Consider the following 114,036-nt stretch of genomic DNA (forward strand, 5'->3'; position numbering starts at 1 on the left):
AGCCTTGAGTTCAGCCCCGACGGCCGCACGCTGGCGACTGCCGGCGCGGATCGCAGCGTGATTCTGTGGGACCTGAGTGACCGGTCCCTCAGGCACACCCTTCGCGGCCATGCCGGAAGCATCGGCGCGGTGGCGTTCAGCCCCGACGGCCGCACTGTTGCCACGGCGAGTGAGGACCGTACGGCAGCGCTGTGGGACGCGGCGACAGGCGCCCGGCGGAAGGTCCTGAACGGCCACACCGATCACGCCATGAGCGTCGCGTTCAGCCCGGACGGCCGCACGGTCGCCACTGCCGGGGACGACCACAGGGCACTGCTGTGGGACGTCGGCCGCGGCACTCGCCGGGCCACTCTCACCGGCCACACCGGAGACGTCAGAGCCCTCGCCTTCAGCCCCGACGGCCGTACCTTGGCCACCGCGGGACTCGACAGGACTGTCATGCTCTGGGACCCCATACGTCGCACCCGCACCGCCACCCTGACCGGACACGGCACGAACGTCTACAGCATGGCCTTCGCCCCCGGCCGCCGGCCCCTGCTGGCATCGGCGGGTGAGAACGGTTCCATTACGCTGTGGGATCCGGCCCGGATCGCCCTGGCCGGCCACAGCGACCGCCTGAACAGAACCGCTTTCAGCCCGGACGGCCGCACCCTGGCCACCGCCGGCGATGACGGCACCGCGGTGCTGTGGGACTTGAGGCGGGGCATCCGCACCACCACGTACGGCGGGAGGACGGGGAACGTGGGGTCGGTCGCCTTCAGCCCGGACGGGAACACGGTGGCCACCGCCACCGGGGAAGCCTTGCATCCCCCGAGGCCCGGAGCGCTCGTGCTCTGGCGCGTGGGCGCCCCTGCCCGCCCCGTTGCCAAGCTCACCGGGCACATGGACCGCGTCACCGACGTCGCCTACAGCCCCGATGGTCGTACGGTGGCCACCGCGGGCTCCGACGACGCCGTCATCCTCTGGGACACCGTGCGGCGAATCGCTCTGGCCACCCTCCGCCAGGGAACACGACCGACCCGGCCCAGCGGGGCCGAACCGTCCGGGGGAGAGGCGAAATGGGGCGTCAACGCGGTGGCCTTCAGCCCCGACGGCCGAACCCTCGCCTCAGCAGGCCACGACGGCACCACCGCGCTATGGGACGCGGCCAAGCGAGTCCGTCGGCTCACCCTGACCGGGCACACCGGATCACTGCGGGCAGTCGCCTTCAGCCCTGATGGCCGGACCCTGGCCACCGCCGGTCTCGACCGCAGAGTCATCCTCTGGGACACCGCCCGCGGCACTCGCAAGGCGACCCTCACCGGTGACTCCTCAGCCATGGCCGTGGCGTTCAGCCCTGACGGGCGCACCCTGGCCACCGCCGGTGCCGACATCTCCGTCGACCTGTGGCAGACGGACACCCGCCACCACCTGGCCACCCTCACCGGCCACACCCGTCAGGTGCGCACCCTCGCCTTCAGCCCCGACGGCACCACGCTGGCCACCGGAGCCGTCGACGGCAAAGCCGTGCTGTGGAACACCCATACCGAACGCACCGCGGAGCAGCTGTGTGCCACCGTCAACCGCAGTCTCACCCGCCAGGAGTGGAAACGCTTCGCCCCTGAAGCCCCGTATCACCACACCTGCCCATGAGGAACCACCACCCCGCCGCGCCGTAGTTCGCGGGAGCCCCGGTGACATCCTTCGGCCCCCGTCGGACAGGCTGGATCCGGGCGCACAGCAGGCGGAATTCGTTGCCCTCCGGGTCGGTCAGCACGTGCCAGCTCTCGGCGACGCCGGTCTGGCCGACGCCGGCGGGCTTGGCGCCGAGCGCGAGCAGCCGCTCCAGCTCGGGGTCCTGGTCCTTGTCCCGGTCGGGGGCGGCGGCATCGACGTGCGCCACGGCCTCGCCGCTCTCGGCGCGGCCGCCCACCGCCACGGTGTCGAGACCATCCCGGCGACCGTGTCTCACTGACGACGTCGGGCGACCGCGGGCACGGGGTGCAGCCGACCGATGGGACCCGGCGAGCGGCGGGCACGGTGATCCTCGCGGCGGGCAGCGCCGCCGGGGCTCTGGCGGCCGGCTCTGTTTGAGATCAATGCAGGTGGCTACCCGTTCGCTGCGTAGGCACAGCGCTGTGCGACGTAGGCGCCGGTCGGTTGGACAGACAGCCACCGGCGCTGCCGCATACGCAGAACCGAAAAGTATGGCCATGGGCGCGAGAAATCTGGGATGCTCAGCTCATCAGCGGTTCTGCCGGCCTCGACAGAGGCAGCCCGAGTAGACGAGAGGTAGAGCAGGTGGATTCCTCACCGGACTCTCGCAACACATCGGCGCCGAATCCTCGTCGCGACGCTGAGCCGCAGGACTCCGGCGACGACTGTGCGGATGAGGTCGCCGAGATCAAGGCGCTGCGTACGGAGGTCAACGAACTCCATCGCGCCATGGAGTCCCACCCGTCCATAGACCAGGCGCGGGGCATGCTGATGACGCTGGGCCCGCACACCGCCGACGAGGCGTGGGAGATCCTGGTCGAGGTGTCGCAGCGCTCCAACACCAAACTGCGCGCGGTCGCGGAAGAGTTGATCGCGACGACAGAGGGCGAGCCGTTGCCCACCCCGGTCCGAAAAGCTCTCGGTGATGCCTTGCGCAAGCGGCAGGCGACCGGCTGAGGTCGTGCCACACGGCTCCGCGTAGCGTCGAGACGTCAACACCCGCGAGAAAGACATCCGCTGGGCGGCCGACCGGCTCTCGCCTGATCAAACAACCTGGCGAACGTTTCAGGTCACACCACCAACACCTCCGTCACGTTGACGTCGACGAAACCGGGCCGCTTCTTGTCGCGGTGAGAGGAGAGCCCCGCCATCGATGCGCGGATCTCCCGCAGCGCAGCCGGGGAGAGCGGCTCCGCCAACTCGATCACCCCCCTGACGAAGGGACCATTCCGGAGCGCAAGTATGCGATGCTGCGGACCCAGGCCCTCAACCCAACGCAATCAAAGGCCCGTTGGGCCGTTTGCCAGGAGAGCAATGAGCGCGGCATTGCAGTGGTGCAAGTCCAGTGACAGCACAGAACAGGGCTGCGCCCGTCTGGAGACGGCCGCAGCCCAATCGGCTGTTCACATCCGGCCAGAAGCCCAACACCTGGCCAGCACATGAGGTACTACGTCTACCTCTCCACCGCCAAGGTGGACATGCTGTACGGGCAGATCCCGCCCAAGCTGCTGAAACGCCTCGCCGTCGAGGCGAAGGTTGACCTCAAGGTCCTCAGCCTGGCCGTACAGTCGCCACGTACTGAAGCGAGCGCGTACGACCGGCTGGACATCGTCGAGACCTACCTTGAGCGGGAGTTCGACGTCGGCTGGATGACAGAGCCAACTGCCTGGTTCCGGGGCGACCTTGCGCTGCGCATCGCCGGATACGGCGAGGTGAACAAGCCGACGCTGATGACGGGCCGCGACGGCGACACCGTGGTCGCGCTCATCGGCTCCGCCCACCACCTGGTGGGCTATGAGGCGCCGCCGGAGATGGGCCGGATCGGCTTCTCGGGGCTGCCGTCGCTCTTCCGGTTGCTCCAGGACACCCCTCCGGAGTGGGAGAGCCAGTTCAACGTGCGGTCGCTCGGTGGCCGGATGCCGAGCCGGGGAGGAGTGGCCCACGACGTGCTGCACGCGGCCGAGACGCTGACGGTGCCACCGGTGTACTGCGACTTCCTGGCGCGGCAGTTGATGCGTTCCACCGTGACACGGGAGAACGGCGAGGAGCTGACGATCGTCGTCGGGACACCGCTGTACGTGGCGATGTCCGACCAAGTGCACGAGGGCGAGGAGGCCTGAGTGGAGCCGGCGGTGTCCATCTCCGACGTGATGCGCATGCGCATGGAGGGCGACGTGGCGGGGCTGTGCCGGGCCACGTGGTCCGAGAACCATGACGCCGCCGTGTACGCCACCGCGATGCTGGGCGGCGCGGTACCCACGCCGGAAGTCGTCAGAACACTGCACCTCTGTCTCACGCGTGAGGACGAGCCGCTCCCCGGACTTCACTGGCACGCCCTGGCGTCCCTGGGCAGGCTGCGCGTGGAGCGGGCCGTGCCGCTGCTGCTGAGTACCCTGGCCGAGTCGGACTACAACCGCCGGCAACTGGACAAGGTGGCGTGCGAAGCTCTGCTGGCCATCGGTGGACCAGAGGTCGTCCGCGGTCTCGTGGACCTGTGCGAGCGGTTGCCGTCCGGCCGGGGGTACTGGACGGTACGGGTGCTCGAGGCCCTTGCCGCGCTGCGGGCCTCGGAGGCCGTGACGCCTCTCCTGGCCGCGTTATGGGGGTATCTGCCGGATCTCGCGGTACGCGTTGTGCGCACACTCGGCGCCATCGGGGACCCGCGTGCCGCCTCCGCCCTGCTCGTCCTCGCGCACTCACCTGCCTCAGACACGCACCTGCGCCGCGCCGCGGTCCAGGCGCTGCACGCGCTGCCCGCCGCCGCGTGGCCGCCCCCGCACCGGCACCCGGCCGCCGAGCGGCTCCTCCACGCCTCCCAGCGCGACCCGGACCCCGAAACGGCCCGCCTCGCGACGGCCCTGCTCGCCAGGACCGAGGACGGCCGGGCCCACCTGTGGGACGTGCTTCGCGGCGCGGCGGACCCCTCCGGCCCCGACTGCCCGCCCCACGCCGTGGCGGCGGTCTGCGCGCACATCGCGGCGGAGCCCAGCCTCTTCGCCGTACCGGACCCCGACGAACACCACGCCCTGCTCGCGCACCATCTGCGCGAGGCGGCGGCACCGGCCGTGCGCCGGGCCGCCGCCGGGGCGCTCGCCGCGTCCGCGGGGGCCGAGGCCGCCGGCGCGCTCCTTGCGGCGCTCGGTGACGCGCACATCGGCGACACGGTGGCGGACCTCGTCGCCGCGCTGCCGGGGCCGGCGCTGCCGGAGCTGCTGGACCTGTTCACACGCCCTGACGAATCCGTCGCCCGACGGCGGAGCGTGGCGCGCGTGCTGGGCCTCGCCGGACGCACGGATGCGGCCCCGGTGCTCCTGTCAGCCCTGACGGACGACACGACGCCGGTCGGGGTGCGCGCGTCCGCCGCCGACGCGCTCGGCGCCCTGCGGCACGCGGCCGCCGCCCCGCCCCTCGCGGCCCTGGCCACGGACGAGGAGCAGCCCGGCACCCTCCGGGCGCACGCCGTGCGGGCCCTCGGTTCGATCGGTGTGCCGGACACGCTGCCGGTGGTGCTCGTCTGCGCGCGGTCGCCGCACGAGGCGGTGCGGCGACGGGCGGTCGTGGCCCTGGGCGCGTTCCCGGTGCCGGAAGCCGCCCGCGTGCTCGGGGAGTTCGTGACGCCCGACGCCGAGCCGGACCTCGCGCGTGCCGCCGTGCGGGCACTGCGGGAGATCGGCGGCCCGGCGCTGCCGGTCCTCGTCCGGCTCGCTGACGACGCGGACGGCCTGCCCGAGGACGTGGGCCACCGGCTCGTCGGGGCGCTCGCCGCCCACCCAGAGGCGGAGGCGATCGGGGCGCTGCTCCGACTCGCCACGGCGCCGCCGCCGGGCTGGAGGGACGGGACGACGTACGCGGCCTCCGATGAGCGCCGGTTGTCCCGATCGACCCCGACCCGGGAGGTGGCGTCCCTCGCGCTCGTCGAACGCGGCTCGCCGCGGGACCTCACTCCCCTGACGGCCCTCCTGGGCCCCGACACTTGGTTCGGCGCCCACGAGCCCGCCGTACAGGCCCTGTTGCGGATCGGCACCGAAGAGGCGTACGAGCACGTGCTGGCGTTCTGCTACGGGACGAAGCACTTCGACACCTGGCACGTCGACGCTCTGGACGCCGTCGCCGCAGCACGCGGGATTCGGCTCGGCCCTTGAAGGGTGTCTGGTTCCGCAGCTCCTGCCGCTGCGGGCGGACGCCGCTCAGGTATGGGTGAAGGTCCTCGACGAGGTCGGATTCACCGACGTCGCCGTTGACGTGCTTCCGGCCGCGCTGGTCGCGGGCGCTCGAGGACGAGTCTCCTGAAGGCCGGAGGACTGGGTTTCCATATCACAAAAGGATCCCCGGGATGCGATTTTTCCCGGTGATGCCCGTGTGTACGCGGCTGTGAACATGGTTGGGCATATTCACAAGTCATGTTCACTGATACGAGTGGGTATTCGTGTGATCTTGATTGTGATGGGCATGACCTGAGTGAAAGAAGTTCGCATCCAGCGAAACTTTTTCTGGGGTTCTCTCAGGGCATGGCAGCTGCAGAGAACCTGCCGACCGTCTTCCCCCGGTGCCCTCGCTGTCGGTTGAAGGGCGCCACCCCCACCTGGAAGCGCGGTTCCCACAGCCTTTCGTGAGCACGTCCTGCGGTTCTCCCCGGTCGTGTCCAGTCAGCGGCTACTCAAGCCTGCCTTTCGGCTTCCGATCTGACACTCCCTCACGTTACGAGCGCCCGCACCCATCAGTATGTAAAGGAGGGGTAATGCCGCGCGACTTGATCACGTCGCTTGAAGTGCAGACCGTGACCCATTCAACTCCCGGATCCGGTACCGACGGTTACGTATACCTCGGGATCGGCGGGCGCGAATTCGTCCTCGACAAGCCCAACGACACACATCAACCCTCACCGGACGGAACCCCGGAGAGTTTCGTGTTGGGTGAGGGAAGCAACGTCGAGAACCCCCGCGACAACGACCCACGGTCCCCGCAGCTGACGACCGACGACCTCGACGCCTTCCCGACCTACCTCCGGTTCAAGCCGAAGGACGACCAGGACGACTGGCGGGTGGCCGACGTCCAGGTGACCGCCACCGGCTCCGGCGAGGGCGGCCCCCGCTACTACGACTACAGCGCCCTGACCGACAAGGGCGGCCTGCGGGCCTCTCTGCGCCTGGGCGACAAGTTCGGCAACGTCCTGCACCTGTCGTCCGTGTGGGACGAACGCACCCAGACCTGGTGACCCGACCGGTCACCGAAACACCGCACCCGCACCTGCGGATGCACCAACCAGAAAAGGAACCTGACATGCCTCAGCAGCGTCCCGTGAACAACAACAACCAGCCCGTTGCGGCGCCCCGCAACATCGCGTTCGAGGTCACCCGCTTCCAGATGAACGAGCCGGCCCCGGCCAGGAACACGGTCACCATGTCCCGGGAGATCACACTCCCCGGACCGATCTCCCGCACCAAGCAGGGAGACCCGATCATCCAGTGCGCGATCCAGGGCTTCCGCATGCTCTACCTCGACGCCAACGGCAACAAGCACGACTTTCCCGCCTGCGAGAAGGTCCTGCGGACCCGCGTCCACGACGTCCACGGCAGCAAGGCCGAGGTCCAGGTCATGGTGCTCCTGAAGCCCTGGGACCCGAACAACGTCCACAAGTTCAAGATGGAGGTGGACGTCCTGACCACCGCCAGCGTCGACGGCGAGGGCGGCAGCGACGAGAACGACAGCGGCAGCGGCGGTAGCGGCGGCGGGTCCGACTGGTAACCCCGCTTCACACCCGACCACTGCGCCAGCAGACCGGGTAGTCGTCACCGAGGGTGCTCGGCGGGCACTTCAGCCCCCACCGAGCACCCTCATCGCATTTGTACGGGGGCGTGGCGCCCCGCCGGGGAGCCGGCCGTAGGCAGGGGTAGCGTTGCGGCGTGGGTGATGGATCGGCGTGCCGCCCAGCTCGAATCGATCAGCAAGCCGGTGACAGAACAGGAAGCGGCCGCCCTCGTCACCTGCTTCGGCCCCGACGACTGCTATGGGGTCGCCTGGACACTCCTGCACCTCATCGAGACGGCCCCCCACCCGGTTCTCAAGACCAAACCGGCCCTGGACGCCAACGAGTGGCACCACCGGCTCTACGACCGCGCCCTGTTCGAAGAGCCCAACGCTCGCGTCGCGCACCCTGCCCTGTTGAGGGCGCGGAGCGCCTGGGCGGCGCGTATCGTCGGCGTATCGAAAAGCGGATACGCGTCGGCAACACAAGGCCGACTTGACTGGCGTCATGTCCTACCGCGAACCAGCACCCATGTCCCTCCCTGTGACGCTGACCGTCGCGCCGATCAGTGACGCCGAGCACTTGGCCTTCGTGCGGGCGCGGCGGTCGGTGAACTTTGTGCAGACTCCGGCGTGGGGGCGGGTTAAGAGGGAGTGGCGCAGTGAGTCGCTCGGATGGTTCGGCGGGGGGCGGCTTGTGGGGGCGGGGCTTGTCCTTCACCGGCCGGTGCCGGGGCTGTCGCGGTTCGCGCTTGCGTATCTGCCGTGGGGTCCTGACATCGACTGGTCGGGGGACATCGGTGCGTGGCTCGACCCGCTGGCGGCATATCTCAAGGCCCGCGGCGCGTTCGCGATCCGGCTGTGCCCGCCGGTGCGGACGCACACCTGGGATGCGGCGCAGGTCAAGAACGGCGTGGCCGATCCGGGGGTGCGGCGGCTCACCAGTCTCCCCGACGGGCACGTCGATCCGGTCGGTGTCGAGGTGAGCCGACGGCTCCGCGCGGCAGGCTGGCTGCCGCAGAGCCCCGAGGACGGGTTCGGCGCCGGGCAGCCGCAGTTCACGTACGAGGTGCCGCTGGTGGGAAGGTCCGAGGAGGACGTCCTGAAGGGCATGAACCAGCAGTGGCGCCGCAACATCAAGAAGGCCGCGCAGGCGGGGGTCGAGGTCATGGTCGGTGGCGCGTCGGACCTCGCGGCGTTCCACGAACTCTACGTGCACACCGCCGCGCGCGACGGGTTCAGGCCGCGGCCGCCGGCGTACTTCGAGACAATGTTCGCGGAGCTGAGCGCCGAGGATCCCGGGCGGATCGCGCTCTATCTGGCGTGCCACGAAGGCGAGTTGGTGGCCGCCACGATCCTGGTGCGGGTGGGCGCGCACGCCTGGTATGTGTACGGCGCCTCGTCGACGGCCAAGCGCGAGGTGCGGGGCTCCAACGCGTGCCAGTGGGCGATGATCCGTGACGCCATGGCGGCGGGCTGCGACGTGTACGACCTGCGGGGCATCACGCCGACGCTCGACGCCGCCGATCCCCATGTGGGCCTCATCCGGTTCAAGGTCGGCACCGGCGGGCGGGCGGTGCGGTACGTCGGGGAGTGGGACCTGCCGCTGCGACCGCTGGTCTACCGCGCGTTCGACCTGTACATGCGGCGGCGCGAGCGCTGAGCCCGCGCCGAGCGGTTACCCGAGTGCGGCGGCCACCTCGTCGAGGCGGGCGCCGCGCGATGCTTTGACGAGGACGATGTCGCCGTCGGTGAGGTGCTCGCGCAGCCAGTCGACGGCCGCTTGGTTGTCAGTGAGTGCGATCGCCCGCTTTCCCGCGGCGTCGGCGACGGGACGGGCTGTTCCGCCGACGACGGCCACCAGGTCGGCGCGAGCGGCCGCGCATGCGCCCACCGCTCGGTGTTCGGCCTCGCTGTGGGTGCCGAGTTCGAGCATCGCGCCGAGTACGGCGATACGGCGGCGGCCTGCGATGGCTGCGAGCGTGTCCAGGGCGGCTCGGGTGGAGTCGGGGTTGGCGTTGTAGGAGTCGTTGAGCAGGATCGCGCCGCAGGCCAGGGTGCGGAGCTCCAGGCGCCACCTGGACAGTGAGGCGGTGCTGAGGGCCGCCGCGGAGGTGACCAGGGGGATGCCGGCCGCGAGTCCCGCCGCGGCGGCGGCCGCCGCGTTGAGTGCCTGGTGGGCGCCCACGAGTGGCAGCGCGACACGGGCCGAGGCGCCGTAGGCGCGCAGGGTGAAGGCCGCCCGGCCCAGGTGGTCGAGGGCCAGGTCCTGGACACGCACGTCGGCGTGTTCGGCGCGGCCGAAGGTCAGGACCGGCCCGTCGGTCAGCGCGCGCATCGCGACGACGCGGGGGTCGTCGGCGTTGAGGACGGCGATGCCGTCGGGAGCGAGGCCGCGCACGAGTTCGCCCTTGGTCCGTGCGATGGCCGCGCGTGAGCCGAACTCCCCGATGTGGGCTTGGCCGACGTTGAGCACGACCGCGATGTCGGGTGCGACAAGGCCGGTGAGGCGGGCTATGTCGCCGAGGTGGCGGGCGCCCATTTCGAGTGCGAGGAAGCGGGTGTGCGCGTCGGCGCGCAGCATGGTCAGAGGCACGCCGAGTTCGTTGTTGTACGAACCGTGTGTGGCGACGGTCGGCCCTGCGCCCGAAAGGACCACGGACAGCAGGTCCTTGGTGCTGGTCTTGCCCTGCGAGCCCGTCACCGCGACGACGGTCAGCCGTTCGCGCAGCCGGGCCACGGCGTGGGCGGCGAGTGTCTGCAGTGCGGCCGGTACGTCGTCGACGACGACGGTGGGGAGCGGTGTCGGCCGCGAGCCGAGCACGGCGGTCGCGCGGGTGCGGCCGGCGTAGTCGTGGCCGTCGACGCGCTCACCGGCCATGGCGACGAAGAGACCGCCTGGTTCGCCGTGCCGGCTGTCGAGTACGGCCGGCGCACTCACGGTGACGGTCGCGTCACCTGTGACCCGGCCGCCGACGAGCGTGGCGATCTCGGCGAGGGAGAGGGGGTGCGGGGAGGGGGACGGATGGCTCTGACTCATGGATCCAGTGAAGGCGGCGGGGTGTTGCCGGCGCGTATGCGGTTCTCGATACGTCGGCGATACGTGGTGGGCCCCTGGTGGGGGGCTCGCCCTCGCGCTCGGCGTCCAGGGACGGGCCGAAGCTCCGGCCGGACCCGCCGGAGCCTTGGCGTATTCATCCCAGACTCACCTGTGTGATGGGAAAGTCGAAATAGGTGTCCGGGTAGGGCTCGTCCTTGAGCGTGTAATGCCACCATTCGCAGGCGTAGGAGCTGAAGCCGCTGGTCTCCATGATGGAGCGAAGACGCCTGCGGTTGTCCGCCGCGGCCTGCGAGATTCCTTCCGCTCCGTGGTGCGAGACCGAGTCCATCAGATCGTGGTCACCACCCATGGCGGCGAGGTCGCCGCTTTCCAGGTGGTACAGCGTCAGATCGACGGTACTGCCGCGGCTGTGGCCCGACTTGGCCGCCACATATCCGCTCTCGAACATCTCGGGCCGGTCGATATGGGGGTAGTGGCGGTGCTTGGTGCGGCCGTCCTCCGGCTGCCTGGACCAGCGCAGGAAGGAGTTCACGGCGCGTTGCGGGCGGTAGCCGTCCCAGAGAAGCAGGCCGAATCCGTGCGAGGCCGCCTCTTCTCGCGCGCTCTGCAACGCCGCGCACAGGGCCCTGGTGCCGACGATGCGATTGGCCAGGTATCCGTCGACCGGTCTGCCCGTGAAGTTGTCCCAGGTGGCGTACTTGGCGTCCCAGCGGACCCCGGCCATGTACTCGTCTATGAAGACGAAGTCGTTACGCATCGGCCGGCTCCGTCGGAGTCAGGGGCAGGGGCAGCGGCAGAGCGAGCGCCCCGGTCACCAGGCGGTCCATCACTTCGGACAGCGGGACGCCGGCGGCGGCCATCATCCTCGGATAACGGCTGTACGAGGTCATGCCGGGGAAGGTGTTGACCTCGTTGAGAACGACCTGTCCGTCGTCCTGGAGGAACAGGTCCACGCGGGCGAGTCCGCTGCAGCCCAGGGCGCGGTAGACGGCCTTTGCCACTTCCTGGACGCGTGCCCGGGATTCAGCCGGCATGTCGGCGGGGACGATCGGCGTCGAATTGTCGGAGCCGCTCTCGGGTTCGTCCTCCTGGTGGATCCGGAAGAATCCGTGGGACAGGGCGATGCGGTCGACTTCTCCCGCGGTCAGGTCCGTTCCGCCGCCCAGGATTGCGCAGCCGACCTCACTGCCGACGACCGCCTCCTCGACCAGGACTTTCGTGTCATAGCGCCGGGCGACGTCCAGCGCGGCCGGCAGTTCTTGCGCATTCACCACCTTGCTGACCCCGAAGGACGATCCCGAGCGGGCCGGCTTCACGAAGACGGGATAGGTGAGCCGGTCGGCGTCGATGTCCTCGCCCGCCGCGACCGTCCAGAAATTCGGCGTGGCGATTCCGGCGCCGGCGGCGACGGCATAGGCGAGGGACTTGTCCATGCCCAACGCCGAACTCTGGACATCGCAGCCCACGTACGGGATTCCGGACAGCTCGAGCAGGCCCTGGATCGCGCCGTCCTCCCCGAGCTTGCCGTGCAGGACGGGCACCACGACATCCAGACCGATCGTCTCGTACTTCCCCTGATCGAAGACGAGCAGTCCACGCACGTCGCGGTCCGGGGACAGCACGGCGGGCCGGTGTGCGCCGCTCTCCCAGTCCGCGGCGGGGCCCCCGCAGAGCTTCCAGGCGCCGTCGCGCGTGATCCCGATGAAGTACGGCTCGTACTTGTCCGGGTCAAGGTTCCGCGCGATCTCCTGCGCGGACTTGACGGAGATGGGGTGTTCCTCCGAGCAGCCTCCGAAGAGGATTCCGACCTGAAGCTTGGCCTTAGGCATGCTGATTCCTGCTTTCGAATTCCAGGCAGTTGATGATCGAGTTCTCGACCGTGTCGCTCAGAGCGCGGTCCGTGTAATACGCGATGTGCGGACTGATGAACGCATTCGGCATTTCCTGCAGCCGCAGCAGTGACTTGCTGTCGATGGGCGCGTTCCGCCGGTCGGCGTAGAACACCCCTTCCTCGCCCTCGACGACATCGAGGGCGACACCACCCAGACGACCGTCCTCCAGCGCCGCGACCAGCGCGATCGTGTCGATGAGGGCACCGCGCCCGGTGTTGACCACGAACGCGCCGGGTTTCATCCGCTGGATGCGCTCACGGTCGAGAAGGTGGTGCGTCTCGGCGGTGAGCGGCGCATGGAGCGTGACGACGTCACTCGACCTCAGCAGTTCATCGAGCGACACCTCGTCGCCGGAGTCACCGGAGTCACCGGAGTCGCCGGGGTCGCCGGATTCACCGGCACGATTTCCGTACGCCAAAATCCGGCATCCGAAGGCGCGGAGCCTCTCCATGACGGCCGTGCCGATGCGCCCCGTGCCGACCACGCCGACGGTCAGGTCGCGCAGCTCTTTCCCTCGTACGTCGTGCAGCCGGTAGTCGTGCACGTCCGCGCGGCGGACGGTGGACTTGGCGTGACGCACCGCCATCAGCAGCATCATCACCGTGTAGTCGGCGACGCTGTCGGGGGAGTAGCAGACGTTCCCGACGGAAATACCGACGCGGCCCGCGTAATCCACGTCTATGTGGTCGTACCCGATGCTTCTCGTTGAGATGTAGGAGACGCCGACTCGGCTCAGCGCACGAAGTGTCGCCGGGGTGATCCGGGTCTTGTGTCCGACGCTGACGCACCGGTTTCCGGATGCCAGATGTGCGGTCCCCTCCGACACCGCGGATTCTGTGATCGTCGGCGTCACTCCGAATCGGGGCGCCAGCTCCCGGAACCGTGCGGCTTCGTCCCACCCGCATTCGAAAGCGGTGATTCCCACTGGTTCGCTGTAGGTCATGTCTCCATTCAAGGAAACAGGGTGTTGCTGGCACGTATGCGGTTTTCGATACGCTGCCGATACGTTGTCGGCCCGCATGGCCGCCCAGGCGCGGCCGTCGAGCAGGACTGGGCACATGGCGGCGCTGGTGTGATCCGTTCAGCAGGGGATCGGGGCCATATCACGTCTGCGGGTGCGTACCCGCGGGCAGTTGCACCGTGACGAGCAGGCCGCCGGTGTCGCGCGGGGTGAGGGTGACGGTGCCGTCGTGTGCGCGAGCGATGGTGGTGACGATGGCCAAGCCGAGGCCGACGCCCGCCTGGTCGGCGTGGATGCGCTCGGTGCCCCTTTGGAATGGCTCGGTGAACGTCGAGACCAGGCGTGGAGTCAGTTTCTTGCCGGTGTTTTCGACCGTGAGCATCACGGTGCCGGGGTGGGCGCTGGTAGTGACCCACACCATGCCCTGGCCGGCCAGATTGTGGACGATCGCGTTGTGCACGAGGTTCATGGTCAGTTGCAGCAGGAGCGCCGGCGATCCGTTCGTGGGCGTGATGTCGCCGCGGGTCTCGATGGTGACGCCGTTCTTTTCTGCGAGGGGGAGCAGCGTTTCGGTGACTTCTTCCGCCATGAGGGACAGGTCAACCTGTTCTCGGGTAAAGGACCGCTGGCCGGCTCGGCTGAGCAAGAGCAAGGCTTCAGTGAGGTCGATCGCTCGGGTATTGACAGCTTGGAGGCGGTCGAGGACTTCGCCGGTGTCGTGTGATGGATCGGTGCGGGCCACGTCGAGAAGTGACTTCGAGATTGCCAGTGGGGTGCGTAGTTCGTGCGAGGCGTTGGCTGCGAATCTCTGCTGCTCGGCGATGTGTGCTTCAAGCCGTTCGAGCATGGCGTCGAAGGCATCGGCCAGTTCGCGGAACTCGTCCTGGCGTCCCGGCAGCCGGATGCGGTGCGAAAGCGCCCCGGTCGCGGCGGTGCGGGTGGCGTCCGTAATGCGGGTCAGGGGAGCGAGCATACGGCCGGCGAGGACCCATCCTCCGAGGAGGCCGAACACCAGGAGGAACACCATGACCGCGGCCGCGATGGGAGTGAATCCGCGCACGAAAGTGGTGCCCGGAGTTGCTCTCCATGCGCCCTCTTCGTTGGTTTGCAACCACCCCTCCCGCAGGAGCCACCAGCTCACGGCGGCGAGCAGTAGGGCGCCGGCGAGCATGAGAAATCCGGCGTAGCTGAGGGTGAGCTTGAGGCGGACGCTGAAGCCGGGGGATCTATCCACTGTCGCCTCCGATGCGATAGCCGACGCCAGGCACGGTGGCGATGATCCGGGGCTCGCCGAGCTGCTTGCGCGTCAGCGCGACGTAGCGGCCGTCCCGGTACACCTCGCGGCGGAACGGATCCAACCGCAGCCCCACGATCTCACGCACCGGAGGTCGGCTACGGGCACGCCTGTGGTCGAGCGCCAGGAGCCTGAGGACGAGTTCCCGCAGTTCAAACAGTTTTGTGAGGTGGTCGTCGGCACCGAGCTCGAAGCCGGATGCCTTGTCGTCGAGCCGGTCGGCAGCGGTCAGCATGAGGATCGGCATGTCGCTGCCCGAGGCGACGATGCGTTTGACGATCTCGTCACCGGCGATTGCATCCAGGCGCAGGCCATCGCGGATGGATTCCGCCATATAGGGCTCGTCCTCGACGATCAACACACGCATGCCCTCGATGTTACGAGCGGGAACATATCGTCCGCGTATCAAAAACCGCATACGCGCCGATAACCCCATCCTTGAAGTAGCTGAAGTCGTAGGTGGCTTTGGCCATGGTCGCGCTGAGCGTGACCTGCTGCTCGGGAGGCGGGTCGAGGGAGCGCGAGAAGGCAGGGTCGAAGTCGTGGTAGCCCCGCCACGTCCAGCCGTTCTCCTCCCCGAAGGCCAGCACGCGGGTGAGGTCGTCGGTGCCCTCCCGTGCGTCCCGCTCCTCGACCTGATGGAGCAGCAGCCCGTCGGCGACGTCCTCGGCGGTGGGTCCCTTGATGAACACGAGTTCCGTGTTCCGCACGAAGGTCATCCGCCCGCCGTCGGCGTGCACGCACCGGATGTACGGGCCCTGCTGGTCCGGGCCGAACGGGTGCCCCTGTCCCGCACCGGATCTGGGCCGGTGCCGTGTGCCACCTGGGGCCCGTTGGGCGAAGTGTTCCAGCTCGGCGAGCTCCGCCGCGGGCAGGAGCACACTCGTCGGCTTGCAGCCGTCGATGACGCACACCCGCTCCCCGTTCTCCTCGACGCGACCGACGAGACCCGCTAAGTCCGCTACTGCGTCGCTCAGTTCAACGTTGTCCATGCGAGGGGCCAGTACTGGCCGCGACGCGCGGCGGGCCCGGCCGGGGGCTGGCCGCCAGGTGGCCACCAGGCCCCCGGCGAGGAAAAGCTCACCGAGTTCTGCCAGGGATTCACGGGACCGCCAACTCGCCCTCATCGGCTTGGGGAACCGCAAGACTGCCCGATACAAGGAGAACCTTGCCGCTCACCAGCGGGCAGGCCGCGAAGCGGGCGGCGGGGGCCAAGGGCAGGGAGGAACGGGCAGGGTTACTCCATGAGCATCATCTTGATCCTTGTGCCTGTCCTGATTGGGCTCTGGTGTTACCCACTGTTTGCCGGAAGTTGGCGGAGCAGTCCCGTCTGGTTCGCCGTGACTGCCGTGTTCCTTTTGCTGGGGGCCGGGATCACCTACCTCATCGGCGCCTTGGCCGGTGGGCTGGACACGGAAGAGGAATGCCACAGCGCAGGCCAGGCCTACGACTCGGCGTACCGCGGGGAACACTTCCGTGAATTGGGACAGTGGTACCCGCTGCACGAAAAATGCCACGCGGGTTACGACCTGGTCCCGGCCTGGGTGAATCCCACCCTGGCGGTCCTCCCCACCCTGGCCGTCGTCTCCTTGGCGTACAGCGTACGACTGGCCGTCATCAATCGCCGTACCGAAAAGAAGGGCACCCCGTGAACGAGCTGCGTGGGCGCCGTGGTTGCGCGGGGGGGGGGCTCCGGGCTGGGGTCGTCGGCCTCGGTGGTGGGTGTCGGTTACAGGTGTGCCTCCAGGAACGGCAGGAGGACGGCGGCCATCTCGTCGGGTACTTCTTCCGCCAAGTCGTGGCCGGCGTCGAAGACGTGGCCGGTGACGTCGTGGGCCATGCGCCGCATCTGGGACTCGTTGCGGTCGCCGATGAACGCGAATCCGCCGAGCGCCAGGACCGGGATGTCCAGCTTTTTCTGTGCGGCCTGCCGATTCTGTTCGGCGTCGACGAGCATCGCCCTGTAGATCGAGAGCATCGCGCGGATGCCGCCCGGCATGGAGTAGCAGCGCACGTATTCGTCGACCGTGTCGGGGGTGGCGGTGTCGGGGTGGCTGCGCTCGTTCTTGATCATGTAGGTGATCAGTTCGCGCTCGTGCCCGGCGATCAGCATCTCGGGTATGTCCGGCTGGAAGTAGAAGCCCAGATGCCACAGGTGCATGCCGCTGGAGACGTTCTCGGGGGTGAGGGCCGTGTGGTCTTCGAAGCCGAATCCGGGGAACAGCGCCTCGGCGAACACGAGAGCCGTGACGTGGTCGCGGTGGCGTGCGGCGAGCTGGTAGCCGATCACCGCTCCCCAGTCCTCGCCCACCACGGCGTATGTCTCGTGTCCGAGGTGGGTCATCAACTCGGCGATGTCGTCGCCCATCGTCGCGGAGTCATAGCCCTCTGAGGGGCGGGCGGAGTCGCCGAGACCGCGAAGGTCCGGCACGACGACGGTGTAGTGGGGCGTCAGCTTCGGGACGAGGTGGCGCCAGTGGTAGCTCGTCTTGGGCACGCCGTGCAGCAGCACCACGGCGGGGCCGGATCCGGCCGTGCGGTAGTGCAGACTCGTGCCGTTGACGGCGGCACGGCCCGTGCGAACAGGCGTTCCTTCATGATCGAGCATCATGTTTTCCAACCTTTCTGCTGTGCTTCGCGGTGCGCGTGGCAGTGGGCGTGCGGAGGGTCGGGTCGACGAGAGTCGTCAGGTGGCTCGGTCCGGTGGCATACGAGGTTGTCCGAGCAGCGGAAGGGCCCTGCAGCTCCCACTCCTGCGGCTCCAGCGCCTTTTCTGGATCACCCGATACAGATTTTGGCCATGAAAAAGTCAGTCGAGGGCGGCCAGCGCGACCTCCACGAGGGGTTCCAGGCCCTGGAAATCCGGCGTGATCTTCGAGGAGACCAGCAGTCCGTTGAGGAAGGTGATGAGGAAGGCGGCGAGAGTGTGCGGGTCATGCCGCGCCGCAATCTCACCCCGCTCCGCCGCGACCCGCAGCACCTCGGCGAGCGCGTCCCGGCTGGCGTCCTGCGTGTCCCGCACGATGCGCCGGATCGACGGGTCCTTCGGCAGGCGCTCGCAGGCGGCATTGACCACCAGGCAGCCCTGGCCGTCGTGCTCGACGGCGATGCGGACCCGCTCCGTCAGTAGCGTACGGATCGCCGAGCGGGCATCCGCCCCCTCCTCCAGGCTGCGCAGGGCGGCCGCCGCGAGTGTGGTGCGGTAGTGCTCCAGTGCGGCTCTGTACAGGCCGTCCTTGTCGCCAAATGCCGCGTACAAGGAGCCTTGTCCGATCCCCAGGTGCTGAGTCAGGTCGCGCACCGAGGTCGCCTCGTAGCCACGCGTCCAGAACAGTTCCATGGCGCGGCTCACCGCCGCCTCAGTGTCGAACTCCCGGGTCCTTGCCATGGCCCCACCGTAACTTATCTGGATCGATCGCTCAAGAAAGCGCTGAGGCCTGACTGTGCGCCCACCGGAGCCGTTTGTGGTTTCCGATCGCGTGGCGTGCAACTGCCCGGCCAGGGTGGCGGGTTGGTTAGGGTTCCCGGCGGGCACGCGATGGTCCGGCGGCAGGTAGTCGGGCACCTCCTGGACGCCCTCGTCGTCCTGCGCGGTCGGCATCGGCTCGGTGGCCGGGCTGGCTGCTGCGGCCGGGTGAGGCGCCGTCGAGCCGGGGAGCGGCCTCAAGCCATCGTGCTTGCGGTCCGCTCGGTTCGGCTACGCGTCGCGTGTGTGCAGCAGCAGGTTGCCCACCAGCAACGCGGCCGCGGTCCACGTGGCGAGCATGCTCAGGCCTGCCCATGGGCCGATGGGCATCTCGTGCAGACGGATGGTGGCTTGGACCGCGAGTCCTGCGGTCATGGGCGAGATCTGCTGGAGGTGGCGCTGCCACTCCGGGTCGTTGACCACCTGGGTGACGACCGGGAAGAGGTAGAGCAGCCCGAGCACGATCCCGATGGCGGGCGCCGCCTCCCGTACCGCCGTCGCCAGGCCGAGGCCGAGCAGGGCGATCAGGACGAGGTAGAGAACCGAGCCTGCGGCCGCGCGCAGGGTCGGGCCGTCGGTCAGGGACAGGGGGGCATAGCCGCGCGCCTCGGTGAATCCGTTGCCGGGCAGGATGAGGCGGCCGGTGAGGAGAGAGGTCAGGACGGCAACCGTCCCGGCGGCCAGGACGACCGTGGCGAGGACCGTCGCCTTGGCGGTGAGGACGGTGAGCCGGTTCGGCATCGCCGTGAACGTGGTGCGGATCATCCCGGTGCCGTATTCGCCGCTGACGGCCAGCACCGCGAGGACGGCAATGACCGCCTGCCCGACGGTGACGCCGGTCAGGGCGAGCTTGACGACGTCCTCGCCGCACCCCGTGTCCGGGCACTTCACGGTCTTGGCGGTGCCGCAGCCGACGGCCACGGTCAGTGTGATGGCCAGCAGGAGCAACCTGCCCGTGTCTCCTGCGGTGCGCAGCTTCGTCCACTCCGCGCGCAGGGCGCGGCCGAAGCCCCCTCGCCACGCGCCGTCCGCCGAACTCATGAGTCGTACACCGCTCAGGAGACTCATACGTCCCTCCGGCGCAGCCGCACCACGGCCAGACCAAAGGTGAGCGTGGCGTATCCGCACAGCACGGCGAGGCCGGCCCAGGGCGCCAGCGGGTAGTAGCCGGTCGACGGCTCGTACACGCTGAGCACCTGCGCGTACCGCGGCAGGGTCTGCTGGATGGCGAAGCCCGCAGCCGGGGTCACCCGCAGCAGCCACTCCGAGACGCCCGGGGGCAGCACGCCGGAGGTGGCGAGCAGGAAGGGCAGCACGATCGACGCGACGACCAGGACGACCGCCGTCCCACTGCGCCGCAGCAGCGCACCGGCGCCGAGGGCGAACACGGCGGCGGCCGCGCAGAGCAAGCCGGTGCCGACCACGACGCGCACTTCGGTCGCCGACGCGACGGGAAAGACATGGAAGCCCCTACCGCGTGCACTGTGTTCCCCGAGGGGAATGGTGATCGCGGCGGCCACCAGGCCCATGGCGAACGCGACGATCCCGGCCACCAGTGCCTTGGCGCCAAGCACCCGGCCCCGCAGGGGAGTTGCCGCCATGGTCGTACGCAGCAGACCGCGCCGGTACTCGCCGGTGATGAACACCGTGCCCACGGTGATCACCACGATCAGTCCGACGAAGGTGCCGACGAGGAAGTTCTCGACGGAGAAGCCGACGCCCATCACGGGCCCGCCGACGACCGGTGCGATGTCACCGGCCCCGGTCACGGTGAACCCGCCGCCGTCGGTCCGGGTGAAGCCGCCCTTGATGGTGTTCGTGTAGCTGCCGGAGGTGCCCGCGTCACCGCCCACCTGGGTGCCGCTCCACGTCCCCCGGGACCAGTCGCCGGTGAGGGCGGGCCGGCCAAAGGCGCCGGTGGCCACGGCGGGGCTGAAGCCCGCGCCCGCCCCGGTGTCCTGCTTCGCCTCCGGTGACGTCACAAAGAGCCCGGCCTGCACGGTGCGCTCGAGCCCAGGCAGCTTCGCACGGCCGACCTTGGTCCAGTGGAAGCCGTCGGTGGAGGTGGAACCGGTAAGAATGTCACCGGAGCGGACCAGACGCAACCAGCGAGGGGACCCTTGGGAGACCTTGCCGGACGGGCCCGCCGCGTCGTGCGTGTAGTCGTACTGCATGCGCACGCCGTGGCCGCCGGTGGCCATGACCGCCGCGTACGACGATCCCTGAGTGAGGTTCTCCTTCACGATGATCCCGGCCTTCGCCCAGGGCTGGACGCTTTGGGCCGTCTTGCCGGCCCCGTTGTCGACCACACCAGTCAGCGACCGCAGGGGAACGGTGAGAGTGCCGTCGCCAGTGAGCGTCTTGCGGACGAAGTAGAAGCTGTCGTTGACGGCCTCGCCGCCGGGACCCTTGGGATACGAGGCGGAGTCGGCGCCGCCATCGCCGGGGCCGGGGGCGGCCGTGCCGAGCAGGCCGACCATGATCGTCGCCAGAAGCGCCCCCGCCATGGCGAGGACCCAGCCGCGTACGGTACGGAACTTCGTCCACTCGGCGTGCAGCGTCCTGAGGAACCGGCCCCGCTCGGCGTGCCTCGTGGCCGGGGTGCGCGGGGTGAGGGTGGTGGTCATCGCATGGCCCCCCTCGCCGGGGTGCCCCGGTACTCCACCGCGTCCCGGGTGAGTTCCATGTACGCCTCTTCGAGCGTCGCCCGATGCGTGGACACCTGGGAGAACGGCACCCCGTTCCGGGCGAGCAGGGCCACGATCTCCTCGTCGGGCAGGCCCGTGACGCCGAGGGTGTCGGGGCCGGTGGTGAGAACGGTGGCGCCCGCGCCGTGCAGGACCTGGGCGGCACGCTGAGGCGCGGAGGTACGCAGGGTGACCCGGCCGCCGCCCGCCTCGGCGAGCAGTTCGGACACGCTGGTGTCCGCGACGACCCGGCCGCGGCCGATCACCACGAGATGGTCCGCGGTGTCTTCGAGCTCACCCATCAGGTGACTGGAGACCAGAACGGCGCGGCCCTGCCGGGCCAGCGACGAGAGCAGGCCGCGCATCCACACGATGCCGTCGGGGTCGAGGCCGTTGAACGGCTCGTCCAGCATGACGACCGGCGGGTCACCGAGCAGCGCCGCCGCGATCCCCAGGCGCTGACGCATGCCGAGCGAGAAGCCGCCGGCCCTGCGCCGGGCCGCGGTGCCCAGGCCGGCCTGTTTCATGACCTCATCCACCCGCCGGGCCGGCACGCCTTGTGAATGGGCCAGCCACAGCAGGTGGTTGCGGGCGGTGCGGCTCGGCTGCAGCGCGGAGGCGTCGAGCAGTGCCCCCAGATGCCGAAGCGGCCGCCGCAGGGTGCGGTACGGCACCCCTTCGACCAGAGCCTGTCCCTCCTCAGCCGAGTCGAGGCCCAGGATCACGCGCATGGTGGTGGACTTGCCCGCGCCGTTCGGGCCGACGAAGCCGGTCACCCGTCCGGGCCGCACGGTGAACGTCATCCCGTCCAGGGCCAGTTGTGACCCGAAGCGTTTACGCAGGCCGATGACCTCGATCGTCGCCTTCGTACTCTCATTGTTCATGGGCCCAGCCTGTGACGGAGCGAGTTACAGGGACCGAACGGCCGCTGTCATCTCGCTGTTAGGCGCCTCGGCTTAGCCTGGCCTGGTACGTGTCTCAGTACGTGCCCCAGTACGTGTCCTGGTGCGGTGGCGAGAGGGGAGCATGCGGATGAAATGGGGTCCGCCCCGACGGCTCGCGGGCCAGACCATCCGACTCGGCCTGACCACCCGGCTCGGCCTGACCACCCGGCTCGGCCTGACCACCCGTCTCGGCCTGCGCCGTGGCACCGCCCGCACCCGCTTCACTGCCCTGTACGTGACGCTGTTCCTGCTGTCGGGAACAGCGCTGCTCGCCATCGCGGCCGTGGTGGCCTCCGGCGGATCGCGCTCCAGCCAGGCTGTTCCCGATGCCGGCCCCGATCAGCCCGCGACGGCGGCCCAGGCCCAGGGCCGCATCGATGAGCTGGAGCAGCAGCTGGCCCAGGCGCACGAAACCCAGTCCCAGCAGATCCTGATCGGCTCCGCCATCGCCCTCGGCGTCATGGCGGTGATCTCGGTCGGCCTCGGCTGGTTCGTCGCCGGCCGAGTGCTGCGTCCGCTGCGCGTGATGACAGCGGCAACCCGCCGCATCACCGCCGACAGCCTGCACGAACGCCTGGCCATCGCCGGCCCCGGCGACGAGGTGAAGGACCTCGCCGACACCATCGACGACCTCCTCGGCCGCCTGGAGAGCTCCTTCGACGCCCAGCGCCTCTTCGTCGCCAACGCCTCCCACGAGCTGCGCACCCCACTCACCACGATGCGGGCCTCCCTGGACGTGGCCCTCGCCAAGCCGGGCCCGATACCCGAGACCACGGCCACCCTGGCCGCCCGGATGCGCGCCGAACTCGACCAGGTGGACCGGCTGCTGGAGAGTCTCCTCGTCCTGGCCCGCACCCAGCACGGCGAGTTCACCGACTCGGCGCGCCTCTCCCTCGGCCAACTCGCGCTGACCGCCCTGACCGAACGGGCACAAGACATCGCGGCCAAGGACCTGACCGTGCGCGAAAACCGGATCGACGACTCCGCGTGGGTGTGGGGGAGCGAGACCTTGCTGCGCCGTGTGGCCGACAATGTGGTCGACAACGCGATCGCGCACAACGACCCCGGGGGCTGGATCAGTGTCGCGGTACGGTCCGAAGGAGACGACGCAGGCGCAGTGTCCCTCGTCGTCGAGTCCAGCGGACCGGTTCTCGACCAACGGCGGGTGGCGGACCTCGCGCGGCCCTTCCGCCGCCTCGGCGCCGACCGGACCGGCACCGGCCGGGGCAGCGGCCTCGGCCTCTCCATCGTCGCGGCCATCATCCAGGCCCACCACGGCACCCTTGACCTGCGCGCCCGCCCCGACGGCGGCCTGCGCGTCACCGTCGTCCTCCCCAGCGCGGACGGCAGGGCAACGGCGGAAGCCCCCGACACACAGACGGGCGCGGCGCGTTGAGGGTCTTGGTGGTCGAGGACGCCCGCCCCCTCGCCGAAGTCATCGCCGAGGGGCTGCGTGATCAGGGCATGGCCGTGGACGTGGCCCACGACGGGCTCGACGCAGCGGCCAAGCTGGACGTCAACACGTACGACGTCGTCGTGCTCGACCGCGACCTGCCAGGCATCCACGGCGACACCCTCTGCCAGATGATCACCGAGCGGGACAGCCCCGCGATGGTCCTCATGCTGACCGCCGCCGTCTCACCCGGGGACCGCGTCAGCGGCCTGACCCTGGGCGCCGACGACTACCTCGCCAAGCCCTTCCACTTCCCCGAACTCGTCCTGCGCATCCGCGCCCTGGCCCGCCGCCGCCCTGCCGCCCGGTCTCGCACCCTGCGCACGGCGGGCATCGAACTCGACCCGATGCGCCGCACCGCCAGTCGTGACGGCCGGCAACTCGACCTGTCGGTCAAGGAGTTCGCGGTACTCGAAGCCCTCCTGGACGCGAGCCCCGCCTTTCTCAGCGCGGAGGACCTCCTTGAACAGGTATGGGACGAACACGCCGACCCGTTCACCAACACCGTCACGGTCACCATCAGCCGCCTGCGCCGCAAACTGGGCGCCCCTCCGGTCATCGCCACCACACCCGGCGTGGGATACCGGATCGTCGACACAGGCGCTCCACCCGACTGAGCGGGGCGCCAGGGCCGACGGCCTGCGGGCGGAGGTCGCGCTCAGCTCTGCATAATCCACGATTCCCTGAATTCAGCGATGCGTGTACTGTCGAGGTGTGCTGACTGTTGTCTCCGACATCGAGGTGCTGGCCCGGTTCGGCCGCGCGCTCGCCGACCCGATCCGCTGCCGCATCCTGCTCGCCCTGCACGGAGCTCCGGCCTATCCGGCCGACTTGGCCGACGCGCTCGGCGTGTCGCGTACGCGGCTGTCGAACCACCTGGCGTGCCTGCGCGACTGCGGCCTGGTCGTCACCGTCCCCGACGGCCGCCGCACCCGCTACGAACTCGCCGACGAACGCCTCGGCCACGCGCTGGACGACCTGCGCACCGCCGTGGTCGCCGTCGAGACCGACCGCACCTGCGCGGACGCCGACAGGAAGGGCTGCTGCTGATGACCGCCGAGATACCCCTGTCCCTCGGCCCTGGCCCGAGCCCGGGCCACCGTGAGTTTCTCGCCCGCCGGATACGCCTGCTGGTGGCCGCGACCATCACCTACAACATCATCGAGGCAATCGTCGCCATCACCGCCGGGACGCTCGCCTCCTCCACGGCCCTGATCGGCTTCGGCCTCGACTCGGTCATCGAGGTGTCCTCCGCCACGGCGGTCGCCTGGCAGTTCTCCGCCCGTGAGCACGCCGTCCGCGAGGCCCGCGAGAAGACCACCCTGCGCATCATCGCCGTCTCCTTCTTCGCGCTCGCCGCGTACGTCACCGTCGACGCCGTCCGCGCGCTGGCCGGCACCGGCGAGGCGGAGCGGTCGATCCCCGGCATCGTCATCGCAGCCCTCTCCCTGGCCGTGATGCCGTTCCTGTCCACCGCCCAGCGCAAGGCCGGGCGTGCACTCGGCTCCGCCTCCGCCGTGGCCGACTCCAAGCAGACGCTGCTGTGCACCTATCTGTCCGCCGTCCTGCTGGTCGGCCTGGTTCTCAACGCCACGCTCGGCTGGTCCTGGGCCGACCCGATCGCCGCTCTCGTCATCGCGGCCGTCGCGGTGAAGGAGGGCCGCGACGCCTGGCAGGGCAAGGGCTGCTGCGCACCCACGGCAGCGTCGGCGCCGTCCGTCGGTGCCGAGACGGACGCCTGTGGCTGCCGCCCCGGATGTGACTGCTGCTGACCGCCACCATCCGCCGACCCACCAAGAAAACCTGCTGCAGCACGGAGACTGTCAGCGACGACAACCACCCCCACCGGAGACACCCCATGTTCACTTTCCGTCGCCTCGCCGAGCACGACCTTCCGTTACTGGGGCACTGGCTGCGGCAGCCGCACGTGGCCCGATGGTGGAGCCACGAGACCTCCCAGGAGGCGGTGGCGCGAGACTTCGGTCCTGCCATCAGGGGAGAGGAGCCGTCCGAGGATCTGCTGGCTCACCTCGACGGCCGCCCGATCGGTCTCGTGCAGCGTTGCCGCCTGTCGGACTACCCCGCGTACCTGGCAGAGCTCGCCGCCCTCATCGAGGTGCCCGACGGGGCCATGACCATCGACTACCTGATCGGTGAGGTTCAGGAGACCGGCCGCGGGCTCGGCCCACGGATGATCCGGTCGGTCATCCGGACGACCTGGAACGACCATCCCGATGCCTCTTGCATCCTGGTGCCGGTGCAGGCGGCCAACCGAGCGTCCTGGCGGGCCCTGGAGAAGGCCGGGCTGCGTCGTGTCGCCGAGGGCGACCTCGAGCCGGACAACCCTGCCGAGGGTCGTGCGCACTACGTCTACCGAATCGATCGACCGAGTCTGGACTGAGCAGTGGCTATGGGCGGAGCCGACGCCCGGCGACGAGGATCCCGCACATATCGCGGACGTATCGAAAACCGCATACGCCCCCGCAACCCCCCTCCTTGTTCAGTGGACGCACGGGCCGGTGCCTGACACCGGCCGGCCCGTCGACCAGGAAAGGCAGGAACAGGACATGGGGATGGGCTCTGATTCCGTAGCCGGTGTTGACCGGCGTCGGCTGCTCGGATGGGGTGGGCTGTCGGCCGTTGGCGTGGTCGCGGCGGGTGCCCGGCCGGTGAGCGCCCGGGCCGGGCTCGCCGCCCCGCCCGCCGTCGATTCCGCCGCCGTCCCGCCGGACACCCGGCCCGGCGGGGCCTACGACCGGTACGTGGCGAAGCTCGCCGCCGAGGACAGGTTCTCCGGCGTGGTGCTGCTGTCACACCGGGGCCGGACCGTGCTCTCGCGCAGCTACGGCATGGCCGACAAGGAGAAGGGAGTCCGCAACCACGAGGGCGTCGCGTTCAACCTCTCCTCCGCGGGCAAGCCGTTCGGCGCCGTGGCCATCCTGCAACTGGCGCAGCGCGGCAAGCTGAGACTTTCGGACACGGTGGGCACCCATCTGTCCGGTTTCGCCGAGGAGATCGCCGAAAAGGTGACGATCCATCACCTGCTCTCCGGCACCTCCGGGTTGAACACCCCGGAGGAGGACCTGCAGCGCGTCTTCCAGAGCAGAAAGGAGGTACGGGAGTTCTACGAGCGGTGGGCGAGGCAGGCGAAACTGGTGAGCGCACCCGGTACGCCCACCGACCACGCCGGGGCCGAGGTCGCCATCCCCGCGCTGATCGTGGAGGCCGTGACCGGCACGAGCTACTGGGACTACGTCGAGGAGCACGTCTTCCGGCGTTGCGGCATGACCGGCACCGCGTTCTACACCCGGCCGCAATGGCTCACCGACCAGCACATCGCGCACTCGTACATGCGGCTGGCCGACGGCAGCCGGGTGGACGCCGTCCGCAACCTGGACAAGGGCAGCCCGGACCCGTACCAACTCGGCAAGAACCCGGGCCGCTACTTCATCGACCCGCCGGGGGACGGCGGCTTCGCGACCGCGCCGGACCTCGTCCGGTTCGCGCACGCGCTGAGCGACGGGACCGTACTGGACCGCCCCTACGCCCAACTGCTCACCGGCGCCAAGGCCCCCCTGCCCCCGCAGGGCGGCGGTCTGGCCGGCCGGACGGCCCCGGCCGACGCGTCGTTCGCCGCCTACATGATGCCGGTCAGCCTCGTGGGCGGCCGCTGGGTGAACGGTCGCGCGGGCGTCAACCCCGGCTCTGTCGCCAGCTGGAACATCTACCCGGACACCGGCTGGGTCGGCGTCGTCCTCGGCAATCAGGACGACATACCGTTCCAGGAGATCATCGAGCAGGAGATGCGAGCCGTCCTCGGCTGAGGCGGCGTCCCGGGCTCGATGCCCCCTCCGGACAGGCCGCCTCAGTCGGGTTCCGGCGCGGCGCCTGCTCCGGTACCCGCCCCGGCGGGACCCGATGCCGGTGGGGATTCCAGGCCTGCGGCGTGTTCGGCGAGGCCCGTCGCCATCGCCTGCATGAAGCGGCGGAGGTACCACTGGAAGGCCCAGCGCATCCTGCCGCGGGCCACGTACGTGCCGTGCCAGTGGATCCGCGTTCCGCCGCCGGGCAGTTCATGCAGTTCGACGGTGGCGTGGTAGTCGGCCATCTGCGGGATGTCCACACCCTCGTACGAGAAGCGGTGTTCGGGCTCGATCGCCAGGCGCGTGATGCGTTCCCGGGTGACGACCTTTCCCGTACGGAAGGCACGGGTGGCTCCGACTCCGTCCTGGCCGTCGGGCGAGAGGTCGTGCGACCGGCCGGTGTCCAGCGCGTCGATGCGTGACCACTCGGGCCAGCTCCGCGGGTTGCGCAGCAGCACCCAGATCGTCTCCGGCGGTGCCGTCGATTCGGCCGTGACGTCGTACGAGTGCATGTCGGGCATCTCGGCGCTCCTCATGATGTCTCAGGATTGATCATGAGGCGGAGCCTAGGGACGTCATGGTGCCGGGCCCATGCGTGGGATTGCGGTGGGGCGGTCAGGAATTGCGGTGGCCGGAGCGGTAGTCCGAGGGGCGCGCTCCGGTCTGCCGGAGGAAGGTGGCCGACAGGGTGCCGGGGCCGGCGAAGCCACACCGCGCCGCGATCCGGGCGATCGGCAGGTCGGTGCCGCGCAGCAGCCGTTTCGCCTCCTCCACGCGCAGCCGGGTGAGGTATCTGTACGGGGTCACTCCCGTGGCCGCCTTGAAGACCCGGACGAAGTGGTAGACGCTCAGGTGCACTTCACCGGCGATCTCGGCCAGGGTGACCGGCTCGGCCAGCCGGTCGCGCATCATCGCGATGGCGGCTCCTACGCGCGCGTCTTCCCGCGAAGACGAAGGCGAACGTGAAGGCGAATGCGGGGGTGAGCCCGAACTACGCCCATGGCGCGTGAGCAGGTGCACGGTCAGGAAGGCCGCCGCCGATTCGGCGTACAGGTCACCGGCCACCTCGTCGGGGGAGCCGAGTGCGCGGACAGCCTCCTCGATCAGCGGGTCCCCTGCCGCCAAGGACGCGGCCAGGGCCTCGTAGTCCACCGCGCGGCCGCCCAGCTGTGCCGCGATCGTCTCGACCGTGTCACGCGGAATGTGTACTTGTACGCTCCGCATCGCCCCGGTCGCACGATAGCGGCGGAGGACGGGCTGCCCGGGGATGCCCATCTCCAGCCGCCCCGGTGCCCACGTGTGGTGCGTCGTCCGACCGTCACGCCGCGTCTCCATCGCCGCCCGCCCCGCGACCGGCAGCACCAAGTGCAGGTCTGCCGCACCCGGCAGCTCCATGTCCTCGGCCACGGGAACATGCTCGAACCGCTGGACGAGCAGGGACTGCCAGCCCGCGGTCTCCCAGCTGCAGTACGTCCGCCGGACGTAACGAGCCATGTCGAAACCGGCGTACGGCTGGAGATCGAAACGGGAGGAGTCGAACACCATGGCATCGAGGTTACGGCCGAGCGCGCCGGCCGGGGGCGGAGACCTCCACCGTGGTGACGACGCGGGTGAGGGAAGGGCGGCGGGGTACGGAGCCGAAGCCGAAGCGGACCGGAGGGTGCACATCGCTCAGCGCGCCCAACTGCTGCCCGTCCCAGGACGCCTCCGCCGCGGTGATGGAGCGCAGGTCCCTGGCGGCGTACCACTCACGGCGCCCCGCCCCCGCGCTGCCACGTGTCCGCACACCGCGCATCAGCACGCGGGCCGGCACATCGCACAGCGCGGCCCATCCGGTGCTGCCTGCCAGACGGGCGGGGGCCAGCCTCAGCAGACGCCCCAGCACGGTGGACCGGCCGGGCGTGAAGGAGAGCAGCAGCGGGCCGGCTGTCACCTCCCACCGGTCACGGGCGGGGGAGACGGTGACAGGGCAGATGACGACTTCGTCGAACCGGTACGTGGCGGTGACGAACTCCGCCACTTCCTGCGAGGGTGCCAGCAGTATCCGGTGCCCGTCGGCCCGCTCCACCATGACGTCGGCGAAGGGCCCGAGTGGGGACAGCGGCCAGTGTCCGACGACGATGCGTACGCCGACGGCCGTGCCCACTCCCGCGATCCATCCGTCGAAGCGCATGCGGCGTGCCGCGCTCATGGGTTGCGCCGGTGTCACCGGGCGGCGGTGGGTGCCCCCGGCACCCGTCGGTCCCCGCCGTTGTGGTCCTGCCACAGGCGGTAGACGTCCACGGCGCCGTCCCGCGGCTCGTGGCGCATCGGGAGGCGGCGCTCCTGCCACGGCTTGGCGAACTCGTCGTAGAACGTGCTCAGTTCGAAGTACTTGCGGTCGTCGACGTAGTGCGCCTCATAGGCGTCCCTGGTCGTGAGGAAGACGACCTCGTCCGGAGAGCAGTAGTAGAGCGCTCCGAGGCACATCGGGCACGGCTGCGCCAGGACGTAGATCGTGGCGCCCGTCAGGTGCTCGGTGCCGAGGCGGGTGCAGGCGTCACGGATGGCCAGCACCTCCGCGTGGGCCGTCGGATCGTGGGTCTGGGCCACCTGGTTGGCGCGTTCGGCGATGATCTCGCCGTCCTTCACGATGACGGTGGCGAAGGGGCGACCGCCGTCCTCGACGTTGCGACGGGCGAGGTCGATGGTGCGTTGTACGTAGTCCACGTCGTGCCTCCGGTGGGGTCTTCGGCGGGTGGTGCACGCCGGTACGCGGCCGGTTCCGGCGCCGCGTACCGACGTACTCAGTCTGCGTGACCTGGGCGCATAGCGTCCAAGACGCGCTCACCATGCCCGCCATAGGTGGCACCTATGGCTGCGTACGCACCTCCAATCGACCCCTCAGGCCGCGTGGCGCTTTTCCGGGCGCTTCTCGGAGCTGCGGCGCTTCTGCGGTACCGCGTCGCGGCGCCCCGTGCGTTTCTGCCCGTGAATGAGCCGTAGGTGACCTCGATGGCGGCCGGCCGGCGATGCGGCACGTCCGTTCAACCGGTCCTCGACCCGGTCCATGCCGATCAGCAGAAGCCCCATGACCGGCAACAACAAGAGAGCGACAACTAGCATCTGCGGCGACCTCCCCGCGGCGTCCCCTCTCGCCTGCCCCACTCGAACGCCTTCACGGACCCGAAGATGTGAAGGTCCCGCAACGCCGCCCCCGCCGCATCGCCGCGCCGCCGCTCGCCGCCCGGCCCTTCCTTCCAGGTTTCGTCCGCGTCGGCGTGGACATCTGGTTCCCACTCCATCGACGCGGGAGAGGATCAGAGCGAATGTCCGACGAATTCCAGGTCTCCGGAAACCAGAACAGGCGGATTTCCGCCGTCGGTCTCATCGGCTGCACGGTGGAGGCGAGTGACGGGTCGGTCGGGCAAGTCGACCCCGTCTCCGAGGAAGTGGCGCCCGACCACATAGTCGTCGACACCGGCGGGGCGCTGCTGAGCAAGAAGGTGCTGCTGCCCCTCTGGGTCATCGCGGATGTCGACGAGGTGAGCCGCACCGTGTACGTGCCCCGCACGAAGGACCGCGTGAAGGACGCCCCGCGCTTCGACAGAGACCTGCGCGTCACCGATCCCAGCTACCGGGCGCACATCGACGAACACTATCTGGACGAGTCCGTGGACTGATCGGGGCGGTCCCCGGCACACCGGGGGCCAGCCGCCGAAGTGGGCCGTTTTAACAGTTCCCTTGATGTTCTGTTAAAAGCTCCCGCTGTTCCGGACCTTGCCGAATCCCGGGTGGCGGCGCGAGAGTTCATGCCACGGCGGGCCCCACGCCCGTCGTCGGGCAGGGACTCATCCATCGGTGAATACACCCCCACTGTCTTCCGGTATTTCCCGAGGGTTCCTGCCTGCCATCCGGAAGGAATCGGTGTGCCCGCATCTCGTACATCTCGTAGATACAGATTCACCGCCGTGGCGGCTCTGCTCTCGGCGTCAGTGGTCATGGGAACCCAGGTCACGGCAGAGGCGCAGGTGCAAGCCCAGGCACCGGCACAGGCATCGGACAATGCACCCACCGCCCGCTATCAGCCCGAGATGGTGCGGGCACTGGCCGCATCACTCGGTGTGAGCGAGAAAGCCGCGATCGACCGGCTCGACCGGCAGGAAATACAGCAGGACAAGCTCGCCGAGCTGAAGAAGAACGGGATATCCGAGGACGGCGCATTCTTCGACGCCTCCGGAAATCTGACCGTCAACGCCGACGACCGTTCCGACGTCGCCGCCATCGAGAAGGCCGGTCTCGACGCGCGGGTGCCCGTCCGCGGCCAGGAGAAGCTCGACGAGATCAAGACGCAGCTGGACGCCGCGGCCGTCCGGCGCACCCCCGCCGGAATCACCGACTGGTCCGTGGATCTCGCCGCGGACAAGGTCACCATCAAGGTCAACAGCGACCGTGGAGCCCCCGCCAAGGCGTTCCTGGCCAAGGCCGCGAAGTACGGCTCCGCCGTCCGGATCGTGCGGGGCGGGGAGAAGCTCGCGCCGCAGGCCGCGATCGCCCCCGGCAGCAAGATGACGATCAACGACACCTCCGGCTGGTGTTCCGTCGGCTACGGCGCCCGCGACCGCTCCGGCAAGCAGTACCTCGTCACCGCCGGACACTGCGTGGCCGGCCTGCCCACCCTGCGCTACGGCGGCGTCGCGTTCGCCAAGGGCACCGCCACCCGCTTCGCGCTCGGCACCCGCAGCGTCGACATGGGCGTCGCCTCCATCAACTCCGGCCACTCGATCACGACCAGGGTCGGCACCTGGGGCCAAGCCTCCGACGTGGCCGTCAGCGGCAGCCGCCGTGCCGCGTCCGGCGCCACGATCTGCAAGTCCGGCGCGACCACCGGGTGGACGTGCGGCGCGATCGGTTCCTACAACGTCTCCGTCACCTACGTCGACCAGAACGGCGGCCCCGACACGGTCGTCACGGGTCTCGCCACCTCCAGCGTCTGCACCGAGGGCGGCGACAGCGGCGGCGCGTACATCTCCGGCAACCAGGCCCAGGGCATGACCTCCGGCGGCCCGCTCCGCCAGGAGTGCACGGGCGGCGTCAACTCGCGTGGTTCCTCCTACTTTCAGCCACTCGACGACGCCCTCTCGTACTACGGGCTGACACTCAACACCAACTGACCGGCCTTCGAGGGAAGACCAGGGGACGACCACCGGCTAAGGTGGGCGGCCCCTGGTCGCCTGTGTGGCCTGAAACCGCCGTTGAGCCGTGCCGTCATCGGAGCGAGGGACCACCGACCCAAGAGCCGATGGTGCCTCCCGCCCGCTGAAAGACGCCATGCCGAACAACCCCCACGCCGAAGGGCCCGACACGACGTTCGCCACCGTGTTCCGGCAGGCCCTGCAACAGCGCGGCCTGCCGCTGGAACGCATACGCGACCACCTGCGGGCCCAGCAGATCACCGTCAGCCTCGCCACCCTCAGCCACTGGCAGCGCGGTCGCAGCCAGCCGGAGAGAGCCCAGTCCCTGCTCGCCGTCGACGCGCTGGAGCCGCTGCTCAACCTGCCCACCGGCACCCTCCGCTCGCTGCTGGGCCCGCACCGGCCGCGCGGTGGGCCCCCGCCGCACGACCCGGCCGCCGCCCGCAAGGTCCTCGGCGAGAACTCGGACGTGGAACAGGCCCTCGGTGACGCGTTCCCGCACTTCAACGAGGGTCTGCGGCCCTTGACCATCCACGAGACCGTGAGCCTGGACGAGCACCGTTCCATCCACGAGACGTCGATCGTCACCGTGGTGCAGGCCGTCCGGGGCGGTGTCCGGCATTTGACCGTCGTCCACTTCCTCGACTCCCCGAAGGCGGGGACGGTCGACCTCACCGTTCCCGGTGGTCCGCCGCCGCGCATCCGTTTCGTGCCGGAGCTGGGCTGTGTGGCGGCCGACATCCCCCTCGGACGCCGGCTGGCCCGCACCGAGACAGCGGTGGTCGCCTACACGCTCCGGTCCGCATCGGACGTCTCCCACCAGCACGAGCGCCGCGTCACCACACCGCTGCGCACGTATCTGCTGCACGTGCGCTTCCATCCCCTGGCTGTCCCCGCCAGTTGCTGGAGCTACCACCGCAAACAGATCGGCGCCGAGCCCCAGCACCGCCACCGCTCGACCCTGGACGCCTTCCATACGGCCCACCTGCTGCCGGCGCACTGCTCGCCGGGTGTCTATGGAATCGAGTGGAAGTGGCCGGAGTGAACCGGGATCGGCCGGGACGACAACGTCTATCTGTTGATCGGCGGTCCTCCGGACGGCCAGGCGCTACGGCTCGCGCCGGACGGCTCGGCCCAGCGGTTCGGGCGGGTCGGGTACGCGGCGTTCACTGGCCCTCACCCCACCGAGGCGGACCTGTCGGACGAGGTGGCGGGCGCGTCCCGCGGTCAGAACTGACCGCAGGGGGGCCAGGGGGCGCAGCGGTGTGTGGAGCAGCCGCGGGTCGAGGTACGGAACCCAGCCGGTGGCGCGCGGGTGGTAGCGGGGCGGGCCGAGGCAGACGCGCTTGGTGACCACCCACCGGGTCTCCGGCCCGCTGTTGGGACGAGTGGCATGAAGATGGTCGCCCGCGAAGAGCAACAGGTCACCTGCGTCGAGCTCGAACTCCACCGGTTCGCCGACCGCCTGGTCGGGGAGCAGCCGTACCCCGTCGTGGAGCAGGGGGCGCCGATACGCCTCGGGCCAGATGAGCAGGCCGTTGTCCCGGCGGACCCGGCTGAGGGCCATCCACAGGTTGACGGAATTGACGGCCGTGTTGAACCACGAATCCACGTGGGCGCCGGTCGGGATCATGAAGCCGGTGTACCCGCCCATTTCTTCTTCCCGGCCGTGGACAGTGGTCCTCGGGGGCATGATCCGCACGCCCAAGTGGTCGCTGACGTACACCTTGCGGCGTTGCGGCGGGAGCAGGTCGGCGAAGCGCAGCAGCAGGTGGCGTGCGGTGGGCCTGAGGCGACGGTCCAGGTCGTCGCGGACGGCGCGCAGCCGATCGATGTCGGCGACGGTGTGGATGTGTTCCAGCCCTCGTTCCGACACCTGCTCGGCGGCCTCCGGCGAGACGGCGGAGGCGACGGCCGCCAGGGCCGCTCGGGTCCATGAGTCCGTGGAGGTGAGCTGTGCGAGACCGCCCCGGACGACCACCATCCGGCCGTCGAGGACGTCGCGGAGGTCGAGGTCGTCGAGGAAGCGGTGTGAGGTCACTGCGGGCAAGCTGCTTCTCCCCTGTCTCAGACGCTGTTTCAGGCGGGCGGCTTGGAAGCACGGAGAGAGAAGGACAGGGGCATGGACGGCAGCCCGTCCGGCAGCCGCCACCAATAGTCGTCGTGCTCCACCATGCAGGGAAGCATCCGCCAGGCCACGAAGGGCCATTCGTGGAGGAATTCGATGGTCAGTCCCGCGGACGCGAGGGTGCTGACGATCTCGCCGAGTGAGTGCCCCCAGGCGTATTCGACTCCCGGCACTTCCCGGCCCGGCACCGCTGTCGGACTGCGGTACTCGAAGGCAAGAGGCGCTGGCTCACCGAAGTACGAGTAGCGGAGCCGCAATTCGGGAGTGTCGAGCCGGTTGTCGAGCATCCAGGCCGCGGGATGGGACTCGAAGACGTAGACGAAGCCGCCCGGTGCGAGGAAGTGGGCGACGACCTCGGCCCAGCGGCGCAGATCGGGCAGCCAGCCCAGCACGCCGTGGGAGGTGTACACGATGTCGAAACGGCCGTCCAGATGGTCGGGCAGCGCCAGGACATCCGCCTCCACGAAGACCGCCGACGGGTCGATGTCGGCGGCCAGGGAACGTGCCGTCGCCACGCCCTCGGCGGCGAAGTCGACACCGGTCACCCGGGCACCCAGCCGCGCCCAGGAGAGCGTGTCGACGCCGACATGGCACTGCAGGTGCAGCAGCGAGCGGCCGCGCACCTCGCCGACCTCGGCACGCTCGAGTGCGCGCATACGGGAACCGCCCACCCGGAAACCGGCCAGGTCGTACTGGGCCGATGCGGCCTTCAACGGCGTCCACAAGCGCCACAGTTCACGGTTGTCGCGCAGGTACGCCTCCGGGTCGCGCGGCCCACCGGACAGGTCCGCGGCGCTCACGCGGGCAGCTCGTACACGCTGACGTGGTAGTTGCTGCTGTCGGTGAACGGGACGCCGGACCAGCCGCCGAACCGTTCGCGCAGTCGCAGGCCGGCCATGGCGGCCATCAAGTCGAGTTCGCCGGGCGATGCGTAGCGGAAGGCCACCCGGATGTGTCGGACGTCGCCGTTGTGGACGACCTTGTAGTCGGAGGTGTAGCGCTGCGTCGCCGGGTGGATCCGGCGCGTCCGCGTGACCGGGTCACCGCTGGCTGTCTGGACAGGCTGGGAACCGGCCCCGGCGCCGACGGCCAGAACCTCCGGCAGATGAGCGTCCAGGACGAAGAGCCCACCCGGCAGCAACCGCGCCGCGGCCCGTGCCAGGCAGTGGATCTGCGCTTCCTGGGAGGTCAGCTCGAAGAACGTGCCGTTGACCACGTAGATCACGGCGAACCGGCCTTCGTGTTCCACATCGGAGAAGTCGCCGATGCTGACGGCGATTTCGGCGCCCCCGGACTTGGCGCGGAGCTGTTCGACCATGGCCTTCGCGGCGTCGATGCCGTGGAGTTCGCGCCCGCGTGCGGCGAGCGGAAGGGCTATCCGTCCCGTGCCGATGCCGAGTTCGAGCAAGGGTCCTTCCGGCGCGGTCGATGCCAGCCGGTCGAGCAGGGCCACCGTGGCGTCGGTGGTGGCCGTCGGCGGGGTGAACCAGTCGTCGTAGTGGTCGGCCAGGTCCACGGCGTAATCGGGACTCGGTGGCATGCTGCTCCTCTGTGAGTGGTTCAGCCGAAGGGGTGCGGCGGCACGCGCGAGCCGGTGGGGGAGACGGACGGCAGCGGCAGGGCGCCGGGGGCGATCAGCCGGACGACGGCCGGGCCGGAAGCGGCGAACGAACTGGGGGTCGTGTCGACCGCGATCACGTCCTGGCCGGTGTGCTCGGCGAGCAGGCGCACGGGGTTCACAGGTCCTTGCCCTGTCGGGCGCCGGTCCACCAGTCCCTGCCCTGTCGGGAGCCGGTCCGCCGTGGTGTGCGGCAGCCAACGCGCCATCGCGTCCTGGCAGCCGAGATACGTCCACACCGCGTGCTCGACCGCGGAGACCGGCGTACCGCCCGGCAGGGACCGCCCGCGGACCCGCCGGGCCGCCGACGTGCGCATGCTCCAGCGCACCATGAGCGCCTCGTAGGCCGCGCGGGCGATGAGCTCGGCACCCTGCCCGGCAGGTCCGCAACGAGCACCGAAGGTCTGCTCACCGTGCTCGGGCGTGTGCAGACAGACCGCGACGGCGTGGGCGCCGGGCGCGGGCAGGGTGAAGGCGGCCGCCCGCAGCCCGAGGTGCTCGCATATGCGGCGCAGGGGGAGGGGGAGTTCGTCGTGTACGGGGCGGTGGCGGGGCGGATGCCGCGCCGGGTCCTGCCAGCTCAGGCGGAGCAGATCGCGTTCGAGTGTCTCCCATGCGGCGTGCTCGACCGCGGTGCTCCGGTCGGGGTGGGCCGCGAGCCCCGTGGAGCCGGCCCGGACCGGCGCCGCGCACCCGGTGGGCGGGCGGTGCTGCAGGAAGGCCAGACCTGCCGGAACCAGTACTTCCGAACCGGAGAGCAGGGAGCGCCCGGTGACCCAGAGTTGGCGCACGGTCCGGGTGGCCGGGCCGGACCAGGGCGCGGGGTCCAGGGCGGGAGCGCCCCGCCGGACCAGTTCGGTGTGATCGGCGAGGACAGCAGGGGATTTCTCGGCGGCGCGGGCCGCCAGCACGTTGCCCAGGCGCTCCAGCAGCTCGCCGCGGGCCCGTACGGCGACGTCGTCGGGGTGTTCCCCCGAAGCGCTGCCGATCAGGACGTGGTCGCCGCCGGCGCTGTCCGTGGTGGCGAACAGCGGGCTGCGGGCGGCGACCCGCCCGAAGAGCACCGCCGGTTCGACGGAGAACGGCGCGAAGACCTGGGGCTCCCACGTGGTGGGCGCGGAGGGAGCTGGGGGCTGCGGCATCGGCGTGGCTCCGGGTCTCGGGTCAGACGGCGGTGGTCCTCAGCAGGGCGGCACACTCCTCCAGCACGGTCAGCCCGTGTCCGGTGAGCAGTGGTGCGCGGTCCCGCAGGGAGCCGATCGCCTGCCGCGCCCTCTCCGCCAGCAGGACCCGGCGGGCCTCCAGCGCGTCCGCGGCCGGGGTGTCGCCGCCGAGAAGCAGCGCGTAGAGCACGCTGCTCCGGGCCAGGACGACCATTTGCTGGAACAGCCCCGCCATAGGCCGGGGATCGGCCCGCAGGGGAGTGCTGACGGGACGCGCGGAGTCCGCGGCCGTGGTGAGGAACGGAGTGCTCAGTTGGGCGGCGTTGCAGCGGGTGTGGGTGCCTTCGTGCACCAGTGCCTCCGCGCACCGCACAGGACCGGGCAGCCCGCGTGGACTGGTGCGCAGCCGTGACCGGTTGACGTAGATCGCACCATGGGTGGCGAAGTCGGTGAAGCCGTCGATCGCCGGGCCCTCCAAGAGAGCCACTTGCGCCACACCGATACGCAGTTCACTCAGCATCAGCGGCCAGGCTGCCGCCAGTCGCGCGACGCTCTCGTCGAGTACGGCCCGGTCCTGTCGCTGCCAGGACACCACGCGGGAGCCCCCGGCGGCGTCCGCTCCGGTGGGCAGCGCGGACAGTGCGCGGGTCACGGAACGGACGAGGTGGGGGGACGGCTCCGCGGGCGCCAGGCTCTCGCGGGCCTCGGTGTCACGCACTCTGCGCAAGATCGCCGAAGGAGCGGGTCCCGGATCCGTCTGAAGGGTGAACGCGGCCGCCACCACGGCGGGATGCGTCTCCGGCGGGGCGGGGAGTTCGGCCGCCGTCAGGACGGAACAGACCACTCGATGGACCGCTCCCTCATCCCGCACCGCCTCCCGCGTGTCGGGTGCTACGCGCAGCACCTGCTCACCTCCACGCGTTCACTCTCTCTCCGGGGCAAGGGCTGTCCGATGCAAGGACTCTCCGGGGCAAGGACACTCCAGGGGTAAGGAATCCAGGGATAAGGGCCGGTGCCGTGGCCGGCAAGGCCCGTCCTACGCCGGACTGCCGGCCTCCGACGGAACGAACCTCGCCGGCAGGAGCACCGGCACAACGGGCGGGGTGCGACCTGTCCGGACCGCTCAGTCCTGGTCCGGAATGTCGATCATGAGCGCGTACTCGGGGAGTTCCTCGGTGACCTGCTCGATGTCCTCGTGCTCCACGATGTCCTCCATGGCTGCTCGCTGGCCCGGTGGAAGCGTCGGGTGACGCCCCGATCAGAAGTACCGCACGGCAGGACGGCACACCATCGGCGGACGTACGGCCGGTGCGGGAACCGGACAGCCCGGGGTTTCCGTGCTCCGGCCCGCCCACCACGGCATGGAACAGGCGAACGGCGTTCCGGTGACCGGCCCTTGGCGATGCGCATGTGACGCGTGAGGCGCCATGGACCCTGTCGGCCCGTCAAATCTGGCTGGCAAGAGTGAGGCCGGGCCCGCCCGTGCGCTGCTGTGCGCCCCTGTGTGCCACGGCCGCCCGGTGGCGGGCATTGTGCCCCGACGCCCGGCTGCGGAGCATGGGGGTCCCTCACCAGCATCCCGGAGGCCCACCCAGCCATGCGGATCGCCTACCTGCACTCCGGCAGCATCCCCTCCGTCTACGCGAACGGCGTCCATGTCATGCGGATGTGCGATGCCTTCACCGACGCGGGGCACGAGGTCGTCCTCTACGCGCTGCCGGGGACCGTGCCCGCCGGTGACGCGCACCGCTACTACGGCACCCGCAACCGTTTCGAGGTGCGGAGCATCGCTCAGCCCGCGCTGCCTGGCCTCGGCGTATGGATCCGTGCCCGGCGGATCCGCGCCGACCTGCGCCGGCGAGGCACCCCCGACCTGCTGTACGGACGAGACCTGCGCGCCCTGCTCGTCTCGTCGGGCCTGGCCCCTCTGGTGTACGAGACGCATCTCATGTGGCCGCAGCGGATCGTGCGGAGGATCGAAGGCGTCCTGTTCCGCAGAAGGAACCTGCGCCGCGTGGTCTTCGTGTCCCAGGCGCTCGCCGACGACTACCGCCGTGTCTTTCCGGAGCTCGACTCGTCGCGGCGGACGGATCTGGTGACGGCTCATGACTGTGCCGACCCCGCCCCGGCCGACGGGCCGGTGGCAGACCTGCCGGGCCGCCCGGAGGCACCGAAGGTCGGCTACGTCGGTCATCTGTACCCGGGGCGCGGCACCGACGTCATCCTCGAACTCGCCGCACGCGTACCCGAGGCCGACTTCCACCTGGTCGGCGGCACCGCAGCCGACCGCGCACACTGGCAGAGCCGCTCCACACGCTCCAACGTCCACTTCCACGGGCATCTCCCACCCGCCGAACTTGCCCCTTACCAGCGGGCGTTCGACATCGTCCTGGCGCCCTACCAACGCAGGACGTACTGCGCCGGAGGCGTGGGCGAGATCAGCCGCTGGGTATCGCCGATGAAGCTGTTCGAGTACATGTCCTACGGCAAGCCCGTCATCGCCTCGGACCTGCCCGTACTCCGGGAGATCCTGACCGACGGAGTCAACTGCCTGCTCTGCCCGCCGGACTCCGTCGAGGCGTGGACGGCCGCGGTCAAGAGGCTCGTCGGTGACGCGCACCTGCGCGACACCCTGGGCGGCGAGGCGCGGCGGCAGCTCCACGACCGGCACACCTGGCGGATCCGGGCCGACCGGGTGCTGCCCGGGCTCAGCGACACGACCGGGTCGCGGCGCTGATGCGGGCCGTGGTGACCGGCGCCGCCGGCTTCATCGGCTCGCACCTCTGCGCCCACCTGCTCACGGCGGGCGACAGCGTCCTCGGCGTCGACTCGCTCACCGACTACTACGACCCGGCCCGCAAGGAACGGAACCTGCGCGACCTGACCCCGCACCCGTCCTTCGCCTTCCACCGGGTGGACCTGCTGGAAGCCCCTCTCGAAACCCTCGTCGACGGAGCGGACGTCGTGTACCACCTGGCCGGTCAACCAGGCGTACGGCCGTCGTGGGGAGAGGAATTCGAGCTGTACGCCCGTCGCAACGTCCTGGCCTCGCAAAGGCTCCTGGAAGCAGTGAGGGACCGGCCGCTGCGCAAGTTCGTCTACGCCTCCAGCTCCTCCGTGTACGGCGACGCCCCGGTCATTCCCACGGGCGAGTCGGTGTGCCCCAGGCCTCTCACGCCGTACGGCGTCACCAAACTGTCGGCGGAACACCTGTGTGAGATCTATCGGATCAACTTCGGCCTGCCCGCGGTGTCACTGCGCCTGTTCAGCGTGTACGGCCCACGGCAGAGGCCCGACATGGCCCTGGCCCGCCTGATCGAGGCAGCCCTGACCGGAGGGTCCTTCCCGCTCTACGGAAACGGAGAGCAGATCCGCGACTTCACCTACGTGCACGACGTCGTCACCGCGATGCGGGACGCGGCCGGCTCCTCCTTCACCGGCGTGGCCAACCTGGGCGGTGACGCCCCGGTGTCCATGAAGCACACCATCGCGGCCGTCGAGCGCCTCGTCGGCCCCGTGCACCTGGAGCCACGACCAAGCGGCCGTGGCGAGGCCCGGCACACCGCGGCCGACATCGCCCTGGCGGCACGGGCGTTCGGATACCGGCCCCGCACGGAACTGGACGACGGCCTGGCGGCGATGGCCGACCAGGCCGTCATCGATCTGGCGCGTCGGCCCGAGCCCGGCATCGCCCGCCCGCGAGCCCCGTGGCGAGGCGTCACGTGACCGGCGGCATTCCCTCGGCGGCGCCGCGCCGCCCCCCTCCGCGTCCCAAGGTCTTCGGCATCGGCCTCTCGCGCACCGGCACCCGCTCGCTGACCGCCGCGCTGCGCACGCTGGGTTTCGACATCGTGCACTACCCCTCCGACCCCGCCACCTACCGGACCCTGCTCGCCGGCACCGGGCGCTTCCCGCTCCTGGCGGACCACGACGGAATCACCGACATCAGCGTGGTCCCGTACTACGAGGAACTCGATCTCGACTGGCCCGGAGCCAAATTCATCCTGACGGTCCGGGAGGAGCAGGACTGGCTGCGCTCGTGCGCGACGCACTGGACACGGCCGGTGGACAGCAAGACCGACCTCGGCGAAGGGTATCCGGACATGCAGCGCTTCCTGCGTGCGGCCGTCTACGGGTGTCACGAATTCAACCCGGAGCGCTTCGCCCGCGTCCACCGCCGCCACGTCGAACAGGTGCTGCGCCACTTCGCGGGCCGGGACGACGACCTGCTCGTCCTGGACATCGTCGGGGGCGACGGCTATGAACGCCTGGCCCCCTTCCTGGGCAGGGAGGTCCCCGACCGCCCCTTCCCGAACGTCAACCGGCCCTCGCCCGCCCAGGACCGTCCGTGACCGGCGCGATCCGCACCCTCCCCGGCGACTGGTCACCCCCCGCGGGCCGCCCGGTCGACCTGGTGCTCCGCACGGTCGGTGAGCGCACCACCCGCCTCGCCCTCGGCCTCGCGATCCGGCACATCCGTCCACGCCGGGTTCACATCGCCGAGAACATCCGGCCGCTCGCCCGCGCCGTGGACCGCCAGGTGCACATCGACCACGGCGACGCCTCGCACGTCGTCCACGTCGACGCCGACTGCCTGATCCTCGAGGACATGAGGCCCTTTCTCGACGCCAACGACCTGGCGTACGTCGACTGCTTCGTGCACGACCGGTTCCGCGGCCGGGTCCACTGCGGGGTGCACATCACCCGGACCGACCTGGTCCGGGCCATGCGGGAGGTGGACGTGGAAGCGGAGGCACCGGCGGCAGGGCGCGGGCCGATGCTGCGGCCCGAGGCCTTCCGGCGGCACCTCGCCCGCCGCGCCCTCCAGCCCGACGTACAGCTGAAGGGCTTCCACATCCTGCACGACCACTTCCAGCACTACCACGACCTCTTCGCCAAGTACGCCCTGCGCGAGGTGCGCAGCCGTACCGAGAGCGGACGCGCGGTACTGGAGTCGGCCCTACGGCGTTGGGGCGACGACCCGGACTTCGTGGTCGCCAGAAAGGCGATACGGCACAGCCGCTCGGTGATACCCGCCGATGTCACCCCGCAGGCGCTCGGCCGGTACCTCGACGGCCTGCCCGAACTGGCGGCCCGCGTGGTCGGGGAACTGCGCCTGCCCGACCGCCCCCGGCTGACCATGGCCGAGGTCAGGAAGACCGCGGCCCACGCCCCGCAGACCCTCGGCCCCGCCGGCGACCGGCCCAAGGTGTTCTCCCTCGGCCTGCCCGGTACGGCGACCAGGAGCCTGGTCGAGGCCCTCCACCGGCTCGGTTTCGACCTCGCCCACTACCCCCTGGGCGCTGCGGACCTGGCGGCCCTGCGCCGCCGGGACGGCGACTTCCCGGCGCTGCGGCACTACGACGGCCTGACGAGCGTCTTCGCACTCCCGTCCCTGACGGCACTGGACGTGCGGCATCCGGGGGCGCGGTTCGTCCTCACCGTACGGGAGAAGGAGAGCTGGCTGCGCGCGGTGGAGCGGCTCTGGGACACCGGCTGGCCGACGGGGGCACCCGCGGCCGAGCGGGCCGCCCACAGGGAGGCGGCGTATCGATTCCGTACGCGGATCTGCGGCGGGGAGACCTTCGACCGGGTGCGACTGGCTCGGGTCTACGAGGAGCAACTCGTCCGCGTACAGCGCCACTTCGCCCGCCGCCCCCGGGATCTGCTGATACTGGACATCTGCGGGGGCGAGGGCTGGGAGAAGCTCGCCCCCTTTCTCGGCCGACCGATTCCACCGGGCCCCTTCCCGAGAGTGTGAAACCCTGCGCGGCGCCGTCATCCGCACGTGGGGTTTCTGCGCCCGGAGAGGTGCGGTGTCGCCGTGCGGCACCGGGAGTGACGGCAGGATGACCCGGGTGCCGACCCATGCTCCCTCGACCTCCGCCCACCAGCCCGAACTGCGCCTGGGCTGGGACGACCCGCACCACGACCACGTCGCGGCGGCGGGCCTGCCGCAGATGGCGGCTCGGCTGCCCGCCACGATCGCCGCCGCCGCCCGGTTGAGCTGGGCCGCCGACCGGTGGGCGGTCCTCCAACTGCTGGTGGCCCAGCTCCTCGCCGCTGCCGCCGCCGGGGTGGTCCTGGCAGCGACCGCCCGGGTGATCGGGGCGCTGGTCGGGCAGGGCCAGGCCACCGAGCGGCTGCACGCCGCGGTGCCTGCCCTGCTCCTCGCGGCGGGGGCGGCCGCGACGCGGGCGGCGTCGGACGCGGTCTCCCAGTACGCGGCGGTGAAACTGGGGCCGGAGGTGACCGCTCTCGCCGAGGAACGCATCCTCGCCAAGACCCCGGAGGTCGAGCTGACCGCGTACGACCAGCCGGAGTTCAACGACTCGCTCCAGGCGGCCGGGCTGGGGGCGATGGCCACGCAGGACCTGATCGCCGACACACAGCAATTGATCTCAGCGGTCGCGCAGTTGACGGCCGCGGCGACCGTCCTCACCCTCCTGAACCCCCTGTTGCTGCCGCTGCTGATCCTCGCGATGCTTCCCAAGGGAGCCGCCGCGCTGGGCGCAGCCCGTATCGCCCACCACACCGCCCACACGAGCCTCGCCGACAACCGCCTGCGCTACATCCTGCGCCAGCACAGCACGGACCGCCGGACGGCCGCCGAAGTCAGGGCCGGCACCATGGCCGCGTTCCTGCGCCAGTGGTACGCCCAGGTCGCCACGCGGATCAGGACCAGGCACCGGGCGGCCGCGCCCAGGGTGCTGCTGGTGACGCTCGGCGGAGCGGCCGGGACCGGCGTCATGCTCACTCTCACCTGGCTCACGGTCGGGCTGCTGGCGATGAACGGCACCATCGCGCTCGCGGTCGCCGTCACGGCCGTGGTCGCGGTCCGCTCCTCGACCGGCGCGCTCAACTCCATGGTGGTGGCGGGCGCCCGCCTGTTCCGCACCTCGCTGCACCTTCAGGACTGGCGGGACTTCCTGGCTCTCGCCGACACCCTGCGTGCCACGCGCGGACCGCTGGCGATCGACTCGGCAGGGCCTCGGGAGATCCGCGCCCACCGGGTGTCCTACCGGCACCCCGGCAGCCCGCCGAACGACTTTGCCGTACGCGAGGTCAGCCTCACCCTGCGCAGTGGTGAAGTCGTCGCCCTGGTGGGTGAGAACGGTTCCGGCAAGACGACGCTCGCCCACCTCCTCACCGGCCTCTACCTGCCCACACACGGCACGGTCAGCTGGGACGGCATCGACCTGGCCCAGGCGGATCCGCAGTCGGTCTGGTCGCGGGTCGGACTGGTGCCCCAGGACTACACCAAGTGGCCGATGGCCGCGAGGGAGAACATCACGCTCGGCCAGGCCCGCGGCGGGGACGGCCTCGTGCACGCCGCCGCCCGCGAGGCCGGCGCGGACAGTGTGCTGGCCGGACTGCCGAACGGTCTCGACACACTGCTCGCCAAGTCGTTCTGGGGCGGGCACGACCTCTCGGGTGGCCAGTGGCAGCGCCTCGCCGTCGCCCGCGCCTGCTACCGGGAGGCCGGCGTCCTGGTCCTCGACGAGCCCACTTCCGCGATGGATCCGCGCGCCGAACACCGGGTGATCAGCCGCTTCAAGGCGCTGGCCGAAGGCCGGACCGCGGTGTTCGTCACGCACAACCTCACCAACACCCGCGTCGCCGACCGCATCGTCGTGCTGGCCGGGGGCAGCATCGCGGAGGAGGGAACGTTCGACGAACTTCTCGACCGGGGCGGCCTGTTCGCGGAACTGCACAAGCTGTCACAGGATCGGTGACCGGTTCCCCGACCACGGAGGTGCTGAAGTGACGAGCGGTGAGCGGCGCAACAAGACGGTGGTCTTCATCTGCGGGGCCGGGCACTCCGGCACCACGCTGCTCGGACTGATGCTGGGTGCGCACCCGGCGGTCTGCTTCGCCGGCGAGGCGTGGAACAGCACCCGCCTCGGCACCACCGACGCACGCGGGCGGACCATCGGCTGCAACTTCTGCGCCGACGGCTGTCCCGTGTGGGGCAGCCCGCTGCCGAGCACCGGTCCCGACCTCTACGAGGTGCTGGCCCGGCGGTGCGGCCGCCCCGTCGTCGTGGACTCCACGAAAGCGGTCGGCTGGATCGAGCAGCAGGCGGCACTGCTGCCCGGCGCCGTCCACCGTCATCTGGTGGTGCTGGCGCGTGATGGCCGGGCGGTGGTCAACTCCCTGCTGCGCAAGTACCCCGACGCCCGCCCCGCGGAGGTGGCCTCGGAGTGGGTCGCCCAGATGCGCCGGACAGAGGAACTTGCGGCCCGCTGGCCCGGCGCCGTCAGCCGGTTGCACTACGAGGACATCGCCACCCACCCCGCAGACGTCCTGTCCCACCTGAGTACGACGCTGGGCCTCTCCTTCCGCCCCGCGATGCTCGACCCGTGGGGAGGCGTCCAGCATCCGTTGGGAGGCAACGAGGGGACGCAGTACATCGTGGCGCGGGAACGCGCCGCGCGGACCACGGGCTGGACCGTCGCTCTGGAACCCAGCAAACGCGCCTACTACCTCGACCACCCGCCCGCGATCGTGCTGGACCTGCGCTGGCGCGAGGAGATGTCCGAGCCCGCTCTGCGCGCCTTCGACGCCATCGCGGGCGAGACCAACGCGCCGTATGCGCGTTGACCGCTGCCGGGTCTCAGGCTTCTTCCGGTCTGCCTTCTTCTGGTCCGTCTTCTTCCAGCCTGCGCAGACAGTCGTCCGCGCGCTCGTTTCGTTCGGCCGGGGTCAGCTCCCACCACGCCGTACCGCGTTCCCCGAGGCCTGTCTTCGCGAGCTGCACGCGGGCCCGGGCCGCCTTGCGCGCGGCTTCGTCGTCGCGAGCGGCGGCGACCGCCCGGCGGGCCGCCATCAGGTGATGGACCAGCCGCTCCCTCACGTTCTCGGCCAGGTCGGGGTCGGTGGCCCGCCAGCGTCGCCCTTTGACGATGATGAAGTGGCCGTCTTCGGTGTGTTCAACGTTCTCTCCCATCACGTGGGCATCATGCCCCGGCTATGTTCAGAAGCGGCTCAACCCGTGGCGCCGCACGACCTGTCGCGAGCGGTGTCCGCCATGCGCCGGGCGTCGCGTTCGGGACGCAGGAGCGCCAGAGCCAGCAGCCCGGTGAGGCCGAGCAGGACGGAGGTGAGCAGGAAGGCGGCGCGGTAGCCGGAGGCGACCGAGTCCGCGGTGTCGACGACCCGCCCGACCGCCCAGGGGGACAGGGCTCCGGCGAGGGCATAGACGAAGGCCAGCGCACCGAGCACGACTCCACGCTGGGACGCCGGAGCGATGCGGGCGCACGCGGTCTGGGACACCGTCATGATGACGTTGGCGAGCGCCATCGGGCCGAGCATCAACAACACCTTGAGCCACACGGCGTCGGTCAGGGCGAACACGCCCACGGCGACCGCCGCAAGGCACATCAGGGCGCCCGTACCCGCCCCGCTCTGCGGCTTCGGCCGGCGCCCGGCCAGCAGCCCGTGTCCCACGAGCACCACACCGTTGGCGAGCGCGGCGCCGGTCACCAACATGCCGGCCTGGTGCAGACTCAACCCGGTGACCGATTCCAGGTAGTCCGGCATCCAGGTCAGATTGGCACTGAGCATCCAGTAGGCGGCGAACGCGCCGAGCGCGGCGCTGATCCAGGTGCCCGAGAGCAGGATGCGGCGGTAGGGAACGGACTCCTGAGGGGCCCCGTCCTCTTCGGCCCGGCGGGCGTACGGGCCCTCGGTCCCGCGCAGCGCCCAGTAGGCCGCCCACGCCAGACCTGCTAGTCCGACCGCGCCGAACGCCCAACGCCAGCCGAAGTGGTCGATCACGAGCGTGAGGGTGGGGGCCGCGACGGCGACTCCGGCCGCGGCGCCGGTCAGCAGGACCGCGGTCGGCAGGGTGCGCTCCCGCTGCTCGAACCAGCCGTGCAGATGATGGGTGGCGACCGGCATGGCAGGGCCCTCGGCCGCGCCGAGCAGCACCCGCGTGGCCACCAGGGTGCCGAAGCCGGCGGCCGTCCACAGCATCGGCAGCTGAGCGGCCGACCACAGCAGCGCCATCACCAGCAGCAGTACCGTCGTCCGGACCGTGCGGGTCAGGTACGACACCGCCAGGGCAGAGACGCTGAACAGCGCGAAGAACGCCGCTGAGGCGGTGCCGAACTCCTCCCGGGTCAGGCCGAGATCATCCATGATCGGATTCGCGGCCAGCCCCAGAACGGTCTTGTCGGCGAAGTTGACCAGCATGAAGACCAGGAGCGCCCACGTGGTCCGCCAACCGGAGCTGTGCTGTGTCATACCGGAGCTGTGTCGGGTGAGCGGGGGCATGCGGCTCCTTCAGGGGTTCGCTTCTCCGAGGTGGCGCCGATCTTGCAGGCAGGGGAGGTGCGGGCACACCCATCGGGATCACAGTCGTGCGTGCCGGGTACTGTGACTGATCACAGTCGTCGGGCGAGGTGGACCATGGCACAGCAAGAGGAGCCGCAGGACGACCGGACGTGGTCGGCCGGTCTCTCGCCGGCAGCCGTGGCGCTCGCCGCCCGCTGTGAACCCCGGGTCAACGAACTGGCCCGGCGCATGGCCCGCGGAGTCTTCGAGCAGCTGCACGGATACGCGGACCTGCCCGCCGACGTCAAAGACGTGGAGATCGCGGCGACGGCCCGGCACGCGATGCGGTTGTTCCTCCGCGGCCCCACCAGGGGAGCGGCTGCGGATCCGCTGGAGTACTTCCAGGAGCGCGCCGCCCAGCGCGCCGAGGAGGGCATGCCGCTGCACCTGCTGCTGCGCACCTACGGCCTGGGCGTACGGGAGCTGTGGCGAGTGCTGCGGGAAACCGCCGCCGACGACGAGCGGGATGCCCTCGCCGAGTTGGCCGAGGCGCTGTTCACCGCGGAGGACCGGATCGTCGGAGCGGTGACCGAAAGCTACCTCGACGAGCAGGCCGCCCTCGTCGCGGAACGCCAGGAGCAGCGCCGCTCCCGGGCCCGCGCCCTGCTGGAGGCCGGCGTGGACCCGAGGGGGCCCGCGGCCGACGGGCCCACCCTCGTGCTGTACGTGGGATTCACGGACCTCGCCCCACCGGGGGAGCGGTCACCGGTGGCCGCTCGGCGCCTGCTCCGCCGTGTGCAGACCGCACTCGACCGTGCGTTCGGCACCGAAACCCTCGCCCTGCTGGACGGCGGTGGCGGCCACGTCGTCATCCGCGGCTGCGGTGAAGCGCCCGTCAGGCTCTTGGAGGCGCTGCGCGAGGCGGCGGGCCCGGAGACGCGGCTGGCCTGCGCCGGGGCGCGGTCGGCTGAGCACGTTCCGGCGATCGGCCGTCAGGTCGCCGAGGTGGTCCGGGTGGCCCGCGCCTGCGGCCACCCGCCCGGTCTGCACCGGCTCGACGACGTCCTGCTGGAGTACCACCTGTCACGCCCGAGCGACGCGAGCGACCGGATCGCCGCCCTCCTCGCCCCGCTGGAGGGCCGTCCCGAACTCGTCCAGACCCTCCGCATCCACCTGGGGCAGCGCCAGGACCGCCGGGCCACCGCCCGCGCCCTGAGCCTCCACCCCAACTCCGTGGACAACCGGCTCACGCGGATCCAGGAACTGACCGGCCTCGACCTCGGCTCACCGCGGGACACGGCGCTGGCCCTCGCCGCCCTGGCGATGCGAGCCGTCGACGCCGCGGCGGACCCCGCTAGGGGGTGACGATCGCGAAGTCGGGATCCGGCGCGTCGAGGAGCCCGCTGAAGGTCACCAGCGCCCGGGCGTCACCGTCCAGCGCGACCCTGCCGCCCGCGATCTCGTCGACGAACGTCGCACGCCCCCCGAGGATCGAGTCGAGGGTGGTGCGCGCCAACCGGAGTGTGGCGACGGGCCGTTCACCGCGCGGGGCGTCGCCGCGCATCGGGGTCAGCGCCCCGTTGGAGAGCAGCAGTGTCCAGTTCTCGCCGGTGTCGGTGAACTCCCAGCGCAGCACCAGCCGCCCGGCCTCGGCGGCGCGCGGACCGTTGAGCCGTACGGCCATCGACTGGAAGATCTGCTCGGCGGTGAGCGCGGCCAGGATGTCCGGCGCCGAGCGGGTCGGGGTGCCGAGGACGCCGTCGCGCAGCTCGGCGGCGCCCATGAGGTAGAAGTTGCGCCACGGGCCGCACTCGGAGCCCTGGCCGAGCCGCTCGAACGTCCGGGCCTGCAGAGCGCGCGCCGCGGCGTGCCCGGGCTCGGCGAACAGGACGTGGCCGAGCACTTCCGCCACCCACCGCAGATCCCCCGCGTCGTACGACTCACGGGCCTTGGCGACCACCGCGTCGGCGCCCCCCATGAACTCCAGGTACCGGCGGGCGGCCTCGGCCGGCGGATGCTGCCACAGATGGGCCGGGTTGCCGTCGAACCAGCCCATGTACCGCTGGTAGACCGCCTTGGCGTTGTGGCTGAGCGAACCGTAGTAGCCGCGCGCGTGCCAGGCCCGTTCGAGCCCGGGCGGGAAGCGCAGCACCTCGGCGATCTCCGCACCGGTGTACCCGGCGTTGATCAGCCGCACGGACTGGTCGTGCAGGAAGGCGTAGGCGTCGCGCTGTTCCTCCAGGAACCGGACGGCGCGGTCCTGGCCCCAGGTCGGCCAGTGGTGCGAGCCGAAGACGACATCGGTGCCCTCGGAGAACAGCCGTATCGTCTCGGTCAGGTACCGGGCCCACGCACTCGGGTCACGGACCAGGGCCCCGCGCAGCGTGAGGACGTTGTGGAGGGTGTGGCAGGCGTTCTCGGCGGCACAGAGGACCCGCAGCTCCGGGAAGTGGAAGTTCATCTCCGCCGGCGCCTCGGTGCCGGGTGTGAGCTGGAAGACGATCCGTACGCCGTCGACCGTCTCCTCCTGTCCCGTGTGCGTCACGTCCAGGGTCGGCGCGAGCAGCCCGACGCTGCCGGTCGACGTGGTCTGCCCGAGCCCGCAGCCGATCTGCGCGGCAGGCCCCTTCGGCAGCGAGGCCCCGTACATGTAGCTCGCACGACGCGCCATCGCCGTACCCGTGAAGACGTTCTCGCTCGCCGCGTGTTCCAGGAACCCGGCGGGTGCGATGACCGGCACCCGGCCGGCCGCCACGTCCGCCGCGTCGACGACGCCGCGTACCCCGCCGAAGTGGTCGACGTGCGAGTGCGTGTAGATCACCGCGGTCACCGGCCGGTCGCCGCGATGCTCGCGGTACAGCGCGAGCGCGGCGGCCGCGACTTCCGAGCTGATCAGCGGATCCACGACGATGACGCCGTGCTCGCCCTCCACGAAGGAGATGTTCGACAGGTCGAGGCCGCGCACCTGATAGATGCCGGGCACCACCTCGTACAGCCCCTGCCTCGCCACCAGCCGGCTCTGCCGCCACAGCGACGGGTGCGCCGTGGGCGGACAGTCACCGGCCAGGAAGCCGTAGGCGTCCGCGTCCCACACCACGCTCCCGTCCGAGTCCGTCACCGTACCCGGCTCGAGCCGGCCGAGGAGACCGCGGTCCGCGTCGGCGAAGTCCTGATCGTCGTCCCAGGCCAGGCCGCTGCCCCTGGCCTCTCGCACGCTGTCGCTCATGGCCACCGATCCTCACAGACCCGCGCCGGGAGCGCCTGATGAGGCATCACAGACGGACAGGTGACACGTCACACCGGGAGCACGCCGCCGCCTCGTCAGTGGCTTCCCGCGAGGCCTCGGCCGAGGCCGTCGGACAGCAGCGGCCGCAGGGCCGCCTGCGCCCGCTCGAAGTAGCCGGGGACCTTCGCCGCGCTCTGGGCGTACCGGACGGCGTTCGCCAACTGCGCGGCCTCCGCCGCGGCCGCGGCCTCGGCGGCACCTGCGGCTCCCGCGGCCCCTGTGGTCTCGGCGGCCGCCGCCGCGAGCGGCACCGCCGTGGGCCAGGCAAGCACCACGAGCGTGACGAGCAGGGCCGCGCCGAGGCCGATGGCGAGCCACTTCTTCAGCTCCCTGCTGTCGGCGGTGTTGTCGTCCCAGTACTGCTGCATCGCGGGCAGCAGCACGAGCTGATGCTGGTTCTCCAGTTCGCGCAGGCGGCGGGCGACCCTTTTGAGCACCTCGAGGGGAGCGCCCTGCGGCAGGGGCGTGGTGTGGATCTCGTACAGCACCAGGCCGTCCTTGCCGATGCCGTCGGGGCGGAACGTGGGTTTGTAGCAGATCCACTCGTACTTGACGTTCCCGGGCGCTCCGGTGGAGGGCTGGGTGGGGAGAAGCGGGTAGTACAGCTCGTTCCAGTACGGCCGCCAGGTCGAGCGGCGCACCTCGATCCGCGTCGGGGCGCCGATGCTCACCCGCCCGGCACGCTGGAGGGTGAGCATCTCCTTGAGGGCCGGGTCGATGACGAAGCGTCTCAGGGTGTTCATCTTGTGCTGGAGGTCCTCGACCTCGGCGTCGGCGGCCTCGTCGACCGTGGTTACCTCGACGAGTTCGAGGAGCATGGTCGTCCCCTCGGTCCGGACGCCGAGCATGTCCGAACGCAGCTGCCGGCCGGAGGTCTGTGACCTGATGTCGCGCTTCAGGGCGGCGCGGCCGAATACGTTGCGGTACTCCGCGAGGATCCACTTGGCGAGGATCTCCGTCGCGCCGCGGAACCGCTTGGTGTTGAGGTAGCTGATCTCGCTGAACACCTCGGAGTCCGGGTAGCGCTGCGTGTAGTACTTCGTGAAGCACTCGACCATGTAGTACTCCGCGGTGAGCGCCTCCAGATAGCGGCGCATGCCGTCGGTGTTCCCGTTGCCGTCCGCACCGACCTTCCGGGTCGGCAACGAGCAGTAGGAGTCCAGGAGTTGGATGTCCGCCATGGTGCTCCCGCTATCCGTTCTCGGCGAAGTCGGAGCCGACCTCGATGTCGAGGCCGCTGCACGGCGTGTACTCGAACCAGGTGCCGACGAGATTCCCCTCCGCGTCGGTGGAGATGTCCAGCCCTTCGTCCGTGCCGCCCGCCGACGAGTCCGCGCCCTGGCTGGTGACCACGAACGGCGCGGTGCGCCCCGGGTTCTGGTAGAGATACGGCCGTCCCCAGGGGTCGGTGAGGATCAGATTCGGGCGGCTGTCGAGCAGCACCCGCAGGCCCTGCCGGGTCGTGGGGTAGTACTCCGGCTCGATCGGCGCGCCGCGCCAATCCGGGTCGACCCGCTGCTTCGCCTTCTCCGCGTACTTCTCCAGGGCCTCCACGATGGCCTCGATCTCGCGCCACGCCCGCTGCTGGTTCACCGTCAGCAGGGGGCGGGCCCGGGCGGCGATGTCGGGGTTGGCGGGCGGAATGCCCGGGTAGTTGGTCCGCGCGTACGCCTGGATCTCCTCGGCGATGGACATGTACGGCGGGTCCTGGGGGTCCGGCGAACCGTCGCCGTCGATGCGGCCGGTGGACATCAGCCGGGAGAACGCGCGCTCGAACCCCGGCCGGACGGGCAGCACCACGCGGGCGGCACCCGCCCGCAGGAATTCGCGGCGCAGCGGGTCGGGGTGCCACAGCAGCCGCTTCGTCTCGGCGAGCTTCTCCGACCCCCAGAAGTACGGGTAGAAGAAGTAGAGGACGTTCTCCCATTCGACGGCCTGGTGCAGGAACTTCACGAACTCGCCGAACTTCCGGATCTTCAGCCAGGACGCGGTGGTGACGGGAAGCGTGGAGGGGTCGATGTCGTCGGTCCAGGTGGGGGTGCCGCTGGTGCCGAGGGCAGCGAGCATCGCGTCGATCTCGTCGGGCGCCGTGTCGAAGTCGGTGCCGAAGAGCCACTGCAGGGACCGCTTCATCAGCTCTTCGCGCTCGGCGCGGCGCAGCGTGAGGGTGTCGTCGCGGTTCAGCTCCGCGAGGAGTTGTTCCCGGCGGTCCCGCACCCGCTGCTGGAGCGTGTAGTACTGCTGCTCGGCGGCCTCGCGCAGCTTCTGCCAGGTGGCGACCTGCCAGGCCAGATACGCCTGGTCCGACAGGCGCAGGGTGGCGGCGAGCCGGAAGCCGGCCCAGCTGATGTTGCGGTGCGTGTACTGGATGGAGAGGTGGCCGGTCTTGCCGTTCAGGTGCAGGAGCTGGGACTGGTAGCGGCCCTTGATCTCCGGGCCGACCGGGGCCGCGGTGACCTCCGGGGCCTCGTCGCCGATCACGTCGAAGCGGGCCAGGTCGGCGGGGCGCCAGCCGTAGTAGTTGACCTCGAAGAGGATCGGCACGAGTTCATAGCCCTCCGGCAGGTCGATCTGCCAGGACTGGTACCGCGTCGTCACGGCTTCGTCCTCTCCGATGATGGAGGGGAACTCGTAGGTGTAGTCGGGCGGGCTGAGGTATTCCTCCGGAGGCGCGGTCACCGACGCGCCGTAACGGGCGGCGAGCGTCATCCAGTTGGTCCGGTCGATCTGGCCGATGCCGAAGGCGAATTCGTAGGGGGTGGCGAGGGTCTTGTCGATCTCGGCGAGCTCCATGAGCTGACGCCGCAGCGCCCCGCCGGGGTCGGGGACGACCAGGTCGTACGTCATGCGCAGGCCGTAGCGCATGAGGTCCACGCGCCACTTGCGCATGATCCGGTAGTAGTCGATGCGCATCACGCGGGGGGAGTTGTTGGTGATCACGCGGGCGGCCTCGTCCTCCTCGCCGCGCCGGGTCTCGGTACGGAAGGAGACCTTGTGTTCCTTGCGCGAGCGGGAGGAGGCCTTCGACGTGATCTCCGTGGCGTGCTTGTTGCTGGCCTGGCGCGACTCGTGGTCGGACGTGGACACGCCGTAGTTGAACGTGCTCGTGACCGATACCGTGCCGTAGCTGCCGCTGGCCGTGACGCCGAAGTTGAGGTTGGTGTCGCGCTTGGACTCGTTGGTGGTGGACATGGCCACGTCCGTCTTCTCGGCCACGCCCTTCTCGGCGTACGTCTCCAGTTCGTCCGTGACGATCCGGGACAGCTCCTCGCTCTGTGTCGACCACTCCTTGTGGCTCACGCGCACCGTCTCGCCCGGTGCCATCGGGATGGTCGAGACGAGCTCGCCGCGCTCCAGGCCGACCGGCTGCATCTCGATCCGCTCCAAATGGAGCCAGCCGACCGGCTGGATATCGGCCTCCTCGACGAAGCGGTCGACGAGCAGGGCGACGTCGGTCGCACCGGGCTGTACGGTCCCGGATCCCGCGTCGGCCGCCTCTGTGCCGTCCTGCGTCCGAAGCGCCGCGACCTCTCGGCCGAGGGCGGCCAGCGTCTCGGGGGTGACACCGGCGTACAGCCGGGCGGTGCTCGCGGCGGTGGCCGGATCGCTGTCGCGGAGGGAGGGCAGGATGGCCGCGAACGCGTCGGCCAGCTCGCTGCTCTCGCTGCCCTGTCCTGACAGCCGCTCTCCCAGAGCGTCGGTCTCGGAACGGGTCAGCCCCAGGGACCGCATGAAGTTCAGCTTCGCGAACACCGACATCGATGTTCCCCGCACGGTGGCCGCACCGGGATCGGTGGGCTCGGCCGGCACGGCCGAAGGGACGGGTTGGGTGTAGGTCGCTTTGAGGATCGCCCGGGTGGAGTTGGTCAGTCCGGTCATGCTGTCGTCCCCCTCAAACTGCGGCACCGCCGCGGTGTTCAGCGCATGACGAATCGCCTGGCTGGAGCGTCTTGGAGTCCGCCGCCCCGCGAACTGCCGCGCCAGGAAGCGAAGGAGAAAGGGAAAGGGAAGGGAAGGAGATGGCGAAGAAGAAAGCCATGAAGAAGCCGTCGATGCGGCACGCTAGCAGCTCCGGCCAGTCGCTTTCGTCACCCTGGCGGGTGAACACTTTCCGGCCGCCGAGGGGGCACGTCCCCCGGCGCGCGCCGAGGGACAGAAGTGACGGAGCCCCCCCGAGGACGTCAGGAGACTTACCCCGTCGGGCCCGGTGCCTTGGCGTACTCGTCTGCCATGCCTCCCGCGAAGTCGTACAGGACGACCGGTTCCTCGCCGAGGACCCAGGCGTCGTGACCGGGCGAGCACACGAAGACATCGCCCGGTCCGACTTCGCTTTCGCCGCCATCGTCCATGCGAATGCGCATGCGGCCCTGGACGACGTAGCCGTTGTGGTGGACCTGGCAACTCTTCGTCCTCGCGATCGGGGCCACGGACTCGGACCAGCGCCAGCCGGGCTCGAAGGTGCCCACCGCGAAATCCAGGCCTGTCAGATGGACGGCTTCGAGGTGACCGTGGGGGAAATCTCGCCGCTCGTCCGGCTTCTCGACCGTCTTGACCTCCATCATGACGACTTCCTCCGTCCGGGCTGTGCCTGTGCCGTGGAGTCAGTCGTCGCCGCCGCGGGGTCCACGGTCGACGTCACCGGCCGACCCCTTCACTCCATCGTCTGCCTGTCAACCGGGGGACGCCAACCGGGGCCTCACCGGGTTGGCGCGGCCCGCCCGAGGGCGACGTCGTCGACGCCATCCGCATGTACGAGGTCCGCTAGCGGCGCGGGGTTCAGGGGATGCGGTCGGCCTTCACGTCGAGGGCCAGCCGGTGTACTGCTCGGCGAGGTAGGTGCGACCGGCGCGGGTGCCCACCACGTTGTCGAGCTCGCCGAGCTGGCGGCGCAGGCCGAACGGTGTGCCGTCGGGGGCGGTGTGCAGCAACTGTGTCATCCAGTACGAGAAGTTCTGTGCCCGCCAGACCCGTTGCAGGGCGCGCGGCTGATAGTCGTCCAGCGCCGTTTCGCCCGCGCTGCCGAGGGCGCGCGGCAGGACGTCGGCGAGCACCTTCACGTCGTGCAGCGCGAGGTTGAGCCCGCGGGCACCGGTCGGCGGCACGGTGTGCGCGGCGTCGCCGGCGAGCGCCATCGAGCCCCAGCGCATCGGCTCCTGGACGAATGAACGGAACCGCAGCACTGTCTTCTCCAGAATCGGCCCCTCCTTGAGGCGGAAGCCGTCCTGCCCGGCCACCCGGGCCTGGAGCGTCTCCCAGATGCGGTCGTCCGACCAGGCGTCGACGGACTCTTCGGGGGCGCACTGGAAGTACATCCGCTGCACCGTCTCGGTGCGCTGGCTGATCAGCGCGAACCCGTGCTCGGAGTGGGCGTAGACCAGTTCGGGCGCGCTCATCGGCGCCTCGGCCAGGATGCCGAACCACGCGAAGGGATATTCGTTTCCGTAGCGCTCCCGCCGCTCCTCGGGCACCAGGTCACGGCACATGCTGCGCGACCCGTCGGCACCGATGACGTACCGCGCCCTGATCTCGTGGCGGGTGCCGTCGGACGCGGTGTAGCGAACGCGGGGAGCGTCGGTCGTGATGTCGAGGACCTCGGTGTCCCGGACGCCGAAGTGGACCGTGCCGCCGTCGCGGGCCCGGGCGTCGGCCAGGTCGATGAACACGTCGGTCTGCGGGTAGAGCCACACCGATGCGCCCACCAGCTCCTTGAAGTGGATGCGGTGCGGCCGGCCGCCGAACCGGAGCTCGATGCCCTCGTGCTCGTGGCCCTCGCGCAGAATGCGGTCGGAGACACCCGTCTCGACCAGGTCACGGGCCGCGTCGGCCTCCAGGATGCCGGCCCGCTGCGTCGTCTCGATCTCGTACCGCGAACGGGTGTCGACCACGATCGTCTCCACGCCCGCGCGCCCGAGCAGGTGAGCCAGCATCAGCCCGGCCGGGCCGGCCCCGATGACAGCTATGGGAACCGGGACAACGGTGTCGACGGCGGCGTCGGCCATGGCATCTCCTGAGCGACTGCGGACGTTCGGAACACCGAGAACGTTGGCATCAGGGGTGGCTGCCGGTCGCCGGTGTTTCCGTCAGGCGGAAGCCGCCCGCAATCAGACCGCCGTACGCGCCCGCCGACCGAGCTCGTCGGAGATCCCTTGCGTGGCCCTGAGGAGCGGCTCGCGCAGGCCTCGCGCACGCCGCGTGCCCCGCGCCGTGACGACGATCCCCAGAACGGCGCTGACGGGCCCCGCCCGGCCGATCCGCACCGGCGCGGCCACCGCGAGAGTGTCCTCCGAGAGTTGCCGGTCACTGATGAAGACCTGCTCACGGCGGATGCGGTCCAGCTGCCCGCGCAGCGTCTTCGGGTCGGTCACGGTGTGCGGGGTCCAGGCCCGCAGCGGCGACTCCAGGACCTCTTCCTGGACGTCCCGCGGCGCGTGCGCCAGCAGCACCCGGCCCATCCCGGTGGAGCCTATGGGAAACCGGCTGCCGACCATCGTCAGCAGCTGCACCGACCGGTGTCCCGCGATCCTCTCGACGAACACGAGTTCGATGCCCTCGCGCACCCCGAGCTGGATGTTCTCGTGGGTCGCCTCGTAGAGGTCCTGCATGAACGGCAGGGCCGCATCCCGCAGAATCTGCGTCCGGGGGCATCCCGAGGCAATCTCCCAGAGCCTGAGTCCGATGTGCCACGCCCCGTCCTCCCCGCGCTCCAGCGCTCCCCATTCGGCCAGCTCGGCGATCACGCGGTGGGCGGTGCTCAGGGCCAGGCCGGTGCGCTGGGCGATCTCCGACAGCGTCTGCGAAGGATGTTCGTGATCGAAGACCGAGAGGATCTCCAGGACCTTTCCAGCCGCTGTGCTCCGGGGTTCGCTCACGCGGTCAGTTTCGCAGACCGGGTCGGGCTGACGGGAAGTGACCGTGTGTTTCGCTTAGGCTCGGAGCACGATGAGTCTGATCACGGTGGGTGTCGAAGAGGAATACCTCTTGCTCGATCCCTCCTCCGGCTACCCCGTTCCGCTGGCCGAGCAGGTCCGTGTTGCCGCCGGTCTCGAGCCGATCGTGGAGGAACGGGAGATCCAGGCGGAGCTGATCGAGGCGCAGGTCGAGGTGGCCACCCCGGTGTGCACCGATCTCGACGAAGTGGGCGGTCACCTGTTGCGGCTGCGCCACGCGCTGGGGCGTGCGGCGGAGAGCCACGGGTGCCGCCTCGCGGCCTGCGGCACGCCGCCGCTCAAGGAGGAGGCGCCGGTGCCGGTGACGAGCCTGCCGCGCTACCGCGCCCTGCGGGCGCAGGCGCCGCAGCTCGTCGCCGAGCAGTTGGTGTGCGGCATGCACGTGCACGCCGCCGTGCCCGACCCGGAAGTCGGCGTGGCCGTCCTGAACCGTGTCCGGCTGTGGCTGCCGGTCCTGGTCGCCATGTCGGCGAACTCCCCGCTCTGGTCGGGCCACGACACCGGGTTCGCCAGCTGGCGCACGGTCGTGTTCGGGCGCTGGCCGGTCAGCGGCCCGCCACCGCACTTCGACGGCCTCGCCGACCACGAGCGCCGGGTGGGGCAGCTCCTGGCCTCCGGAGCGCTCATGGACCTGGGCCAGATCTACTGGCAGGCCCGCCTCTCCAACCGCTACCCCACCATCGAGGTGCGCTGCTCGGACGTACAGCTCCGCACGGACGAGGCGGTGATGTACACCGGCATCGTGCGCGCGCTCGTCGCCACCGCCATCGCGGAGGTCAAAGCAGGCGTCCCGGTGCTGCCCTGCGCGCCGGAACTGCTGCAGGCCGCGAACTGGCACGCGGCCCGGCACGGGCTCAGTGGCTCGCTGGTGGACCGGGAGGGCAGGCTGCGCAGCTCCGGCGACGTACTGTCCCAGCTGATGGACCACATCATGCCCGCACTCGAAGAGGCCGGGGACACCCGCGAGGTCACCGCGCTCGTCCACCGCCTGCTCCAGGAGGGGACGGCGGCCGACCGGCAGCGCCGTGCCCTGGCCGAAGGCGGCGTGCGCGCCGTCATCGACCTCATCATCACGGAGACCACCGCGGCCTGAGTCGACTGCTGGGCCACTCGAGGCGTATGGGTCGTGCTTCGGCGCAGCATGGTTTGCGTCATGTCCTACGTCATGGGCCAAGCGTCTCGGCCGACCCAGCAGGGGGAACCGCGGGGTCTTGACGTGCACCGGTGACCGGAACCCGTCGGTCGCACCCGGAGCTGAACAGGGGCCCGTGCTCGCCCTTGATGGCGGGGTACCTGGTGGCCCTACACGCTGCCCCGGTGCAGGAGGCATTCAGATGGCTTTCAATCCGCTCGAACAGCGGGGTATTCCGCTGGACCGTCAGCTGCGCAGCTGGCGGGAGCTCGACGTGGCGCCCATCGACCCGGACCACTGCGACCCGTACACCCGTTGCCGGATCATCGCGATGAACGGCATCGAGGTCGAAGCGATCATGTTCAGCCACCAACTCGCCCGGAACACGGTGGACCCGGACGTCAAGCGGAACCTCGCTGGTGTGCGCTACATCGAGGCACAGCAGCAGAAGGTGGTGAACTGGCTGCTGCCGGGTGTGTCGTCGGTGCTGGAGACGACCATCGCGTACGAGCAGGTGGCGGTGGACCTGACGGCGTGGGTGGCGCGGATGGAGCCGGATCCGTATCTGAAGCAGGCGTATCAGTTCGGTGTGCTGGAGGACTTCGACCATCTGTACCGGTACGCGAACCTGTACGAGATGATCGAGCACCGCAAGGCGGAGTCGATCGTGGACGGCCTGACCGAGGTCATGCCGGGCCGGCCCACCCGGTTCCACCACCGCGACCCGGTCGACAACGTGCGTGACGCCTACGACACGTCCGCCACGAGCCCCCTGTCCAAGCTGCACGCCCTGACGATCATGTCGGCCGAGCAGCAGACCATGAACTTCTACATGAACACCGGCCCCACCTACGTGGAGCCCATCGCCCGCCAGCTGTACCAGGAGATCGGGCTCATCGAGGAGGAGCACGTCACCCACTACGAGTCGCTCGTCGACCCGGGGGAGACGTGGTGGGAGCAGCTGGTCAACCACGAGTACAACGAGTGCTATCTGTACCACTCGTTCATGGAGCAGGAGAGCGACCCCAGGGTCAAGGCGATCTGGGAGCTGCATCTGAACATGGAGCTGGAGCACCTGCACATCGCCTGTGACCTGATGCGCCGCCACGACGGGCGCGAGCCGCAGGAGGTCCTGGCGCCCGAGCTGCCGAACGTGCTGACCTTCGAGCCGAACAAGGCCTATGTGCGGGAGCTGCTCGACACCCAGATGGACCTGACCACGCTGGGCGCCGGCTACGTCCGCGAGGCCCACGAGCGGTTCGAGAAGATGCAGGAGCGGATCCACGGTGGTGAGGCGCCCCCGAGCGACCGCGTGATGGTCGAACACGGTGAGATGTTCGGGCGCGAGTACCGCCTGCAGACCGAGGGCGAGCACCCCGATCCTTCCCAGCGGGAGAAGTGAGGCGGACATGTCCACTCGCCACACCACGCCCCAGGCCGGTGACGACCGGTCCAAGGACACCGACGTCGTCTCCTTGCTGATGCGTCAGCACGGCGACATCCGCAACCTCTTCGACGAGGTCGAGGCCGCGAAGGGCGAGGAGCGCCGCGACGCCTTCCGCAGGCTGGTGCGGCTGCTCGCCGTGCACGAGACCGCAGAGGAGGAGGTCGTCCACCCCTTCGCCCGGCGCGGCCTTCCGGGCGGCAAGCAGGTCGTGGAGGACCGGCTCGCCGAGGAGAAGGGGGCCAAGGAGACCCTCGCCGCGCTCGACGACTACGACACCGACGACCCCAAGTTCATGCCCCAGCTGCTGAAGCTGCGCAAGGACGTCCAGGAGCACGCGCGCGCCGAGGAGCGGTACGAGTTCACCCACATCCGGCGCAGCACCGACGCCGCCAGCCTCGCCGCCATGGCCAAGGCGGTGAAGGCCGCCGAGGCCATGGCGCCCACGAGGCCGCACCCGGGCGTGGAGTCCGGCGCGGCCAACATGGCTCTCGGTCCGGTGGCCGCGCTCATGGACCGCACCAAGGACGCGGTCCGCAAGGCCATGGGCAAGGACGACTGACGTCCGGCGCAAGCCGACCCGGAGTCGCCGTGAGGCCGGTCAGGGCTTCACGGCGACTGCGCCGAACTGGGGGAGTAGCGCCGGGGATTCGGAATCGGCGCGCCACCGCGAGCACGACACGAGGCCGGGCGTGAGGAGGTCGAGGCCGTCGAAGAACGCGCTGATCTCCGTGCGGCTGCGGGCGGTGATCGGGGGCGTGGCGTTCTCGTTCCAGAACTTCATGGCCTCGACGTTGCCCTCGCCGCCGAGGTCGGTGTCGGTGGTCGGGTGCGTCATGGCGAGGTAACTGCCGGACGGCACGGAGGACATGACGCGGCGCACGATGTCCAGTGCTTGTTCCGTGTCGAGGACGAAGTTGAGGATGCCCAGCATCATGACCGCGACGGGCCGGTCGAGGTCGAGAGTCGCCGAGGCGCCCTCGATGACGCTGTCGGGGTGGTGGGCGTCGGCGTCGATGTAGTCGGTGGCGCCCTGCGGGGTGCCGACCAGCAGGCTGCGGGCGTGGGCGAGCACGATGGGGTCGTTGTCGACGTAGACGATCCGGGACTCGGGCGCGATCCGCTGGGCGATCTCGTGGGTGTTGTCCAGGGTCGGCAGTCCGGTGCCGATGTCCAGGAACTGCCGCACTCCGCAGTCGGCGGTCAGGAACCGGACCGCGCGGCCGAGGAATTCGCGGTCCGCGCGGGCCACGTCGCGGATCACCGGGAACATCGTGGCGACCTGGTCACCGACCTGCTGGTCGACCTCGTAGTGGTCCTTCCCGCCGATCCAGTAGTTCCACACCCGCGCGTTGTGCGCGACTCCGGTGTTCAGCCTGGCCGATACGTCTGACGGGTGCTGGCTCACACTCACGTCTTCCCCTCTCCGCGCGCACGCCTGGGCTGTCCTGGGTACGCAACCACTGTGACGACAAAGAACCGTGTGGCCATTGTCGCTCACGGCCGCTCCCGGGACCGGCGCCGGCCGGTGGGCAGCGGGACGGGTTCGGTGCCTGGCACGACGGTGTTGGTGAGGGTGCCGAGGCCCTCGACGGTGAGGGTGACGGTGTCGCCGGGCCTGAGCGAAGGCACGCTCTGCTCGCCGTCACGGCCCCACAGTTCGGCGAGGCAGCCGCCGTTGCCGCAGGTGCCGGAGCCGAGTACGTCGCCGGGCACGACTCGCGTGCCGCGGGAGGCGTAGGCGGTCATCTCCTCGAAGGTCCAGCTCATGTTGGACAACAGGTCCTCGCCCTCGGTGTCGCCGTTGATGTCCGCGGTGAGGGCGAGCCGCAGAAAGCCGTCGGCGTCGCGGTGGGGTTCCAGTTCGTCGGCGGTGACGAGGTACGGGCCGAGGGTGGTGGCGGTGTCCTTGCCCTTGCAGGGGCCGAGGCCGACCTTCATCTCCGCGCCCTGGAGGTCGCGGGCGGACCAGTCGTTGAGGATGGTGTAGCCGACGATGTGGTCGCGCGCCCGCTCCGGGGTGAGATCGCGGCCCTCCCGGCCGATCACGGCGCCCACCTCCAGCTCGAAGTCCAGGACGGCCGAACCGGGCGGCACGGGTATGCCGTCGTGCGGGCCGTACATCGCGTGGGGGTTGGAGAAGTAGAAGGTCGGCGCCGCGTACCACTGTTCGGGGACGCCGCCGGTTCCCTCCACCGAGCGGCGTACCCCTTCGACGTGTTCCTCGAAGGTGACGAAGTCCCGCACCGAGGCGGGCTGGAGGGGAGGCAGGAGCCGGACCTCGGAGTCGTGCGGGCCAGGGGGTACGTCGAGGACCGCCGCGCCGGCGGCGAGCAACCCCGGCAGCCCGCCGGCCTCCCGGAGCAGGTCGGTGAGCGAGGTGACGCCGGGCAGCGGGAAGAGAGTGCCGTCCCCTTCGACGACCGCCACCCGGCGGCGGTGTCGGTGTTCGTAGGTGGCGAAACGCATGGCGCGGCTCCAGCGGCGTGGGATCGGAAGAGGTGTGGATCGAAGAGGAGTCGGACGCGGGCCGCCGGCCTAGACCGGCGGGGCGGTGAAGACGCCGGGGTCGGGGTCGTTGAAGGACTCCTTGGCGACCAGTTCGTTCATGGGGTTGGCGGTGCCCCACTGGTCGGTGACCTCGGGCCGGGAGAAGTCGTAGACGTGGGGGTGCCAGGTGTCCTCGTCCAGGCATTCCAACTCGGTGGTGTACTCGACGGTGTTGCCGTGCGGGTCGAGGAAGTACGTGAAGGTGTTGTCCCCGGCCAGGTGCCGCCCCGGCCCCCAGATCTTGGTGAAGCCCGCCCGTGTGACGCGTCCGGAACCGCGCATGTACTCGTCGATGCCGCGCATCTCGAAGGACACGTGGTGCAGTGACGTGTGCGGGCCTTTCGCCAGTGCCATGGAGTGGTGCTGGTTGCTGATCCGCATGAAGTGCATGACCTCGCCCATGTGCGGCGAGCTGAGCGTGTCGGAGAGCGCGAAGCCGAGGTGGCGCTCGTACCACGCGCGGGTGCGTTTCAGATCGGGGGAGTTGAGGACGACGTGGGAGAGCTTGACCGGGATCGCCTCCTTCTCCTCGATCCTGCGGTGCTGCCGGACCTGGACGTCCGCGGAGACCTCGATGGTGCGTCCGTCGACGTCGAAGAAGCGGAACCCGTAGCCGCCGCCGGGGGTGTCGACCTCGCCGGGCCGGGTGACCAACCGCACGCCGCCCGCGAGGAGTTGTTCGGCGAGCGTGTCGACGTCGGCGGCGGACGCGGCGCCGTAGGAGACCAGGTCGAGCCGCTTCTCCGCGGCTTTGCGGAGCCGTACGACGTACTGCTCCGGGGAGCCCTCGGCGGCGAGGAAGGAGATGCCGGAGTCCTCGGCGACCTTGGTGAGGCCCCACACACCGGCGTAGAAGTCGAGTTGCTTGTCGTAGTCGGGCACGGCGAGGTCGACGTGCCGCAGATGAGTGAGCAGACGCATGGTGTCAGTCCTTCCGGAGGAGGGCGGAGGCGTTGCCGCCGCGTACGGCGTGGAAGTCGGCTTCGGGGAGCCGCGCGGCACGCAGGGCGCCGACGGGGTCCTCGGTGCCCATGTCGAAGGGGAAGTCCGAGCCGAGCAGCACCCGGTCGGCCCCGGCGGCCCGGACCAGTTCCCGCAGGGCGTGCGGGTCGTGGACCAGGGAGTCGAAGTACAGCCGTTTCAGGTAGCTGCTGGGCCGGTGTGCGCAGCCGGTGGCCGCGTCGGAGCGGGCCGACCAGGCGTGGTCGGAGCGTCCGATGTGGGTGGGCAGGTAACCGCCGCCGTGCGCCGCGATCAGCTTCAGCGCGGGGTGGCGGTCCAGCACCCCGGAGAAGAGCAGGTGCGAGAGCGCGACGGCGTTCTCGGTGGGCTGGCCGACCGTGTTGGACAGGTACCACCGGTCCAGGCGCTCGTCGAGCGTGCAGCCGAAGGGGTGCAGGAAGAGCAGGGCGCCGGTCTCCTCGGCCCGGGTCCACAAGGGTTCGTAGGCGGGATCGGAGAGTTCGCGGCCGGGGGTGTGGCTGGAGATCTCCACGCCGAGCAGGCCCTGCGCGAGGGCGTGGTCGAGTGCCTCGACGGCGAGCGGCGGGTGCTGGAGCGGGACGAGACCCAGTCCGCGCAGCCGGTCGGGGGCGGCCGAGCAGTGCGCGGCCGACGCCTCGTTCGCCAGCCGGTACACCTTCTCCGCGGTCTCCTCGTCGGCCCAATAGTGGTAGTGCGAGGGGGAGGGGCTGACCAGCTGGACGTCCACGCCCTGGGCGTCCATCGCGGCCAGGCGCACGCCCGGGTCGGTCAGTCGCGGGAGACGTTCGCGGACCATGGTCCCGCTGACCGCGAGGGCGTCCGGGCCGTTGCGGCGGGCTTCAAGGGCGCGCGCCTCGGCGAGCCCCGGCCGCCCTTCCACGAGGGCGTCGACCTCGGGGAGGAGGACGTGGGCGTGCACGTCGACGGTGGGTGCGTTCAGGGCAGTTCCCTGAGTCTTCACGGCAGTTCCCTGAGCATGGTCATGGTGCGGGCCATGAGGCCGGGCACGTCGCCGCGCACCCCGTCGAGCTGCCACTGTCCGATCTGGACGGAAGCCTCGACGACCGGCCGGACGCGGGCGATCCGCCGCTCGTAGTACGCCTGGAACAGCGCGTCGTCCCATGTGTCGGACCCGGTCAGTGTCTGGGCGAGGACCCAGGCGTCCTCCAGGGACAGGGCGGCGCCCTGGGCCAGGGTGGGCGGGCAGCAGTGGGCGGCGTCACCGGCGAGGACGACCCGGCCGCGGTGCCAGGAGCCTTCGACCAGCAGCCGGTCGAACCAGGTGTAGTTGACCTTCGCCGGGTCGGTGATGTGCTCGGTGATCTCGGGCCAGCGGCCGCCGTAGGCCGAGGCCAGCCGGCGCATCTCGTCCGCGTACGTCTCGCGGGGCAGGGCGGCGCGGTCGCGGTTGGCCTCGACGACGAAGGCGTACAGGGTGGTGTCGCTGGTGGGGCAGTAACCGGCGATATAAGCGGGGCCGCCGTAGACGATGTCGGCGCGGGTGACGCCGGCCGGGCGCGGTGCCGCGACGCGCCAGATGGCCATGCCGGTGGGTTCGGGCTTGGCGGTGACGCCGATCGCGGCGCGGGTCGCCGAACCGAGGCCGTCGGCTGCGATCACCAGGTCGTAGCGGGCCTCGGAGCCGTCGGAGAGCCGGACGGAGACGCCGTCGGCGTCCTGGCCCAGGATCTCGGCGGTGGTGCCGAGCCGGACCGACGCGCCGCTCGCGCGCACCGCCTCGCTGAGGATCCGCTGGAGCCGGGGGCGTTGCATGCCGACGGTGGCGGGCAGCTCGTCGCCGCCGGTGCGCAGGTCGTCCTGCACGTGCAGGACCGTGCCGTCGGGCGCGACGATGCCGATCGAGCCGAAGCCGAAACCGGACGCCTCCACCTGTTCCCAGACGCCGAGTTCACGCAGGACGCGCAGTGCGTTGCCCTGGAGGGTGATGCCGGATCCGGCGGTGGCGTTCCAGTCGTCCTTGGCTTCGATCAGGTCCACCGTGTGACCGGCGCGGCGCAGCAGGATCGTCACGGCGTTGCCGGCCGCGCCGCCGCCGACGACGAGGACCGTGCGGGGGTGGTTCATGCAGAACTCCTTGGGTGCTCGCCCTACTTGACGGCGACCGGATTGACGGGGGAGCCGACGGCGCCGGTGATGGGCAGCGGCGCGGCGGTGAGCCAGAACGCGTACTCGCCGTCGGCCGCGCAGTCCTCGGCGAGTCCGTCCAGGTCCCACATCTCGCCGATGAGCAGCCCGATATGGGGGATGGCGACTTGGTGCAGGGGCTGGAAGGCGTGCTCGAACTCGTTGGGCCGCACTTCGAAGCCCCAGGTGTCGGTGGCGATCGCGGCGATCTCCGTGCGGTGCAGCCAACCCGCGGAGGCGAAAGACAGGCCGGGCGCCGCCCCGCCGGCGTACTCACCCCAGCCCTCGCGGCGCGCACGCGCGAGCCGCCCGGTGCGCACCATGACGAGGTCGCCGCGCCCGACCCGCACACCGTGGGCCGCGGCCGTCCGCTCCAGGTGCTCCTCCGTGACGGCGAACCCGTCGGGCAGCTCGCCGTCGGCGTCGCCGAGGACACGGCCCACGTCCAGCAGGACGCCGCGTCCGGCGATGTGCGGCGCCATATGTTCGATGCCGGTGACCTGGTCCCCGGCGGAGGTGACGACCTGTTCGGCGGCGCGGCCGTTCCAGGCGATGCCGTGATCGAAGATGTGGCCGAGGCCGTCCCACTGGGTGGAGCACTGCAGCGGCATGGAGATCACGTCGTCGGAGCCGCCGTGCCCGTGCGGGAAGCCCTGGTTGGCCAGCGCGGCGTCCGTGCCGGTGTCGAGCATCGTGTGCACGGGGTTGGTGCGGCGGCGCCAGCCCCGCTGAGGGCCGTCCATGTCGAAGCGCTGGGACAGGGAGAAGCTCACGCCGCGCCGCACGAGCGCCGCGCCTTCGCGCCGCTTGGCCTCGTCCAGGAAGTTCAGGGTGCCGAGGCGGTCGTCGGCACCCCAACGCCCCCAGTTCGAGAACGACTTGGCCGCCACAGCGATCGCGCCTTCCGGGTCGGTGCGGTCCGGGGGGTCTTGCGGGGTGGTGGGGCCCGAGGTCACGACGTCACCTCCGCCACGCAGCGGGTGCGCTGGGCACCGAGGCCGGAGATGGCGCCGTCCATGACATCGCCGTCGCGCAGGAACCGCCCCCAGTGCATGCCGTTGCCGGCCGGGGAGCCCGTCAGGACCAGGTCGCCGGAGAGGAGCCGGGCGGTTCGAGAGGCGTACGAGACCATGCGGGCCACGTCGAAGAGCATGTCCTTGGTGGACTCGTCCTGCATGGTCCCGCCGTTGAGCTTGAGCGTCAGGCGCAGGTCACCCGGGTCGGCGATCGATGCGGCGGGCACGATCCACGGGCCCAGCGGGGTGAAGCCGGGCGCGTTCTTGCTTCGCAGCCAGTCCGTGCCGATCTGCGGCATGTCCCGGCGGAAGACGGTCGCGCGGTCGGTCAGATCGTTGGCGATCGTGTACCCGGCGACGTACTCCAACGCCTGTTCCACCGGCACCCGGTGGGCGGGGCGCCCGATCACGGCCGCCAACTCCAGCTCCCAGTCCGGTTTCTCGGCCCAGGCCGGCAGGACCACGTCGTCGTACGGGCCCGTGATCGCGCTCGGCAGGCCGATGAACACGTACGGCAGATCCTCGGCCGCACGCCGGTCCATGATCTCGGCGGCCTCGGCGCGCCGCTCCTCCTCCGCACGGTCGTCGCCCGGCGCCCGGTGCGCGACATGCAGGTCGATGACGTGCTGCCGGTAGTTCGCGCCGGACTGGAACACCTGACGCGGCTCGACCGGCGCGTGCACCCGGAACCCCGCGAGCGGCTCGCGCCGGGCGGCCTTGTCGTCGGCCAGCGCCGCCAGCCGCGGCACCACCGCGTCCCAGCGCTCCAGGACCCCCCTCATGGTCAACTCGGCGTCGCCGAGGGCGGATCGCACGTCGATCACCTGCGCGTCGGGGGTGACGAGAGCGGGGAAGACCGGCTCCCCAGGGGCGGAAAGGGTGGCCAGCGCGAAGGGTCCGGCGAAGAGAGCGGACGCGGCTTCAGGTTTCACGAATGTCCTCCTGATTGCGATGGCACTAATCTGGACCCGCCGCCCGCGATCATGGAAATAGATTCTGTGGATGGCTGGCATCCACACGGTGAATGTCCGCAGGTCATCGCCGTACAGGCAGCGAAGCAGCTAGGGAATGCGCCCGTGAATCTCAGTCGCCTGGATCTCAATCTCGTCGTCGCCCTGCGAGCTCTGCTGGAGGAGCGCAACGTCACCCGTGCCGGGCAGCGCGTCGGCCTCAGCCAGCCGGCGATGAGTGCGGCGCTGTCCCGCCTGCGCCGTCACTTCGACGACGACCTGCTGGCCCGGGTCGGCGGCCACTACGAACTCACCGCTCTCGGCCAGGTGCTCCTGGCCCGCGTGTCCACGGCGTACGACCTGCTGGAGCGCCTCTTCGCCAGCCAGGCGTACTTCGATCCGGCCAGGGAGAGCCGCGAGTTCACACTGGTGGCGTCCGACTATGCGGTGGCCGTCTTCGGCGCCGAACTCGCCCGGGTCGTGCACGAGGAGGCTCCCGGCATCCGGCTGCGTTTCGCGCAGACCCCGACCACCGTGGTGGACGCCACGGACACCCTGCTGAGCACCATCGACGGACTGCTCATGCCGCACGGCGTCATCAGCGACTTCCCGGCCACCGACCTCTACCAGGACCGGTGGGTGTTCCTGGTCGCCGACGACCATCCGAGCATCGACGACCGGCTGACCCACGAGGACCTGGCCCGCCTGCCCTGGGTCACCTATCAACGCACCTACGACGCACCGGCCGTCCGGCAGCTCGGCATGCTGGGCATCGAACCCCGGGTCGAGGTGTCCGTCGAGAGCTTCCAGATCATGCCGCTGCTGGTCGCGGGCACCCAGCGCATCGCCCTGATCCAGGCCCGCCTCGCCCGGCTCCTCGCGCCGCTCGCCGCCGTGCGCGTGGTGGAGCCGCCGTACGAGGCGGTGCCCCTGCGGGAGGCGTTGTGGTGGCACCCCGTACACACCCACGACGCGGCACACATATGGCTCCGGGAGACGGCGGCCCGCGTCGGCGGGTGCCTGGCCGACGCCCCGGGGAGATGACCGCGCGGAACGCGACGACCGCCGCGGCAACGGCAGCCGCTCCGTCAGACGGAGCTGTACCTCCGTCAGGACGGAGCCGTGCCTCCGTCACGACGAAGCTGTGCCTCCGTCACGACGAAGCCGTGCCTCCGTCCTCGCGCGGCCGCGTCGTCCGCCGAGCGGCGCGGTGGCGCAAACGCAGCGGCAGCGCGAACCAGCAGATGGCGAACCACAGCATGACACCGCCGACGAGTGCCTCGGCGAGTGGGCCGGGAACCACGATGCGCAGGATCAACAGGAGCGTGCAGCCGATGGTCAGCGCGAGGAGGACCATGCCGCACATCATCAGGCGCCCCGCGGTCTGCACCACCTCGTCCTTCATGCGCTGCCCGGACAGAAAGCGGTGGATGGAGACAGGGGCTATCAACGATCCCGTGGCCGAGGCGCCCAGGACGACGGTGACGACATAGACGACGCGGTCGAACGTCTCCAGCTCCCGGAACAGAGGGGTGAACGCCACGCTGAGCAGGAATCCGAAGAGGATCTGCACGCCCGTCTGGGCGACGCGCGTCTCCTGAAGAATCTCGTTCCAGCGTCGATTGACCCGGTCGCGCGCGGACTCCGGCGCTTCGGCACCGCCGCTCCCCGAGCCGTCACTGTGGTGGCGCGGACAGCAGACGGCGTCCTCGTCCGCCGGCTCGACCGGTCGCTCGGTCATGGTCATGGCATCCTCCCGTTCCCAGGGAAACCGGATGCCCCGTCCGATCCCTTCCAAGCAGGCCCGATGTTCGGGAGGGCCGGCCCAGACGGCGCGCCCCCAGGACCTTATGCATAGAAATGTCCGTGAGCGGCTACACGCTAGGAGAACGCGGACCGGCACCCCCCGTAGGGGCGGTCCTTCGCACGTCATCGGCAGGAGAACCTGGTGAAACAGCCCCCGCAGCAGCAGTCCCCGCCCGGTACCACCAGACAGATGCGTCCCCGGCCCGACCACGGCGAGGAGACCTATCGCGGCTCCGGCCGGCTGTCCGGCAAGAGCGCCGTGATCACCGGAGGGGACAGCGGCATCGGACGAGCCGTGGCCATCGCCTTCGCTCGCGAGGGCGCCGACGTCCTGATCTCCTACCTCGACGAGCACGAGGACGCCCGCGACACGGCACGGTGGGTCGAGGAGGCCGGCCGCAAGGCGGTTCTGGTCCCCGGCGACCTCGCGGACCCGGAGCACTGCCGCGCCGTGGTGCGGACGGCGGCGGAGACCTTCGGCCGTATCGACGTCCTCGTGTCCAACGCGGCGTACCAAATGACCCGCGACACCCTGGAGGACATCCCCGACGAGGAGTGGGACCACACGCTCGCGGTGAACCTCAGCGCGCTGTTCCACCTGTGCAAGGCCGCCGTTCCGCACATGCGGCCGGGGGCGTCGATCATCGCCACCACCTCCGTCAACTCCGACATGCCTCCGCCGCAGCTGCTGCCCTACGACGTCACCAAGGCGGGCATCGCCAATTTCGTCGGGGCCGCGTCCCAACTCCTCGCGGACAAGGGCATCCGGGTGAACAGTGTCGCGCCGGGCCCGATCTGGACACCGCTCATCCCCTCGACCATGCCGGCGGAACAGGTGGAGGGCTTCGGGCAGGACGTGCCGCTCGGCAGGCCGGGCCAGCCAGCCGAAGTGGCGCCGGTGTACGTCATGCTCGCCTCCGACGAAGGCAGCTACGTCTCCGGGGCCCGCATCGCGGTCACCGGCGGACAGCCCATCCTGTAGGCGGCCGCCATGGACTGGTACCCGCTGCGGCTCACCACGCCGGTCAAACAGCACCTCTTCGGCGGCCGGACCATTCCGGACCGGCTCGGGCGTACCGGTCTGCCCCCGGGCCGGATCGCCGAGACGTGGGAGGTCAGCGATGTCGACGGCGACGAGTCGCGCGTACGGGAGGGGCCGCTGCGCGACAGCACACTGCGCGAGCTGACCGAGCGGGACCCGGAGGGTCTGGTGGGCCGGGGCTGGCGCGGGCGACGCTTTCCCCTGCTGACGAAGTTCATCGACGCGGCGGGCCCCCTGCCGGTGCACCTGCATCCCGACGACTGCGCCGCGCGCGGTCAGGGCGAGCCGAACGGCAAGACCGAGGCGTGGCACATCCTCGAAGCCGAGCCGGGCGCCACCGCCCTGGTCGGCGTGCGGCCGGGCGTCACGGGGGAGGAGCTGCGACGCGCGCTGCTGGCACAGGACTTCGACGCCGTGATGCGCCGCCTGCCCGTGCGTGCCGGGGAGACCCTGTACGTCCCGGCCGGCACCCTGCACAGCTTCGGTCCCGGCACGCTCGTCTACGAGATCGAGCAGACCTCCGACCTCCAGGAGCACGCGATGCGGCACCGCATGGAGGACGGGGCCGCGCTCTCCGACGAAGAGTGGCACGCCAACATCGAAGCGCTACTAAAGCAGTGGAAGCCCGACCGCCGACCGGATTTCGTACCCGGGCTGCGCCTTCCCCTCGACGACGGCGTCGACCGGGTGTTCCTGTGCGCCGGCCCGTACTTCGCCCTGGAACGCTGGCGTGTACGGAGCGGAGCCGTGCTCGACCACGGCTTCGGTACCGCGCACATCCTCAGCAACGCGGGAGCGCCGGCCACCGTGACCTGCGCCGGTGAGGCGCTGGAGCTGGGCCGGGCACAGACGGTGCCGCTGCCCGCCGCCCTCGGGGAAGTGCGCGTCCAGGGCCCCGCCGACGTACTCGTCGGCTACCTGCCCGACCTCGAACGCGACATCCGCCGCCCCCTGGCAGCCGCGGGCCACGGGCCGCACGTCGTGGCCACGCTCGGCGAAGACCTCTCCTGACCTCACACCATCCGGATGTCTTACGGTTTCCGGAAGGCGCCCGGACTTTCCGGGTGTCCAGTGACGGGGAGGTGGGGATGGTGGCCGGGGAAGGCACTCAGCGCAAGGCAGCCACTCAGCGCAAGACAGGCACCCAGCGCAGTACAGGCACCCAGCGGAAGACGGGCACGCGGGGCCCGGACGGGGCGGCGAAGGTGACGATCGCCGAGATCGCCCGGGAAGCCGGCGTGTCCGTGCCGACCGTTTCACGCGTCGTCAACGGACGTTCGGACGTCTCGTCCGCGACCCGCGCCCGCATCGAGGACCTCCTGCACCGGCACGGCTACCGGCGTCGGGCGTCCGCGCCCGGGGCCCGGGCGGCACTGCTCGACCTGGTCTTCAACGACCTGGACAGCCCGTGGGCCGTCGAGATCATCCGTGGTGTGGAGGAGGTCGCACACGAGGCGGGTGTCGGCACGGTGGTCTCCGCGATCCACGACCGGGCGGGCGCGGCGCGACAGTGGATGACCAATCTGCGGGCCCGCGCCTCCGACGGGGTGATCCTCGTGACGTCGGTGCTCGAACCGGGCCTCCACGACGAACTGCGCAGGCTGGGCGTGCCGTTGGTGGTGATCGACCCGGCCGGGTCCCCCGCCACCGAGGCGCCGACCGTCGGCGCCACGAACTGGGCAGGCGGGATGGCGGCGACCGAGCACGTGCTCCAGCTCGGGCACCGGCGCATCGGCTTCATCGAGGGCCCGCCGCGACTGCTGTGCTCACGGGCCCGGCTCGACGGCTACCGGGCCGCGCTCGACGTGGCCGGGGCCGCCGTCGACGACGCGCTCGTGGTGCCCGGTGACTTCTACCACGAGTCCGGATTCACCGGCGCCGGGCGGCTGTTGGACCTCGACGAACCGCCGACCGCGATCTTCGCCGCGAGCGACCAGATGGCGCTCGGCGCGATCGAGGCACTGCGCCGTCGCGGCCTGCGGGTGCCGGAGGACATGAGCGTCGTCGGCTTCGACGACCTGCCGGAGGTGCGCTGGTCGTCGCCGCCCCTCACGACGGTCCGGCAACCCCTGTCCGACATGGGCAAGGTGGCGGCGCGGATGCTGCTCGACCTCGCGCGGGACGTCGAGTTGGCGTCGCCGCGGGTGGAACTCGCGACCGAGCTTGTGGTCCGCGCGAGCACCGCGCCACCGCGCCCCGCATAGCCGGAACGGCGCCCCGCACAGCGAAACAGCGCCCCGCACAGCAGAACCACGCCCCGCCTAGCGGAACAGCACACACCGGGGGCGTCAACGCCCGTTTCTGTCAGGGCCGTTGACGCCCCCGACGTATGCCCGTAACTTCCATGGCCATCTACCGATAATTCTCGGAACTATTCCGGAAGGTGCGCCATGCCAGCCTTCGACCGAGCCGTCACGTCCGCGTCCGGCGCCGCGTCATCAGCTCTCTCCCGCCGCCGGTTCCTGGGGGCCGCGTCAGCGGCGGGACTGGGCGCGGCCGGCCTCTCCGCCTGCTCGGACTCCGGGTCCACCACCACCGACAGCGAGGGCAGGACCGTCGTGGAGTGGTGGAACATCCAGACCACGGAGCCGTCGAAATCCGTCTGGCCCGAGCGGGCCAAGGCGTTCGAGGCCGAGCACCCCGATGTGCGCATCAAGCTCGTCACGATGGAGAACGACGCCTACAAGTCGAAGATGACGGCGCTGACCAGTTCCGGAAAACTGCCGGACATCTATCACACCTGGGGCGGCGGCGTGCTCGAACAGCAGGTCGACGCCGGTCTCGTCGAGGACCTGACCCCGTCCATCAAGCCCTGGGCGGACACGCTCATGCCGGCTTCGCTGAAGCCGTACGAAATCGAGGGAAAGACGTACGCCGTGCCCTTCGAGATCGGGGCGGTGGGCTTCTGGTACAACAAGGCGCTGTTCGCCGAGGCCGGCATCGAGGCGCCGCCCGCCACCTGGGCCGCTTACCTCGACACGGTCGAGAAGCTGAAGAGCGCCGGGCTCACCCCCATCGCTCTCGCGGGCAAGGAGAAGTGGCCCGGCATGTACTACTGGGCCTACCTGTCCATGCGGATCGCCGGAGTCGACGGCATGCGGAAGGCCGCTGACGCCGAGGACTTCACCGGCGACGACTTCGTCAAGGCGGGTGAGCACCTCGAGGAACTCGTCTCGCTCCGGCCGTTCCAAAAGGGCCACCTCGGTGCCGCGTACGCCACGCCGAACGGCGAGGCGGCCACCATGGGCAACGGCAAGGCGGCGATGGAGCTGATGGGCCAGTGGGCGCCCGTCGCGCAGGCCGACGCGGGCAAGGGCATCGGCGAGGACCTCGGGTTCTTCCCGTTCCCCGCGGTCGCCGGCGGCAAGGGCGCCCTCACTGACGTCTTCGGCGGAGGAGGCGGCTACGCGGTGCGCAAGGGCGCGCCCGAGGCGGCCGTCGACTTCCTGCGGTTCTTCATGGCGGCCGAATCCGACCGCATCCTCGTGAAGGAGGCCTCGATCATGCCGGTCGTCAAGGACGCGACGAGCGCTCTGACCGACCGCAATCTCAAGCTCGTCTCCGACACCGTCGACAAGGCCACCGGCTTCCAGCTCTACCTCGACCAGGCGTACCCGCCCGCCGTCGGCCAGGAGATCAACGACTCGGTCGCCGCCCTGATCGCCGGGTCCAAGTCCCCTGAGCAGGTGGCCCGTTCGATCACCCAGGTCGCGAAGAGCCAGTGACCGACATGACCTCCACGTACGTGAAAGCCCCCGAACCCGCCGCCCCACCGCGGCAGCCGGAGCCGAGACCTGGCCGGCCGATGGCCCGCAGGGCCGCCGACTGGCTGACCGCCTTCTGCTTCACCCTGCCCGCCCTGCTCCTGTTCGGCGCGCTCGTGCTCGCCCCGATCCTGTACGCCCTCTACGTCAGCCTCTTCAACTGGGGCGGATTCGGGTCCCCTTCGGACTACGTCGGCCTCGACAACTACAGCCGGCTCATCCACGACTCGGTCTTCCTCGGTGACCTGTGGCGCGGCCTGCTGCTCGTACTGTTCTCGGTGTGCGTGCAGCTGCCGTTCGCGCTCGGCATGGCCGTGCTGCTCAACCGGAAACTGCGCGGACGGGCCCTGTACCGAGTGCTGTTCTTCGCCCCCTACGTCCTGTCCGAGGTCGTCACCGGCGTCCTCTTCTCCATGATCTTCGCGCCGGACGACGGGCTCGCCGACAAGGTGCTCGGCTCGGTCGGCCTGGACGGCCTCGGCGGACTGTGGTTCGCCGACCAGGACCACGTGCTGCCGACGCTGTTCCTCGTCATGACATGGAAGTACTTCGGATTCCACATGATGCTGTACCTGGCCGGGCTGCAGGGCGTCCCCGCCGAACTGCACGAGGCGGCCCGCATCGACGGCGCGAGCCCCTGGCAGCGCTTCCGTCACATCACCCTGCCGCTGCTCGGGCCGACGATCCGCATCAGCGTCTTCCTCTCTGTGATCGGCGCCATCCAGCTCTTCGACCTGGTGTGGGTGGTCACGCAGGGCGGCCCCGACCACCACTCCGAAACCATGGCCGTGACCATGTTCCAGTTCGGCTTCAAGCGCTACCAGATCGGCTACGCCAGCGCGATCAGCATCGCCATGTTCCTCATCAGCCTCGTCTTCGCCCTCATCTACCAGCGCTCCGTGCTGCGCCGCGACACCCAAGGAGCCCTCACCACCATGCGAGCCTCCCGATGAGCGCGGGCGTGCGCAGGAAGCTGCGCTCTGTGCCGTTGTACGTGACGCTGTGGCTGGTCGGCGCCGTCATGGTCACGCCGCTCCTGTACGCGTTCGTCTCCGGGTTCAAGTCCACCGACCAGCTCTCCCGCAACACCTTCGGCCTGCCCTCGCCGTGGGTGACGTCCAACTACACCGACGTGCTGGCCTCCGGTTCGTTCTGGCGCATGCTGGGCGCCTCCACGCTGATCGCCGTCGGCACGACCGTGCTGACGGTGGGCGCCGCGGCCCTCGCCGCCTTCGCGCTCGCCCGTTTCGCCTTCCGTGGCCGGGAGGTGCTCTTCACGCTCTTCGCCGTGGGGCTGATGTTCCCGTTCGCCGTGGCGATCCTGCCGCTGTTCGTCCTGCTGCGCACCTTCGGGCTGCTCGACAACCCCTGGGGCGTGATCCTGCCGCAGGCCGCGTTCGGACTGCCCATGACCATCGTCATCCTGCGCGGCTTCTTCCGGGAGATCCCCGGCGAACTGGAGGAGGCCGCCACCCTCGACGGCTGCTCCGCGTTCGGCTTCTTCTGGCGGATCCTGCTGCCCATGGCACGGCCCGCACTCGGCACCGTGTCCATCCTCGCCATCGTCGGCAGCTGGAACAATTTCCTGCTCCCGCTACTGGTGTTCAGCGAACAGACTTGGTGGACGATCCCCATCGGCGTCCAGCAGTTCCAGGGCCAGTACGGCACCGACATCGCCCGCGTCTTCGCCTACCTCGTCCTCGCCATGGTGCCCGCCCTCGCGTTCTACGCGGTCGCCGAACGGCAGTTGATCGGGGGCATCACCACGGGCGCCACCAAAGGCTGAGTCCACAGCCGCGAACACGCCCGTCCCACCACGTACTTGAGGAGTTCCATGGTCGAGCCATGGCAGGACACCACCCTGCCCGCCCACGTCAGGGCGGCAGACCTGCTCGCCCGGATGACCGCCGAGGAGAAGACCGCCCAGCTGACCAGCGTATGGATCGGCGCAGAGTCCGACGGCGGCGGAGCCTCCGACGTCGCCCCCGGCCAGCACACCTATGCGGCCCGCAGCGCCGCCCTCGACGCCCTGCTGCCCCACGGTCTCGGCCACCTCACCCGGCCCTTCGGCACCGTGCCCGTCGCACCCGCCGAGGGCGTCGCCCGCCTCGCCGAACTGCAGCGCACGATCCGTGCCGGCAATCGGTTCGCCCTGCCCGCGATCGCCCACGAGGAGTGCCTGACCGGGTTCACCGCCTGGCAGGCCACCGTCCTTCCGACGCCGCTGGCCTGGGGTGCCACCTACGACCCCGCGCTGATCACCGAGATGGCGCAGGCCGTCGGTGCGTCGATGCGGGCCGTCGGCGTCCACCAGGGGCTCGCCCCGGTCCTGGACGTCGCACGGGATCCGCGCTGGGGCCGGACCGAGGAGACGATCGGCGAGGACCCCTACCTCGTCGGCACCATCGGCACCGCGTATGTGCGCGGCCTGCAGTCGGCGGGAATCGTCGCCACGCTCAAGCACTTCGCCGGGTACTCGGCCTCGCGCGCCGCCCGCAACCACGCGCCCGCCTCGCTCGGCCCGCGGGAGCTCGCCGACGTGATCCTGCCGCCGTTCGAGATGGCGGTACGCGACGGCGGTGCCCGCTCCGTGATGCCCGCCTACAACGACGTCGACGGCCTGCCCGTCCACGCCCACGGCGGACTGCTCACACAACTCCTGCGTACGCGATGGCAGTTCACCGGAACCGTGGTGTCGGACTACTACGGCGTGTCGCTCCTCGACGAGGCGCACCGGATCGCCGCCGACGAGGGCCGCGCCGCACGGCTCGCGCTCGCGGCCGGTGTCGACGTGGAGCTGCCGGCGGCGCGCTGCTTCGACCCCGCCGACCCGCCGCCCGAGGACCTGCTCGACCGTGCCGCACTGCGTGTCCTCACGCAGAAGTGCGAACTGGGGTTGCTCGACCCCGACTGGGAGCCCGTCATGGACGGGGTGCCTGGCACGGACGGAGAGACGGTCGACCTGAACCCCCCGCACCTGCGGGAACTGGCGCGCAATGTCGCCGAGGAGTCGGTCGTCCTGCTCGCCAACGACTCCGAGGTGCTGCCGCTGGGTGCCGGTCCGCGCATCGCCGTCGTCGGTCCGCTCGCCGACGAGCAGGCCGCCATGCTCGGCTGCTACACGTTCCCCCGGCACGTGGGCGTGCACCATCCCGAGCTGCCCACCGGTGTCCAGGTGCCGACGCTCGCCGAGGCGTTGCGCGCCGAGTTCCCGGACGCCGTGTTCGTCGACGATCCGGCGGCGGCCGACGTCTGCCTGGCCGTCGTGGGAGACCGGTCGGGCCTGTTCGGCCGCGGCTCCTCGGGCGAGGGCTGCGATGCCGAGGACCTCCAACTCCCTTACGACCAGGGGGAGATACTGGACGAGGCGATGGCCTCCGGAGTGCCGGTCGTCATCGTCGTACTCAGCGGAAGACCGTACGCACTCGGCCGCTGGGCCGACCGGGCCGCCGCCGTGGTCCAGGCGTTCTTCCCCGGGCAGGAGGGTGGCGGCGCCGTCGCGGGCGTCCTGTCCGGCCGCGTCAACCCCTCCGGGCGCCTGCCCGTCGGGGTGCCGCGCAGCCCGGGCGGTCAGCCCGCGCCGTACCTCGCACCGCCGCTCGGCCGGCACGGCTTCCCCAGCTCCGTGGACCCGACACCCCTGTACCCGTTCGGGCACGGCCTGTCGTACACCACGTTCAGCTGGAGCCAACCGCTGTGCGACACATCGGAGTTCGCCACCGACGGCGAGACCGCGCTGCGGCTGACCGTCCGCAACACCGGCCACCGTCCCGGAACCGAAGTCGTCCAGCTCTATCTGCACGACCCGGTCGGCACCGTCGCCCGCCCCGAGGTCCGCCTCGTCGGCTACGCCCGGGTGCCCCTGGAGGCCGGCACGTCGGCCGAGGTGCACGTCACCTTCCCCGCCGACCTCGCCGCGTACACCGGCGCCGACGGCCGACGCGTCGTCGAACCCGGCGCCCTCGAACTGCGCATCGCCGCCTCCAGCGCCCATGTCCACCACACCGTGCCGCTCACCCTGACCGGACCGGTGCGCGAGGTGGGGCACGAGCGCCGGATGTCGTGCGAGACGCGGGTCAAGTAGCCGCGGAGGGAAACAGCCGCTCCGCATGTCCATAGCTGTTCACCACCGACCGTCCGCCGCATTCCTGACAGAAAGCCGAGGTACCGTCATGCGCCGCAGACTGCACGCTCTATGGGCAGCGCTCCTCTCACTGCCGCTGGCGCTCGCCGCCGCACCGGCCCACGCGGCCGACCCGACGACCATGACCAACGGGTTCTACGTGGACCCCGACTCGAGCGCGAAGCGGTGGGTCGCCGCCAACCCCGGTGACGGCCGGGCGCCTGCCATCAACGCCTCCATCGCCAACACCCCGACGGCCCGCTGGTTCGGCTCGTGGAGCGGCAGCATCGGCACCGCCACCGGCGCGTACGTCGGCGCGGCGGATGCCCGGGACAAGCTGCCCCTCCTCGTCGCCTACAACATCTACAACCGCGACTACTGCGGCGGGCACTCCGCGGGCGGAGCCGCCTCGCCGGCCGCCTACGCGGACTGGATCGCCCGGTTCGCGGGCGGCATCGCCGACCGCCCGGCCGTCGTCGTCCTCGAACCGGACTCCCTCGGGGACTACGGCTGCATGACCCAGGCCCAGATCGACGAACGCGAGGTCATGCTCACCGGCGCGCTCACCGAGTTCAGCCGCAGGGCCCCCAACACCTGGGTCTATCTCGACGCAGGCAACCCGGCCTGGGCGAGCGCCGCGACCATGGCCCGGCGCCTCCATGAAGCCGGTGTCCGACAGGCCCACGGCTTCTCGCTCAACGTCTCCAACTACCTGACCACGGCCGAGAACACCGCGTACGGCAACGCCGTGAACAGTGAACTCAAGGCCCGCTACGGCTACACCAAGCCGTTCGTCGTGGACACGAGCCGCAACGGCAACGGCTCCAACGGCCAGTGGTGCAACCCCGCGGGTCGCCGTATCGGCACCCCCACCCAGCTGGGCGGTGGCGCGGAAATGCTCCTGTGGATCAAGGTCCCGGGTGAGTCCGACGGCGACTGCGGCGTCGGAGCCGGCTCCTCGGCCGGCCAGTTCCTTCCCGAGGCCGCCTACAAGATGATCTACGGCTACTGATCAGGGACACGACGCAAGCCGGGTCAATCATGCCCGGGCGGACGGCATCCGGGTATATGTGGAACTCCTCGTTCCGAGCGCCCCTACGCCATGAGGAATTCCCATGTCCCTGCGCCAGGTCACCGCCACGTCCATCGGCACCGCCCTGCTCCTGCTCACCGCCCCGGCCACCGACGCGTTCGCCGACCCCCGGATTCCCCGGCTCCCCGGGGAGACGGTGACCGTGGACCCGACCGGCAGGCTCGCCGCGGACGGCACCGTCACTCTCTCCGGCACCTACCGCTGTTCGGGTGGAGCGGGCCCGGTCTTCGTGTCTTCCTCGGTGCGCCAGAGTTCCGCCGTTGTCCGACACGGCATCGGCGGCACTCGCGCGGTCTGCGACGGCGCGGAGCACCGCTGGCAGAACAGCGGCCGTACCACATCCAAGCTGGCACCGGGCGCGGCTCATGTCGAGGCGACCGTGATGGAGCTGGACACCCGCAGCGGCCTTCCGCTGCCGAAGTTCCACGCGATTGGGCGGCAGGACGTCACCCTCGTCCGCGTCTGACGGGTTTCGGACAACCACCTGGCCGGGGCCGGACATTCCGCCGGGAGCGGTCCGTGCCGCCGGTGCGCGGGGGCGAGGATCTCGCCGCCACCGCTCCGGTGGAGCTCTACACGGACCGCCCCAGGGGGATTGACCATGACCGCGCACATACGGACCGGCTACGACAAGCGGACGGCGCGCTGGCGCCGGGCTCTGGTGGTCGCCGTGGCGCTGACCGCCGCGAGCACCACGCTGACCGCGGTGCCGCAGCAAGCCCATGCGGCGCTGCCGCCGCAGACCATCGCGGACCCGGTGCACTACTGGAACGACGTGCTCATGGAGGTCGTACGAAGAGAGGGCGGCGGCCCCGGCCCGATGGCCAGGTCCGCCGCGATGCTGAACGCCGCCATCTACGACGCGGAGTCCTCCTACCAGCTCAAGTGGAAGGGCAAGATCACCTCCGAGCCCTACATACGCGCCGAGAAGTACGCGGGCTGGGTCGAGGGGCCTGACGAGGAGGAGCGGGTCGTCGGACGGACGGCCTACAACATCCTGCTCGGGCTCTACCCGGGGCAGACCCACTACCTGGACGCGCGGTTCCGCGAGCGCTTCGGCACCGAGCCGACCGGGTTCGACCTCCTCGACACGACGATCGTCGGGCCGATGGTCAAGCAGATGCGGGATGCCCGTAACGCCGACGGATCCGACAACGACGAGAAGTACGTCGCGGACAACAAGCCCGGCGCCTGGCGGCCCACCAGCTACCCCGACATGGTCGACCCCAGCTGTACCCAGGCCAGCCAGGCCGTGACCCCGTTCTGGGGGCAGGTCAAACCCTTCGCACTGACCTCGGGCTCGCAGTTCCGGCCGCCGACCCCCGGCCTGTACGGCACCTACGAGAAGCTGCTGGCCAGCGACGCCTACAAGCAGCAGGTCGAAGTGGTGCGCAAGGCCGGCGCCGACGGGCCCACCGCCAAGACCCCCGAGATCAACCGCACCACGGAGCAGGAAGCGGTGGCCTGGTTCTGGGCCAACGACGAGGACGGCACGTACAAGCCGCCGGGGCAGCTGCTCCAGGCCACCCGTGAGGTCGCGACCCAGCAGAAGCTCAACACGTACGAGAACGCCCGTCTGTTCGCACTCGTCTCCATCGCGATGGCGGACGCGGGGATCGCGGTGCGGGACGTGAAGTTCCTGACCCAGATCGACCTGTGGCGGCCGGTCTCCGCCATCCGCGACAGCGGCCTGGACCGCGAGTGGAAGCCCCTGCTCAAGACGCGCGCAGGCGTGAACGTCACGCCGTGCTTCCCGGCCTGGGCCTCCGGACACGCCACCTTCGGCGCCGCCTGGGCCGGCGTGATGAAGCGCTACTTCCGCAACGACGACATCGCCTTCACCATGACCACCGACGAACCGCAGTCCCCGATCAAGTCCCGCTCGTTCACGAGCTTCAGCCAGGCTGCCAAGGAGGACGCCCAGAGCCGGGTCTGGCTCGGCGTCCACTTCCCGTGGGACGCCGAGGACGGCCTCGTACTCGGCGACAAGATCGCCAACCACGTCTTCACGACCAAGCTGCGCAAGCTCTGAGGCTCGGCCTCGGCCTGTCGGGCAGCCGGTCGGCACGACGACCGGCTGCCGTCACGCCGACGCCTGCCACTCCGTGGGCGACATGCCGTAGGTGGCCCGGAACACCCGGCTGAAGTGTGACGCGCTGGCGAAACCCCAACGGTGCGCCACGGCGGCGACGGCGAGCCTGCGCTCCGGTGCCCGGCTCAGCTCGTATCGGCAGGCCTCGAGTCGGCGCAGCCGTATGAGCCGGCTCACTGTCGTGCCCTCGCTCCGGAAGAGCTTGTGCAGATAGCGGACGGAGATGTGGTGGGCGCGCGCGATCGACTCCGGTGACAGGTCCGGATCGGCGAGGTGCAGCTCGATGAAGGTCCGGATGCGTGAGAGCGTCGTCTGCGCACCGACGCCTGAGGCGTCGGCGCGCTCCTCCTCGACGAACTCCGTGACGAGTGCGGCGAGGAGATCCACGGCGTTGCGGGCGAGCCGGTGGCCGATGTGCGTCTGGTGGAACGCCGTCTCAGCGGCGAGCGCGGAGAGAAAGCTCGACACCAGCGCTCCCACACCGTCTCCGCAGCGGAGAGGCGCCCCCATGACCCGGCGCAGATCGGACTCGGCGACCTCCAGGTGGCGTCGCGGCACACGGAAGACCGTCAGCCGGAACCGCTCGCCGAAGCGAGGGGCGTCACGCAGCCGCGTGTCGCAGAAGACCATGTCACCCGGTTGCAGGAAGGCGTCGCCTCCGTCGTGACAGACCGCGACTGAACCGTGGACATGCAGGGCGACGTACAGGACATCTTCGTGGCCGGCCTCCGACAGCCAGGGCGGGACGGCCGTCTGCCTGTCGTCGGAACACAGCACGGAGGCCCGCAGCGAGCCGAGGCCGTCCGTGCCGGTCACTTGTCGACGACGCATCTGCGGCCCGGTAAAGATTGCTGACATGTGGGCAAGCGTGCCTTCGCGCCGGGGACGGACGCATCAGTCGGCCGACTGGTCTGCCGTACGTAACGTCGCCTCCTCACTTCGCCGCCGCAGCAGGTACTTGTGCCGGCCGGACAGCACGAGCTCGCCGCGCTGGTTGTGGATGGTGGCCGCGGTGACCACGACCCCGTTGTCGTCCTGATGCTCCAGGCCGGTGATGGTGAGCGCCGGGTACAGGGTGTCTCCGGAGTGCACTTCGGCCAGGAAGGTGCAGGACAGTTCGAGGAAGCTGATGAACACCTCTCCGATGAAGTGGGGGAACAGGGTGGCGCCCGGCGCGGTGAAGGCGAGCACCTGCAGGCCGTGCACCACCGGTGCCGAGTGCCCGTGCTTGCGTGCCCATTCGGCGTCGTAATGCACTGGGTGATTGTCCGCGGAGACGGTCTGAAAGGCCGCGGCGTGAGCGTCCGTCAGGGTGCGGCTGGGGGCTCGGAAGACTTCACCGACGCGTAGGTCCTCGAAGGTTCTGGCCGGGACGACCAGGAATGTTCCGGGGTCGAACTCGGGCGGCTCGGTGACTGGTGCCTGCCGTGTGTCCTGCTGGGTCATCGACTCTGTCCTCTCGTAGGGGTCTCTAGCGGGCCGAGCTGATCCGGGCGGCCAAGAGGTTGGGGTCGTTGTTGGTGAAGTAGGCGCCGCTGGCTATGTAGGCCTTGTTGCCGCGCACGGCGAGCGAGGTCGGGTTCTCCAGGCCGTCGGCGCCGGTCAGTACGACGGTGTGGCTGCCGTCCGGCCTGACGCGGGCCACCTCGTTGTCCGCGTTGATCGCGGCCAGGAGCGTGGTGCCGGGGCCGGTGAACGCGAAGTCGTCGATGTTGGTCAGGCCGGTGGCCCGGGTCTCGACGCGGCCTGCGGCGCCGTACCGGGTGACGGGGATGCGCAGCACGGTGCCCTTGTCCAGGTTGGACACCCAGACCGCCCCCTTGTGGACCTTGATGCCGTTGGCTCCGAGGAACGCGGTGGCGGCCAGTTCGGGTGCGGTGGCCCAGCGGGCGGGCTTGCCCCCGGTGACGGGCACCCGCCACACCGTGCCGAGGACCGAGTCGGCCACGTACAGTCGGCCCGCGTGCCGGTCGAGGGCCAGGCCGTTGGGCAGGCCGTCGGCCGGGAGCGCGGCGATGCGCTGCGGGGTGCCGCCGGGGCGCAGACGCCACAGTCCGGTCAGGTCGCTGCTGCCGGTGGCGTACAGGAAGTACAGGGTTCCGTCATGGGCACGGACGATGCCGCCGAGGAAGGGCGAGGAGAGGGCAGGGGTCTCCGCGCCGGCCGGGGGCTTGGGGAGAGTGGCGAGGACCTGTACGCGGCCGTCGCGGTGGACGCGGGCCACTTGACGGCTGTAGGCGAAGGTGACGACGGCACTGCCGCCGGGCTCCAGGGTGATGTTCTCCGGGCGCTGTCCGTCGGCCATGTTCAGGTGGGCCACGAAGCGCACGTGCGGCTTCGGGGCGGCGGTGGCCGCCGCCGTGGCGCCGGCCGCAGTCATGGTGAGCGCCGCCGCGACGGCGGAGGCCAGGAGGCGGGTGCGCGTGCCTGTCAGGAATCCGGGCATGGGGGTCTCTTCTCTTTGTCTTCGATGGGTGTTCGATTACGGGAAACGCGGGAAACGCCGGAACTCGCAGAGGGTCAGGCGACGAACCGTTGTCGGAGTTCGCCGATGCCCTCGACGGCACTGACGAGCTCGTCGCCGACGGACAGCCAACGCTGAGGCGTGCGGCCGAGGCCGACACCGGCCGGTGTGCCGGTGAAGATGACGTCTCCCGGCAGCAGCGGCAGCACATCGGACAGCTTGGCGACGAGGGCCGGCACGGAGAAGATCAGCTGCCGGGTACGGCCACGCTGCACCTCCTCACCGTTGACGGCGCAGGTCAACTCCAGGTCGTTGGGGTCATCGAACTCGTCAGGGGTCACCAGCCAGGGGCCCGTCGGGGCGAAGCCCGGGTAGGACTTGCCGAGGCTGAACTGGGGGGCAGGGCCGCCCATCTGCAGGACACGTTCGGAGATGTCCTGGCCGACCGTCAGGCCCGCGACGTGGTCCCAGGCGTCGGCTTCGGGCACCCGGCGCGCTTCCTTGCCGACAACCACCACCAGCTCCACCTCCCAGTCGGTGTGGCTGTCCCGTGGCAGCGTCACCTCGGTCACCGGGCCGGTGAGAGCGGTCGCGAACTTGGTGAAGACCGGTGGCATGCCCTCGGGCGTGGTGAATCCGGCCTCGACGACGTGCTCCCTGTAGTTGAGCCCGATGGCGAAGAGCTGGCGCGGGGCCGGCGCGGGCGCACCGAGGTCCGCGGGGTCGAAGGGGACGCCGTCGAGGTCGGCCCGGGCGGCCCAGGTGCGGAATTCGTCCCAACGGGAGTAGACCGCCTGTGGGTCGGAGGAGAACAGGCCGCCGCTGGCGGTGTGCACGTCGGCTGCCAGGCCGTGGGTGATCACGACCAGTCGGCCGGCGAGATGGGCGATGCGCAAGGCGCGCTCCCTGTCAGGTGGAAGGTCGGGTGGCACGTTCCAGTGCGAGCAGCACGGATTGGTAGGGGCGGCCCGTGGCGTGCTCCATGCCGAGCTCGCAGGTGCGGTTGGCCGACAGATAGGCGTCAAACGTGCCCGAGGAGACTTCGGCTGCCTCGTGTGCTGTCGCCGCCTCGGTCAGTTCCTTGTGCAGCAGCCCCCGGTCACCGGCGAAGCCGCAGCACTCCGCGTAGACGGGCACGCTGACGTCCCGCGCGATGAACTCGGCGACGGCCCGCAACTGGTCGACGTCCTCCAGGTGACGCATGGAGCAGGTGGGGTGGAGCACCGCGCTGTCGATCGGGTCGGTGACGTCGAGGTGCGGCAGCAGTTCGGTGGCGGCCCAGACGACGGAGTCCACCACGGTGAGAGCGCGGTGCCTGCGCGCGTTCTCGGCCGTCAGATACGGCGTGACCTCCTGCCCGATGCCGAGTGTGCAGGACGACGCGTCGACGATGAGCGGCAGGCGTCCGGCGTCGGTCCACTCCCAGGCCCGCTCGACGATGCGGTTCGCCATGACGGTGTTTCCGTCGTCGTACCCCTTGGAGTGCCAGATGGTGGCGCAGCACGAACCGGCCATGTCCGACGGTATCCACACCGGCCGCCCGGCACGCCGGGAGACCTCGACGATCGCCTCGGGCAGGGTGGGCCCGGCCACGCCGTCGGGTCCCGCGAAGATTCGGTTGACGCAGGCGACGTAGTAGACGGCAACGGCTGTCCCGCGGTCCGTGCCGGGCAGTTGCGTACGCGCCGGGGACGGTACGGCGGAAATCCACTCCGGCACCAGGTCGGGCGAGACCACCTTGCGGGCGGCGGAGGTGACGCGTCCCAGGACCCGGTCGCCGACATGGTCCGCGATGCCGAGGGCGGTCCTGACCGATGACTCCACGAGGGAGAACCGCTCCGCGACCCGGGCCGCGTTCCGTTCCTCCCGCTCGGAGTGCCGCTGGTGGCGGAACGCCTTCATCATGGCGCCGGTGTCGATCCCGACGGGGCAGGCCGTCTTGCAGGTCGAGTCGCCGGCGCAGGTGTCGACCGCGTCGTATCCGTAGGACTCAAGGAGGCTCTCCAGGGCGGCGGAGCCGTTGGGCTGGCGCAGCATCTCGCGCCGCAGGACGATCCGTTGACGCGGCGTGGTGGTGAGGTCGCGGCTCGGGCAGACGGGCTCGCAGAAGCCGCACTCGATGCACGGGTCGGCGACCGCCTCGATGGTGGGGATGGTCTTGAGTCCCTGGAGATGGGCTTCGGGGTCGCGGTTCAGGACCACGCCGGGGGCGAGTACCCCCGCGGGGTCAAGGGTCTGTTTGACCTGCCACATCAACCTGGTCGCACGGGCGCCCCACTCGGCTTCGAGGAACGGCGTCATGTTGCGGCCGGTGGCGTGCTCGGCCTTGAGCGAGCCGTCGAACCGGCGTACCACCATGGTGCAGAACTCGTCCATGAAGTCGGCGTAACGCTCGACCTCCTCCGGACGGGCGGCGTCGAAGGCGAGCAGGAAGTGCAGGTTGCCGTGGGCCCCGTGGCCGGCGACCGCGGCGTCGAAGCCGTGTCGGCGTTGCAGCTCGGCCAGGGCCTCACACGCCTCGGCCAGACGGGCGGGCGGTACCGCGAAGTCCTCGGTGATCAGCGTGGACCCGGCGGGCCGTGCCTTGCCGACCGCCGTCATGAACGCCTCGCGGGCGTGCCAGTACGTCCGGATCGTGGCCGGGTCCTCGACGAAGCGGTTGGTGACGGAAGCCACCGGGGCCACCAGCGTCAGGTTCGCCAGGACAGCGGCGGCTGCCTGCCGGTAGGCCTCGCGGGCCGCCGCGTCCGGGGCGCGGAACTCCACGAGGAGTGCCGCGGTGTCCCCTGGGATGTCGGCCCAGTCGGCGGGGACTCCCTCGACGCTCGCACAGGCACGGAGAGTGTTGCCGTCCATCACCTCCACGGCGCGGGCTCCGGCGTCGTTGAACAGCGGTACCGCGGCCGCGGCGGCGGCGAGGTCGGGGAAGAACAACAGCGCCGTGTGGGTGAGCCGGTCCAGGGAGACCGTCCGGAACACCGTCTCGGCGATGAAGCCGAGCGTGCCCTGGGAGCCGACCATCAGCCCGCGCAGGATCTGAACGGGGGTGGAGCCGTCCAGGAAGGCGTCGAGACGGTAGCCGTTGGTGTTCTTCAACGCGTACTTCGCGCGGATCCGGGCGACCAACTCGGTGTCGGCCTCGATCTCGCCCTTGAGCGACAGCAGCCCCGCCCACAGCTCGGGCTCGGCCTCCCGGAGGCGCGCGTCGGCGTCCGGATCCGCAGTGTCGACGACTGTGCCGGACGGCAGGACCACAGTGAGGGACGACAGCAGGCGGTAGGAGTTGCGGGTGACTCCTGCGGTCATGCCCGAGGCGTTGTTGGCGACCACCCCGCCGACGGTGCAGGCGCTGGAACTCGCCGGGTCGGGGCCCAGCAGCCGGCCGTGACGGGACAGGGTGATGTTGGCGCGTCCCACGGTGGTACCCGGCCCGATCCTGGCTTCCTTCCCGCCGTCCAGCACCTCGACCCCGGTCCAGTGGCGGCGCACGTCGACCAGGATGTCCTTGCCCTGGGCCTGGCCGTTGAGCGAGGTCCCGGCCGCCCGGAAGACGATCTCGCGGTCCTGCTCGTGGGCGTACCGCAGCACCGCGGCCACGTCCTCGACGTTCTCGGCGATCACGACCACTTGGGGCACGAAGCGGTAGGGGCTGGCGTCCGAGGCGTACTTCACCAGGTCCGACAGGGTGTGCAGCACCTTGTGGGAGCCCAGCAGGCGGATCAGGTCGTCCCGCAGGGCCTCGGGAGCACCCGAGGCCCGTTCGTCGGGCACCCGGTCGGTGGCAGGGGGGCGGGTCTGCCGCGGGCGCAGCTTTCCCGGTTCCGGATCGAGCAGGGCCATACGGCTCTCCTTTCCATGGCGGGGTATGTCGTCCGGGGGCGGGTACGGTCAGTGGTGGGAGCGGACGGAGTGGACCGCGCGCAGGATCAGGCCGGTGACGGGGCCGGGATCGCTCACCGCGGCCGCGTGCGGGGCGCGGACGGTGACCGTGTGGGCGCGGGCACGCTTGGCCATCCAACGCTCGGCGGCCGGCGGGATGTTGCGGTCCTCGGTGGCCACGAGGTACCAGCTGGGGATCTTCTTCCACGCGGCCGCGGTGGCCGGTTCCTGGAGGGCCGCCAGGGTGATCGGACGCTGTCCCGCGGCCATGACCTGGGCGGTCTGCCGGGGTACACCGGCCGCGAACTGCTTGCGGAACAGGTCCTTCTTGATGACCAGTTCCTCTCCCTGCCCGCCGTCGGGCAGCGGGTAGTACTGCGTGGCGGTCGCCTGTCCCAGCGTGCTGCCGGGGAACTTGTCGGTGAGCTGGAGCGCGCTCTCCCCGACGTCGGGCACGAACGCGGCGACGTAGACCAGTGCCTTGACCCGCGGGTGGCCGGCCGCGGCCTGGCTGATGACCGCTCCGCCGTAGGAGTGCCCGACCAGCACGATCGGTCCGGTGACGCTGTCGAGCACGCTGCGGATGTAGGCGGCGTCGCTCGCCAGTCCGCGCAGGGGCAGTGCCGGTGCCAGTACGCGGTGGCCCTGGTGCTGCAGGCGTTCGACGACCGCGCTCCAACTGGAGGCGTCGGCGAACGCGCCGTGGATCAGGACGACGGTGGGCGCGGCCGGGCGCCCGTACCGGTCGGCGGGGCGGTCGGCCGTGGCCGGCTGTGCGGCCTGGGCGGCACCGGCGGTTCCCAGGGCGGCGGCGCCGGCCAAGAGGGACACGGTGACGGTGCGGCGGGAGATCGGTGGGTTCATCGTTCAGCTCTCTGGGAGGGGTGGAGGATCTGCGAAGGGGCGGGTGCGGCGTCAGCTGGAGGTGGCCTGTACGGCTTCCTCGATCAGGTCGACGACGCGCTCGGGGTGGGCGAGCATCACCAGGTGGGAGGAGTCGACCTCGACGGTGGTCATGCCGGCGCGCTGGTAGCCGTAGCGCTCCACGTCGGGGTTGATGGTGTGGTCGGACGACGCGACCAGGCCCCAGGACGGCTTGGTCTTCCAGGCCGCGGCCGGGGCGGCGTCGGCGAAGGCCTGTGCGGCCAGCGGTCGCTGGGACACGGCGAGGACGGCGGCCAGCTTCGGGTCGACGTCGGCGGCGAAGATGGCGGGGAACTTGTCGGTACGGACCGACACGTCGGTGCCGGGCGTCGCCGAGCCCTCGATGGGGAAAGGGGTGTAGACGAGCGCGGCGGCGAGGTCGCTGTCCGGGAAGCGGCCCTGCAGCTCGCCCAGGCTCTCGCCCTTCTCCAGGGCGTAACCGGCCAGGTAGACCAGTGCCTTGACGTTGTCCTCGGTACCGGCGACGGTGATGACCGCGCCACCGTAGGAGTGGCCGACCAGGACGACCGGACCGGGGATTTGCCGGACGACGGAGGCGACGTAGGCGGCGTCCCCGATCAGGCTGCGGTTGGGCACGGCCGGGGCGACCACGTCCAGGCCGCGGGCGATCAGCCGGGGGATGACCTGGGCGTAGCTGGAGGCGTCGGCGAAAGCGCCGTGCACGAGGACGACGGTCGGCTTGGCGGAACTGGGCATGGGAAACTCCCTCATCAATGGGGTGGTGGGGTGGGGTCGGGTGTTCGGCGGGGATGCCGTGAGGCGGCGTCGGGGAAATACCGCGAGATGTCGCGGGTCCCGCCCCCGGTGCCGGTTGCGTGCGTTATGCGCTGACCGGATGTGAGCAACTCTAGGGACGGCCGGCCGGGGTGTTTGTCTGTCAGCGCCCTGTCTGTGGCCTGAGCGTGTCCACGTCGGCGGGCGCGCTCTTCCCGGGGCCGGGACCGGGATACGGCGTCCCGGTCAGCCGTTCCAGTCGGCCAGGAAGTCGAGGAGTTCCCGGTTGACGACGTCGGGGCGTTCCTCCTGGCAGAGGTGCCCGCACTGGGCGATGGGCACGCCGCGGACGTCGCGAGCGATGCCCTTCCATACGTCCAGGACGTCGTATGCCTGTCCGACGGCGCTGAAGTCCTCGCCCCACAGGGTCAGCACCGGGCAGTCGATGAGCTGGTCGGCGTCCTCCCGGTCCTGGGCGACGTCCTGGGGTGCGGCTCGGTAGTCCATGCAGGATCCGCGCACCGCGCCCGGCTGCTGGTAGGCGCGTACGTAGACGGCGATCTCCTCCGGAGTGAGCATGTCGGGGTTGTACGACCAGCTCCGGTAGAAGTGGGTGAGCCAGATCTCCTCACGGCCGGAGATCAGCGCCTCGGGAAGGTCGGGCACGCCGAGGAAGGTGAAGAACCAGTACCCCTGCCGGGCGAGGCTCACGTCGTAGGTATCGGCGATGATCCGGGTGGGGATGTTGTCCATGGCCACGAACCTGTCGATCCGGCCGGGGTGGTCCTTGGCGAACCGGGTGCCGACGCGCGCTCCGCGGTCGTGGCCGACGAGGGCGATCCTCTCGTGCCCGAGATGGTCCATCAGCGCGACGATGTCATTGGCCATGGTCCGCTTGTCGTAGCCGGAGGCGGGCTTCTCCGTGTCTCCGTAGCCGCGCAGGTCCGGAGCGATCACGGTGAATCGCTCGGCCAGTACGGGTATTTGCTTGCGCCAGCCGTACCAGGTCTCGGGGAAGCCGTGCAGCAGGTAGACGGGCGGGCCCTGCCCGGCGGTCACCCAGTGCTGCCTGATCCCGTTGAGTACGGCGGTGTGATGTGTCGTGCCGGTCGGGTCTTCCATGTGTGTCCAGTCGGTTCGGGGGGATGGGGCTGCCGGGCTGGTCCCGGTCTCTCATGGCCGCGGCATGTTCCGGATGTTCGCGCGGGCGAGGTGCACCATGCGTCCGACACCACCGGTGAGGACGGTGCGGCTCGCCGACAGGGCGAAGCCGGTGAGCTGCTCGGAGGTGATCTTCGGCGGGATCGCAAGTGCGTCGGGATCGGTCACCACGTCGACCAGGGCGGGCCCGTCATGGGCGAAGGCCGCACGCAGCGCGTCACGCACCTCCGAGGGCTTCTCGACGCGAATGCCGCGCGCACCGGCGGCCGTGGCGATGGCCGCGAAGTCCGTGTGCGGATAGCCGGTGCCGTACGGCGGCAGCCCGTCCACCATCATCTCCAGGTCGACCATGCCCAAGGATGAGTTGTTGAAGACGACCACCTTCACGGGCAGTCCGTACTGCACCAGCGTCAGGAAGTCGCCCATCAGCATGGAGAAGCCGCCGTCGCCCGAGAGCGACACCACCTGACGCGTCCGGTCGAGGAACTGCGCGCCGATGGCCTGCGGCAGGGCGTTGGCCATCGAACCGTGCACGAAAGAGCCCAGGATGCGGCGGCGGCCGTTCGGTGTGAGGTAGCGCGCGGCCCACACGCAGCACATCCCGGTGTCCACGGTGAACACCGCGTCGTCGGCGGCCTCTTCGTCGAGGACCGCCGCCACATACTCGGGGTGGATGGGGGTGTGCTTGTCGACATCGCGGGTGTAGGCGCCGACGGCGCCCTCCAGGGCGTGGACGTGCCGGTCCAGCATCCGGTCGAGGAACCGGCGGGACGGCTTCTCCCGCACGGCCGGGGTCAGGCACCGCAGCGTCTCGCGGACGTCCCCCCACACGGCGAAGTCCAACTGGGTGCGTCGGCCGAGGCGTTCGGGCTGGATGTCGATCTGGACCGTTCTGACGTGCCGGGGCAGGAAGTTTGTGTACGGGAAGTCGGTGCCGAGGAGTATCAGCAGGTCGCACTCGTGCATGGCCTCGTACGCGGCGCCGTATCCCAGCAGTCCGGACATGCCGACGTCGTACGGGTTGTCGTACTGGATGTGTTCCTTGCCCCGGAGCGCGTGGCCGACCGGGGACTTGACCTTCTCGGCGAACGCCATCACCTCGGCGTGGGCACCGGCGACACCCCGGCCGCAGAACACGGTCACCGTCTCGGCGGCGTCCACCAGCTCCACCAGCCGGGTCAGGTCATGGTCGGCGGGACGGATCGCCGGCCGGTCCAGCGGCATCGCGAGTTCGGCCCCGCCCACCGGGGACTTCTCGGCGGCGACGTCTCCCGGCAGCGACACGACGGACACTCCACGCCGCCCGACCGCGTGCTGAATCGCCGTCTGCACCACCCGCGGCATCTGCCGGGGCGAGGAGATCAGCTCGGAGTAGTGACTGCACTCCTCGAACAGCCGGTCAGGGTGCGTCTCCTGGAAGTAGCCGGTTCCGATCTCGCGGCTGGGGATCTGCGCGGCCAGCGCGAGGACCGGAGCCATCGAACGGTGGGCGTCGAACAGGCCGTTGATCAAGTGCAGGTTTCCCGGTCCGCAGGACCCCGCGCACGCCGCCAGCCTGCCGGTGAGCTGGGCTTCGGCGCCGGCGGCGAAGGCCGCGACCTCCTCGTGCCGGACCTGGACCCACTCCAGGGCGTCGTGCCGTCTGACGGCGTCGACGACGGGGTTGAGGCTGTCGCCCACCACCCCGTACATGCGGCGCACTCCGGCGCGGGCCATGAGGTCGACGTACTGCTCGGCAACGGTCTGTTTGGGCACGGGTGCTCCTCGGATGGTCGCTCACGGGGCGGTGGCCACGCTAATGAGGAGCCGGGCGCAGCAGTTGTCCCTCCGTGCACTGTTCGGGGCCCGGCAGTGCACCACGGCAGCGCCCGGCTTTCGGCCCATGGGCGCTGGACAACCACCGGTCGAATTCGCGTGGCATTCGTGGAGACACGATCCGGAACACAGTTCATTCATGGGCCATGTTCCGTGCGTTCCGCGACAACCTGTGCCAGCCACCGAAATTTATGGTCGGGCGTAGAAAACCGCTTCCGCAATCATTCTTTGGGGCATTCATGGATCAGCGTCTCAGCACAGTCACGTACGCGGTGACGGCGCACGTCAGCGTTCCGAAGGGCATGCCCGCGCCGTTGCCCGCGGAGCTGCACTACGACATGACGGACCCCTACGCCGTCCGCCTTTCCCTGGGCGCACCGCTGACGAGACCCGTCGACTGGGTGTTCGCCCGGAAGCTGATGACTGAAGGACTGCACCGGCCGACCGGCTCAGGTGACGTGCTGGTCATTCCCCGGGACCGCTGCCATCGGAGCTCCCTGCGCATCGTCCTGAGGAACACCAGCGGCACGGCGTTGGTCGAAATGGCGGTTCCGGAGGTGGCCATGTTTCTCCGGCGGACCTTCGCGCTGGTGCCCGAGGGAGCGGAGAACCTCCACCTGGACCTCGACCGCGCCATCAGCGAGCTCACCGGTGGAAGGGGCTGACGGAGGTCCGGTCAAGGGCTGAGGGCGTCCCGCAGCTGACCGCGTCCCGTGATGCCGAGCTTCGGGAAGATCCTGTGCAGGTGGAAGCCGATGGTGCGAGGGGACAGATAGAGCCGGGCGCCTATCTCCCGGTTCGTCAGCCCTTCGGCGGCGAGTTGGGCGATCTGCAGCTCCTGCGGCGTCAGACCGGCCACGGCTTCCGGGGCGGTGGAGGCCCCGACGGTCACGCCGGCCGCGCGGAGCTCGGCGATGGCACGTTCGGTCCACGGGCGGGCGTCGAGCCGCTCGAACACCTCCAGGGCACTCGCGAGCAGCGGGCGTGCCTCCGCAACCCGGCGGCGACGGCGCAGCCATTCGGCGAAGTCCAGCTGCGCGAGGGCGCGTTCGAAGGGCCACCGCGCGCCGGCGGGGTCGGTGAGCGCCGAAAGGAAGTGCGGCTCAGCGTCGTCGGGTGGGCTCAGGAGCGCCGTGGCACGGTGCACGATCGTGGCCAGGCGGCTGGAGCGTGGCGTGCCCACGTGGTCCTCGACGGCTCGGAGCACGGCCCGGGCGTCGTCCGCCCGGCCGGCGCGCACGGCGGCCGCGGCGAGATCGGCGAGATGGTAGGGCGAAGCGTGGTGGTGCACGGGGACGGGAGGGGAATCCTGCGTGAAGACGTGCCGGAAGTGCTCGTATGCCGCTCCGTGGTCGCCTTCCGCGAGCGCCGCCATGCCGAGCGCCTGGCAGTGCCGGACGTACAGACTGCGGGACTTGCCCAGCTCGACGCCGCGGACGGCCGCTGCGGCCCGCTCCCGCGCACCGGCGTGGTCACCGCGGACGGCACGCAACGTGGCCTGGAGGATCGGCGCCCCCACGGCGACGTTCTCCGCCCCGGCTTCCGCGGCCAGGGAGTAGGCGTCCTCGGCCGCGGACCAGGCCGCCGTCCATGCCCCGCTGTCGAAGAGGGCGAGGGCGAGTGCCTGCGTGACCGTGCAGTTGGCGCCGGCCGTGGCAGCCGGACGGTAGTGGTCCATGGCCCGGCCGAGGAGCCGTACGGACAGGTCGGTCTCGTCCAGGATCCAGGCGGTGGCCCCCAGCATGGTGAGGTCGCCGAGCGTGGTGGGGTCCGAGACCGGGCCCTCCCAGGAGGGGCCCGCCACGTCGCGCAGACGTCGCAGCGCCTCTTCCCGCTCCGTGAAGGGGTGGGCGACCGCCTCGGCCCACAGCCTGTCGCTCCGGTCCGGCTGCAAGGGGATCAGGTCACCGACGCGCTGGAGTTCGGCGCGGTAGAAGGGGTCACCGGAGTTGTACGCCGGAGTCGCCGCCGTCCCCAGCGCGTCCAACGCCAGGGCGGGCGCCGCGGTGGCCATCGATTCGGCGACCGGCAGCAGGAAGCGCAGCGCGTCCTCATGGCGGAGGGTGACGGACAGCGACCAGCCTCCGCACAGGGAGGCCTCGGCGAGCAGCTCGGGATCTTGCGTCAGGGGGCCCACCCGGGCCGCGATCTCGCCGACCCACTGGGGATATCCGGCGAACATGGCGGAGACGGCGGCGGCGAGCAGGCGCCGGGCGCGACGCTCGGTGTCCGGGGTGAGTTCGGCCGCTCGTTCCAGCGCGGTGGCCGCTGCCGCGTATCCGCCGCGCCGCCGGGAGCGCTCGGCGCTCTGCGCCAGAGCGTCGGCGACCTCCTCGTCCGGGCCGAACGCGGCCGCGGCGAGGTGCCTGGCTCGACGGTCGGGCTCGTGTGCGAGCGCGGCGGCGAGTGTCAGATGGGCCTCACGGCGGTCGGCGAAGGAGGCGGCCTGGTGGATCGCGAAGCGGATCAGCGGATGGCGCAGCCGGACGTCGCCGTTCTCGACCCGGACGAGCCGTGCCTCCTCGGCGGGCCGCCACACCTCGGGGTCGTCCAGGCCCGGCACGGCGTGCAGGACATCGGAGAGCCGGTCCGTGCCGGCGGCCGCCGCCAGGAGCAGCGCGTGCCGGGTCTTGGGCGGAAGTCCCGGCAGCTCGGACGCGAACAGCCGCTCGAGCCGGGTGGTGAGGGGCAGAGCGTCGACCGCACCGGGCTTGTGAAGGCCCCGCCCCTCGGCGAAGGCCTGGGCGAGTTCGATGAGTGCGAGCGGGTTGCCTGCGGCCTGTTCGATGATCTGGGCGCGTGCCCTGCCGCGCGGCGGGCGCGCTTGGTCGTCCAGGAGAAGGCCTGCCTCCGCCCCGTCGAGGGGGCCGGTCGCCAGATGGGGGAAGTCGCGGTCGAAGCGCGCCGGCACCGACTCGTCCCGTGCCGCGAGCAGCAGGGCGATCCGTTCGCCTTCGAGACGCCTGGCGACGAACGCCAGCACGTCCAGGGAGCAGACGTCCAGCCACTGGGCGTCGTCGACGACGATGAGCAGGGGCCGTTCCGTCGCCGCCTCGGAGAGGAGGGTGAGCACCCCGGATCTGATCACCAGCGGCTCAGGGATCTGCTGCCCGGCCCCGTCGCCTGTGTCGTCACCGTCGTCCGTGCCGCCGGCTCCGTGGGCGATACCGTCACCGTCGTCCATACCGAACGCGTGTCGTAGGGCCTCGCGCTGACGCGTCGGCAACCGGCCGAGGTCGCGGAGTACGGGGCGCAGCAGTTGGTGCACTCCCGCGAAGTCGAGGCTCTGCTCACCCTCGCAGCCGCGCACGCGGAGCACCCGCCTTCCTCGCGCCGCTGCCAGGTCGGCGGCGTACTCCAGCAGGGTGCTCTTGCCGGCACCCGGCTGACCGGTCAGCACCAGCACCTTCGCGCCCGGGCCGTCCGCGGCGTCGACGAGTCCGCCGATCCGCTTCCGTTCACGGGCCCTGCCGCGGATGCTCCGCGTGTGTGCCTCCACGGCGCCGACGTCCATGTTCTCCCCAGTCCCGCCCCCACGGCTGCCCCGGACCGCCCAGTGGTGCGGGGTCAGCCGCGAAATACCTGCTCACAGCGTTGATGTCATCTTGCCAGGCGCTCGGCCCGCATGACTGGTCACATGACAGAAGCGGCCTGTACCCCCTCTTGGGACCATTCCCGCGGGGGTGGGAAGAAGCCGCCCGCAAGGCGAGTTCGGAGTGCGATGACGGAGTTCGAAGCGGGACGCGCGGCTGTGCCGATCGGCCGTGAGGAGGAAGTCAGCCGGCTCCTGCGGTGCCTTGACGCGCGGTCCGGCCCGCAGGGACTGCTCGTGCTCGGGGAGACCGGCACCGGCAGGTCTCTGTTGCTGCGGTTCGCCGCGGAGTCGGCCGCGGCGCAAGGGTCCGGGGTTCTGTCGACGCGCGGCCCGGGCGGACAGGAACCGGCGCCCTTCGCCGCGCTGCACCGGCTGCTGCTCCCGGTGTCCGAGGAGCCGGACATGTTTCCGTGGGCCCGGGGGCCGGTGCCGCGTACCTCGTACGAGCCGGGCGTGGGAGCTGTGCGGGAGCGACGTGCGCTGAGCGCCGCCACGCTGGCACTCCTGACCCGCCTCACGCGCAGGAACCCGCTGCTGGTGGCGGTGGACGACGTGCAGGAGTGGGACAACGCCTCCTTGGACGTCCTGTTCTCCGTATGGCGGCAGCTCACGGACCAGGCGGTGACCATGCTGTTCACCGCACGCGGCGAAGCCCCTCCGTCCGGAGCCCCGGCGGATCTTCCCGTCCTCAGGCTCGGGCCGTTGTCCGCCGGGGCAGCGGCCCGGCTCCTGGACGCGCAGCCCGACGCGCCCCGGGGGCGGCTCCGGCTGGACCTGCTGCGGCAGGCGGAGGGCAACCCGCTGGCGATCGTGGACCTGCACCGGGCATCGCGCGCCGGTGCCGGATCGGCCTCGGCCCCGCAGGTGTTCGCGTCACGTCTGGAGGCCCTTCCTGATCACGCACAGCGCGCGCTGCTCTACGCCTCGGCCGCACTCCGGGAGGAGGAACTCCGCGTCGTGATGGCGGCCTTGGACACCGACGACCTCACCGTCTGGACCCCGGCGGAGGAGGGCGGGCTGATCCGCATCGCCGACGGCCGCCTCGCGTTCGGACATCCGCTGGTGCGCGCGGCGGCATTCCAACGAGTGCCTGCGAAGCTGCGGCAGCGGGCCCACCGCGACCTGGCGGCGGCGGAGGGCCAGAACCCGGCGTACCGAGCCTGGCATCTGGCTGCCGCCGCGATGGGTCCCGACGAGGAGGTCGCCGCCGCACTGGAACGCGTGACCGCCGTGCACGCCGCGAACGCGGGAGACCACTACATCGCGGCGAGGGCACTGGAGCAAGCGGCGCGGCTCAGCGGGAACGACGCGGGCCGGGCCCGTCGCCTCACCGCGGCCATGACGGCGGCGAGCATGCTCGGGGACCCGGAGTGGGTCTGTGACCTGTATGCGGAGTTCTCCCGGGTCGCCCGCGACCCGGACCTGCGCTGCGTCGCGGCCTGTGCCATGGCCGCCGCACTGTCGCTGCTCTCCTTCCAGAGGGAAGCCTTCGGGCTCCTGCTGGACACGTCGCGGCACGCTCCACCGCGTACCGCCACCACGTCGTTCGCGCTCACGGCGCTCGTGGCGGCGATCGCCCAGCAGTCGGGTCTGCCGGAGCATCGGGAGGAGCTGCCCCGCCTGCTCGACCACGCACGCCGGCTGGCCCGGGCGACACCCGGGGCGGGGGGTAACCGGGCCGAGCACTCCGAACGCGACACACCCACCGGAGGCACTGAACCCGTCGGAGACACCGGACCCGCCGGAGGCACCGAACGCGTGGACCCGTGCGAGTTCTCCGGACTCACCGGGCCCGGTGTCCTGGCTGCTCTGGAAACCTACGTATCGGTCGGTCTCGATGCCCATGCCCGCGGGGGCGGCAGAACTCGCCGGACGCCGGTCCCACCGTCCGGACCGCACGCCGGAACGCATGCCGGCCCGACTCCACCCACCCGGCTGCTGACCCACGCCTCGGTGGCGTACTACGCCGACGAGTCGGAGCGGTGCGCGGAGATGTACCGGCAGGCGAGCACACTGCACGGCGCCCACCGGACGTGGGCCTCACGGCTGTGGACGCTTCCGAACCACGTGGACACCCTCATCGCCATGGGCCGGTGGCCGGAGGCCCAGGCCCTGATCGAAGAAGGGCGCTCCGAGGCGGTCGTCCACCGGTTGCCACGTGTCGACATGGACCTCGAGGCGCTGGACGTGACGCTGCGCGCACTGCGCGGCGACAGTCAGCCGGACATCCCGTTCACCAGCTCGCACTGGCGCTCCGTCAGCCTCGACGAGAACCGCGCCACCCGGGCCAGGATGCTGCGCGCCAGTGGCCTGCACGCGCTCGCCCTGGGGGATGCCGAGCGTGCGTTCCGCCACTTCAGGTCCCTGTTCGGTGCAGACGGATCGCCAGTCGTCCCCTTCCTGCCCCCGCGCTCCGTCGGTGAGCTGGCCACCGCCGCGCAGCGCGTGGACCGGAAGGGCGAGGCGGCGCGCGTGCTCGACGCGGTGCGGGCGGGCCTGGGCGAGCGGCCGACGACCCGCATGACGCTCCTGATGCACCACGCAGCGGCACTCGTCGACGCCACAGCGGACCCCGAGCACCATTTCCGGCTGGCTCTGGTCAACCCCGAGGGCGACACCTGGCCAATGGAACGGGCCCGGGCCCGGCTGCACTACGCGATCTGGCTGCGCAGGCGCCGCAGGCCCCTGGAGGCCCGCGCACAGCTGACCGCGGTGCTCGAGACGGCGGCCCGGCTCGACGCCAGGGAACTCACGGAAGCCGCCCGCGGCGAACTGCGCGCGACGGGCGCCGTCGACGCCTCCGCGGCCACCTCGGCCTCGGCGGAGGGGCTTGCCGAGCTGACGGCCCAGCAGCACCAGATTGCGCGGCTCGCCGCGGCCGGCCTGTCGAACCGCGAGATCGGCGAACGGCTTTTCCTCTCGCCGCGTACGGTGGGCTCGCACCTCTACAACGTGTATCCCAAGCTGGGCATCAGCAACCGCCATCAACTTCGGGGCCTCCTGCACGACAGCTGACGTGCGAACGACCCGTACCCAGGGGCCCGAGCGAGAGGCGGAACGAATGCGGCCGGAGCCTGACCGGGAGAGGCACGCCGAGCAGCCGCGGCCCGTGATTCTCGACCCCCTGGTGCAACGGCTCGTCGACGCATCGGCGACACCACCCTTCCTCCACGAGCTGGAACCGGCGACCGCCCGCCAGGCGTTGCAGGAGGCCCAGGGGGACCGGATCGACGACTTCGACGTGGCTGCCACGTTTCACGCGGCGCCCGTCGGACCCACCGGCCTGGTGGGCTTCTGGGTCTTCCGGCCGACCGGAGTCACGGGCCGGCCCCCCACCATGCTGTACGCCCACGGGGGCCGCTGGATGCTGGGCGACGCGCAGACCCACGCGTGGCTCGTGAGCGAGCTGGTGCGGGAAGCCGGTGTCGCGGCCGTCGTGCCCGAGTACAGCCGCACACCCGAGAGCCGCTACCCGATCGCCCTCGAAGAGTGCTACGCCCTGCTGAACTGGACGGTCGGACAGGCCGAGTCGCTCAGGCTCGACACCGAACGGCTCGCGGTCGCCGGTGACTGCGCCGGGGCCACCCTTGCCGCGGGGCTGACGCTGCTGGCCCGGGAGCGTGGGGGCCCGGAGCTCCGCGCCCAGCTGCTGTACTACCCCCTGACCGATGCCCGCTGCGACAGCCCGTCGCAACGGCTGTTCGCCACGGGATACCAGCTCACCCGGGATGCCGTGCGGTCCTACTGGCGGGAGTACGCGGTCGAACCCCGCCAGCGGGACGAGCCGACCGCGGCCCCGCTGCGTGCGAGCATGGCCGAGCTGGCGGGACTGCCGCCTGCGCTGATCGTGACCGCGGAGGCCGATGTCGCACGGGACGAGGCGGAGGAGTACGCGGACCGGCTGCGCCAGGCCGGTGTCGCCGCTACCGCGGCGCGTTTCCAGGGCACCGTCCACGACTTCGTGTCCTTGACCGCTCTGCGCGACAGCCCGCCGACGCTTGCGGCGGTGCGGCTCGGCGGGAGGTTCCTGCGCGCTCGTCTGCGGTGAACAGGCCATCCCGACATCCCGGACAAGAGGACGTCCCCGCCGGACGATATTCTGTGGCCGCGGTCGACGACACAGCCCCGGACCAGCGGCTTTTCAGGACGAGACGGCCGCGCCGTACACGCAGAGAGCTCAGGTTGTTGTGGACTACCAGGCCGTTCTAGAAGAAGTCGCCGCCTTCGCCCGGCCGCTGGTGGGCCGCGGTCAGGTGGCTCAGTACATCCCGGCGCTCGCGGGCGTGGACGCCGAGCGGTTCGGCATCGCGGTCGCCGACGTCAACGGTGAGGTGCACGGGGTGGGGGACTGGCAGGAGCCGTTCTCCGTCCAGTCCATCTCGAAGGCCTTCAGCCTCGCGCTCGTCCTGGCGGAGGGCGGCGAGCGGATCTGGGACCGGGTCGGCACGGAGCCGTCCGGCAACCCCTTCAACTCGCTGGTCCAGCTCGAGTACGAGAACGGCATCCCGCGGAACCCCTTCATCAACGCCGGCGCGCTGGTCGTCACGGACCGGCTGCAGAGCCTCACCGGAGACGCCGCCACGACGATGCTGGAGTTCCTGCGCACGGAGAGCGGCAACCCGGATGTCGCCTTCGACCCGGTGGTCGCGGCCTCCGAGGCCGAGCACGGCGACCGCAACGCGGCTCTGGCGCACTTCATGGCGAGCTACGGCAACCTCGACAACCCCGTGGCCACGGTCCTCGAGCACTACTTCCGGCAGTGCGCGATCCGTATGAGCTGCCGCGACCTTGCGCTCGCAGGGGCCTTCCTGGCCCGGCACGGGCTGCGCGGCGACGGCACGCGCCTTTTGCCCGCGCGCGAGGCGAAGCAGGTCAACGCGGTCATGCTCACCTGTGGTACGTACGACGCGGCGGGCAGCTTCGCCTACCGCGTCGGCCTGCCGGGCAAGAGCGGGGTCGGCGGCGGCATCGTCGCGGTCATCCCGGGACGCTGCACGCTGTGCGTCTGGAGCCCGGGCCTGGACAGTTACGGCAACTCCGTGGCGGGCGTGGCGGCGCTCGACCACTTCACCACGGTGACGGGCTGGTCGGTGTTCTAGCCGTGCCGCCCGACAGGAGCCGGGTCGCCTGACAGGCAGCCGTGCCGCCCGACAGCAGCCGTGCGGGAATTGTCGGGTGGGTGTCCTCTCCCCGATGACACGCTCACAGCATGAGTGAGTCAGTGATCAGCGACGGCGACGTGTCCGAGTTCGTGGAGAAGGGGTTCCTCCATGTGGAGGGGGCCTTCTCGTGCGATCTCGCGGCGGCCTGCCGGGACATCATGTGGCAGGACATCGACGGTGAGCCCGACGACCCGGCGACGTGGCAGAGCCCTGTGGTGCGGCTCGGCGCCTATGCGCAGGAGCCCTTCCGGGCAGCCGCCAACTCGCCTCGCCTCCACGCCGCGTTCGATGCCCTCGTCGGTGAGGGGCGCTGGGCGCCTCTCAGCGGACTCGGTACGTTCCCCGTGCGGTTCCCCAGCGACCGGGACCCGGGCGACGACGGATGGCACATCGACGCGAGCTACCCGGGAGACGACCCCGCCGACTTCATGTCCTACCGGGTGAACGTCGCCTCTCGCGGGCGGTGGCTCCTGATGCTGTTCCTCATGTCCGACGTGGGGAAGGACGACGCGCCCACCCGGATCCGTGTCGGGTCCCACCTGGACGTCGCCGCACTCCTGGGACCCGAGCAGGAGGGCGGTCTGCCCTTCATGGAACTCGCCGAGCGTGCCGTGCCCGCCACCGAGCACCGGCCGCTCGCCCTGGCCACCGGCCGGGCCGGTGACGTCTACCTCTGCCACCCCTTCCTCGTCCACGCCGCGCAGCCGCACCACGGTGCCGAACCCCGCTTCATGGCGCAGCCGCCGCTGCTTCCCGCGCCGGGTCAAGGGCCGAGCATCGAGCGTCCGGACGGGGACCATTACTCTCCCGTGGAGATCGCGATCCGCCGAGGCGTCGGACACTGTCACTGATCGAGTCGGCGCGTCACTGCTCATGGACGGGCGGCTGTCGGGAGAGGAACTCCTCGAACGCCGCCCTCTGTTTCGGGTCCATGAAGCCCTGGCGGACGTGGCGGGCCTGCTCGTCCAGCCAGTGCGCCTCGTGGGGATCCAGCAGTTCGGCGACCACCACGCCTCCGCGAGCGACCGCCGTGCGCCCTCCCGCGCGACGCCGAAAGAGCGTGAACGCGCCGAACTCCGCGGGGTGGGCCAGCTCCGGCTCCCGCGCCTCAGCTCCGTCTTCGGCACCGGAGTTGTCGGCGTCTCTCATCGCGTATGCCGTGGGAGCCCAATGCTCCCAGAGCGCCAGCGTGGCCGCGGGCACCAGCACGGCCCGCTCCGCCTCCGCACCCCCCTCCCACACGAACGTGACGGCGACAGGTTCGCCGACCGCCTCGGCCAGCCCGAGCACCCGCTCCATCTCGTCGCCGTCCGGATACTTCACCACGACATCGATCTGAATCCCCATGGAGCCTGAGGCTACTTGCCGCCTCTGACAATCCGGGCCGACCTCCCAGACCACGCTCTTGACCTGGGCAGACACCGGAACTGTTTAAGATGTGGTGGTATTTCATCGGCCGGCGCCACCGAAAGGCAGTACGACAATGACGCAGCCCGCAGCGGCTCCGGTGGTTCGACGTGTGGACGCCAGGCACCGGTACGAAATCCTGGTCGACGACAAGGCCGCGGGATTCACCGCGTACCGCGACCGGGACGACCGGCGCGTGTTCTTCCACACCGAGATCGACGACGCCTACGCGGGACAGGGTCTGGCCTCGACCCTCGTACAAGAAGCACTGGACGACGTGCGAAGCTCCGGCCTGCGCATCGTGCCCGTCTGCCCCTACGTGGCGAAGTTCCTGACGAAGCACGAGGAGTTCGCCGATCTCGCCGACCCGGTGACCCCCGAGGTCGTGGAATGGCTGGACGGCGTGCTGAAACGCTGATGGGCCCTGACGCTGCCGATCCGACGGGCCGCGACGCCCCCCACCTGATGGGGCGTGAAGCCCAGATCGCGGTCATCGAGGCCGCCCTGGCGGACATCGGCTCCACCGGCACCTCGGTGATCCTGCGCGGCGACCCCGGCACGGGGCGGACCGCGCTGCTGAGGTCGGCCGAGGCGACAGCCCGTCGTGCCGGTCTGCGCGTACTGCGGATGACCGGCGCCGAGGCCGAGGCCGGGCTGCCCTTCGCCGCCCTCCACCAGGTTCTCTGGCCGCTGCTCGACGACGCGCAGGGCCTCTCCGAGGAGCAACGGAACGCCCTGGAAAGCGCCTTGGGAATTCGGGAAGGCACGCCGCCCGAGGGCTTCACCGTGGCGAGCGCCGCCCTCACCCTGCTCGCCCACGCCGCCGCGCGCCGCCCCGCGGTGGTTCTCCTGGACGACCTGCAGTGGGCCGACTCGTCCAGCATCGCCGTGTTCGGATACGTACAACGTCATCTGGCCCCGCTGCCCGTCGTCGCCATCGCCGCGACCCGGCGGGCGGGCGACACGGCCGGCCGCGCGCCCGCCGCCGTCAAAGAGAAGCGCGACGCCACCCAGGGCCTGCCGGGACAGGTCATCGACCTGCCGCCGCTGGACGCGCCACAGGCCGAGCGGCTCCTCCGCACGATCCACCCCGCACTGCCCGACGGGGCACGCCGCAGGGTGCTGCGGGCCGCCGGCGGCAACCCGCTCGCCCTGCACGAACTCCCCGAACAACTGCGGCGCGTGGCCGCCGACCGCGCCGAGTTCCTCGCGGGCCCCGCCGCGCTCGGACTGACCGAACCCTTCGACGCACTGCCGCTGGGCGAGCGCCTCGGACGGTTGTACGAGGACAGGCTGCGCGCCCTGCCCGAAGCCGTGCGGCGCCTCCTGTTGGTGGCCGCCCTCGACGACGCGTCCGCCCGGCGCGGCACCGTGCTGCGGGACATGGCCGACCGTGCCACGGGCACACCGTGGACACAGCTCAAGGAGCACATCGAGAGCTCCGGTCTCGCGCACACCGACGCGGAGAGCGGCCTCGTCGTGTTCCACCATCCGCTGGTGCGCGCCTGTCTGGTGCACATCGCCTCACCGGCCGAGCGCCGCGCCGCACACCGGCTGCTCGCGGACGCCCTGCCCGCCAAGAGCCCCCGCCGGGCCCTGCACCTGGCCGCCGCCGCGCTCGGCACCGACGGCGAACTGGCCGCACTGCTGCACGCGGAAGCCGACAGCATGGCCGCCCAGGGCGGTGACCCGGAGGCGGCCGAGCTGATGGCGCGGGCGGCCCGGCTGAGCCCGGACCCGGCGAGCAGAACGGCCCGCCTCGTCGCCGCCGCGGCCGCCGCCGTACGCAGCGGCCGCCCGCACCTCGCGGCGGAACTCGTCGCCGAGGCCGAGACGGAGGCCTGCCCCGGAAAGCCCGAGCCCGCGGCCCCGTACGCCTTCGCCGTCGCCTACACCCGCCTCCAGCTCGACGCCGACCCGAACCCCGCGATCGAACTGCTTCCCGCCGTGCTGGACGCGCAGACGTCATCGTCATCGCCATCGCCATCGCCATCGCCCTCGTCACCGGAGGGTGAGGGCCGGCGGGACGAGCGGGCCGTGCTCCGCGAGCCGATGCTCTTCCTTCTCCTCGTGACGGCCGTTCTCACCGGGGACGAGCGGGCATGGGCTGCCGTCGAACGCCACGCGGTGCACGCCTCTCCGGCGGCGACGCTGTGCCTGGAGGCCTGGTCCGGCCCTGGGCAAGCCGCGTACGAGACACCGTTCCGGAAGCCCACCCACGGGGTGCCTCTCCGGAAGGCCGTCCACGAGGTGCCTCTCCAGAAGGCCGTCCACGAGGTGCCTCTCCGGCTCCGCGAGACCGTCGCGACCCTGCCGGCCGACCGAGAGACCACCGGCGCCTGGCTCCTCCTGTGGGCAGCCGCCGCCGTCGACGCCGTCGGTGAGCACGACGCGCTCTGGAACGCCTTCGCGCGCCACCACGCGTACGCGACGCAGACGTTCATCGACAGCCTGCGCGCCCACGACGACTTCCTGCACGGCCGCTGGGACGCGTCCCTGACCGCCTCCCGCGCGGGCGCCCGCACCTCCGCGGACCACGGCTACGCGCTGACCGAGACGCTGTTCCTGCAGAACACCGCACAGGTCCTCGCCGCTCGCGGGGACCGGGCAGGGCTCGCCGCACTGGAGCCCGCGCTCGGCGCGTCCGCCAGAGCCCACGGCCTGCGCCTGGTCACCGATCGCCTGCGCGCGGCGCGGGTGCTGTGCGCACTCGGGCACGGTCTCGCCGAGGAGGCGTGGCATCACGCGCGCGCTCTCATGCCGCCCGGCGAGCTCCCCGCCCGCAGCCCGTGGCTCCATCTGTCGCTCGTCGACTGCATACAGGCGGCGGTCGACACCGGACGGCGCGCGGAAGCGCGACGCCACCTGCACGCCGTCAGCTCGTCCGGCCTCGCCCGCACGTCAGCGCACCACACCTTCCTGGTGGCCGTCGCCGAAGCCCTCGCCGCGGAGGAGGACGAGGCGGCGGAGCGGTACGAGGCCGTGTACACCCTGCCCGGAGCGGAGAGTTGGCCCTTCCCCCTCGCCCGCGCCCATCTGGCCCACGCCGCGTGGCTCCGACGCCACGGTCGGCCCGAGCGGGCGGCCGCGCACTGCCGGACGGCGCTCACCGCGTTCAACCGTCTCGGCGCCGCGCCCTGGGCCGCACAGGCATCGCAGGAACTCGCTGCGACAACGGCGGCCGTCGGGACACCCGGCGGGCCGACCGGGGGACACCGGCACCCGTCCCTCTCGGCACAGGAGACACGCATCGCCGAACTCGCGGCGGAAGGGCTGACCAACCGGCAGATCGGTGAACGACTCGGTCTCTCACCGCGCACGATCGGCGCGCATCTCTACCGTGTCTTCCCCAAGCTCGGCATCACGACGCGGGCCGGCATCGCCCGCGCCCTCGAAGACGGAGAGCAGGCAGCGGGCCGATCGGTGTAACCGTCTTCCCCGTGCCCCCCTTGTGCTGGATGATCCCCGCATGACTCAGCAGCGAACCGACGGAGCACCACCGGCCGACGCGGCCGACAGCTACGTGGAGGCACTTCGTGAGCGGCTGGCGGCCGACGGATGCGGGGTGACCGCGACGACCTGGCGCGAGCACCCGGTAGCGGTCGGCAGCCGCGCGGACCGCAAAGCGCGGTGGTTCGGCACGAAGGTGGAGCTGTTCGTCCTCGCCGCCGCGGTCCCCGAAGTCGACGACGCCTCGCTGGCCGAGTTCACCGGGTGGGCGCTGAGCTATGCGCAGAGCCTCCGTAGCGGCCTGCCCGGTGCCCGCAACGCGATGATGGTCCTGCCCGCTCTGGTCAGTGGCGGCGTCCAGCCGTCCGCGAGAGAGTGGGCTGCCAGAGACGCCCGGATCCTGGGAACGTCCGTGGTCGGCCGCCCTCTCACGGTGGAGACAGCCCCGGGAGCCACCCGGGTCACCATGTACCGGGGCGGGGTCGCGTGGGGCGGAATGTTCACGCGCCATGTCCTGGAGAAGGCGTCCCTGTACTTCCCCTGACGCCACCGGTGCGTCCGGCGGCCGTACGGGCGGTACGGACGCGACCGTCACCGAGGAGGACTTCTGATGCGCAGCGTCACCTATTCGATGGGTGTCTCGCTCGACGGCTACATCGTCGGCCCGGACGGCGGTTTCGACTGGACGGACCCCGACCCGGATGTCTTCCGCTTCTGGATCGACGAGATCCGAGACGTCGGCGTCCACCTGTTGGGACGACGGCTGTACGAGACGATGCTGTACTGGGAGACCGCCGACCAGGACCCCTCGCTCGACGACTCCATGCGCGAGTGGGCCACACTCTGGAACCCGCTCCCGAAGGTGGTGTTCTCCACCACGCTGACCTCGGTGCAGGGCAACGCCCGCTTGCTCTCCGGCGGCCTCGCGGAGGAGATCGAGCGGTTGCGGGCCGAGCCGGGCGAGGGCGACATCGCGATCGGCGGCGCGACTCTCGCCGCCGAGGCAGCCGCGTCGGACCTGATCGACGAGTACCGCGCCGTGGTCCACCCGGTGCTGGTCGGCGGCGGCACCCCGTTCTTCCCCCAACACGAGCGCCGAGTGAACCTCGACCTCGTAGAAACCCGCACCTTCAACTCCAAAGTCGTCTACCTCCGCTACCGCGTGGCGCGGTGATCGGCTCGTCCGGAGTCAGGCCCCGGCAGCGCCCTCGCCAGAGCGGCCCGTGAAGTGACTCCCAGCTTGGGGAAGATTCGGTAGAGGTGGGCGCCGATCGTGCGTGGGGACAGGTGCAGTGCGGCGCCGACCTCCTTGTTCGTCAGGCCGGTGGAGACGAGGCGGGCGATGCGGAGTTCCTGGGCCGTGAGCACGTCGGCCGAGACGGTCGGGAGATTCGGGAGAGTCGAGACGGTGGGGAGAGTTGCAGCGGTCGAGGGGGGCGAAACAGGTGCGGAGACCCGGAAGCGGTTCGCGGACCGTAGTTCCGCCTGGCACTGGGCCAGCCAGGGGTCGGCGCGCAGTTCCTGGAAGGTGCGGGACGCGGCGCGCAGGGGCTCCGTCGCCTCGGCGCACCGGCCCCGGCGGCGCAGCCAGCTGCCGTGCGACAGGCGAAGGCGCGCCAGGTCGAAGACCCACTCGCCGGCGCCCGGTACCGCATAGGCCGCCGCGTACGCCGCATCCGCCTCCTCGTCGTCGGCGGTGATCGCGCAGGCCGCGGCCAGCAGAAAGGCGTGGTGCGCGGAGACGGCGTCCATCCCCGCCGCCCGCCCGGCCTCGACGTGGGCGAGCGCCTCCGCCCGGCGGCCGCAGCGCAGGCTCGCGACGACGAAGTCGAAGAAGGGGAGGTGGAACCAGGTCAGGCCGGGCGGCAGTTCACCCGGCGCCATCAAACGGCGCAGCAGCGCGTACGCCTCCTCGTGCCGACCGTGCGCCAAGGCTGCGAGGGCTTGGAGGCGGTCGAGGTGGTCGGTGACGAACCGCATCCGTGCCCGCGCCGCCGCTGGTTCAATGCGGGCCCGCACCGCGCGCAGGCCCCGCTCGTCGCCGCGCCCCGCCAAGAAGTGCGCGTAGTAGTGCCGGAAGAGCAGGGCATTGCAGTGGTAGCCGAGTTCCTCGGCGATGTCGGCCTCGCGCAGACACACCTCCGCGTCGTCCCAACGCCCCCGCAGAAACGCCTGATGGCACCGCGCCTTGGCGACAGACCCCTGCGTGGCGTACGTGTGCTCGTCGTTGAAGAGCCGCCACAGCTTCTCGTCGGCCGCGTCCACCGCCGACGCCGCCCACAACAGCAGCCACGCACCGGCGGCTTCCCGCTGCACCGCCATACGCGCCACCAGGCCCCGCAGCTCCGCCTCCGCGCCGTGTGCCGTGCGCGGCGGGTCCGACCAGGCACGGTGGCACAGCAGAGCAGCGTGGGAGAGGTGCTCGCGATGCCGCTCCAGCGCCTCCCATCCCCGCGGGTCGCCGGTGTAGGCCGAGGCCAGCAGCAGCTTGAACGCCATCTGCTCGACGAGATCGCCGAACGCCGGGGCGCCGGGAGCGGTCAGCGCGGCCAGGGCGCAGGGCAGCAGCGCGAACGACGAGGCGAAGTCGACGTGATGACTCTGGTCGACGTACACGACCGCGTAGGCGAACAGCGGGGCGATGTCCTCGGGCACCGGCCCGCGCCGGATCTCCCTCACCAGTTCCGCCGCGTACGCGAGGCGTCCTCCCCGGGCCGACATGACGGCGGCCCACGTCAGCCGCCGCGCCCGGTCGCCGGGGTCGGCCCCGAGGGCCGCCGCGCGGTCGAGCAGCAGCGCTCCCTCCGCGTCACCGCCGCGCAGCGCGATGCGGGTCCCCGCCTCCTGCAGCCGCGTGGCGAGCCGTTCGTCCGTGCCGTCCGCGGCGGACGCCTCGTGCAGCAGCCGTCGGGGGTCGTCCTCGCGAAGCCGCTGCGCGAGCGTCCGGTGGGCGGCGCGCCGCTCGGCCGCCGATGCGGAGGCGATCACCGCGCTGCGTACCAGCGGATGCCGGAACACGAGCCGCCCCACGGAGTCCAGGCGTGCGAGACCGCTCGCCTCGATGCGGCCGAGGATCCGTTCGGCACGGTCTTCGTCCGCCTCCTGCCCGTCTGTGTCGTTCCCGTCAGTGTCGTTAACGTCTGTGTCGTTTCCGACCGCGTCGTTCCCGACGGTGGCGGCGCCGTCCAGCGCGGCGAGCAGCAGGGCCCGTGCCGCGCTCTCGGGGAGCGACCGCAGCCGCCGGGCGAACAGCTCCTCCAGGCGCTCGCCCAGCGGCAGCCTCTCCGGCAGCGGCACCACGCCCCTGCGGTGCTCGGCCGCCAACTGGCCGGGCAGCTCGGCCAGAGCCAGCGGATTGCCCGCGGCCTCGTCCATCACGCGCCGGGCGGTGGCGGCCGCGAGCCCGGGGTGCCAGCGCCGCAGCAGGGTGCGGGCGTCCTCGCCTGACAGCGCCTCGACGTCCACCGGGTGGGCCGGCCAGCCCTCCAGGGCGGCGCGGTCGGGCCGGCTCGTGCACACCATGACCACGGGAAGCTCGGCGACCCGCTGATGAAGGAAGACGAAGACGGCGGCGCTGGACGGGTCCACCCAGTGCAGGTCGTCGACGAGGACGAGCACCGGACGGCGGCGCGCCTCCTCCGCGAGCAGGGCCAGCGCCGCCGCGCCCACCATGAAGCCCTCCGGGGGCAGCCCGTCCCGCAGGCCGAGGGCCCGTTCGAGCGCGAGCCGCTGGTGCGGGGGCAGCGCGCGTGAGTTCTCGCGCAGCGGCCGCAGTACGTGGTGCAGCGCGCCGAAGGCGATGCCGGACTCCGCCTCGTTTCCCACGACGCGCAGGACGGTGAAGGCGTCCCGCGCCGCGCGCGTCGCCGTCCAGTCGAGCAAGGTGGTCTTCCCCATGCCGGCGTCGCCGCGCAGCACCGTCGCCGAGCCGCCCGCTCCCGCCCGCGCACGTTCCAGGGACCGTTCCAGCAGCGCCTGTTCGCGCCGGCGGCCGACAAGTGTCCTGTCGCCCTGTCCGTTCCCCATGACCTTCCCCTCGTCCCGTTGCCTCGGCCCGTGGACCGTCGGACCGCACGCACCGGTCCGACCGCAGCCACCCGCGGGCCGCATCCATCCGCCGACCGCATTCCGTCGCGTACGAACCGCCTCCGAATCACCGTGACACCGCCGCCATGCCCCACCGTGCACGGCTCTTGCCCCTGCCCGCAGGGCATGCCGCACGCCCTCGTCAAGGACGGCAGGACACCCCAGGCTGACTCCGTATGAGCCTGACAACGATCATGACCCACAGCCCCACCGCCACATGCGACACCCGTACCGCCCGCACGCTCGGCTTCCTCCACGTGCGTACGGTGCGGGGAACGGCACAGTCCGTGCGGCACGACCCCCACCACGACCTCGAAGGCGACGCGGTCACCGAACCGTACGTCCTCCTCGGCATCCACAGCCTCGGCCGGGCCACCCTCGTCCGGCGGGGGAGCACCGAGGTCTGCCTGCCGGGTGACCTCTTCGCCTGCGACGGAGCGGAGCCCTTCGTCCTGGACGAGGAGGGGGACTTCGAACTGCACCTCGTACGGATACCGCGGCGCGCGCTCACCCTCACCGATCGGCAGGTGAGGGAGTTGGGCGGCCGGGCCCCCTTCACCGACGGGACCGTCGCGCCGCTGCTCGGTCCGCTGCTGCGGGACGTCGCCGGCTCACGGCCCGGGCACGCGCCACGCACCGAGCTCCGGCTCGCGGGTGCCGTCGCCGACCTGGTCGGGCTGCTCGCCGTCGAGGACGCCGAAGGCGGTCCGGGGGACAGTGGCCCCGGGCCGCGGGAGGGTGGGCAGGAACGCGAGGCCCTGATGGGCCGGTTGCACGCGTACGTCGACGCCAATCTGTGGGACAGGAACCTGACCCCCGCGAGCGTCGCCGAGGCCCAGCACATCTCGATCCGCTATCTGCACAAGCTCTTCGAAGGCCGGGACAGCACGGTCGGCCGGTGGATCCAGCGCCGCCGCCTGGAGGAGGCGCGGCGGGAACTCGCCCGCCCGGGGCGCGACGACATCACGGTGTCGGCGGTCGCCCGCCGCTGGGGCTTCGCCAGCGCCACCCACTTCAGCCGCAGCTTCCGCGCGGCATACGGCATGTCCCCCAGCGACTGGCGCGACGGCAGGACGAGACCCGCCGCGTAGGCCGCCGTGGGAGCCGTCAGCTGGGGTCCGCCTCCGGCGAGGTCGCCAGGCGTCGCCACTGTTGTGGCGAGTGGCCGTGGACGGCTTTGAACGCGCGGCTGAAGTGGGCCGCGCTGCGGAAGCCCCAGCGGGCGGCCACCACGGCGATGGACGGGCTCACCCGCCCGCGTCGCGCGAGCTCGTGGGCGCACTTCTCGACGCGCTGACGCTGGATCAGCCGGCCCACGGTCACGCCCTCGGCCTCGAAGAGGCGGTGGAGGTAGCGGATCGAGATGAGATGTGCCGCGGCGATGCGTTCCGCGGACAGGTCGGGGTCGCCGAGGTGGGTCTCGATGTAGTCGAGGATCGTGACGAGGAGAGGGTGGCGGTCGGGGCCCGGTGGGCCCTCCGCGTCGGCGGCGAGGTCCTCGACGAGACCCGCGACCAGGTCCGCGATGACGCCCCCGAGCCGCTCGCCCACCTGAGCCGGCACCCGGGACCCCGGCGCGTCCAACCGCGGGAGCAGCGCGGGAAGGAGCGCGGCCGCGCCCTCGGACGGAGTGACGGCGCGGGCCGTGAGGGAGCGCAGGGGTACCGCGGGGAGGTGCAGCGCGTGCAGGGGCAGGCGGAGGATGAGGGTCCGGGCCTGCTCCTGGTGCTCGATCGAGAAGGGACGGCGCAGGTCGATCAGGGTCAGCTCGCCGCTCGACACGGTCGTGCCGCGCCCGTCCTGCGCCAGCCGTACGGTCCCTTCGCGGGGGACGAGGAGGGCGACCGCGTCTGCCGAGTCCCGTGCGGGGGAGCGGGAGCTGCGGACGAGGCGCAGCGGCCCGGCCGTCTCGCAGGTGAGGACGCGTACGTATCCGAAGTGGTGGAGTGTCACGAGCCCGTCGGCGCGCGTGTCCGGTTCGGCGGGTGCGACGACGGGCGTGAGCCATCGCGAGAAGGCGGCTGCCACGTCGGTCGACGTCTCGGTGCCCGGGCCCGGTGACACGGCCGTCGCGGATCGAGCGTTCACGGAGGGCTCCCTTCGTCCGTCCCCGGGCCGGTGCACGGTGCGTGGCAGAGGGGGACGGTCGCCCCTGGCCCACGGCCCTGCCGCGAGTCTCGGCCGACAACCGGGGGAGGCGTTAGGTCATATGACTGTCCTTCGGTGTGATGGGGGCGGGTGGCCGGCGGGGTGGGCGGCCGAAGTGTGCACGCAGCGGCATGGATCCGTAAGGTGGCCGGGCCCCTTTCGGGCCGACGGCGTCCTAGGGTGAGTACTCCGTGCCCGGCGGAGCCGCGAACGGCCCCGTGATCCGCCTCTCGTGCAGGAGTCCCCGTGGAAGCAGACGTCCCGGTCGCCCGGGAGACACCTGTCCTCGAACGATGGACACGGGCCTTCGCCGAGGCGTACGAGTGCCCTGTGCCGTCGGAGACCGACCCTGCCGCGTCCAGGGCCCGCGTCGCGGCCCTCTGGGACGGCGGCGGTGGCGACGAACCGGATGTCGAGGAGGAGTGGCTCGCCCTGCCGGGACCCGAAGGGAGCCGGATCAGGGTACGGATCCTGCGCCCCGCCGGCACGGACGAGCCGCTGCCCGTCGTGCTGTACCTGCACGGACTCGGCTGGATGCTGACGGACGCGTACGCGCACCGGCGGCTGGTGACGGACCTCGTGCTCGGAGCGGACGCCGCGGTCGTCGTTCCCGAGTACGACGTACCGGAGGACGCTCGGCATCCCCACGCCGTGGAGCGTGCCCACACCGTCGCCCGGTGGGTTGCCCGGCACGGCGCGGAATGCCGCCTGGACGGGAGCAGGATGGCGGTCGTCGGCGTCAGCGCGGGCGCCCAGCAGGCGGCGGCCCTCACCCTCGCGGCGCGCGAGCGCGGCGGGCCCGGCTTCCGCCACCAGGTCCTTGTCTGTCCGGTGACCGACGCGGCGATGGACACCTCGTCCTACCGCCGGTTCGCGGAGGGGTACTTCCTCGGCCGTGCCGCCATGCGCGAATACTGGCGGCAGTACGCGCCGGACCCGGAGAGCCGTGCGCACGCCGCGGTCTCGCCGCTGCGCGCACCGGTGAGCCTGCTGCGCGGGCTGCCGTCGGCGCTGGTCCTCACGGCGGAGGCGGACGTGCTCCGCGACGAGGGGGAGGCGTACGCGGCGCGCCTGCGGCAAGCGGACGTGCCGGTCGTGTCGATCCGCTACCAGGGCACGATCCACGGCTTCGTCCTGTTCGACCTGCTCCGCCGCACGGAGGCCTCCAGGGCGGCCCGTATCCAGGTGACGGACACCCTGCACGCCGCACTGCACGCGGCCTGAGCCGCGTCAGGTCGCGTCGACCTCCTTGGTGCCGGGGCTGTCGCGGTGCCGCCGCCACTCGCTGGGGGACGCGCCGTAGGCGGCCTGGAAGCGGCGGCTGAAGTGGCTCGGGCTGCTGAACCCGCACCGGGCGGCGACCGCCGCGACGGTGAGGCGGTCGTAGCGGGGCGCGGCCAGCATCTCGCGTGCC

Annotated in this window: 103 protein-coding genes and 1 pseudogene (2 of these 104 only partly in view); 50 read left to right on the forward strand and 54 right to left on the reverse strand. The window is 70.8% G+C overall.

Annotated features, from left to right (window positions below; translation table 11 throughout):
* Nucleotides 1-1,632, forward strand: the final stretch of a protein-coding gene (locus ACZ7LU_RS09555) for an nSTAND1 domain-containing NTPase (RefSeq protein WP_471916265.1). It extends 2,082 nt beyond the left edge of the window; 1,632 of the gene's 3,714 nt are visible here — the last part of the coding sequence; its start codon lies off the left edge, out of view; the stop codon is at nt 1,630-1,632.
* 64 nt (nt 1,633-1,696) lie between these two features.
* Here the strand turns inward: ACZ7LU_RS09555 and ACZ7LU_RS09560 are convergent.
* A pseudogene (locus ACZ7LU_RS09560) lies at nt 1,697-1,954 on the reverse strand (VOC family protein); the annotation flags it as partial.
* Nucleotides 1,955-2,280: 326 nt separating this feature from the next.
* Here ACZ7LU_RS09560 and ACZ7LU_RS09565 point away from each other — a divergent pair.
* Nucleotides 2,281-2,652: an ANTAR domain-containing protein gene (locus tag ACZ7LU_RS09565; RefSeq protein ID WP_470976796.1), complete on the forward strand. Its 372-nt coding sequence runs from the start codon at nt 2,281-2,283 to the stop codon at nt 2,650-2,652.
* 113 nt (nt 2,653-2,765) lie between these two features.
* Here ACZ7LU_RS09565 and ACZ7LU_RS09570 read toward each other — a convergent pair whose 3' ends face one another.
* Nucleotides 2,766-2,903 (reverse strand): hypothetical protein, encoded by a 138-nt coding sequence (locus ACZ7LU_RS09570; protein ID WP_470976793.1) that lies wholly within the window; start codon nt 2,901-2,903, stop codon nt 2,766-2,768.
* A 231-nt stretch (nt 2,904-3,134) separates the two neighbouring features.
* Between ACZ7LU_RS09570 and ACZ7LU_RS09575 the strand changes: the two genes are divergently transcribed.
* The 6 genes from ACZ7LU_RS09575 (at nt 3,135) to ACZ7LU_RS09600 (ending at nt 9,103) form a co-directional block, all read left to right on the forward strand.
* Nucleotides 3,135-3,815 (forward strand): DUF7019 family protein, encoded by a 681-nt coding sequence (locus ACZ7LU_RS09575; RefSeq protein ID WP_470976790.1) that lies wholly within the window; start codon nt 3,135-3,137, stop codon nt 3,813-3,815.
* Between the two features lie 12 nt (nt 3,816-3,827).
* Complete coding sequence (locus ACZ7LU_RS09580; protein ID WP_471916266.1) at nt 3,828-5,837, forward strand: HEAT repeat domain-containing protein; 2,010 nt, start codon at nt 3,828-3,830, stop codon at nt 5,835-5,837.
* Between the two features lie 596 nt (nt 5,838-6,433).
* Nucleotides 6,434-6,910 (forward strand): hypothetical protein, encoded by a 477-nt coding sequence (locus tag ACZ7LU_RS09585; RefSeq protein ID WP_471916267.1) that lies wholly within the window; start codon nt 6,434-6,436, stop codon nt 6,908-6,910.
* 65 nt (nt 6,911-6,975) lie between these two features.
* Nucleotides 6,976-7,440: a hypothetical protein gene (locus tag ACZ7LU_RS09590; RefSeq protein ID WP_398304578.1), complete on the forward strand. Its 465-nt coding sequence runs from the start codon at nt 6,976-6,978 to the stop codon at nt 7,438-7,440.
* A gap of 162 nt (nt 7,441-7,602) precedes the next feature.
* Nucleotides 7,603-8,013, forward strand: a complete 411-nt coding sequence (locus tag ACZ7LU_RS09595; protein WP_471916268.1) for a hypothetical protein — start codon at nt 7,603-7,605, stop codon at nt 8,011-8,013.
* Nucleotides 7,949-9,103, forward strand: coding sequence for a lipid II:glycine glycyltransferase FemX (locus ACZ7LU_RS09600; RefSeq protein ID WP_471916269.1), 1,155 nt, complete (start codon nt 7,949-7,951; stop codon nt 9,101-9,103). Before ACZ7LU_RS09595 ends, ACZ7LU_RS09600 begins: the two co-directional genes overlap by 65 nt.
* A gap of 15 nt (nt 9,104-9,118) precedes the next feature.
* On the opposite strand, the gene ACZ7LU_RS09605 is transcribed toward ACZ7LU_RS09600, so the two are convergent.
* The 7 genes from ACZ7LU_RS09605 to ACZ7LU_RS09635 form a co-directional block, all read right to left on the reverse strand.
* Nucleotides 9,119-10,480 (reverse strand): UDP-N-acetylmuramoyl-tripeptide--D-alanyl-D-alanine ligase, encoded by a 1,362-nt coding sequence (locus tag ACZ7LU_RS09605; protein WP_471916270.1) that lies wholly within the window; start codon nt 10,478-10,480, stop codon nt 9,119-9,121.
* A gap of 154 nt (nt 10,481-10,634) precedes the next feature.
* On the reverse strand, nt 10,635-11,258 hold the full coding sequence (gene vanX, locus ACZ7LU_RS09610; RefSeq protein WP_471916271.1) for a D-Ala-D-Ala dipeptidase VanX: 624 nt from the start codon (nt 11,256-11,258) through the stop codon (nt 10,635-10,637).
* Nucleotides 11,251-12,330: a D-alanine--(R)-lactate ligase gene (vanA, locus tag ACZ7LU_RS09615; protein WP_471916272.1), complete on the reverse strand. Its 1,080-nt coding sequence runs from the start codon at nt 12,328-12,330 to the stop codon at nt 11,251-11,253. Before vanA ends, vanX begins: the two co-directional genes overlap by 8 nt.
* The gene (locus ACZ7LU_RS09620) at nt 12,323-13,336 is read right to left on the reverse strand and encodes a D-isomer specific 2-hydroxyacid dehydrogenase family protein (protein ID WP_471916519.1); all 1,014 of its coding nucleotides are present in this window, start codon (nt 13,334-13,336) and stop codon (nt 12,323-12,325) included. The genes vanA and ACZ7LU_RS09620 overlap by 8 nt, the downstream gene beginning before the upstream one ends.
* A 160-nt stretch (nt 13,337-13,496) precedes the next feature.
* Complete coding sequence (locus ACZ7LU_RS09625) at nt 13,497-14,588, reverse strand: sensor histidine kinase (RefSeq protein WP_471916273.1); 1,092 nt, start codon at nt 14,586-14,588, stop codon at nt 13,497-13,499.
* Nucleotides 14,581-15,015 (reverse strand): response regulator, encoded by a 435-nt coding sequence (locus tag ACZ7LU_RS09630; protein WP_471916274.1) that lies wholly within the window; start codon nt 15,013-15,015, stop codon nt 14,581-14,583. The genes ACZ7LU_RS09625 and ACZ7LU_RS09630 overlap by 8 nt, the downstream gene beginning before the upstream one ends.
* A gap of 10 nt (nt 15,016-15,025) precedes the next feature.
* Nucleotides 15,026-15,640, reverse strand: a complete 615-nt coding sequence (locus tag ACZ7LU_RS09635; protein ID WP_471916275.1) for a hypothetical protein — start codon at nt 15,638-15,640, stop codon at nt 15,026-15,028.
* 252 nt (nt 15,641-15,892) lie between these two features.
* Here ACZ7LU_RS09635 and ACZ7LU_RS09640 point away from each other — a divergent pair, with 252 nt between their 5' ends.
* A complete protein-coding gene (locus ACZ7LU_RS09640; RefSeq protein ID WP_471916276.1) occupies nt 15,893-16,300 on the forward strand; it encodes a hypothetical protein in 408 nt (135 codons plus the stop codon).
* 77 nt (nt 16,301-16,377) lie between these two features.
* Here the strand turns inward: ACZ7LU_RS09640 and ACZ7LU_RS09645 are convergent, their stop codons facing one another.
* The 5 genes from ACZ7LU_RS09645 to ACZ7LU_RS09665 all read right to left on the reverse strand — a co-directional run bounded on the left by ACZ7LU_RS09645 (nt 16,378) and on the right by ACZ7LU_RS09665 (nt 21,685).
* Entirely contained in the window at nt 16,378-17,259 is an 882-nt protein-coding gene (locus tag ACZ7LU_RS09645; protein ID WP_471916277.1) for an alpha/beta fold hydrolase, read from the reverse strand.
* A 198-nt stretch (nt 17,260-17,457) separates the two neighbouring features.
* Complete coding sequence (locus tag ACZ7LU_RS09650) at nt 17,458-18,036, reverse strand: TetR/AcrR family transcriptional regulator (protein WP_471916278.1); 579 nt, start codon at nt 18,034-18,036, stop codon at nt 17,458-17,460.
* 309 nt (nt 18,037-18,345) lie between these two features.
* Nucleotides 18,346-19,182, reverse strand: coding sequence for an ABC transporter permease (locus ACZ7LU_RS09655; RefSeq protein WP_471916279.1), 837 nt, complete (start codon nt 19,180-19,182; stop codon nt 18,346-18,348).
* A complete protein-coding gene (locus ACZ7LU_RS09660; RefSeq protein WP_471916280.1) occupies nt 19,179-20,741 on the reverse strand; it encodes an ABC transporter permease subunit in 1,563 nt (520 codons plus the stop codon). The genes ACZ7LU_RS09655 and ACZ7LU_RS09660 overlap by 4 nt, the downstream gene beginning before the upstream one ends.
* Nucleotides 20,738-21,685 carry an ABC transporter ATP-binding protein gene (locus ACZ7LU_RS09665; protein WP_471916281.1) on the reverse strand — a complete coding sequence of 316 codons (948 nt, stop codon included), beginning with the start codon at nt 21,683-21,685 and terminating at the stop codon, nt 20,738-20,740. Before ACZ7LU_RS09665 ends, ACZ7LU_RS09660 begins: the two co-directional genes overlap by 4 nt.
* Before the next feature lie 148 nt (nt 21,686-21,833).
* Here ACZ7LU_RS09665 and ACZ7LU_RS09670 point away from each other — a divergent pair, with 148 nt between their 5' ends.
* From ACZ7LU_RS09670 to ACZ7LU_RS09695, 6 genes are all read left to right on the forward strand, one after another.
* Nucleotides 21,834-23,141 (forward strand): sensor histidine kinase, encoded by a 1,308-nt coding sequence (locus ACZ7LU_RS09670; RefSeq protein ID WP_471916282.1) that lies wholly within the window; start codon nt 21,834-21,836, stop codon nt 23,139-23,141.
* Entirely contained in the window at nt 23,138-23,815 is a 678-nt protein-coding gene (locus tag ACZ7LU_RS09675; RefSeq protein ID WP_471916283.1) for a response regulator transcription factor, read from the forward strand. The genes ACZ7LU_RS09670 and ACZ7LU_RS09675 overlap by 4 nt, the downstream gene beginning before the upstream one ends.
* 97 nt (nt 23,816-23,912) lie before the next feature.
* Nucleotides 23,913-24,248: an ArsR/SmtB family transcription factor gene (locus ACZ7LU_RS09680; protein ID WP_471916284.1), complete on the forward strand. Its 336-nt coding sequence runs from the start codon at nt 23,913-23,915 to the stop codon at nt 24,246-24,248.
* Nucleotides 24,248-24,970 carry a cation efflux transmembrane domain-containing protein gene (locus tag ACZ7LU_RS09685; RefSeq protein WP_471916285.1) on the forward strand — a complete coding sequence of 241 codons (723 nt, stop codon included), beginning with the start codon at nt 24,248-24,250 and terminating at the stop codon, nt 24,968-24,970. The genes ACZ7LU_RS09680 and ACZ7LU_RS09685 overlap by 1 nt, the downstream gene beginning before the upstream one ends.
* Nucleotides 24,971-25,056: 86 nt before the next feature.
* Nucleotides 25,057-25,599, forward strand: coding sequence for a GNAT family N-acetyltransferase (locus ACZ7LU_RS09690; protein ID WP_471916286.1), 543 nt, complete (start codon nt 25,057-25,059; stop codon nt 25,597-25,599).
* Between the two features lie 268 nt (nt 25,600-25,867).
* Nucleotides 25,868-27,022 (forward strand): serine hydrolase domain-containing protein, encoded by a 1,155-nt coding sequence (locus ACZ7LU_RS09695; RefSeq protein WP_471916287.1) that lies wholly within the window; start codon nt 25,868-25,870, stop codon nt 27,020-27,022.
* A 41-nt stretch (nt 27,023-27,063) separates the two neighbouring features.
* Here ACZ7LU_RS09695 and ACZ7LU_RS09700 read toward each other — a convergent pair whose 3' ends face one another.
* The 5 genes from ACZ7LU_RS09700 to ACZ7LU_RS09720 form a co-directional block, all read right to left on the reverse strand.
* Nucleotides 27,064-27,582 carry an SRPBCC family protein gene (locus tag ACZ7LU_RS09700; RefSeq protein ID WP_471916288.1) on the reverse strand — a complete coding sequence of 173 codons (519 nt, stop codon included), beginning with the start codon at nt 27,580-27,582 and terminating at the stop codon, nt 27,064-27,066.
* 94 nt (nt 27,583-27,676) lie between these two features.
* Nucleotides 27,677-28,606, reverse strand: coding sequence for a helix-turn-helix domain-containing protein (locus ACZ7LU_RS09705; protein ID WP_471916289.1), 930 nt, complete (start codon nt 28,604-28,606; stop codon nt 27,677-27,679).
* Between the two features lie 10 nt (nt 28,607-28,616).
* Nucleotides 28,617-29,252: a hypothetical protein gene (locus ACZ7LU_RS09710; protein WP_471916290.1), complete on the reverse strand. Its 636-nt coding sequence runs from the start codon at nt 29,250-29,252 to the stop codon at nt 28,617-28,619.
* A gap of 14 nt (nt 29,253-29,266) precedes the next feature.
* Nucleotides 29,267-29,770, reverse strand: coding sequence for a nucleoside deaminase (locus ACZ7LU_RS09715; RefSeq protein ID WP_398304642.1), 504 nt, complete (start codon nt 29,768-29,770; stop codon nt 29,267-29,269).
* Nucleotides 29,771-29,944: 174 nt separating this feature from the next.
* Nucleotides 29,945-30,133 carry a hypothetical protein gene (locus ACZ7LU_RS09720; RefSeq protein WP_468084802.1) on the reverse strand — a complete coding sequence of 63 codons (189 nt, stop codon included), beginning with the start codon at nt 30,131-30,133 and terminating at the stop codon, nt 29,945-29,947.
* A 236-nt stretch (nt 30,134-30,369) separates the two neighbouring features.
* Here ACZ7LU_RS09720 and ACZ7LU_RS09725 point away from each other — a divergent pair, with 236 nt between their 5' ends.
* The 3 genes from ACZ7LU_RS09725 to ACZ7LU_RS09735 all read left to right on the forward strand — a co-directional run bounded on the left by ACZ7LU_RS09725 (nt 30,370) and on the right by ACZ7LU_RS09735 (nt 33,280).
* A complete protein-coding gene (locus ACZ7LU_RS09725) occupies nt 30,370-30,723 on the forward strand; it encodes a PRC-barrel domain containing protein (RefSeq protein WP_398304645.1) in 354 nt (117 codons plus the stop codon).
* Between the two features lie 318 nt (nt 30,724-31,041).
* The gene (locus tag ACZ7LU_RS09730; RefSeq protein ID WP_471916520.1) at nt 31,042-32,214 is read left to right on the forward strand and encodes a S1 family peptidase; all 1,173 of its coding nucleotides are present in this window, start codon (nt 31,042-31,044) and stop codon (nt 32,212-32,214) included.
* A 157-nt stretch (nt 32,215-32,371) separates the two neighbouring features.
* The gene (locus tag ACZ7LU_RS09735) at nt 32,372-33,280 is read left to right on the forward strand and encodes a hypothetical protein (protein WP_471916291.1); all 909 of its coding nucleotides are present in this window, start codon (nt 32,372-32,374) and stop codon (nt 33,278-33,280) included.
* 63 nt (nt 33,281-33,343) lie between these two features.
* Here ACZ7LU_RS09735 and ACZ7LU_RS09740 read toward each other — a convergent pair whose 3' ends face one another.
* From ACZ7LU_RS09740 to ACZ7LU_RS09760, 5 genes are read right to left on the reverse strand one after another with little or no spacing between them, the layout of a single operon-like run.
* The gene (locus ACZ7LU_RS09740; RefSeq protein WP_471916521.1) at nt 33,344-34,276 is read right to left on the reverse strand and encodes a phytanoyl-CoA dioxygenase family protein; all 933 of its coding nucleotides are present in this window, start codon (nt 34,274-34,276) and stop codon (nt 33,344-33,346) included.
* Nucleotides 34,277-34,314: 38 nt separating this feature from the next.
* Nucleotides 34,315-35,163: a class I SAM-dependent methyltransferase gene (locus tag ACZ7LU_RS09745; RefSeq protein WP_471916292.1), complete on the reverse strand. Its 849-nt coding sequence runs from the start codon at nt 35,161-35,163 to the stop codon at nt 34,315-34,317.
* Nucleotides 35,160-35,903, reverse strand: a complete 744-nt coding sequence (locus ACZ7LU_RS09750; protein WP_471916293.1) for a class I SAM-dependent DNA methyltransferase — start codon at nt 35,901-35,903, stop codon at nt 35,160-35,162. The genes ACZ7LU_RS09745 and ACZ7LU_RS09750 overlap by 4 nt, the downstream gene beginning before the upstream one ends.
* 20 nt (nt 35,904-35,923) lie before the next feature.
* Nucleotides 35,924-37,123: a YcaO-like family protein gene (locus ACZ7LU_RS09755; RefSeq protein WP_471916294.1), complete on the reverse strand. Its 1,200-nt coding sequence runs from the start codon at nt 37,121-37,123 to the stop codon at nt 35,924-35,926.
* Nucleotides 37,124-37,145: 22 nt separating this feature from the next.
* Nucleotides 37,146-38,048, reverse strand: a complete 903-nt coding sequence (locus ACZ7LU_RS09760) for an aKG-HExxH-type peptide beta-hydroxylase (protein WP_471916295.1) — start codon at nt 38,046-38,048, stop codon at nt 37,146-37,148.
* A 693-nt stretch (nt 38,049-38,741) separates the two neighbouring features.
* Between ACZ7LU_RS09760 and ACZ7LU_RS09765 the strand changes: the two genes are divergently transcribed.
* The 6 genes from ACZ7LU_RS09765 (at nt 38,742) to ACZ7LU_RS09790 (ending at nt 45,748) form a co-directional block, all read left to right on the forward strand.
* Entirely contained in the window at nt 38,742-39,881 is a 1,140-nt protein-coding gene (locus tag ACZ7LU_RS09765) for a glycosyltransferase family 4 protein (RefSeq protein WP_471916296.1), read from the forward strand.
* Nucleotides 39,881-40,870, forward strand: a complete 990-nt coding sequence (locus ACZ7LU_RS09770; protein WP_471916297.1) for an NAD-dependent epimerase/dehydratase family protein — start codon at nt 39,881-39,883, stop codon at nt 40,868-40,870. The genes ACZ7LU_RS09765 and ACZ7LU_RS09770 overlap by 1 nt, the downstream gene beginning before the upstream one ends.
* A complete protein-coding gene (locus ACZ7LU_RS09775; RefSeq protein WP_471916298.1) occupies nt 40,867-41,496 on the forward strand; it encodes a sulfotransferase family protein in 630 nt (209 codons plus the stop codon). The genes ACZ7LU_RS09770 and ACZ7LU_RS09775 overlap by 4 nt, the downstream gene beginning before the upstream one ends.
* On the forward strand, nt 41,493-42,905 hold the full coding sequence (locus tag ACZ7LU_RS09780; protein WP_471916299.1) for a sulfotransferase: 1,413 nt from the start codon (nt 41,493-41,495) through the stop codon (nt 42,903-42,905). Before ACZ7LU_RS09775 ends, ACZ7LU_RS09780 begins: the two co-directional genes overlap by 4 nt.
* Before the next feature lie 88 nt (nt 42,906-42,993).
* Nucleotides 42,994-44,880 carry an ABC transporter ATP-binding protein gene (locus ACZ7LU_RS09785; protein ID WP_471916300.1) on the forward strand — a complete coding sequence of 629 codons (1,887 nt, stop codon included), beginning with the start codon at nt 42,994-42,996 and terminating at the stop codon, nt 44,878-44,880.
* A 28-nt stretch (nt 44,881-44,908) separates the two neighbouring features.
* Entirely contained in the window at nt 44,909-45,748 is an 840-nt protein-coding gene (locus ACZ7LU_RS09790) for a sulfotransferase family protein (protein ID WP_471916301.1), read from the forward strand.
* Between the two features lie 13 nt (nt 45,749-45,761).
* On the opposite strand, the gene ACZ7LU_RS09795 is transcribed toward ACZ7LU_RS09790, so the two are convergent.
* On the reverse strand, nt 45,762-46,094 hold the full coding sequence (locus ACZ7LU_RS09795; protein WP_471916522.1) for a hypothetical protein: 333 nt from the start codon (nt 46,092-46,094) through the stop codon (nt 45,762-45,764).
* Nucleotides 46,095-46,132: 38 nt separating this feature from the next.
* Nucleotides 46,133-47,392, reverse strand: a complete 1,260-nt coding sequence (locus tag ACZ7LU_RS09800; protein WP_471916302.1) for an MFS transporter — start codon at nt 47,390-47,392, stop codon at nt 46,133-46,135.
* 165 nt (nt 47,393-47,557) lie between these two features.
* On the opposite strand from ACZ7LU_RS09800, the gene ACZ7LU_RS09805 reads away from it, so the two are divergent.
* Entirely contained in the window at nt 47,558-48,787 is a 1,230-nt protein-coding gene (locus tag ACZ7LU_RS09805) for a PucR family transcriptional regulator (protein ID WP_471916303.1), read from the forward strand.
* Here the strand turns inward: ACZ7LU_RS09805 and ACZ7LU_RS09810 are convergent.
* The 6 genes from ACZ7LU_RS09810 to ACZ7LU_RS09835 form a co-directional block, all read right to left on the reverse strand.
* Nucleotides 48,777-50,648, reverse strand: coding sequence for an alkyl/aryl-sulfatase (locus ACZ7LU_RS09810; RefSeq protein ID WP_471916304.1), 1,872 nt, complete (start codon nt 50,646-50,648; stop codon nt 48,777-48,779). The two genes, ACZ7LU_RS09805 and ACZ7LU_RS09810, sit on opposite strands and share 11 nt — an antisense overlap.
* Nucleotides 50,649-50,743: 95 nt before the next feature.
* A complete protein-coding gene (locus ACZ7LU_RS09815) occupies nt 50,744-51,889 on the reverse strand; it encodes a hypothetical protein (protein ID WP_471916305.1) in 1,146 nt (381 codons plus the stop codon).
* A gap of 10 nt (nt 51,890-51,899) precedes the next feature.
* The gene (locus ACZ7LU_RS09820; RefSeq protein ID WP_471916306.1) at nt 51,900-54,587 is read right to left on the reverse strand and encodes a type II secretion system protein GspG; all 2,688 of its coding nucleotides are present in this window, start codon (nt 54,585-54,587) and stop codon (nt 51,900-51,902) included.
* A gap of 311 nt (nt 54,588-54,898) precedes the next feature.
* Complete coding sequence (locus tag ACZ7LU_RS09825; RefSeq protein ID WP_471916307.1) at nt 54,899-55,270, reverse strand: cupin domain-containing protein; 372 nt, start codon at nt 55,268-55,270, stop codon at nt 54,899-54,901.
* A 234-nt stretch (nt 55,271-55,504) separates the two neighbouring features.
* Nucleotides 55,505-56,707 (reverse strand): 4-hydroxybenzoate 3-monooxygenase, encoded by a 1,203-nt coding sequence (locus ACZ7LU_RS09830; RefSeq protein WP_471916308.1) that lies wholly within the window; start codon nt 56,705-56,707, stop codon nt 55,505-55,507.
* Between the two features lie 102 nt (nt 56,708-56,809).
* Complete coding sequence (locus ACZ7LU_RS09835) at nt 56,810-57,577, reverse strand: IclR family transcriptional regulator (protein ID WP_471916309.1); 768 nt, start codon at nt 57,575-57,577, stop codon at nt 56,810-56,812.
* A 70-nt stretch (nt 57,578-57,647) separates the two neighbouring features.
* Between ACZ7LU_RS09835 and ACZ7LU_RS09840 the strand changes: the two genes are divergently transcribed.
* The 3 genes from ACZ7LU_RS09840 (at nt 57,648) to ACZ7LU_RS09850 (ending at nt 60,793) form a co-directional block, all read left to right on the forward strand.
* On the forward strand, nt 57,648-58,748 hold the full coding sequence (locus ACZ7LU_RS09840; RefSeq protein WP_471916310.1) for a glutamate--cysteine ligase 2: 1,101 nt from the start codon (nt 57,648-57,650) through the stop codon (nt 58,746-58,748).
* 241 nt (nt 58,749-58,989) lie between these two features.
* Nucleotides 58,990-60,189 carry a hypothetical protein gene (locus ACZ7LU_RS09845; protein WP_471916311.1) on the forward strand — a complete coding sequence of 400 codons (1,200 nt, stop codon included), beginning with the start codon at nt 58,990-58,992 and terminating at the stop codon, nt 60,187-60,189.
* A gap of 7 nt (nt 60,190-60,196) precedes the next feature.
* Nucleotides 60,197-60,793 carry a hemerythrin domain-containing protein gene (locus ACZ7LU_RS09850; RefSeq protein WP_471916312.1) on the forward strand — a complete coding sequence of 199 codons (597 nt, stop codon included), beginning with the start codon at nt 60,197-60,199 and terminating at the stop codon, nt 60,791-60,793.
* A 39-nt stretch (nt 60,794-60,832) separates the two neighbouring features.
* Here ACZ7LU_RS09850 and ACZ7LU_RS09855 read toward each other — a convergent pair whose 3' ends face one another.
* From ACZ7LU_RS09855 to ACZ7LU_RS09885, 7 genes are all read right to left on the reverse strand, one after another.
* Nucleotides 60,833-61,645, reverse strand: a complete 813-nt coding sequence (locus ACZ7LU_RS09855; protein WP_471916313.1) for an SAM-dependent methyltransferase — start codon at nt 61,643-61,645, stop codon at nt 60,833-60,835.
* An 83-nt stretch (nt 61,646-61,728) separates the two neighbouring features.
* Entirely contained in the window at nt 61,729-62,700 is a 972-nt protein-coding gene (locus ACZ7LU_RS09860) for a fumarylacetoacetate hydrolase family protein (protein WP_471916314.1), read from the reverse strand.
* A gap of 69 nt (nt 62,701-62,769) precedes the next feature.
* On the reverse strand, nt 62,770-63,702 hold the full coding sequence (locus tag ACZ7LU_RS09865; protein WP_468714510.1) for a VOC family protein: 933 nt from the start codon (nt 63,700-63,702) through the stop codon (nt 62,770-62,772).
* Nucleotides 63,703-63,706: 4 nt separating this feature from the next.
* Nucleotides 63,707-64,705 carry an amidohydrolase family protein gene (locus tag ACZ7LU_RS09870; RefSeq protein WP_471916523.1) on the reverse strand — a complete coding sequence of 333 codons (999 nt, stop codon included), beginning with the start codon at nt 64,703-64,705 and terminating at the stop codon, nt 63,707-63,709.
* A 17-nt stretch (nt 64,706-64,722) separates the two neighbouring features.
* Entirely contained in the window at nt 64,723-65,850 is a 1,128-nt protein-coding gene (locus ACZ7LU_RS09875; protein WP_471916315.1) for an FAD-dependent oxidoreductase, read from the reverse strand.
* Nucleotides 65,851-65,873: 23 nt separating this feature from the next.
* On the reverse strand, nt 65,874-66,866 hold the full coding sequence (locus ACZ7LU_RS09880; RefSeq protein ID WP_471916316.1) for a cyclase family protein: 993 nt from the start codon (nt 66,864-66,866) through the stop codon (nt 65,874-65,876).
* Nucleotides 66,863-67,858 (reverse strand): fumarylacetoacetate hydrolase family protein, encoded by a 996-nt coding sequence (locus ACZ7LU_RS09885; protein ID WP_468084833.1) that lies wholly within the window; start codon nt 67,856-67,858, stop codon nt 66,863-66,865. Before ACZ7LU_RS09885 ends, ACZ7LU_RS09880 begins: the two co-directional genes overlap by 4 nt.
* Nucleotides 67,859-68,002: 144 nt before the next feature.
* Here ACZ7LU_RS09885 and ACZ7LU_RS09890 point away from each other — a divergent pair, with 144 nt between their 5' ends.
* Nucleotides 68,003-68,920, forward strand: a complete 918-nt coding sequence (locus ACZ7LU_RS09890; RefSeq protein WP_471916317.1) for a LysR family transcriptional regulator — start codon at nt 68,003-68,005, stop codon at nt 68,918-68,920.
* Nucleotides 68,921-69,029: 109 nt separating this feature from the next.
* Here ACZ7LU_RS09890 and ACZ7LU_RS09895 read toward each other — a convergent pair whose 3' ends face one another.
* Nucleotides 69,030-69,623 (reverse strand): DUF6328 family protein, encoded by a 594-nt coding sequence (locus tag ACZ7LU_RS09895; RefSeq protein ID WP_468714517.1) that lies wholly within the window; start codon nt 69,621-69,623, stop codon nt 69,030-69,032.
* 201 nt (nt 69,624-69,824) lie between these two features.
* On the opposite strand from ACZ7LU_RS09895, the gene ACZ7LU_RS09900 reads away from it, so the two are divergent.
* The 10 genes from ACZ7LU_RS09900 (at nt 69,825) to ACZ7LU_RS09945 (ending at nt 81,736) form a co-directional block, all read left to right on the forward strand.
* Complete coding sequence (locus ACZ7LU_RS09900) at nt 69,825-70,664, forward strand: SDR family oxidoreductase (RefSeq protein ID WP_471916318.1); 840 nt, start codon at nt 69,825-69,827, stop codon at nt 70,662-70,664.
* Between the two features lie 9 nt (nt 70,665-70,673).
* Nucleotides 70,674-71,735 carry a type I phosphomannose isomerase catalytic subunit gene (locus tag ACZ7LU_RS09905; protein ID WP_471916319.1) on the forward strand — a complete coding sequence of 354 codons (1,062 nt, stop codon included), beginning with the start codon at nt 70,674-70,676 and terminating at the stop codon, nt 71,733-71,735.
* Between the two features lie 77 nt (nt 71,736-71,812).
* Nucleotides 71,813-72,928 (forward strand): LacI family DNA-binding transcriptional regulator, encoded by a 1,116-nt coding sequence (locus ACZ7LU_RS09910; protein WP_468714523.1) that lies wholly within the window; start codon nt 71,813-71,815, stop codon nt 72,926-72,928.
* A gap of 186 nt (nt 72,929-73,114) precedes the next feature.
* On the forward strand, nt 73,115-74,449 hold the full coding sequence (locus ACZ7LU_RS09915; RefSeq protein ID WP_471916320.1) for an extracellular solute-binding protein: 1,335 nt from the start codon (nt 73,115-73,117) through the stop codon (nt 74,447-74,449).
* A 5-nt stretch (nt 74,450-74,454) separates the two neighbouring features.
* Complete coding sequence (locus ACZ7LU_RS09920) at nt 74,455-75,441, forward strand: carbohydrate ABC transporter permease (RefSeq protein WP_471916321.1); 987 nt, start codon at nt 74,455-74,457, stop codon at nt 75,439-75,441.
* Complete coding sequence (locus ACZ7LU_RS09925; protein ID WP_468306772.1) at nt 75,438-76,274, forward strand: carbohydrate ABC transporter permease; 837 nt, start codon at nt 75,438-75,440, stop codon at nt 76,272-76,274. The genes ACZ7LU_RS09920 and ACZ7LU_RS09925 overlap by 4 nt, the downstream gene beginning before the upstream one ends.
* 48 nt (nt 76,275-76,322) lie before the next feature.
* The gene (locus tag ACZ7LU_RS09930; protein WP_471916322.1) at nt 76,323-78,572 is read left to right on the forward strand and encodes a glycoside hydrolase family 3 N-terminal domain-containing protein; all 2,250 of its coding nucleotides are present in this window, start codon (nt 76,323-76,325) and stop codon (nt 78,570-78,572) included.
* Between the two features lie 88 nt (nt 78,573-78,660).
* Nucleotides 78,661-79,623, forward strand: coding sequence for a glycoside hydrolase family 6 protein (locus ACZ7LU_RS09935; protein ID WP_471916323.1), 963 nt, complete (start codon nt 78,661-78,663; stop codon nt 79,621-79,623).
* A gap of 103 nt (nt 79,624-79,726) precedes the next feature.
* Nucleotides 79,727-80,170, forward strand: coding sequence for a DUF6299 family protein (locus tag ACZ7LU_RS09940; protein WP_470976587.1), 444 nt, complete (start codon nt 79,727-79,729; stop codon nt 80,168-80,170).
* Nucleotides 80,171-80,305: 135 nt separating this feature from the next.
* Entirely contained in the window at nt 80,306-81,736 is a 1,431-nt protein-coding gene (locus tag ACZ7LU_RS09945; RefSeq protein ID WP_471916324.1) for a vanadium-dependent haloperoxidase, read from the forward strand.
* Between the two features lie 51 nt (nt 81,737-81,787).
* On the opposite strand, the gene ACZ7LU_RS09950 is transcribed toward ACZ7LU_RS09945, so the two are convergent.
* From ACZ7LU_RS09950 to ACZ7LU_RS09990, 9 genes are all read right to left on the reverse strand, one after another.
* Nucleotides 81,788-82,654, reverse strand: coding sequence for a helix-turn-helix domain-containing protein (locus ACZ7LU_RS09950; protein ID WP_471916325.1), 867 nt, complete (start codon nt 82,652-82,654; stop codon nt 81,788-81,790).
* A gap of 36 nt (nt 82,655-82,690) precedes the next feature.
* Nucleotides 82,691-83,242, reverse strand: coding sequence for a MaoC family dehydratase (locus tag ACZ7LU_RS09955; RefSeq protein ID WP_471916326.1), 552 nt, complete (start codon nt 83,240-83,242; stop codon nt 82,691-82,693).
* 25 nt (nt 83,243-83,267) lie between these two features.
* Nucleotides 83,268-84,242 (reverse strand): hypothetical protein, encoded by a 975-nt coding sequence (locus tag ACZ7LU_RS09960; RefSeq protein ID WP_471916327.1) that lies wholly within the window; start codon nt 84,240-84,242, stop codon nt 83,268-83,270.
* A 74-nt stretch (nt 84,243-84,316) separates the two neighbouring features.
* Nucleotides 84,317-85,156, reverse strand: coding sequence for a fumarylacetoacetate hydrolase family protein (locus ACZ7LU_RS09965; protein WP_471916328.1), 840 nt, complete (start codon nt 85,154-85,156; stop codon nt 84,317-84,319).
* Nucleotides 85,157-85,169: 13 nt separating this feature from the next.
* Nucleotides 85,170-88,100, reverse strand: coding sequence for an FAD-binding and (Fe-S)-binding domain-containing protein (locus ACZ7LU_RS09970; protein ID WP_471916329.1), 2,931 nt, complete (start codon nt 88,098-88,100; stop codon nt 85,170-85,172).
* A 48-nt stretch (nt 88,101-88,148) separates the two neighbouring features.
* Entirely contained in the window at nt 88,149-89,003 is an 855-nt protein-coding gene (locus ACZ7LU_RS09975; RefSeq protein ID WP_471916330.1) for an alpha/beta fold hydrolase, read from the reverse strand.
* A 51-nt stretch (nt 89,004-89,054) separates the two neighbouring features.
* Nucleotides 89,055-89,780, reverse strand: coding sequence for an alpha/beta fold hydrolase (locus tag ACZ7LU_RS09980; RefSeq protein ID WP_468559385.1), 726 nt, complete (start codon nt 89,778-89,780; stop codon nt 89,055-89,057).
* 264 nt (nt 89,781-90,044) lie between these two features.
* The gene (locus ACZ7LU_RS09985) at nt 90,045-90,920 is read right to left on the reverse strand and encodes an alpha/beta fold hydrolase (RefSeq protein ID WP_468559383.1); all 876 of its coding nucleotides are present in this window, start codon (nt 90,918-90,920) and stop codon (nt 90,045-90,047) included.
* A gap of 51 nt (nt 90,921-90,971) precedes the next feature.
* The gene (locus tag ACZ7LU_RS09990) at nt 90,972-92,714 is read right to left on the reverse strand and encodes a pyruvate dehydrogenase (protein WP_398304785.1); all 1,743 of its coding nucleotides are present in this window, start codon (nt 92,712-92,714) and stop codon (nt 90,972-90,974) included.
* Nucleotides 92,715-93,013: 299 nt separating this feature from the next.
* On the opposite strand from ACZ7LU_RS09990, the gene ACZ7LU_RS09995 reads away from it, so the two are divergent.
* Nucleotides 93,014-93,439 (forward strand): SsgA family sporulation/cell division regulator, encoded by a 426-nt coding sequence (locus tag ACZ7LU_RS09995; protein WP_471916331.1) that lies wholly within the window; start codon nt 93,014-93,016, stop codon nt 93,437-93,439.
* A gap of 11 nt (nt 93,440-93,450) precedes the next feature.
* Here the strand turns inward: ACZ7LU_RS09995 and ACZ7LU_RS10000 are convergent, their stop codons facing one another.
* Nucleotides 93,451-96,288, reverse strand: a complete 2,838-nt coding sequence (locus ACZ7LU_RS10000) for an AAA family ATPase (RefSeq protein ID WP_471916332.1) — start codon at nt 96,286-96,288, stop codon at nt 93,451-93,453.
* A gap of 207 nt (nt 96,289-96,495) precedes the next feature.
* On the opposite strand from ACZ7LU_RS10000, the gene ACZ7LU_RS10005 reads away from it, so the two are divergent.
* The 4 genes from ACZ7LU_RS10005 to ACZ7LU_RS10020 all read left to right on the forward strand — a co-directional run bounded on the left by ACZ7LU_RS10005 (nt 96,496) and on the right by ACZ7LU_RS10020 (nt 102,382).
* Nucleotides 96,496-99,384 (forward strand): helix-turn-helix transcriptional regulator, encoded by a 2,889-nt coding sequence (locus ACZ7LU_RS10005; RefSeq protein WP_471916333.1) that lies wholly within the window; start codon nt 96,496-96,498, stop codon nt 99,382-99,384.
* A 94-nt stretch (nt 99,385-99,478) separates the two neighbouring features.
* On the forward strand, nt 99,479-100,417 hold the full coding sequence (locus ACZ7LU_RS10010) for an alpha/beta hydrolase (protein ID WP_471916334.1): 939 nt from the start codon (nt 99,479-99,481) through the stop codon (nt 100,415-100,417).
* Between the two features lie 139 nt (nt 100,418-100,556).
* Nucleotides 100,557-101,468, forward strand: a complete 912-nt coding sequence (locus tag ACZ7LU_RS10015) for a glutaminase (RefSeq protein ID WP_398304800.1) — start codon at nt 100,557-100,559, stop codon at nt 101,466-101,468.
* A gap of 110 nt (nt 101,469-101,578) precedes the next feature.
* Complete coding sequence (locus ACZ7LU_RS10020; RefSeq protein WP_471916335.1) at nt 101,579-102,382, forward strand: phytanoyl-CoA dioxygenase family protein; 804 nt, start codon at nt 101,579-101,581, stop codon at nt 102,380-102,382.
* A gap of 13 nt (nt 102,383-102,395) precedes the next feature.
* Here the strand turns inward: ACZ7LU_RS10020 and ACZ7LU_RS10025 are convergent, their stop codons facing one another.
* On the reverse strand, nt 102,396-102,878 hold the full coding sequence (locus tag ACZ7LU_RS10025) for a hypothetical protein (RefSeq protein ID WP_471916336.1): 483 nt from the start codon (nt 102,876-102,878) through the stop codon (nt 102,396-102,398).
* Between the two features lie 136 nt (nt 102,879-103,014).
* Between ACZ7LU_RS10025 and ACZ7LU_RS10030 the strand changes: the two genes are divergently transcribed.
* The 4 genes from ACZ7LU_RS10030 to ACZ7LU_RS10045 all read left to right on the forward strand — a co-directional run bounded on the left by ACZ7LU_RS10030 (nt 103,015) and on the right by ACZ7LU_RS10045 (nt 107,562).
* Nucleotides 103,015-103,356: a GNAT family N-acetyltransferase gene (locus tag ACZ7LU_RS10030; RefSeq protein ID WP_468084857.1), complete on the forward strand. Its 342-nt coding sequence runs from the start codon at nt 103,015-103,017 to the stop codon at nt 103,354-103,356.
* On the forward strand, nt 103,356-106,367 hold the full coding sequence (locus ACZ7LU_RS10035; RefSeq protein WP_471916337.1) for a helix-turn-helix transcriptional regulator: 3,012 nt from the start codon (nt 103,356-103,358) through the stop codon (nt 106,365-106,367). The genes ACZ7LU_RS10030 and ACZ7LU_RS10035 overlap by 1 nt, the downstream gene beginning before the upstream one ends.
* Nucleotides 106,368-106,407: 40 nt before the next feature.
* Nucleotides 106,408-106,932: a hypothetical protein gene (locus ACZ7LU_RS10040; protein WP_471916338.1), complete on the forward strand. Its 525-nt coding sequence runs from the start codon at nt 106,408-106,410 to the stop codon at nt 106,930-106,932.
* Nucleotides 106,933-106,998: 66 nt separating this feature from the next.
* Nucleotides 106,999-107,562, forward strand: a complete 564-nt coding sequence (locus ACZ7LU_RS10045) for a dihydrofolate reductase family protein (protein WP_471147830.1) — start codon at nt 106,999-107,001, stop codon at nt 107,560-107,562.
* On the opposite strand, the gene ACZ7LU_RS10050 is transcribed toward ACZ7LU_RS10045, so the two are convergent.
* A complete protein-coding gene (locus ACZ7LU_RS10050; protein ID WP_471916339.1) occupies nt 107,544-110,414 on the reverse strand; it encodes an AAA family ATPase in 2,871 nt (956 codons plus the stop codon). The two genes, ACZ7LU_RS10045 and ACZ7LU_RS10050, sit on opposite strands and share 19 nt — an antisense overlap.
* Nucleotides 110,415-110,650: 236 nt before the next feature.
* On the opposite strand from ACZ7LU_RS10050, the gene ACZ7LU_RS10055 reads away from it, so the two are divergent.
* Nucleotides 110,651-111,565, forward strand: coding sequence for a helix-turn-helix domain-containing protein (locus ACZ7LU_RS10055; protein ID WP_471147834.1), 915 nt, complete (start codon nt 110,651-110,653; stop codon nt 111,563-111,565).
* A 16-nt stretch (nt 111,566-111,581) separates the two neighbouring features.
* Here ACZ7LU_RS10055 and ACZ7LU_RS10060 read toward each other — a convergent pair whose 3' ends face one another.
* Nucleotides 111,582-112,562, reverse strand: coding sequence for a helix-turn-helix domain-containing protein (locus ACZ7LU_RS10060; RefSeq protein ID WP_471916340.1), 981 nt, complete (start codon nt 112,560-112,562; stop codon nt 111,582-111,584).
* A 306-nt stretch (nt 112,563-112,868) separates the two neighbouring features.
* Here ACZ7LU_RS10060 and ACZ7LU_RS10065 point away from each other — a divergent pair, with 306 nt between their 5' ends.
* Entirely contained in the window at nt 112,869-113,846 is a 978-nt protein-coding gene (locus ACZ7LU_RS10065; RefSeq protein WP_471916341.1) for an alpha/beta hydrolase, read from the forward strand.
* Nucleotides 113,847-113,852: 6 nt separating this feature from the next.
* Here the strand turns inward: ACZ7LU_RS10065 and ACZ7LU_RS10070 are convergent, their stop codons facing one another.
* On the reverse strand, nt 113,853-114,036 hold the 3' portion of the coding sequence (locus tag ACZ7LU_RS10070) for an AraC-like ligand-binding domain-containing protein (protein ID WP_471916342.1). It continues 779 nt past the right edge of the window; the window shows 184 of its 963 coding nt (coding positions 780-963); the start codon falls outside the window, past its right edge — the gene reads right to left on this strand; the stop codon is at nt 113,853-113,855.

Source organism: Streptomyces sp. NPDC039462, assembly GCF_055639375.1.

Coding starts and splice junctions, on each gene's coding strand:
- ACZ7LU_RS09575 (WP_470976790.1), top strand. CDS start 3,135: ATGAGGTACTACGTCTACCTCTCCACCGCCAAGGTGGACATGCTGTAC.
- ACZ7LU_RS09585 (WP_471916267.1), top strand. CDS start 6,434: ATGCCGCGCGACTTGATCACGTCGCTTGAAGTGCAGACCGTGACCCAT.
- ACZ7LU_RS09590 (WP_398304578.1), top strand. CDS start 6,976: ATGCCTCAGCAGCGTCCCGTGAACAACAACAACCAGCCCGTTGCGGCG.
- ACZ7LU_RS09600 (WP_471916269.1), top strand. CDS start 7,949: ATGTCCTACCGCGAACCAGCACCCATGTCCCTCCCTGTGACGCTGACC.
- ACZ7LU_RS09605 (WP_471916270.1), bottom strand. CDS start 10,480: ATGAGTCAGAGCCATCCGTCCCCCTCCCCGCACCCCCTCTCCCTCGCC.
- vanX (WP_471916271.1), bottom strand. CDS start 11,258: ATGCGTAACGACTTCGTCTTCATAGACGAGTACATGGCCGGGGTCCGC.
- vanA (WP_471916272.1), bottom strand. CDS start 12,330: ATGCCTAAGGCCAAGCTTCAGGTCGGAATCCTCTTCGGAGGCTGCTCG.
- ACZ7LU_RS09620 (WP_471916519.1), bottom strand. CDS start 13,336: ATGACCTACAGCGAACCAGTGGGAATCACCGCTTTCGAATGCGGGTGG.
- ACZ7LU_RS09630 (WP_471916274.1), bottom strand. CDS start 15,015: ATGCGTGTGTTGATCGTCGAGGACGAGCCCTATATGGCGGAATCCATC.
- ACZ7LU_RS09635 (WP_471916275.1), bottom strand. CDS start 15,640: ATGGACAACGTTGAACTGAGCGACGCAGTAGCGGACTTAGCGGGTCTC.
- ACZ7LU_RS09640 (WP_471916276.1), top strand. CDS start 15,893: ATGAGCATCATCTTGATCCTTGTGCCTGTCCTGATTGGGCTCTGGTGT.
- ACZ7LU_RS09645 (WP_471916277.1), bottom strand. CDS start 17,259: ATGATGCTCGATCATGAAGGAACGCCTGTTCGCACGGGCCGTGCCGCC.
- ACZ7LU_RS09650 (WP_471916278.1), bottom strand. CDS start 18,036: ATGGCAAGGACCCGGGAGTTCGACACTGAGGCGGCGGTGAGCCGCGCC.
- ACZ7LU_RS09655 (WP_471916279.1), bottom strand. CDS start 19,182: ATGAGTCTCCTGAGCGGTGTACGACTCATGAGTTCGGCGGACGGCGCG.
- ACZ7LU_RS09660 (WP_471916280.1), bottom strand. CDS start 20,741: ATGACCACCACCCTCACCCCGCGCACCCCGGCCACGAGGCACGCCGAG.
- ACZ7LU_RS09665 (WP_471916281.1), bottom strand. CDS start 21,685: ATGAACAATGAGAGTACGAAGGCGACGATCGAGGTCATCGGCCTGCGT.
- ACZ7LU_RS09670 (WP_471916282.1), top strand. CDS start 21,834: ATGAAATGGGGTCCGCCCCGACGGCTCGCGGGCCAGACCATCCGACTC.
- ACZ7LU_RS09685 (WP_471916285.1), top strand. CDS start 24,248: ATGACCGCCGAGATACCCCTGTCCCTCGGCCCTGGCCCGAGCCCGGGC.
- ACZ7LU_RS09690 (WP_471916286.1), top strand. CDS start 25,057: ATGTTCACTTTCCGTCGCCTCGCCGAGCACGACCTTCCGTTACTGGGG.
- ACZ7LU_RS09700 (WP_471916288.1), bottom strand. CDS start 27,582: ATGCCCGACATGCACTCGTACGACGTCACGGCCGAATCGACGGCACCG.
- ACZ7LU_RS09705 (WP_471916289.1), bottom strand. CDS start 28,606: ATGGTGTTCGACTCCTCCCGTTTCGATCTCCAGCCGTACGCCGGTTTC.
- ACZ7LU_RS09710 (WP_471916290.1), bottom strand. CDS start 29,252: ATGAGCGCGGCACGCCGCATGCGCTTCGACGGATGGATCGCGGGAGTG.
- ACZ7LU_RS09720 (WP_468084802.1), bottom strand. CDS start 30,133: ATGGGGCTTCTGCTGATCGGCATGGACCGGGTCGAGGACCGGTTGAAC.
- ACZ7LU_RS09725 (WP_398304645.1), top strand. CDS start 30,370: ATGTCCGACGAATTCCAGGTCTCCGGAAACCAGAACAGGCGGATTTCC.
- ACZ7LU_RS09730 (WP_471916520.1), top strand. CDS start 31,042: ATGGGAACCCAGGTCACGGCAGAGGCGCAGGTGCAAGCCCAGGCACCG.
- ACZ7LU_RS09735 (WP_471916291.1), top strand. CDS start 32,372: ATGCCGAACAACCCCCACGCCGAAGGGCCCGACACGACGTTCGCCACC.
- ACZ7LU_RS09750 (WP_471916293.1), bottom strand. CDS start 35,903: ATGCCACCGAGTCCCGATTACGCCGTGGACCTGGCCGACCACTACGAC.
- ACZ7LU_RS09755 (WP_471916294.1), bottom strand. CDS start 37,123: ATGCCGCAGCCCCCAGCTCCCTCCGCGCCCACCACGTGGGAGCCCCAG.
- ACZ7LU_RS09765 (WP_471916296.1), top strand. CDS start 38,742: ATGCGGATCGCCTACCTGCACTCCGGCAGCATCCCCTCCGTCTACGCG.
- ACZ7LU_RS09770 (WP_471916297.1), top strand. CDS start 39,881: ATGCGGGCCGTGGTGACCGGCGCCGCCGGCTTCATCGGCTCGCACCTC.
- ACZ7LU_RS09785 (WP_471916300.1), top strand. CDS start 42,994: ATGACCCGGGTGCCGACCCATGCTCCCTCGACCTCCGCCCACCAGCCC.
- ACZ7LU_RS09795 (WP_471916522.1), bottom strand. CDS start 46,094: ATGGGAGAGAACGTTGAACACACCGAAGACGGCCACTTCATCATCGTC.
- ACZ7LU_RS09800 (WP_471916302.1), bottom strand. CDS start 47,392: ATGACACAGCACAGCTCCGGTTGGCGGACCACGTGGGCGCTCCTGGTC.
- ACZ7LU_RS09805 (WP_471916303.1), top strand. CDS start 47,558: ATGGCACAGCAAGAGGAGCCGCAGGACGACCGGACGTGGTCGGCCGGT.
- ACZ7LU_RS09810 (WP_471916304.1), bottom strand. CDS start 50,648: ATGAGCGACAGCGTGCGAGAGGCCAGGGGCAGCGGCCTGGCCTGGGAC.
- ACZ7LU_RS09815 (WP_471916305.1), bottom strand. CDS start 51,889: ATGGCGGACATCCAACTCCTGGACTCCTACTGCTCGTTGCCGACCCGG.
- ACZ7LU_RS09820 (WP_471916306.1), bottom strand. CDS start 54,587: ATGACCGGACTGACCAACTCCACCCGGGCGATCCTCAAAGCGACCTAC.
- ACZ7LU_RS09825 (WP_471916307.1), bottom strand. CDS start 55,270: ATGATGGAGGTCAAGACGGTCGAGAAGCCGGACGAGCGGCGAGATTTC.
- ACZ7LU_RS09830 (WP_471916308.1), bottom strand. CDS start 56,707: ATGGCCGACGCCGCCGTCGACACCGTTGTCCCGGTTCCCATAGCTGTC.
- ACZ7LU_RS09840 (WP_471916310.1), top strand. CDS start 57,648: ATGAGTCTGATCACGGTGGGTGTCGAAGAGGAATACCTCTTGCTCGAT.
- ACZ7LU_RS09845 (WP_471916311.1), top strand. CDS start 58,990: ATGGCTTTCAATCCGCTCGAACAGCGGGGTATTCCGCTGGACCGTCAG.
- ACZ7LU_RS09850 (WP_471916312.1), top strand. CDS start 60,197: ATGTCCACTCGCCACACCACGCCCCAGGCCGGTGACGACCGGTCCAAG.
- ACZ7LU_RS09860 (WP_471916314.1), bottom strand. CDS start 62,700: ATGCGTTTCGCCACCTACGAACACCGACACCGCCGCCGGGTGGCGGTC.
- ACZ7LU_RS09865 (WP_468714510.1), bottom strand. CDS start 63,702: ATGCGTCTGCTCACTCATCTGCGGCACGTCGACCTCGCCGTGCCCGAC.
- ACZ7LU_RS09875 (WP_471916315.1), bottom strand. CDS start 65,850: ATGAACCACCCCCGCACGGTCCTCGTCGTCGGCGGCGGCGCGGCCGGC.
- ACZ7LU_RS09895 (WP_468714517.1), bottom strand. CDS start 69,623: ATGACCATGACCGAGCGACCGGTCGAGCCGGCGGACGAGGACGCCGTC.
- ACZ7LU_RS09905 (WP_471916319.1), top strand. CDS start 70,674: ATGGACTGGTACCCGCTGCGGCTCACCACGCCGGTCAAACAGCACCTC.
- ACZ7LU_RS09910 (WP_468714523.1), top strand. CDS start 71,813: ATGGTGGCCGGGGAAGGCACTCAGCGCAAGGCAGCCACTCAGCGCAAG.
- ACZ7LU_RS09915 (WP_471916320.1), top strand. CDS start 73,115: ATGCCAGCCTTCGACCGAGCCGTCACGTCCGCGTCCGGCGCCGCGTCA.
- ACZ7LU_RS09920 (WP_471916321.1), top strand. CDS start 74,455: ATGACCTCCACGTACGTGAAAGCCCCCGAACCCGCCGCCCCACCGCGG.
- ACZ7LU_RS09925 (WP_468306772.1), top strand. CDS start 75,438: ATGAGCGCGGGCGTGCGCAGGAAGCTGCGCTCTGTGCCGTTGTACGTG.
- ACZ7LU_RS09930 (WP_471916322.1), top strand. CDS start 76,323: ATGGTCGAGCCATGGCAGGACACCACCCTGCCCGCCCACGTCAGGGCG.
- ACZ7LU_RS09935 (WP_471916323.1), top strand. CDS start 78,661: ATGCGCCGCAGACTGCACGCTCTATGGGCAGCGCTCCTCTCACTGCCG.
- ACZ7LU_RS09940 (WP_470976587.1), top strand. CDS start 79,727: ATGTCCCTGCGCCAGGTCACCGCCACGTCCATCGGCACCGCCCTGCTC.
- ACZ7LU_RS09945 (WP_471916324.1), top strand. CDS start 80,306: ATGACCGCGCACATACGGACCGGCTACGACAAGCGGACGGCGCGCTGG.
- ACZ7LU_RS09950 (WP_471916325.1), bottom strand. CDS start 82,654: ATGTCAGCAATCTTTACCGGGCCGCAGATGCGTCGTCGACAAGTGACC.
- ACZ7LU_RS09955 (WP_471916326.1), bottom strand. CDS start 83,242: ATGACCCAGCAGGACACACGGCAGGCACCAGTCACCGAGCCGCCCGAG.
- ACZ7LU_RS09960 (WP_471916327.1), bottom strand. CDS start 84,242: ATGCCCGGATTCCTGACAGGCACGCGCACCCGCCTCCTGGCCTCCGCC.
- ACZ7LU_RS09970 (WP_471916329.1), bottom strand. CDS start 88,100: ATGGCCCTGCTCGATCCGGAACCGGGAAAGCTGCGCCCGCGGCAGACC.
- ACZ7LU_RS09975 (WP_471916330.1), bottom strand. CDS start 89,003: ATGAACCCACCGATCTCCCGCCGCACCGTCACCGTGTCCCTCTTGGCC.
- ACZ7LU_RS09980 (WP_468559385.1), bottom strand. CDS start 89,780: ATGCCCAGTTCCGCCAAGCCGACCGTCGTCCTCGTGCACGGCGCTTTC.
- ACZ7LU_RS09985 (WP_468559383.1), bottom strand. CDS start 90,920: ATGGAAGACCCGACCGGCACGACACATCACACCGCCGTACTCAACGGG.
- ACZ7LU_RS09995 (WP_471916331.1), top strand. CDS start 93,014: ATGGATCAGCGTCTCAGCACAGTCACGTACGCGGTGACGGCGCACGTC.
- ACZ7LU_RS10000 (WP_471916332.1), bottom strand. CDS start 96,288: ATGGACGTCGGCGCCGTGGAGGCACACACGCGGAGCATCCGCGGCAGG.
- ACZ7LU_RS10005 (WP_471916333.1), top strand. CDS start 96,496: ATGACGGAGTTCGAAGCGGGACGCGCGGCTGTGCCGATCGGCCGTGAG.
- ACZ7LU_RS10020 (WP_471916335.1), top strand. CDS start 101,579: ATGAGTGAGTCAGTGATCAGCGACGGCGACGTGTCCGAGTTCGTGGAG.
- ACZ7LU_RS10025 (WP_471916336.1), bottom strand. CDS start 102,878: ATGGGGATTCAGATCGATGTCGTGGTGAAGTATCCGGACGGCGACGAG.
- ACZ7LU_RS10030 (WP_468084857.1), top strand. CDS start 103,015: ATGACGCAGCCCGCAGCGGCTCCGGTGGTTCGACGTGTGGACGCCAGG.
- ACZ7LU_RS10035 (WP_471916337.1), top strand. CDS start 103,356: ATGGGCCCTGACGCTGCCGATCCGACGGGCCGCGACGCCCCCCACCTG.
- ACZ7LU_RS10040 (WP_471916338.1), top strand. CDS start 106,408: ATGACTCAGCAGCGAACCGACGGAGCACCACCGGCCGACGCGGCCGAC.
- ACZ7LU_RS10045 (WP_471147830.1), top strand. CDS start 106,999: ATGCGCAGCGTCACCTATTCGATGGGTGTCTCGCTCGACGGCTACATC.
- ACZ7LU_RS10050 (WP_471916339.1), bottom strand. CDS start 110,414: ATGGGGAACGGACAGGGCGACAGGACACTTGTCGGCCGCCGGCGCGAA.
- ACZ7LU_RS10055 (WP_471147834.1), top strand. CDS start 110,651: ATGAGCCTGACAACGATCATGACCCACAGCCCCACCGCCACATGCGAC.